The 93,681-nt window shown below is 42.7% G+C and carries 90 protein-coding genes and 2 pseudogenes; 43 read left to right on the forward strand and 49 right to left on the reverse strand.

The genetic code is table 11. The annotated features are described in order from the left end of the window. From V7K27_RS12005 to V7K27_RS12015, 3 genes are all read right to left on the reverse strand, one after another. On the reverse strand, positions 1 to 536 hold a 536-nt coding region (locus tag V7K27_RS12005), incomplete at its 3' end, for a hypothetical protein (protein ID WP_334947376.1). A gap of 742 nt (positions 537 to 1,278) precedes the next feature. After that, positions 1,279 to 2,580 (reverse strand): HEAT repeat domain-containing protein, encoded by a 1,302-nt coding sequence (locus V7K27_RS12010; RefSeq protein WP_334947541.1) that lies wholly within the window; start codon positions 2,578 to 2,580, stop codon positions 1,279 to 1,281. A gap of 159 nt (positions 2,581 to 2,739) precedes the next feature. Beyond that, positions 2,740 to 3,150, reverse strand: a complete 411-nt coding sequence (locus tag V7K27_RS12015; RefSeq protein WP_334947377.1) for a QcrA and Rieske domain-containing protein — start codon at positions 3,148 to 3,150, stop codon at positions 2,740 to 2,742. A 62-nt stretch (positions 3,151 to 3,212) separates the two neighbouring features. Between V7K27_RS12015 and V7K27_RS12020 the strand changes: the two genes are divergently transcribed. The 7 genes from V7K27_RS12020 to V7K27_RS12050 all read left to right on the forward strand — a co-directional run bounded on the left by V7K27_RS12020 (position 3,213) and on the right by V7K27_RS12050 (position 13,677). Beyond that, positions 3,213 to 3,500, forward strand: coding sequence for a hypothetical protein (locus tag V7K27_RS12020; protein WP_334947379.1), 288 nt, complete (start codon positions 3,213 to 3,215; stop codon positions 3,498 to 3,500). Positions 3,501 to 3,858: 358 nt separating this feature from the next. After that, positions 3,859 to 5,466: a ferredoxin--nitrite reductase gene (locus V7K27_RS12025; RefSeq protein ID WP_334947381.1), complete on the forward strand. Its 1,608-nt coding sequence runs from the start codon at positions 3,859 to 3,861 to the stop codon at positions 5,464 to 5,466. 382 nt (positions 5,467 to 5,848) lie between these two features. Then, positions 5,849 to 7,345 (forward strand): NarK family nitrate/nitrite MFS transporter, encoded by a 1,497-nt coding sequence (locus V7K27_RS12030; protein ID WP_334947383.1) that lies wholly within the window; start codon positions 5,849 to 5,851, stop codon positions 7,343 to 7,345. A gap of 442 nt (positions 7,346 to 7,787) precedes the next feature. Further along, positions 7,788 to 10,055, forward strand: coding sequence for a molybdopterin oxidoreductase family protein (locus tag V7K27_RS12035; protein WP_334947385.1), 2,268 nt, complete (start codon positions 7,788 to 7,790; stop codon positions 10,053 to 10,055). 431 nt (positions 10,056 to 10,486) lie between these two features. Further along, positions 10,487 to 10,945 (forward strand): phosphate-starvation-inducible PsiE family protein, encoded by a 459-nt coding sequence (locus V7K27_RS12040; RefSeq protein WP_334947387.1) that lies wholly within the window; start codon positions 10,487 to 10,489, stop codon positions 10,943 to 10,945. 108 nt (positions 10,946 to 11,053) lie between these two features. Next, positions 11,054 to 11,506, forward strand: a complete 453-nt coding sequence (locus tag V7K27_RS12045; protein ID WP_334947389.1) for a nitrate reductase associated protein — start codon at positions 11,054 to 11,056, stop codon at positions 11,504 to 11,506. Positions 11,507 to 12,294: 788 nt separating this feature from the next. Further along, positions 12,295 to 13,677 (forward strand): PrsW family glutamic-type intramembrane protease, encoded by a 1,383-nt coding sequence (locus V7K27_RS12050; RefSeq protein ID WP_334947390.1) that lies wholly within the window; start codon positions 12,295 to 12,297, stop codon positions 13,675 to 13,677. Between the two features lie 377 nt (positions 13,678 to 14,054). Here the strand turns inward: V7K27_RS12050 and V7K27_RS12055 are convergent, their stop codons facing one another. The 4 genes from V7K27_RS12055 to V7K27_RS12070 all read right to left on the reverse strand — a co-directional run bounded on the left by V7K27_RS12055 (position 14,055) and on the right by V7K27_RS12070 (position 20,510). Next, on the reverse strand, positions 14,055 to 14,702 hold the full coding sequence (locus tag V7K27_RS12055) for a hypothetical protein (RefSeq protein WP_334947392.1): 648 nt from the start codon (positions 14,700 to 14,702) through the stop codon (positions 14,055 to 14,057). A gap of 146 nt (positions 14,703 to 14,848) precedes the next feature. Next, positions 14,849 to 16,429 carry a CHAT domain-containing protein gene (locus tag V7K27_RS12060; protein ID WP_334947394.1) on the reverse strand — a complete coding sequence of 527 codons (1,581 nt, stop codon included), beginning with the start codon at positions 16,427 to 16,429 and terminating at the stop codon, positions 14,849 to 14,851. Between the two features lie 759 nt (positions 16,430 to 17,188). Then, positions 17,189 to 19,462, reverse strand: coding sequence for a protein phosphatase 2C domain-containing protein (locus V7K27_RS12065; protein ID WP_334947396.1), 2,274 nt, complete (start codon positions 19,460 to 19,462; stop codon positions 17,189 to 17,191). 688 nt (positions 19,463 to 20,150) lie between these two features. Beyond that, complete coding sequence (locus V7K27_RS12070) at positions 20,151 to 20,510, reverse strand: NAD(P)H-quinone oxidoreductase subunit M (RefSeq protein WP_334947398.1); 360 nt, start codon at positions 20,508 to 20,510, stop codon at positions 20,151 to 20,153. Between the two features lie 877 nt (positions 20,511 to 21,387). Between V7K27_RS12070 and V7K27_RS12075 the strand changes: the two genes are divergently transcribed. Beyond that, positions 21,388 to 21,672 carry an Npun_R1517 family heterocyst differentiation transcriptional regulator gene (locus V7K27_RS12075; protein ID WP_334947400.1) on the forward strand — a complete coding sequence of 95 codons (285 nt, stop codon included), beginning with the start codon at positions 21,388 to 21,390 and terminating at the stop codon, positions 21,670 to 21,672. Positions 21,673 to 22,244: 572 nt separating this feature from the next. Here V7K27_RS12075 and V7K27_RS12080 read toward each other — a convergent pair. The 3 genes from V7K27_RS12080 to ctpB all read right to left on the reverse strand — a co-directional run bounded on the left by V7K27_RS12080 (position 22,245) and on the right by ctpB (position 25,808). Then, positions 22,245 to 22,940 carry a response regulator transcription factor gene (locus V7K27_RS12080; RefSeq protein WP_334947402.1) on the reverse strand — a complete coding sequence of 232 codons (696 nt, stop codon included), beginning with the start codon at positions 22,938 to 22,940 and terminating at the stop codon, positions 22,245 to 22,247. 102 nt (positions 22,941 to 23,042) lie between these two features. Next, complete coding sequence (locus V7K27_RS12085) at positions 23,043 to 24,104, reverse strand: glycosyltransferase (RefSeq protein WP_334947404.1); 1,062 nt, start codon at positions 24,102 to 24,104, stop codon at positions 23,043 to 23,045. 363 nt (positions 24,105 to 24,467) lie between these two features. Beyond that, a complete protein-coding gene (ctpB, locus tag V7K27_RS12090) occupies positions 24,468 to 25,808 on the reverse strand; it encodes a carboxyl-terminal processing protease CtpB (protein WP_334947406.1) in 1,341 nt (446 codons plus the stop codon). 309 nt (positions 25,809 to 26,117) lie between these two features. On the opposite strand from ctpB, the gene V7K27_RS12095 reads away from it, so the two are divergent. The 3 genes from V7K27_RS12095 (at position 26,118) to V7K27_RS12105 (ending at position 29,178) form a co-directional block, all read left to right on the forward strand. After that, positions 26,118 to 26,816, forward strand: coding sequence for a YdcF family protein (locus V7K27_RS12095; RefSeq protein WP_334947408.1), 699 nt, complete (start codon positions 26,118 to 26,120; stop codon positions 26,814 to 26,816). Positions 26,817 to 27,075: 259 nt separating this feature from the next. Continuing rightward, the gene (locus V7K27_RS12100) at positions 27,076 to 27,327 is read left to right on the forward strand and encodes a hypothetical protein (RefSeq protein ID WP_334947410.1); all 252 of its coding nucleotides are present in this window, start codon (positions 27,076 to 27,078) and stop codon (positions 27,325 to 27,327) included. A 357-nt stretch (positions 27,328 to 27,684) separates the two neighbouring features. Further along, positions 27,685 to 29,178 carry a catalase gene (locus tag V7K27_RS12105; protein WP_334947412.1) on the forward strand — a complete coding sequence of 498 codons (1,494 nt, stop codon included), beginning with the start codon at positions 27,685 to 27,687 and terminating at the stop codon, positions 29,176 to 29,178. A gap of 106 nt (positions 29,179 to 29,284) precedes the next feature. On the opposite strand, the gene V7K27_RS12110 is transcribed toward V7K27_RS12105, so the two are convergent. The 6 genes from V7K27_RS12110 to V7K27_RS12135 form a co-directional block, all read right to left on the reverse strand. Continuing rightward, positions 29,285 to 29,407 carry a hypothetical protein gene (locus V7K27_RS12110; RefSeq protein WP_334947414.1) on the reverse strand — a complete coding sequence of 41 codons (123 nt, stop codon included), beginning with the start codon at positions 29,405 to 29,407 and terminating at the stop codon, positions 29,285 to 29,287. Positions 29,408 to 29,531: 124 nt separating this feature from the next. Next, positions 29,532 to 31,076 (reverse strand): tetratricopeptide repeat protein, encoded by a 1,545-nt coding sequence (locus tag V7K27_RS12115; RefSeq protein ID WP_334947416.1) that lies wholly within the window; start codon positions 31,074 to 31,076, stop codon positions 29,532 to 29,534. Further along, complete coding sequence (locus tag V7K27_RS12120; protein WP_334947418.1) at positions 31,070 to 32,518, reverse strand: NB-ARC domain-containing protein,Caspase domain-containing protein; 1,449 nt, start codon at positions 32,516 to 32,518, stop codon at positions 31,070 to 31,072. The genes V7K27_RS12115 and V7K27_RS12120 overlap by 7 nt, the downstream gene beginning before the upstream one ends. 207 nt (positions 32,519 to 32,725) lie before the next feature. Next, on the reverse strand, positions 32,726 to 32,995 hold the full coding sequence (locus V7K27_RS12125; RefSeq protein WP_334947420.1) for a hypothetical protein: 270 nt from the start codon (positions 32,993 to 32,995) through the stop codon (positions 32,726 to 32,728). A gap of 66 nt (positions 32,996 to 33,061) precedes the next feature. After that, the gene (locus V7K27_RS12130; protein WP_334947422.1) at positions 33,062 to 34,237 is read right to left on the reverse strand and encodes a hypothetical protein; all 1,176 of its coding nucleotides are present in this window, start codon (positions 34,235 to 34,237) and stop codon (positions 33,062 to 33,064) included. A 196-nt stretch (positions 34,238 to 34,433) separates the two neighbouring features. Next, entirely contained in the window at positions 34,434 to 34,862 is a 429-nt protein-coding gene (locus V7K27_RS12135; RefSeq protein WP_229459683.1) for a hypothetical protein, read from the reverse strand. Between the two features lie 401 nt (positions 34,863 to 35,263). Here V7K27_RS12135 and V7K27_RS12140 point away from each other — a divergent pair, with 401 nt between their 5' ends. Continuing rightward, entirely contained in the window at positions 35,264 to 35,680 is a 417-nt protein-coding gene (locus V7K27_RS12140) for a helix-turn-helix domain-containing protein (RefSeq protein WP_334947424.1), read from the forward strand. Positions 35,681 to 36,013: 333 nt separating this feature from the next. Continuing rightward, positions 36,014 to 37,102 carry a chorismate synthase gene (gene aroC / locus V7K27_RS12145; protein ID WP_334947426.1) on the forward strand — a complete coding sequence of 363 codons (1,089 nt, stop codon included), beginning with the start codon at positions 36,014 to 36,016 and terminating at the stop codon, positions 37,100 to 37,102. Between the two features lie 15 nt (positions 37,103 to 37,117). Here the strand turns inward: aroC and V7K27_RS12150 are convergent, their stop codons facing one another. Continuing rightward, a complete protein-coding gene (locus V7K27_RS12150) occupies positions 37,118 to 37,345 on the reverse strand; it encodes a hypothetical protein (RefSeq protein WP_334947428.1) in 228 nt (75 codons plus the stop codon). Positions 37,346 to 37,488: 143 nt separating this feature from the next. Here V7K27_RS12150 and V7K27_RS12155 point away from each other — a divergent pair, with 143 nt between their 5' ends. Next, on the forward strand, positions 37,489 to 37,755 hold the full coding sequence (locus V7K27_RS12155; protein WP_334947429.1) for a hypothetical protein: 267 nt from the start codon (positions 37,489 to 37,491) through the stop codon (positions 37,753 to 37,755). 619 nt (positions 37,756 to 38,374) lie between these two features. Next, the gene (locus tag V7K27_RS12165; RefSeq protein ID WP_334947431.1) at positions 38,375 to 39,172 is read left to right on the forward strand and encodes a DUF928 domain-containing protein; all 798 of its coding nucleotides are present in this window, start codon (positions 38,375 to 38,377) and stop codon (positions 39,170 to 39,172) included. Here V7K27_RS12165 and V7K27_RS12170 read toward each other — a convergent pair. The 4 genes from V7K27_RS12170 to V7K27_RS12185 all read right to left on the reverse strand — a co-directional run bounded on the left by V7K27_RS12170 (position 39,169) and on the right by V7K27_RS12185 (position 41,286). Continuing rightward, positions 39,169 to 39,357, reverse strand: a complete 189-nt coding sequence (locus tag V7K27_RS12170; protein WP_334947433.1) for a hypothetical protein — start codon at positions 39,355 to 39,357, stop codon at positions 39,169 to 39,171. The two genes, V7K27_RS12165 and V7K27_RS12170, sit on opposite strands and share 4 nt — an antisense overlap. A gap of 167 nt (positions 39,358 to 39,524) precedes the next feature. Further along, entirely contained in the window at positions 39,525 to 39,797 is a 273-nt protein-coding gene (locus tag V7K27_RS12175; protein WP_334947435.1) for a DUF3143 domain-containing protein, read from the reverse strand. 208 nt (positions 39,798 to 40,005) lie between these two features. Further along, positions 40,006 to 40,566, reverse strand: coding sequence for a J domain-containing protein (locus V7K27_RS12180; RefSeq protein WP_334947543.1), 561 nt, complete (start codon positions 40,564 to 40,566; stop codon positions 40,006 to 40,008). Positions 40,567 to 40,881: 315 nt separating this feature from the next. After that, positions 40,882 to 41,286, reverse strand: coding sequence for a thiol-disulfide oxidoreductase DCC family protein (locus V7K27_RS12185; protein WP_334947437.1), 405 nt, complete (start codon positions 41,284 to 41,286; stop codon positions 40,882 to 40,884). Between the two features lie 44 nt (positions 41,287 to 41,330). Here V7K27_RS12185 and V7K27_RS12190 point away from each other — a divergent pair, with 44 nt between their 5' ends. Both V7K27_RS12190 and fldA read left to right on the forward strand, forming a co-directional pair. Continuing rightward, the gene (locus V7K27_RS12190; protein ID WP_334947439.1) at positions 41,331 to 42,104 is read left to right on the forward strand and encodes an SDR family oxidoreductase; all 774 of its coding nucleotides are present in this window, start codon (positions 41,331 to 41,333) and stop codon (positions 42,102 to 42,104) included. A 531-nt stretch (positions 42,105 to 42,635) separates the two neighbouring features. Further along, a complete protein-coding gene (gene fldA, locus V7K27_RS12195; protein WP_334947441.1) occupies positions 42,636 to 43,148 on the forward strand; it encodes a flavodoxin FldA in 513 nt (170 codons plus the stop codon). A 153-nt stretch (positions 43,149 to 43,301) separates the two neighbouring features. Here fldA and V7K27_RS12200 read toward each other — a convergent pair. From V7K27_RS12200 to V7K27_RS12210, 3 genes and pseudogenes are all read right to left on the reverse strand, one after another. After that, positions 43,302 to 43,907: pseudogene (locus V7K27_RS12200) on the reverse strand (Uma2 family endonuclease). Between the two features lie 92 nt (positions 43,908 to 43,999). Then, positions 44,000 to 45,946, reverse strand: coding sequence for an amino acid transporter (locus V7K27_RS12205; RefSeq protein ID WP_334947443.1), 1,947 nt, complete (start codon positions 45,944 to 45,946; stop codon positions 44,000 to 44,002). Positions 45,947 to 46,269: 323 nt separating this feature from the next. Further along, positions 46,270 to 47,766, reverse strand: a complete 1,497-nt coding sequence (locus tag V7K27_RS12210; RefSeq protein ID WP_334947446.1) for an HlyD family efflux transporter periplasmic adaptor subunit — start codon at positions 47,764 to 47,766, stop codon at positions 46,270 to 46,272. A 25-nt stretch (positions 47,767 to 47,791) separates the two neighbouring features. Here V7K27_RS12210 and V7K27_RS12215 point away from each other — a divergent pair, with 25 nt between their 5' ends. Next, positions 47,792 to 47,929 carry a hypothetical protein gene (locus V7K27_RS12215; protein WP_334947448.1) on the forward strand — a complete coding sequence of 46 codons (138 nt, stop codon included), beginning with the start codon at positions 47,792 to 47,794 and terminating at the stop codon, positions 47,927 to 47,929. A 153-nt stretch (positions 47,930 to 48,082) separates the two neighbouring features. On the opposite strand, the gene V7K27_RS12220 is transcribed toward V7K27_RS12215, so the two are convergent. Both V7K27_RS12220 and V7K27_RS12225 read right to left on the reverse strand, forming a co-directional pair. Further along, positions 48,083 to 48,958 (reverse strand): SDR family oxidoreductase, encoded by an 876-nt coding sequence (locus tag V7K27_RS12220; RefSeq protein WP_334947450.1) that lies wholly within the window; start codon positions 48,956 to 48,958, stop codon positions 48,083 to 48,085. Between the two features lie 237 nt (positions 48,959 to 49,195). Beyond that, entirely contained in the window at positions 49,196 to 49,573 is a 378-nt protein-coding gene (locus tag V7K27_RS12225; protein ID WP_334947452.1) for a hypothetical protein, read from the reverse strand. A 128-nt stretch (positions 49,574 to 49,701) separates the two neighbouring features. Between V7K27_RS12225 and V7K27_RS12230 the strand changes: the two genes are divergently transcribed. The 4 genes from V7K27_RS12230 (at position 49,702) to V7K27_RS12245 (ending at position 51,065) form a co-directional block, all read left to right on the forward strand. Beyond that, positions 49,702 to 49,893, forward strand: coding sequence for a hypothetical protein (locus tag V7K27_RS12230; protein WP_334947453.1), 192 nt, complete (start codon positions 49,702 to 49,704; stop codon positions 49,891 to 49,893). Continuing rightward, positions 49,886 to 50,044, forward strand: coding sequence for a hypothetical protein (locus V7K27_RS12235; protein WP_334947455.1), 159 nt, complete (start codon positions 49,886 to 49,888; stop codon positions 50,042 to 50,044). The genes V7K27_RS12230 and V7K27_RS12235 overlap by 8 nt, the downstream gene beginning before the upstream one ends. Positions 50,045 to 50,177: 133 nt before the next feature. Next, positions 50,178 to 50,456, forward strand: coding sequence for a hypothetical protein (locus tag V7K27_RS12240; RefSeq protein ID WP_334947457.1), 279 nt, complete (start codon positions 50,178 to 50,180; stop codon positions 50,454 to 50,456). Positions 50,457 to 50,603: 147 nt separating this feature from the next. After that, on the forward strand, positions 50,604 to 51,065 hold the full coding sequence (locus V7K27_RS12245) for a pentapeptide repeat-containing protein (RefSeq protein ID WP_334947460.1): 462 nt from the start codon (positions 50,604 to 50,606) through the stop codon (positions 51,063 to 51,065). A 204-nt stretch (positions 51,066 to 51,269) separates the two neighbouring features. Here V7K27_RS12245 and V7K27_RS12250 read toward each other — a convergent pair whose 3' ends face one another. Beyond that, the gene (locus tag V7K27_RS12250) at positions 51,270 to 52,172 is read right to left on the reverse strand and encodes a S1 RNA-binding domain-containing protein (RefSeq protein ID WP_334947461.1); all 903 of its coding nucleotides are present in this window, start codon (positions 52,170 to 52,172) and stop codon (positions 51,270 to 51,272) included. 129 nt (positions 52,173 to 52,301) lie between these two features. Further along, positions 52,302 to 53,042 carry a dienelactone hydrolase family protein gene (locus tag V7K27_RS12255; RefSeq protein WP_334947463.1) on the reverse strand — a complete coding sequence of 247 codons (741 nt, stop codon included), beginning with the start codon at positions 53,040 to 53,042 and terminating at the stop codon, positions 52,302 to 52,304. Between the two features lie 464 nt (positions 53,043 to 53,506). Between V7K27_RS12255 and V7K27_RS12260 the strand changes: the two genes are divergently transcribed. Together V7K27_RS12260 and V7K27_RS12265 are read left to right on the forward strand one after the other, a co-directional pair. Continuing rightward, positions 53,507 to 54,490, forward strand: coding sequence for a GntR family transcriptional regulator (locus V7K27_RS12260; protein WP_334947465.1), 984 nt, complete (start codon positions 53,507 to 53,509; stop codon positions 54,488 to 54,490). A 249-nt stretch (positions 54,491 to 54,739) separates the two neighbouring features. After that, positions 54,740 to 55,327, forward strand: coding sequence for a Uma2 family endonuclease (locus V7K27_RS12265; RefSeq protein ID WP_334947467.1), 588 nt, complete (start codon positions 54,740 to 54,742; stop codon positions 55,325 to 55,327). A gap of 117 nt (positions 55,328 to 55,444) precedes the next feature. Here the strand turns inward: V7K27_RS12265 and V7K27_RS12270 are convergent, their stop codons facing one another. The 5 genes from V7K27_RS12270 to V7K27_RS12290 all read right to left on the reverse strand — a co-directional run bounded on the left by V7K27_RS12270 (position 55,445) and on the right by V7K27_RS12290 (position 60,760). After that, positions 55,445 to 56,365 carry an alpha/beta fold hydrolase gene (locus tag V7K27_RS12270; protein ID WP_334947469.1) on the reverse strand — a complete coding sequence of 307 codons (921 nt, stop codon included), beginning with the start codon at positions 56,363 to 56,365 and terminating at the stop codon, positions 55,445 to 55,447. A 104-nt stretch (positions 56,366 to 56,469) separates the two neighbouring features. Further along, a complete protein-coding gene (gene clpX / locus V7K27_RS12275) occupies positions 56,470 to 57,810 on the reverse strand; it encodes an ATP-dependent protease ATP-binding subunit ClpX (protein ID WP_334947471.1) in 1,341 nt (446 codons plus the stop codon). Positions 57,811 to 57,819: 9 nt separating this feature from the next. Continuing rightward, entirely contained in the window at positions 57,820 to 58,518 is a 699-nt protein-coding gene (clpP, locus tag V7K27_RS12280) for an ATP-dependent Clp endopeptidase proteolytic subunit ClpP (protein ID WP_334947473.1), read from the reverse strand. 508 nt (positions 58,519 to 59,026) lie between these two features. Beyond that, positions 59,027 to 60,460 (reverse strand): trigger factor, encoded by a 1,434-nt coding sequence (tig, locus tag V7K27_RS12285; protein ID WP_334947475.1) that lies wholly within the window; start codon positions 60,458 to 60,460, stop codon positions 59,027 to 59,029. Between the two features lie 168 nt (positions 60,461 to 60,628). Continuing rightward, on the reverse strand, positions 60,629 to 60,760 hold the full coding sequence (locus V7K27_RS12290; protein ID WP_334947477.1) for a hypothetical protein: 132 nt from the start codon (positions 60,758 to 60,760) through the stop codon (positions 60,629 to 60,631). 553 nt (positions 60,761 to 61,313) lie between these two features. Here V7K27_RS12290 and V7K27_RS12295 point away from each other — a divergent pair. From V7K27_RS12295 to V7K27_RS12305, 3 genes are all read left to right on the forward strand, one after another. Beyond that, the gene (locus tag V7K27_RS12295; RefSeq protein ID WP_334947479.1) at positions 61,314 to 62,351 is read left to right on the forward strand and encodes an aspartate-semialdehyde dehydrogenase; all 1,038 of its coding nucleotides are present in this window, start codon (positions 61,314 to 61,316) and stop codon (positions 62,349 to 62,351) included. 296 nt (positions 62,352 to 62,647) lie between these two features. After that, the gene (dapA, locus tag V7K27_RS12300) at positions 62,648 to 63,532 is read left to right on the forward strand and encodes a 4-hydroxy-tetrahydrodipicolinate synthase (protein WP_334947481.1); all 885 of its coding nucleotides are present in this window, start codon (positions 62,648 to 62,650) and stop codon (positions 63,530 to 63,532) included. Between the two features lie 280 nt (positions 63,533 to 63,812). After that, entirely contained in the window at positions 63,813 to 65,585 is a 1,773-nt protein-coding gene (locus V7K27_RS12305; RefSeq protein WP_334947483.1) for a ribonuclease J, read from the forward strand. 152 nt (positions 65,586 to 65,737) lie between these two features. On the opposite strand, the gene V7K27_RS12310 is transcribed toward V7K27_RS12305, so the two are convergent. Continuing rightward, positions 65,738 to 66,553: a lecithin retinol acyltransferase family protein gene (locus tag V7K27_RS12310; RefSeq protein WP_334947485.1), complete on the reverse strand. Its 816-nt coding sequence runs from the start codon at positions 66,551 to 66,553 to the stop codon at positions 65,738 to 65,740. 923 nt (positions 66,554 to 67,476) lie between these two features. Here V7K27_RS12310 and V7K27_RS12315 point away from each other — a divergent pair. Beyond that, a complete protein-coding gene (locus V7K27_RS12315; RefSeq protein ID WP_334947487.1) occupies positions 67,477 to 67,854 on the forward strand; it encodes a Mo-dependent nitrogenase C-terminal domain-containing protein in 378 nt (125 codons plus the stop codon). Between the two features lie 162 nt (positions 67,855 to 68,016). Here the strand turns inward: V7K27_RS12315 and V7K27_RS12320 are convergent, their stop codons facing one another. Continuing rightward, a complete protein-coding gene (locus tag V7K27_RS12320; RefSeq protein ID WP_334947489.1) occupies positions 68,017 to 69,918 on the reverse strand; it encodes a caspase family protein in 1,902 nt (633 codons plus the stop codon). Positions 69,919 to 70,117: 199 nt separating this feature from the next. Here V7K27_RS12320 and V7K27_RS12325 point away from each other — a divergent pair, with 199 nt between their 5' ends. The 3 genes from V7K27_RS12325 to V7K27_RS12335 all read left to right on the forward strand — a co-directional run bounded on the left by V7K27_RS12325 (position 70,118) and on the right by V7K27_RS12335 (position 71,853). After that, on the forward strand, positions 70,118 to 70,618 hold the full coding sequence (locus V7K27_RS12325; RefSeq protein ID WP_334947491.1) for a hypothetical protein: 501 nt from the start codon (positions 70,118 to 70,120) through the stop codon (positions 70,616 to 70,618). A 182-nt stretch (positions 70,619 to 70,800) separates the two neighbouring features. Further along, positions 70,801 to 70,974 (forward strand): 50S ribosomal protein L32, encoded by a 174-nt coding sequence (gene rpmF, locus V7K27_RS12330; RefSeq protein WP_094328804.1) that lies wholly within the window; start codon positions 70,801 to 70,803, stop codon positions 70,972 to 70,974. Between the two features lie 273 nt (positions 70,975 to 71,247). Continuing rightward, the gene (locus V7K27_RS12335) at positions 71,248 to 71,853 is read left to right on the forward strand and encodes a sulfite oxidase-like oxidoreductase (RefSeq protein ID WP_334947493.1); all 606 of its coding nucleotides are present in this window, start codon (positions 71,248 to 71,250) and stop codon (positions 71,851 to 71,853) included. Between the two features lie 80 nt (positions 71,854 to 71,933). On the opposite strand, the gene V7K27_RS12340 is transcribed toward V7K27_RS12335, so the two are convergent. From V7K27_RS12340 to V7K27_RS12350, 3 genes are all read right to left on the reverse strand, one after another. Then, on the reverse strand, positions 71,934 to 73,316 hold the full coding sequence (locus V7K27_RS12340; RefSeq protein WP_334947495.1) for an aldehyde dehydrogenase: 1,383 nt from the start codon (positions 73,314 to 73,316) through the stop codon (positions 71,934 to 71,936). A 497-nt stretch (positions 73,317 to 73,813) separates the two neighbouring features. Beyond that, positions 73,814 to 74,959 (reverse strand): ATP-binding response regulator, encoded by a 1,146-nt coding sequence (locus tag V7K27_RS12345; RefSeq protein ID WP_334947497.1) that lies wholly within the window; start codon positions 74,957 to 74,959, stop codon positions 73,814 to 73,816. A gap of 465 nt (positions 74,960 to 75,424) precedes the next feature. Beyond that, positions 75,425 to 75,655, reverse strand: coding sequence for a hypothetical protein (locus V7K27_RS12350; protein WP_334947499.1), 231 nt, complete (start codon positions 75,653 to 75,655; stop codon positions 75,425 to 75,427). Positions 75,656 to 75,823: 168 nt separating this feature from the next. Between V7K27_RS12350 and V7K27_RS12355 the strand changes: the two genes are divergently transcribed. After that, complete coding sequence (locus V7K27_RS12355; protein WP_334947501.1) at positions 75,824 to 78,124, forward strand: NACHT domain-containing protein; 2,301 nt, start codon at positions 75,824 to 75,826, stop codon at positions 78,122 to 78,124. Between the two features lie 255 nt (positions 78,125 to 78,379). On the opposite strand, the gene V7K27_RS12360 is transcribed toward V7K27_RS12355, so the two are convergent. Both V7K27_RS12360 and ureC read right to left on the reverse strand, forming a co-directional pair. Continuing rightward, a complete protein-coding gene (locus V7K27_RS12360; RefSeq protein WP_334947503.1) occupies positions 78,380 to 79,333 on the reverse strand; it encodes a transposase in 954 nt (317 codons plus the stop codon). A gap of 3 nt (positions 79,334 to 79,336) precedes the next feature. After that, positions 79,337 to 81,052 carry an urease subunit alpha gene (gene ureC / locus V7K27_RS12365; protein ID WP_334947504.1) on the reverse strand — a complete coding sequence of 572 codons (1,716 nt, stop codon included), beginning with the start codon at positions 81,050 to 81,052 and terminating at the stop codon, positions 79,337 to 79,339. 135 nt (positions 81,053 to 81,187) lie between these two features. Here ureC and V7K27_RS12370 point away from each other — a divergent pair, with 135 nt between their 5' ends. Continuing rightward, a complete protein-coding gene (locus V7K27_RS12370; protein WP_334947506.1) occupies positions 81,188 to 81,400 on the forward strand; it encodes a hypothetical protein in 213 nt (70 codons plus the stop codon). A 35-nt stretch (positions 81,401 to 81,435) separates the two neighbouring features. Here V7K27_RS12370 and V7K27_RS12375 read toward each other — a convergent pair whose 3' ends face one another. The 4 genes from V7K27_RS12375 to V7K27_RS12390 form a co-directional block, all read right to left on the reverse strand. Next, on the reverse strand, positions 81,436 to 82,458 hold the full coding sequence (locus V7K27_RS12375) for a hypothetical protein (RefSeq protein WP_334947508.1): 1,023 nt from the start codon (positions 82,456 to 82,458) through the stop codon (positions 81,436 to 81,438). A gap of 30 nt (positions 82,459 to 82,488) precedes the next feature. Continuing rightward, entirely contained in the window at positions 82,489 to 82,797 is a 309-nt protein-coding gene (locus V7K27_RS12380) for an urease subunit beta (protein ID WP_334947510.1), read from the reverse strand. A 14-nt stretch (positions 82,798 to 82,811) separates the two neighbouring features. Further along, positions 82,812 to 83,114 (reverse strand): urease subunit gamma, encoded by a 303-nt coding sequence (ureA, locus tag V7K27_RS12385; RefSeq protein WP_334947512.1) that lies wholly within the window; start codon positions 83,112 to 83,114, stop codon positions 82,812 to 82,814. 68 nt (positions 83,115 to 83,182) lie between these two features. Further along, on the reverse strand, positions 83,183 to 84,034 hold the full coding sequence (locus V7K27_RS12390) for an urease accessory protein UreD (RefSeq protein ID WP_334947514.1): 852 nt from the start codon (positions 84,032 to 84,034) through the stop codon (positions 83,183 to 83,185). A 276-nt stretch (positions 84,035 to 84,310) separates the two neighbouring features. On the opposite strand from V7K27_RS12390, the gene V7K27_RS12395 reads away from it, so the two are divergent. The 5 genes from V7K27_RS12395 to V7K27_RS12415 all read left to right on the forward strand — a co-directional run bounded on the left by V7K27_RS12395 (position 84,311) and on the right by V7K27_RS12415 (position 86,558). Then, positions 84,311 to 85,168, forward strand: coding sequence for a ParA family protein (locus tag V7K27_RS12395; protein WP_334947516.1), 858 nt, complete (start codon positions 84,311 to 84,313; stop codon positions 85,166 to 85,168). After that, entirely contained in the window at positions 85,168 to 85,587 is a 420-nt protein-coding gene (locus tag V7K27_RS12400; protein ID WP_334947518.1) for a hypothetical protein, read from the forward strand. Before V7K27_RS12395 ends, V7K27_RS12400 begins: the two co-directional genes overlap by 1 nt. Positions 85,588 to 85,684: 97 nt before the next feature. Then, positions 85,685 to 85,915, forward strand: coding sequence for a type II toxin-antitoxin system HicB family antitoxin (locus V7K27_RS12405; protein WP_334947520.1), 231 nt, complete (start codon positions 85,685 to 85,687; stop codon positions 85,913 to 85,915). Positions 85,916 to 86,166: 251 nt separating this feature from the next. Then, a complete protein-coding gene (locus V7K27_RS12410) occupies positions 86,167 to 86,352 on the forward strand; it encodes a hypothetical protein (protein WP_334947522.1) in 186 nt (61 codons plus the stop codon). Continuing rightward, positions 86,349 to 86,558: a hypothetical protein gene (locus V7K27_RS12415; protein ID WP_334947524.1), complete on the forward strand. Its 210-nt coding sequence runs from the start codon at positions 86,349 to 86,351 to the stop codon at positions 86,556 to 86,558. The genes V7K27_RS12410 and V7K27_RS12415 overlap by 4 nt, the downstream gene beginning before the upstream one ends. Positions 86,559 to 86,657: 99 nt before the next feature. Here the strand turns inward: V7K27_RS12415 and groL are convergent, their stop codons facing one another. Both groL and groES read right to left on the reverse strand, forming a co-directional pair. Continuing rightward, positions 86,658 to 88,292 carry a chaperonin GroEL gene (gene groL / locus V7K27_RS12420; protein WP_334947526.1) on the reverse strand — a complete coding sequence of 545 codons (1,635 nt, stop codon included), beginning with the start codon at positions 88,290 to 88,292 and terminating at the stop codon, positions 86,658 to 86,660. A 152-nt stretch (positions 88,293 to 88,444) separates the two neighbouring features. Beyond that, complete coding sequence (gene groES, locus V7K27_RS12425) at positions 88,445 to 88,756, reverse strand: co-chaperone GroES (protein ID WP_292766180.1); 312 nt, start codon at positions 88,754 to 88,756, stop codon at positions 88,445 to 88,447. 187 nt (positions 88,757 to 88,943) lie between these two features. On the opposite strand from groES, the gene V7K27_RS12430 reads away from it, so the two are divergent. From V7K27_RS12430 to V7K27_RS12440, 3 genes are all read left to right on the forward strand, one after another. Beyond that, positions 88,944 to 89,075 (forward strand): hypothetical protein, encoded by a 132-nt coding sequence (locus tag V7K27_RS12430; RefSeq protein WP_334947528.1) that lies wholly within the window; start codon positions 88,944 to 88,946, stop codon positions 89,073 to 89,075. 77 nt (positions 89,076 to 89,152) lie between these two features. Continuing rightward, positions 89,153 to 89,323: a hypothetical protein gene (locus V7K27_RS12435; protein ID WP_334947529.1), complete on the forward strand. Its 171-nt coding sequence runs from the start codon at positions 89,153 to 89,155 to the stop codon at positions 89,321 to 89,323. 330 nt (positions 89,324 to 89,653) lie between these two features. Next, complete coding sequence (locus V7K27_RS12440) at positions 89,654 to 90,331, forward strand: response regulator transcription factor (protein ID WP_012407592.1); 678 nt, start codon at positions 89,654 to 89,656, stop codon at positions 90,329 to 90,331. Positions 90,332 to 90,402: 71 nt separating this feature from the next. Here V7K27_RS12440 and V7K27_RS12445 read toward each other — a convergent pair whose 3' ends face one another. From V7K27_RS12445 to V7K27_RS12460, 3 genes and pseudogenes are all read right to left on the reverse strand, one after another. After that, positions 90,403 to 90,711, reverse strand: a complete 309-nt coding sequence (locus tag V7K27_RS12445) for an NIL domain-containing protein (RefSeq protein ID WP_334947531.1) — start codon at positions 90,709 to 90,711, stop codon at positions 90,403 to 90,405. A 114-nt stretch (positions 90,712 to 90,825) separates the two neighbouring features. Next, positions 90,826 to 91,106 (reverse strand): annotated as a pseudogene (locus tag V7K27_RS36470) (ATP-binding protein). A 495-nt stretch (positions 91,107 to 91,601) separates the two neighbouring features. After that, positions 91,602 to 91,862, reverse strand: coding sequence for a chlororespiratory reduction protein 7 (locus tag V7K27_RS12460; RefSeq protein ID WP_334947535.1), 261 nt, complete (start codon positions 91,860 to 91,862; stop codon positions 91,602 to 91,604). Positions 91,863 to 92,372: 510 nt separating this feature from the next. Here V7K27_RS12460 and V7K27_RS12465 point away from each other — a divergent pair. Both V7K27_RS12465 and V7K27_RS12470 read left to right on the forward strand, forming a co-directional pair. Then, complete coding sequence (locus V7K27_RS12465) at positions 92,373 to 92,573, forward strand: hypothetical protein (protein WP_334947537.1); 201 nt, start codon at positions 92,373 to 92,375, stop codon at positions 92,571 to 92,573. After that, a complete protein-coding gene (locus tag V7K27_RS12470) occupies positions 92,561 to 93,586 on the forward strand; it encodes a PleD family two-component system response regulator (protein ID WP_334947539.1) in 1,026 nt (341 codons plus the stop codon). The genes V7K27_RS12465 and V7K27_RS12470 overlap by 13 nt, the downstream gene beginning before the upstream one ends. The last annotated feature ends 95 nt before the right edge of the window (positions 93,587 to 93,681 follow it).

Below are 93,681 nucleotides of genomic sequence, written 5' to 3' on the forward strand. Positions count from 1 at the left end.
ACCTGTAGTTCCACTACCTGTGGAATCAGTGCCTGTAGTTCCACTACCTGTAGTTCCACTACCTGTGGAATCAGTGCCTGTAGTTCCACTACCTGTAGTTCCACTACCTGTGGAATCAGTGCCTGTAGTTCCACTACCTGAGCTAGTTCCAGTGCCTGTAGCGCCAGTACCTGAGCCAGTTCCACTGCCTGTAGTACCTGTAGCGCCAGTACCTGAGCCAGTTCCAGTGCCCGTAGCGCCAGTACCTGAGCCAGTTCCACTGCCTGTAGCGCCAGTACCTGAGCCAGTTCCACTGCCTGTAGCGCCAGTACCTGAGCCAGTTCCACTGCCTGTAGTGCCTGTAGCGCCAGTACCTGAGCCAGTTCCACTGCCTGTAGCGCCAGTACTTGAGCCACTTCCACTGCCTGTAGTGCCTGTAGCGCCAGTACCTGAGCCACTTCCACTGCCTGTAGTACCTGTAGCGCCAGTACCTGAGCCACTTCCACTGCCTGTAGCGCCAGTACCTGAGCCACTTCCACCACTGCCGGAGCCTCCACTTTGGGCAGAAACAGAAGGAGGTAAGGACACAGAAGCGAAACTGATGGCAAAGACAGTAGCTAAAACAGCTTTAGATAAATCAAAAGGCTTCATGTTTATGGTTCCTGTTATGTTCTAGATTTTTGTGGTTGATTGATTTTCAAAAGCGATATTGTCTACTCAATCAACTGGGAAATTAGGGAAATTTTGACAAGGCAGATTGAGGAATCTTTCACCTAGTTTATTTGGTAAAAACTGAAAGCATTTGAAGCTCCCACAACAACTTACTATTTGTTAGAGTAAACTAATTCATAATCAGTCAGTAATTAATTACCTATTGTTAATTATTTGGTTACTCTATATTCAAACAATAAATTTCAAGCAGCCAGATGGTGAAAGTCCATTAAGAATACTTTACAATCTTATTTCACCTGAGAACTTATAACTTCATACTCCAGGTGTGTCTTACTTGAGACTTAAGGAATATTTTTATTGTTAGTTAGTTTGTTATCGAAACAGAATAAAGGCGTCAGTCGTCAGAATATAGGAAAGGTATTTTGACCGAAAAAGCGGATGAATAGACTCTTTTTAGACCCCCACCAAATCGTAGATTTGGTGGTCTTAACTACGTGACGCAAGCGCGAACAATCACTGGTGGGTCGAAATCCCCGACTGATTGATTCTGACTTCTGAATTCTTCTTCAACTTACTGCTTATATTCTTGATATTTGGTATTTCTTGTCAATGCCTAAGTTTTAGAATTTACCATTCGGCTAAAGCGATCGCTATTCCTTGTTGTAAATCTGGTGTAAGTGTGGCATTAGTTGCAAACTGCTGCAATTGTTGATGTGCGGCTTCACTGTCCAGATTTTTTAGTGCCGCGATCGCGTGTAGTCTCACCGATGCATTAGAATCTGCTAGCAGTGAAATCAATGGTTCAATAGCCTGCATTTTACCTAACTGTCCTAAAGATAAAGCGATCGCACTTTTGACGTTAGCAATCTCTGTGGCTGGATGTTGCGATGGCAGTATTTGCAGTAAAATTTCTGCGGCTGGTGTAGTTAACTGCGGCTTTTGCACTCGCCCCAGAACTTTAACAATTTCTTGCCAAAGTGTCTCGGAAGTGCTTTGATGAAATGCTGTTTGCAAATATTCCAAACTGCGTGGCGTTCCCACCCAACTTAAAGCGCGAATGGTTTCTAATTGCAGCTTTATCGGTGTCTGGGGTGAAATCAGCAAATCAAATAAGTATTTGGCTGCATCATCACTTCCCATCCGCGAAAGAGAAACTGCGGCTGCACAACAAACTTCAAGGTTAAAGTCGTAAAGCTTGGGTTGCAGTCTTGTCACTAAATCTAATGCTTGGCGTAAGTCGGGGCGAAAACTTAAACCAAGGACTGCTGCACGCCTAACTGTAGCGGCTATATCATCCACAGCATTTAACAATACTGGGGGTACACGTTCGTCATGAAAACTGCTGAGGGCTTCAATTGCGGCGGCGCGGATTGCTGCTTGTGGATCTTGCACTACACTCAATAACGGTGTGATGGTTTCTGGTTGTCGAATACAATAGAGCGATCGCACCGCTAAAAGCCGTGTATCTTCATCTAATAGAAGTTCAGAGAGTGTAGCGATCGCAACAGTACCCATTTGTCCCAGTGCTGTAGCTGCGATCGCTTTGAGTTCTTCATCCTCATCAGTTTTCAATAATTCAACCAAAGACGCGATCGCTTCTGGGTGCTGAAATTCGCCCAAAGTCCTTGCTGCATACCAGCGTAATTCTTCTTCTGCATCTTCATCTTCCAAGATATCAGTCAGTGGTGGGATGGCAATATTTCCCAAGTTAGTCAACACCTTGGTAATTTCCCAGCGTTGTTGAAAATCCCCCATCTCTAACATTGAAAGTGCTAATGTTAGCAGATATTCTCGATTTTTAACTATCTCTGGATGTTCAGAATCTGTACCTAAGATTAATTGTTGCAAATATTGAATTAGCGATGACCAATCAGCTGCATCGTATGCTTCCTGGGCTTGCACCAAAAGCTGGTTGATGTTACTCACGATCCTATTTTTAAATTTTGAATTATGGGAAGTATTGGGCGAATAGAATTCGCTACTACACAGGCAAAGTCCACCTCCGTGGACTCAGAGAAAATCAACCATTTTTAAAGGTCGGTTGATCCATCAATTTAAACTTACGAATTACGAATTACGAATTACGAATTACGTTGGCTTGACTACAACTGAATTACCCTCAATTTTGGCGGCGTAAGTTTTGAGCGGGTTTGTTGCTGGGCCTTTTTGCACTTTACCATCAACCGCAAATTCCGAACCATGACAAGGACAAGCGAATTTTTTCGCCTCAGCTTTCCATGCTACAGTGCAACCTGCGTGAGTACAGGTAGGGTTAACAGCAGTTATTTTGGCTTTAGATGTGCCGATTATCAACACAGGCCCGACGGGTGAATTTTTCGCCAGCAATTGACCTGTTTTATCTAATTCTGCCGAGGTTCCCACTGTTTGCCAATCTCCAGATGCTGAAGTTGTCCCAGAAGAACAGGCGGCGATCGCTACAGGTAGAGAACTCGCAATCCAACCCAAACCTACCCAATTAATAAAATCACGACGTTTCATAGCTGCTGAAATAATATCTAAGTTTTAGCTAACATCTGCCACTCAATTTTGGATTTTAGATTTTGGATTTTGGATTAATCTATGGCAATCCAAAATCTTTTCTGTCATCTGAAATACCTTTATCAAGCGCTTTGCGCCGCTTATTGATGAGTTTGATGCAAAAAATGCATAATATTCATGCATTTTCAGCTATTTTACCAAAAAACCGTAACAATTTATACGATTTTAACAGAAATCTCAGCTTAAGTTATGAGTATAGAAATTGTTACATAAACATTATTCAAGCCTGCTTAACAAATTTCCCAGATGTAAATGGCGACAAGCTTTCCTTAACTAATCACGGATTTTAAGTTTCACTTTTGAATGCTCTGAAGTAAAAATAATCAGCCTTAAGTCAAAAGGCAGAAGGCAGTTCTTGCTGAAGGCAGAAGGGAACCCACGTTTAAAAACGTGGGATTGAAATAAGGACACCTTGTGTCTCGTGCTACGCATCTCGACACAAATCTTTTTATACTAGTGGGCTTTAAACCCACAACTAAAGTTTTTATTAATACTTCTTTCCTTCTGCCCTCTGCCCTCTGCCTTCTGCCTTTCTTTGTAAATATTAAGTTTTTATTCCTTAACCCTCGTAGATACAACACCTGATGGAACTACGGGTTGATTGATGTTGGGCAATTATCACTACAAATTCTCACGAGAGTCAGCCTCATGACAGAAACAGCAACTACCACCAGCCTGAATAAGTTTGAGAAATTCAAAGCAGAAAAAGATGGACTCGCCATCAGGGATGAGATAGAGAAATTTGCTGCCCTGGGCTGGGAAGGAATGAACGAAATAGACCGCGATCATCGACTCAAATGGGTGGGTGTATTTTTTCGCCCAGTTACCCCAGGTAAGTTTATGATGCGGTTGCGGATGCCTAACGGTATTCTCACCAGCAATCAGATGCGTGTTTTAGCCCAAGTGGTGCAGCGTTACGGAGATGAAGGCAGCGCTGACATTACTACGAGACAGAATATTCAATTACGGGGAATCAGAATTGAAGATTTACCAGATATCTTTAATAGATTTGACGCAGTTGGTTTAACCACTGTTCAGTCAGGGATGGATAACGTCCGCAATATTACAGGCGATCCCGTGGCGGGGTTGGATGCAGATGAGTTGTACGACACGCGAGAGTTGATACAGCAAATTCAAGATATGCTCACCAACAAAGGAGAAGGGAACGCAGAGTTTAGCAATTTACCACGGAAGTTTAACATTGCGATCGCAGGCGGAAGAGACAATTCGGTTCACGCTGAAATCAACGATTTGGCTTTTGTTCCAGCATTTAAGGAAGGGAGTGGGGAGTGGGGAGTGGGGAGTAGTGAAAAATCTCCTACTCTCCAAAAAGTTTTTGGCTTTAATATCCTCGTCGGTGGCTTTTTCTCAGCTAAACGTTGTGAGGCGGCGATTCCTCTGAATGCTTGGGTGGCTCCAGAAGATGTGGTAGCTGTATGTAGAGCGGTTTTAGAAGTTTATCGCGATCGCGGGCTGCGTGCTAATCGGCAAAAATCCCGCCTGATGTGGCTAATTGATGAATGGGGTTTAGAAAAGTTTCGAGCAGAAGTAGAAAACCGTTTGGGTAAATCATTATTATCCGCAGCAGCAAAAGACGAAATCGACTGGGAAAAACGCGATCACATCGGGGTATATAAACAAAAGCAACCCAGATTAAATTACGTAGGTTTGCACATTCCCGTCGGGCGACTGGATGCCGAAGATATGTTTGAAATTGCTCGTATAGCAGAAGTTTACGGCAGTGGCGAAATTCGTTTTACAGTTGAGCAAAACATTGTTATCCCCAATATTACTGACTCGCGTTTAGCAGCATTTTTATCAGAGCCTTTGCTAGAAAGGTTTTCCATTGATCCAGGTTTGCTGATGCGATCGCTAGTATCTTGCACAGGCGCACAATTTTGCAACTTTGCCCTCATCGAAACCAAAAACCGCGCTCTGGCAATGATTAAAGCCTTAGAAGAAGACTTAACCTTCACCAACCCGGTGCGAATTCACTGGACAGGTTGCCCCAATTCCTGTGGACAGCCCCAAGTTGCAGACATCGGCTTGATGGGAACTAAAACTCGCAAAAATGGCAAAACCTTGGAAGGCGTTGACATATATATGGGCGGCAAAGTCGGTAAAGATGCCCATTTAGGAACTTGCGTCATCAAAGGCATACCATGCGAAGACTTGCAGTTAGTATTGCAAGATTTACTCATCAAAAACTTTGGGGCAAAACTCAAGCAAGAAGCCCTAGTAGTTAGTAACTTGTAGTGTTTATCGGGGGCAGTTCGGAAAGATCCCCCCGCCTGTGGCGACCCCCTTAAAAAGGGGGTAAGGGAGATATAGAGTATTAGCCCCCCTTTTTAAGGGGGGTTGGGGGGATCTTCCGAGTTCCGAGCTAAAAGGTGCAGCTTCCGAGCTAAAAGGTGCAGCTTCCGAGTTCAAAGGTGCAACTTCCGACCTCAAAGGTGCAACTTCCAACCTCAAAGGCTCAACTTCCAACCTCAAAGGCTCAACTTCCGACCTCAAAGGCTCAACTTCCGACCTCAAAGGCTCAACTTCCAACCTCAAAGGCTCAACTTCCAACCTCAAAGGCTCAACTTCCAACCTCAAAGGCTCAACTTATCCGTTTTATTCAATTAGAAAGATTAGAATGCTTAAAAAATTATTTTCATTCAGCGATCGCTACCGCATCTTACATCAGACTTGGCTGGCTTTCTTTCTCACCTTTGTTTGTTGGTTTAACTTTGCTCCTTTCGCTACAACCATTGGCAAAGAGCTACATTTAGCGCCAGAGCAAATCAAAACTTTAGCTATCTGTAACCTTGCTCTTACAATTCCTGCACGGCTAATTATTGGGATGCTTCTGGATCGTTTTGGCCCCAGAATCACCTACTCAATGCTACTGATGTTTGCGGTTGTTCCTTGTTTGGCGACAGCGTTAGCGCAAGATTTTAATCAATTAGTCATCAGTCGTTTGCTGATGGGAATTGTCGGCTCTGGGTTTGTTGTCGGTATTCGTATGGTGGCTGAATGGTTCGAGCCGAAGGAAATGGGCATTGCCCAAGGTATTTATGGCGGCTGGGGTAACTTTGGGGCTTTTGGCGCAGAGTTTGCCTTACCGATGCTGGCAGTTTCTACTAGCTTTTTCGCTGGTGGTGCTTCTAACTGGCGGTTTGCGATCGCACTTACAGGGATCATTGCAGCCATCTACGGCGTAATTTATTACAACAGCGTCCAAGATACGCCCACTGGTAAAATTTACAAGAAACCTAACAAAAATGGTTCTCTAGAAGTGACCAGTATTAAAAGCTTCTGGGCGATGATTATCTCAAATTTTGGTTTAATTTTCGCCTTGGGTTTATTAGCTTGGCGCTTGGAACAAAAGAAAATTCACTTCCTAACTCTGAGCCAAATGTATCTGACTTGGTTGCTATTAGCAGGATTGTTTGCTTACCAAAGTTATAAAGCTTGGGAGGTAAACCGAGAACTTCTAATTGGTAAAAAAACCTACACTCCATCAAAACGCTTCCAGTTTGGTCAAGTAGCCTTACTCGAATTCACTTACATAACTAGCTTTGGCAGCGAACTGGCAGTTGTATCTATGCTCCCGGCATTTTTTGAAAAAACCTTTGCTTTAGAGCATGTAGTCGCTGGGATGATTGCCGCTACCTATCCCTTCTTAAATTTGGTTTCTCGTCCCAGTGGGGGCTTAATTTCTGATAAATTTAGCTCCCGTAAATGGACAATGACAATTATCACTGCTGGCATTGGTGTTAGTTATTTGATGGCACATTTTATTAATAGTAACTGGCCGATTCCGCTAGCGATCGCAGTTACAATGTTTGCCGCTTACTTTGCCCAAGCTGGCTGCGGTGCAACCTATAGTATCGTACCCCTAATTAAGAAAGAAGCCACTGGACAAATTGCCGGTAATGTCGGAGCTTACGGGAATTTTGGCGGCGTAGTTTACCTGACAATTTTTAGTTTAACCGACGCTCCAACACTATTTAGCACAATGGGTTTAGCTGCTTTAATCTGCGCTTTCATGTGTGCCTTCTTCCTCAAAGAGCCAAAAGGTTCCTTTGCCGCTACTTATGAAAGTGAATTACCAGAAACCGCAACTACTATCTTCTTAACCGAAGAATAATCAACAGAAGGATGAAATAGGAAATTCACTATAGCAGTCTGCTTTGATTTCTGTTCGCGCAGCGTGGCGTAGCCATAATTATTTGCGTAGACATACAGTAGGGAGTAGGGAGTAGGGAGTGGGGAAGAAGCCTTTTTGGGGTGTACTGATTTTTTTCAAAATTAAAATACGAGTCCTATATCAGATTTACAGCTATTTTCAGGTAAATAGACCACGCGGTAGGGGCACAGCACTGCTGTGCCCCTACGACAGACGTGGTTCAAATACATGAAAACAGCTGTAAATTAGGGAACTTAACACTTCATCCTTCCATAACAGTCCTAATCTCTTTTTCATCTCTCAGCGGTCTCTGCGTCTCTGCGGTTCGTTAAAAAAATAAAATTCTCAAACAGTCGCTACATCTGAGGTTGCACAATCAAAATAACCAAATAGTACAACAGCCATGAGTGAATTTACCAAAACCCTCTGTCCCTACTGTGGTGTTGGTTGTGGACTAGAAGTTTCACCTCCAGCCCAACTTGGCAAAGCAACTAATCGAGATGGCCAAGGAAATCCAACTTGGCGAGTTCGGGGCGACAAAGCCCATCCATCCAGTCAAGGAATGCTTTGCGTCAAAGGTGCAACGATCGCGGAATCTTTAGATAAAAATAGATTACATTACCCAATGGTGCGAGACTCCTTAGATCAAGAGTTTCGGCGGGTTAGTTGGGATGAAGTTTTTGATCTCATCACCAAGCGCATTCAAACCGTGCGTTTCACCCAAGGGGCAGAAGCTATATGTATGTATGGTTCCGGTCAGTTTCAAACCGAGGATTATTACATAGCCCAGAAACTCATGAAAGGCTGTCTGGGTACTAATAATTTTGACGCCAACTCACGTTTATGTATGTCTAGTGCTGTAGCTGGCTACATTCAAAGCTTTGGCTCAGATGGCCCTCCATGCTGTTACGAAGACTTAGAGTTAACTGACTGTGCATTTTTAATTGGCACCAATACGGCTGAATGTCACCCCATCGTTTTTAACCGACTGGAAAAATATCACAAAAAGAACCGCAAAGTCAAAATGATTGTGGTTGATCCCCGTCGCACGCCAACCGCAGAAGCAGCTGATTTGCATTTAGCCATTCGTCCCGGTACAGATATCGACTTATTGAACGGCATCGCCCACTTGTTGATGCGCTGGAACTACACTGATCCCATGTTCATGGATGAATGCACCATCAACTTTCCCGCTTATGCTGAAGTGATTCGCCACTATTCCCCAGAAATAGTCGCTCGTCAATGTGGAATTAGCATTGAAGATTTAGAAACAGCAGCACGCTATTGGGGTAAATCTGAGCGGGTACTATCTTTGTGGTCAATGGGTGTGAATCAATCGTCAGAAGGGACAGCTAAGGTAAGAACTATCATTAACCTGCACCTGATGACTGGACAGATTGGCAAACCTGGGGCTGGGCCTTTTTCTCTTACTGGTCAACCAAACGCGATGGGAGGACGGGAAGCCGGGGGTTTAGCGAATTTATTACCGGGGTATCGGGCGGTAAAAGATCCTCAACACCGTGCAGAAGTTGAGGAATTTTGGGGACTCAAGCCAGGACAGATTTCGCCCAATCCCGGTTTGACTGCTTGGGACATGATTACTGGCTTAGAAAATGGCGCTGTAGAGTTATTGTGGATTGCAGCTACCAACCCAGCTGTGAGTATGCCAGATTTAGAGCGAACTAAGAAAGCATTATTGCGATCGCCTTTCACCATTTACCAAGACGCATATTATCCCACAGAAACCTCTGCCTACGCTCACGTTTTGCTACCAGCAGCCCAGTGGGGTGAAAAGACTGGTGTGATGACAAACTCCGAACGAGTGGTAACTTTATGTCAAGCATTCCGCGAACCGCCAAGAGAAGCTAAAGCAGATTGGGAAATTTTTGCGGAAGTTGGACGTAGATTAGGTTTTGAGAGAGAATTTGCCTTTGCTAACTCTGCTGAAGTTTATGCTGAGTTTGTCAAACTAACTAAAACTCGTCCCTGCGATATGACAGGTATCAGTCACGCGCAATTACAAGCACAAGGACCGACTCAATGGCCTCACCCTGAAAAAAGTTATGAGTTAGAATCTTCAACTCCTAATTGTACAGACGCGATTAATCGCGTCTCTAATTGTACAGACGCGATTAATCGCGTCTCTAACAAAAGACTCTACACCAATCTCCGCTTCCACACTCCTGATGGACGCGCTCGATTTGGGGCATATTACTCAAAGGGATTAGCAGAACCACCAGACCCAGATTATCCTTTTGTGCTAACTAATGGGCGACTTTACGGACACTGGCATACGCAGACGCGCACCGGGCGAATTGAAAAAATTTGTAAAATGCATCCCGAACCGTTTATTGAAATTCATCCCCGTGATGCTGCTAAGTTAGGTATTGTAGATAATCAGTGTGTGGAAGTGCGATCGCGTCGCGGTAAAGCTAAGTTTCCTGCTAAAGTGACAAAAGCGATCGCGCCTGGTACAGTTTTTGTTCCCATGCATTGGGGTTCACTGTGGGCAGACAATGCCGAAGCTAATGCCCTCACCCATCCAGAATCTTGCCCCGATTCCCTACAACCAGAATTAAAAGCCTGTGCAGTGCAACTGATACCAATTTCTGTAGAAGTTACAGTCAAAAATTATCAACTCCAATCCTCACAATGGTCATCTCCAAAGTAAACCTCTAAAGTGGTAATTTCGTCAATAATCAATAGTCAATAGTTATGATAATTTTTTATGACTCTCTACTTTTGACTGTTACCAATTACCATATCTAAAGAGATAAAATCTCTACTAACAAAAGGTTTTACTGAGCCGGGATTTTAGCTATGGATAAAGAATAAAAAATAAATAGAAAACTTATAAAACATCAGCAAGGTATCTTTTTTAACCGGGGCTATTTCATTCTCATCTAGTCCGCCTCACAATGAATTCTGAGTCTAATAGCGAAAGTCGTGTAAAGACGACTAAGAAAAGGTTATAATCCCCGTTACAAAACTTAATTACGAATTACGAACTTGTACTGAGCGCAGCCGAAGTATTACGAATTATTTCGATCCTCTAGATTTATCTATGGGATTTTCTTTTATTTTAGAATCGGGTGCAGCATTATGAAAAAGCTACTGAGGCGAATTTTAGTAACTACCAGAGATGAGAACTTCATGCACGTCATCGAAAACATAGAAGTGCTAGTTTCTAAAGTTCTATCTATTTTCATGGTAATTGTGATTTTAGTAGGTATCGCAGATTTAGGAATCTTTATTTTTAAAGAATTATTTACAGCCCCTTACGGTACATTCAACAGAACTTTGTATAAGGTTTTCGGTTTATTTTTAAATATTTTAATTGCTTTAGAGATTTTAGAAAATATTACAGCCTATTTACGAAAACACGTTTTTCAGGTTGAATTAGTTATTGTTACTTCTTTAATTGCTGTTGCCAGAAAAATTATTATTCTTGACTTAGAAAAAGTTGCAGGTCTTGATATAATTGGTCTAGGTATAGCTATTCTTGCCTTATCAATTAGTTATTTGATCATTCGTCTCAGTAATTCCAAAGATGCAAGTTAAAATAATTCGTAATTCGTAATGGGGATAAAGACTCATTGCCACAAAACTTGCCGCTTTCCCCACTCCCTACTCCCCATCCTCACCCATCAACTTTGAGTTTGTCGAACAATGACAGATTTCTTTGAATTTGAAGCAGATTTTGTTGATTCTTTGCGTTGCATCCCCATGCAGGTGCGTTGCAAATTAGATACCTGTGGCATCAAGCTAAAATTGTCTGATTGGAATCAAATGACTACAGCCGAGCGTCAAGCTTTAGTCGAATTACCTTGCACTACAGAAACGGAAATTCAGTTTTATCACGACCATATCCAGCAGTTAATTCTACAACGCACGGGTAGACCAGCGACAAAATTGCCCATCGAGCCTCATCCCGCATGGCTAGACTCTGCCACTGTACCAGCCAGCATTCAGGAAAAAGCTCAAGAAATAGATGTAACCCTAACACAGCAACATTGGGCAGCTTTAACGCCCTTACAGCGTTTTGCCTTGATTAAACTCAGCCAACCAGGACATGAAAACAAAAACTTTAACAGAGCGATCGCAGAATTTCATCTGCTTTAATTAGTCAATAGCCATTAACAAATCTGTAGGTGTATTACACTTTGTTAACTTACTAGTATCAAATAATACATTTAAGCACATTTAATGCTGTAATGTATCAGAAATGCTCACCCCCATTGGCTAGCAGAATTCCTCACAGTACTTGGAACTAAGATTCAACACCCAGAACTGGCTACAGTTGTTTGAGGCAAGATACCGGAAATCTGGTTCGATCTTCGGTGCAGTTTCTTTCCCTACGGCAAAGGAGATTAGTCAATTATCAGTAGCAAAAACAACTGATAACAGAAAACTGAAGATTATATAGTTTTTTGAGCAAACTAAATGCAGTAAAAACTACTATTTTTTGAGCAATTGCCGTGGGTTTAATTTGCAACTACGATGTCAAGAGTATACCACCGATACAAGCTGATTTATCTGCGTCACAAGCCAGGTTTAGGATAAACTCTCAGTAGATGGAATAGTGATTCACATCAACGAAAATCGGCGGTAATCCCATCCCTTCAAGGGGTGGGAGGGATAGCCGCCCGCCGATTTAGTCATTAGTTATTAGTCATTAGTCATTGGTACTAATGACTAATGACTAATAACTAATTACTTCGATTTGCCCCCGGCTTCAAGCCGGGGGATGAGTTAAGTGAAACAATTTGAAATTTTGCATCTGGAAATTTTAAATTTCTTAGCAGTAAGTGAAGCTATAGTGGATTTAGCAATGCTGCTGTTAATGTGGCTAAGGTTAGTCCTGCTGCCAAATTATGTGAAGAATTAGTTTAGAAACGCACTTCTTATCGATGACAGGCAAAAACGCAAGACATAATGCATTTCTGCGGCTAGTGTCTGGTAATGGGGCAGCTTTTGGATCGGAATCTCGCTACTCCCTGCCCCCCAGTAAAGAAATGGTAATTGGACGCGACCCCAGCTGCCAAGTTGTCTTGGATGCCATGATGTACCGAATGGTATCTCGTCGTCATGCGGTGGTTCGTCCCCTTTCTCTATCGCCAGATAGCAAATTCAGCTGGGTGCTGTGTGATTTGAATAGTGCTAATGGCACTTATTTGAATGGACAACGCTTATATGAATGTCAGGAATTGCACCCAGGCGATCGCATTTCTCTAGGTGCTGATGGCCCACAATACGTTTTTGAGTACGAGTTTACCTCACTCACCCCGGCCACGACAGTTAACCAAATTATACCATTACCTTCGGCAACAAACTACCACAACCACACGCAATTAAAGCAGCCAGATTCTGTTAGCTTCACACAGCTTTTTCCGATTATTTCCACTGGTAAAGATTTAACTCGTAAAGCTTACCTCATACCGGGAATACTCACCGTAATCTTTGTAGTGTTAATGTTTGCTACAGTCGGTCAGCCCCAGGCTAATCAAGTTATTGTAGCAACTTACATCGCCTTCGCGGCCTACTATTTTGTTTACCAACTTTGCGGTAAACAGAAGCCTTGGTGGGTGCTAATGGCTGCGGCATTGGGTACGATGCTGATTTTGCTCAGTCCGGTTTTGGATCTATTTATCTTCGTGTTTCGCACCGTTCTGCCTGGAAACTTGCCCTCACCCCAAGAATCTATCACCTTCACAGAGTTGCTGGTGCGGATGTTCTTTGGCGCTGGCTTGATGGAGGAATTACTCAAGGCATTGCCTGTATTAGGGGCTTTTGCTATTGGTAGAATGCTGTCTTCACCTTGGCGGGAACGTATTGGGGTCTGGGAACCTTTAGATGGTATTCTCCTGGGAACAGCTTCGGCTGTGGGCTTCACTCTCTTGGAAACTCTTGGGCAATATGTGCCAGATATTACTCAAAATGTCTCGCAACAGGTGGGTGCAGGCGCTGCTGGTCAACTGGCGGGTTTACAACTGCTAATTCCGCGAATTTTAGGCTCTGTAGCCGGACACATGGCTTATAGTGGCTACCTGGGTTATTTTATCGGGTTGGCTGTCCTCAAACCCAGTAGAAGTTGGCAAATTCTCTCTATTGGTTATCTTAGTGCCTCTGCTCTCCACGCTCTCTGGAATGCTACAGGATCAATCAATGCCTTGCTGCTGGTAGTTGTTGGGGTGTTATCTTACGCCTTTTTGATGGCGGCAATTCTCAAGGCACGGGCGCTGTCACCGACGCGATCGCAAAATTTTGCTACCCGATTTATTAGCCCAAAGTAAGGGATGAGGGGGATGAGGGGGATGAGGGGGATGAGGGGGATGAGGGAGATGAGGAGAATAACCAATGCCCAATGCCTAATGTCTAATGATTGTTGAATATTTATCTCTTGGGATAGATGACCTAGTTTGAAAATCAGCGTACTGTAAATTTATTATGGGGTTAGTATACCTACAAAAATAAAGAGCATTAAACTTGTTGCGAAAGTCTTGATTTTCGATTCTTTCTTTGTCACTTTGCGTAAGGCAACCAACATCTTTGCGAGATACGCTTCTGAACAGAGATCGTGCAAAGCGCGGGCTACGCGAACTATAGCGCATGATGAAGATTTTAGTTTTTTCTACTCCTTACTCCCCATTCCCCATTCCCCATTCCCCATTCATATTTCAGACTGAGACTTGTTAAGTTGAGTAAAAGCATAGGAAGCGATCGCTAAACTAACTTTTGCTTTCTCTACTTCTGATAAAACTGTCCACTCGCTATTTTTAAGATTAGTGAGCGCAGATGCCGGGTTTGGCGATTCGCTACTTCGCATCGCGTAAGCAAAAGGACGAGCCAAAACTAAAAGATCCTCTGTTCCCCAAGTTGGTAGTACTGTCTGAACGCACTCAACCAGTTGCTCGCTGATTAATTGGCGAGCAGCAAATATCTCAGCAGCTTTGCTGGCGATCGCATTGAGCAATTCTTGGGGGACATAGGCAGAAAAAGTAGTACGTAATGTTTCTTGAAGATTAAGCACTACTGACTGTTGTAAGTTCTGATTGTAATCTGGTGTAGAATTAATATCAGACCAAAGTGTGTCTAGATTGTTAAAAAAATCTGGCGATCGCCTCATCAGTTCTTCGTCAACTAAATCTGGCATTCCAAACTGTTCTTCTAGTTCCTGAAAATAAGCTTCTGATTCATCATCACCTGGATTCCAGGGATAAGTACCATCCTCTGGTTCCAGTAACGCTTCTAAAAACTCTAATTCTACTTGAGATGGCAAAGGGGAGAAAGTGTCTGAGCCGTTAATTTTTTTAGCCATTTTTATTGCCTCAAGATTATTTAGTCGTATTGATAGCTACAATTCCTCAGAGGAGATTTCCGCAAAAACAATTGATTTTTTCTCCCGGAAAAACAGACTTTAAAAGCTGATGCTCAACATCAAAATCCATTTCTGCAATCGCTCTGCTAGCAGTCCTCAATCATAAACTCCCAGGTTTCACCTCTAGCACTTCCAAACTTTAACTGCATTCCCGATTTCAAGGGGACTTCCTCTCGGAGGATTTGTTGCCAACCATTAGGGCCTAAAAACCAGGTTGTCCCGTAGGTGGAAAAATCTTGCAAGTAATAAGTTCGCATCAGTGTAGCATCAGTAAGAGTATTGCGGCAGAAGATTTCGGCGTGGCGTTTGGATACAGATGGTTCGGGGATGACAATATCATTATCGCTCGTGCGACCAATGCGGGTGACTCCATAACGCAACAACCAAGTTTTCCCTTTTGGAGTGAGCGATCGCAACGAAGCAATCACAAGCGGGAAACCGAGATCAGGAATGGCTGTATCTGGTAGTTCCGTAATCCCTTCATCTGGGTTCTTAATCAGTTCGCCATTAAAATCTGGATGCAGGTAGAGAACAGGCAAAGTCCAAGCAGGTTGATTAAATTTATACAGTGTTAATAACTCTTGCCTAGCCAGTGCTACGGCTTCATCAATTGGTTTGTGCGATCGCAAAGCTTCGGTAAAGGCTTGAATAAAACTGTGGCTTTCGTGGTCAGCAATTTCATCGCGCATCCCCAAAACCGCAGGCACACCATGACGAATCAGTACTTCTGCTAAACTGCTGGCAGGTATTGCTTGATGATTGCTAGCGGCTGGTTGTGCGCCCCAACAGGCGTTGAAAACCGCTAGTTTCACACCAGTACGGGTCAATACTTGGGCTAATTCTATCCCATTCAGGGGCATCTCTGGTCGCAAAAACAGTAACCCCCCGTCTGGGCCTGGCAAACCATGTCCAGCGTAAAAGAAAACATTGTATGCTTTGGTTTCTAATTCATCAATCAACTCTTGTGGAGTTGGTTGTAGAAGTTGATTCACTATACAAGGTGCATATCTTTGGGAATTTCCACTTACAGGTGTATCTGCAAGAGTTTGCTGTAAAATAGCAGCTTCTTGTTCCAGTTGCAGCTTTTGATCGTGACCTAAAACCAGCAGAATACTTAAAGCCTTGTCAGTTCGCAAATACGGTAAGGCATCAACTTCAGTGCTGGTGCGACTAAATAGCAAATCTGGGGAGAGAGACATCGCCGATTGACCAGGTTCACCCTGCATAATTTCCCAAGGGAAAGCGATCAGATCCGGGTCACGAATTTCTAGTCGAAAGCGCAAACGTGTATGCTCACCCATAGCAATACCGCGACTGCGTTCTAGACTACCAAGAATTTGTCCCTCGAATATCCAGCGCCATAAATTCATTCCCAAATATTGCATCAGACGACTGCTGTAGGGGCTAGTGGTTTCACCTGAAGGGGGTGAAATCCAATCTATGGGCAATGGGTTGGACTTTTGAGATGTTGAGTTTGGGGAAATATCCAAGCGACCATGACCAGCAAACATCTGTTGCCATTCTTGCCAAACTTGAGTGAGTTCAGCAGGCCATACACAGTCACGTAAAACGTAGCCACTGGGATAGGGAGCCTTGACGACCCAAATGGCGAAGTTGTCAGTGCCAGTGTTTAACAGACGGGCGATCGCCAAATTCAGGGATGGCATGGATTCATTAAACTAAAAGCTAAAAACAAATTATTTAAAATAACAATTCTTAAAGGTGAAAATTTTCTACTTTTTTACCTTGTAAGTTTTTACTCTGGTTGTTATCTGTTATTATTCCAGGTTTTTACAAGTTTATCAAAATAGAATTCAGAAGTCAGGAGTCAGGAGTCAGAATTCAGGAGTCAGAATTCAGGAGTCAGAATTCAGGAGTCAGAATTCAGGAGTCAGAATTCAGGAGTCAGAATTCAGGAGTCAGAATTCAGAATTCAGGAGTCAGAATTCAGAATAAATTCTGTACGACTGGCGCATAGCCAGGGCTATTTCATTGTCATCTAGTCCGGCTCAGAATGAATTCTGAGTCTAATAGCACTCATTCGTCTCAAGACGACTAAGAAAAGGTTATAGTCCAATACGCTTGGGTTAAGCATTTTTTCTTCTCTCTGTTTCCTCTGCGCCTGGAGCGGTTCGTTAAAAAAATTGACTTTGACAAAGAGTTTTAGCCTTACAGCTATTTTCAGGTAAATAGACCACGCGGTAGGGGCACAGCATTGCTGTGCCCCTACAACAGATGTGGTTCAAATACATGATTTCTGCTGTAACCCAAGCGTATTGAGTTATAGTCCGTTAAAACGGACTTTAGCTAAAAGCCAAAGAACTTCAGTTCTGGGCGGTTTCTGTCTAGAACGAAATAGCCCTGAGCGCATAGTACAGCCTCTTAGAGTCCGCGAGCATCTTGATTACTACTTCCGACTTCTTTAACTAAGTTGGACTGGCGTCATCTGGTTCAGTAACTGGCGGTTGCGTGACAGTTCTACATGGATTTGGTACGTCTGATTGTAAAACAGATACGGCAAAACGGTTCAGTTGGGGCAAGTCCAGCAATACTGTGTCCGGCAAAGGTTTTGAATTTGGTGGAACCGAGGTAGTTACTGCTGGGTTATTAGTATTAGCTGGAGTTTGTGTACTTTTATTGGTACAGACTCGCATAGATACCGAAAAATCCCCAGAAGCAGGTTTGGGATTTGAGCTTTTCTGAATAACTTCTAAAAAAGTTCCACGAGGAAGGGATTGGTTGTTTCCCAAGGGGATTTCCTTGTTGGTTTTAATTACCCAACCACGATCAAGGTTAGCAAGCGATCGCGGTGTGGGTGTCCCTTCGATGCTAGGGTTTAAAGTTTGTATGGGATTGGAAAAAATTGGCAGTGATCCTGATTGCGATCGCAGTTGTTTGACGAAGAATCCTAAAGCACCTGCTGCTACCACAAATATTAATGGAACTATCCACTGTAGCGGTAATTGGATAGAACTTTTGACAGGCTGATTTTCGGGAATGACCTGAGTTTTGTGGTTTGGGCTATCTAAAAGTGTCGTATCTGTGGCTCTGGAAGTCAAATCAACAGTTTTGGCAGAATAACTCTCTGGAATGACTGCTTTGATCGTAATTTCTGGTTCCCAATATTGAACTTGATAATGGACTAAAGCGACGGTGACATTATCGTGTCCATTTTTAGTATTAGCAATTTCGACTAATCTATCGGCAACATTAACTATATTTGTTTCCCCAAGCAGAATTGGCAAGATTTCTGTTTCCCAGTACTCCTCCACCCGATCAAAATCACTCAAACCATCGGATGTGAGTAGAAAAACAGCATCTTCATCGAGCATAAACCGTGTCGATGTGGGATGCAATGAAGTGCTGGGTCCCATGCCCAAAGCCTGGACAAGAGAGCCAGCAGCACTCTGTTGCACAGCCTCACGATAAATCGCATAACCTAACCGCACCTCGCGGCAGGCGACATCATCATCAAGGGTAACTTGATAACAGCCGTGGCGTGTAATCCAGTAGGCACGACTATCGCCAACGTGGGTAATGTACATTTCATGAGCAACAGGCAATGCCATGACTAAAGTCGTACCCATGCGCTGACGCCCTTGGCGATTTTCACTGTCATTGCGCTGACTAATTTTGTCATTGGCAATGGATACTGCCTTTTCTAGGTCATCGAGTAGCAGTGAGGGGTCTATGTGGTCGTAGGGAACTTTGGTTAGTTGCTGTACCTGCTGCTGGATCGTTTCAATCGCTAAATTTGAGGCGACATTACCGCCCTCGTGGCCACCGATGCCATCACAGACAATTGCTAAGGCTGTTGGCTGGGGTGGTTTGCTGATCAGAGTACCACTGGGGGGGCTACAGGCATCTTCGTTACGTTGGCGAGTTGGTCCAGTGTCACTTTTGGTGATAATTTTGATTGTGGGTGTTTGCGATCGCCCTAACCCAGCCAGTCCCTGATCTAAAACTTTAATTAATTGATCTGTTGAGTTAATCTGTCCCTGAATTAAGGAAAGGCTAACCTGATTCACAAATTCAGCGATCGCTGGTTTGGCATCACTGACCAACTGCTGCCAAAATTCACCTAATTGGGGCAATTCTGGTGATGTTGCGATATCTAAACGCAATTCCAACAAACGTACTAATGAGCCTTCTACCCGTAATACATAGGAGTCAAGCAAGCTAGAGGCGACACCTTCACTCGCCAGAGGTTGCCACAGATGAGCTATTTGCCATAACCAATTGAGTTGGCGCATCGATGTTGCATCCCGCCAAGCGGTGGTTAACTCGCTGCATAAATGCACTTGTTGGATTGTGTCATCTACTAATAGTGGCGGTTTTTCTAAAAGTAATATTTCTCCAGGCGAGGGACCGTCAGCGACAAAAAGCACTCCATATACCTGCGGTACGTGTAAGCGGTAGGGAATGAGTCTCAAATAAGCTTTTAGAGGCTGGAAATTATCTAACTCAGGCGTTAGCGCTAATAAACCAGGCTTCGTATCTAAAAGCACAAATTTATCAAGGACTAAATAGCGATCGGCTAATATTTCTCCAGGGCTACCCACACTTGGGCCATCTACCACAGCCCAGAGATAATTTTTGGGTAGCGGCGTGGAACATCGCTGGCAAAACTTGTGGGTCAGGGGGTTGGCAGCCTGACAATTTTCATTTGGACAGTAGAGCGTTGCCGCGTCATTTTCCATAGTTTTCGCACCGATCAGCGATTGGCAATTTCTTTAACAGCATTAGTAGGGACAATCTAGACCGCTCATCTTTCTGAAACTTGACATACCCAGACTTTAGATGATGATTTTAGCTGGCGGATATCAGCAGGTGCTAATACTTAACTTATCCAAATAACACGCTCCCAAGTCAACCCTACAGCCTCATCATAGCTTCTGTTGCCCTGTGACTCTCCATCAATAAAGCAACTAACTCCAACCCTGTCCCCAAAGCATAACCCAAGCATGACTATGTTATTTGTTTTTACTGAATTACCCCATCATCAACAGCCAGATAATGTTGGTATTTATTTAGTTTATAAGTAAGATAGCAATAATTAACTTTAATTAAGAATTAAGATAATTAAATATACTTTTGGCAAAAGTACCTGACGAATCAAGAAAACCTCTCTTCTTCATCTCTGTCCTACAAGGCTACAGTGTACACACAAGTCTGAAATAGCTGATTAACCAAGGTTTTACCCCACCCTAACCCTCCCCTTATAAAGGGGAGGGAACTAGATTTCCAGTCTCTCCCCTTATAAAGGGGAGGGAACTAGATTTCCAGTCTCTCCCCTTTATAAGGGGGGATTAAGGGGGGTAATTCGACTTGTGTGTACACCGTAGCCTACTCACAAGGGTGCAGCCAGCCCGCTACTAACTATTGAGCTTATTGTTTGTCGTCAATTGCTACTTGGGGGACTCCCATGCTGTAGTTGGTAACACGGGCAGAGAGATTGTAGCTGAGTTCGCCGAGTTGCAGGAGCGATCGCAGATAATGTTCTAAGTCTGACCCCACACGGCGCAAATTATAGTCCGTGAGGTCTACGCCACTAGATGCTTCTACTAGTTCATCAAATTTTCGGTAAACCTTTTGCAGCGCATCTTCATTCCAATTAAATTCGTTATCTGGGTCAACATCTAACGTTAAGACCTGTTGACTAGGAACCAGTTCGCCATCCCGGTCAATTTCACCTGCAAAAATGCGGACATGCCGGGTTGTAGACTTGAGCAGCATCGGGTTATCCATAAAAGGGTGCAAGATTTGGGTGGATTACACTGAAATTATTGTAGACGTTATATCTGAGCTTGAATGCTCTCAATTTACAAGCTTTGAACGCAGTTTCAAAAGAGGATATTTAATCGACATAAGTAAAAATATCATGTGTACTGATCAACTTGCTACCTCTATTAGGATTTGAAGACAGAGCTAGCTGTTAGTACTGACAGTAGTCCAATTATTTTTCTGCAACAATTACTGGTTAGAGTGTTTTCATTTGGGGCATATAAACAAGTCTAAGCGGTGTTCTAATCTTACCTAGTGTTACTCATCAAGCCCAAAACACAGTAGGGTCAGGCGTTTAGCAGGAATAATTTGATCTGTGTACATTTTTTGATGGAGAACAAAAACTTTTACCTTAATAATTATGCTCAGAAATTTCTTCGGAATTTGCTGCTGAAAAAAACGCACATCTAGTAATTTTACGGAATCGGGCTACATCGACCTCTGGCTTTAATAAATTTAAAAAACTTAAGCGGTTTTACTTACGTATAAACACCAAATTCAAAGTAACAAGTAAAGCTGCTATTGACGTTATCATAAAGTTGATGTAAAAACCTTTAAAAAGGTCGAACAATTTCTTACAGAAACTTTATTGTGTAGAATCTTAAAAACTGAATAATAGTTATGGCTTACCATAAGCTACATCTGGCACAGGAACATGAAAATCTAGACAGTAAAAATCTAGATTGATAATAAAACAGAGGAGAGTGAAATAGAATACAAAGGTGATTGATGAAGAAAAATTCTTAATTCAAGCACTTTGGATTCAAAAAAGATATAAAGAATTTTGCTGGACATCTACCTCCTTACCCTCATGACCACCAAGTAAAGGAATCTCATAGCTATGAACTCCAAAGCATTACCACGCCAGATAAATAATCTCGAAGTAGGTGTTTATGAGTGCGAAATACATCTCAAATTCCGCTTGATTGAGGAAAAGAGTCTATTGAGCGATCGCGAACAATTGTTACAGGTGCTACTTGATGCTTTGACCGAAGGTTCTGACGACTTTCTAGAGACGCTGCAAGCGTCCGTTAAAGCCCAGGAAATATCTGAGTTCAAAGCCTCACCTCAAATGCGACGCCAGCTAATGCGCTTGCGTAATGCTGCCGAGAATCCCCAAAGTTAAAGGTGTAATTTGAATGGTGACAAAACGTGAATTGGGCATCAAATCAAATGTTGATCTTATATCCCCGTTGCAATAGAAACTAAGCACTAAGTAGAATTCATCAAATAATCTGCTTTCTATTTTGTGAAAGTCTTATTTAGCAACACAAAATCCCAGGAACAGTTTCCTCTATTAAAAACTTTGTAGCAAAGGGTACTGGTAGAATCTCAGAGCAAATTCAGCCGGGTGCATTTTACCGAGTTTTTATCAAAACATTGTAGGAATAACAAAACCCTGTGTCTTTACAGATGGGGAATTGGACAACAGGCGCAAATGAAATGAAAAGCTCAAAGACCAAAGTAAAAATAAATAACCTTTCTTTTAGCTTTTTGCTTTAACTCAGTGCCTGATTTGCTGAAATACTTATGTTTTATCTATTACTGGTAATAGGTCATGGTTTAGCAGCCAGTTACCTATTATCAATCACCCAGGAGCAGGGGGAGCTAGAATTTTAGATTTTAGATTTTGGATTGAAGAATTGAAATTTAATCCAAAATCCAAAATCCAAAATCCAAAATTGAATTGCCCAATGCCTATTTAGCAAGTCCGTGTTCTAGGGCAAAACGAACTAACTCTGTACGGCTACTAGTGCCAGTTTTACTAAATAAACGGCTGACGTACTTTTCTACATTGCGGACGCTGGTTTCTAAGCGACGGGCGATTTCTTTGTTCATCAACCCTTCAGCAACCAAATTTAGAACACTTTGTTCTCTGGGAGTCAAATCAATTTTGAAAGGGGCTGGCGATTGGGAAATGGCATTTCTTTGAGTTAACAACGCTTTAATTTGGGCAATCTGATTGGCTAGTTCAGCAATATCAGGGGTTTCAGCGTCATCTCCCGTACTTGCGGACTTAGCGGCGCGACGGGCTAGCAAATTTTCGACTATAGCCACCAGTTCATCTGGATCGAAGGGTTTGGGTAGATAGGCATCAACACCAGCATGATAGCCTTGGATGCGATCGCCTGTCATACCTTTAGCAGTTAAAAATACTACCGGGAGTGCTTGGAAGCGGGGGTCTTCTCGCAGTTGCTTCAGGAACTGATAGCCATCCACCTGGGGCATCATCACATCGGAAATCACTAAGTCAGGTGTATTCATCTGCATCCATTCCCAACCTTCAAGAGCGTTACTGGCGACTTGAACGCTGAAACCGCTCTCTTGCAAATAGTCTTTCACGGCTTCCCGTATACCTGGTTCATCATCCACCAGTAACAATTGTGCTGACATTTAAAATTTCCTTGAGTTTTCCTTTTTCCAATTTAGCTAAAGTTGACAGTGATTGAACAAAAGGGATAAGGGAAAAACCCATTGCTTCCTAACTCTTCATTACTAGGATAAACGGTCAATTATTTTAGCATTCTCTGGCAGCTTGGTATCTCGTTGTCCAGCAGCACGCGCTCTAGCAGTGAACAAACCAATGGGAGTATTTAATAAATCTACAAGGGTGGCTTTAGCCGCGATGCCTGCGATGGTCAGTGAGCTTGCCTGACGTGAGCCTGCGCCGTTCGCGTAGCGTCTCCAAGAGTTGGGTCGAAGTGCGGGCTGCGCGATCGCATTTTTAATATCCCTTGGTACTTCCTTCAATAACCAACGTACCAAACGATAGCCGTATTCTTTGAGTGTCATCTCTGGCATCAAATCGACACCGTGCAGTTCGTGGAGATAGCGATTTGAGCGTCCATAGCGCCGCCATTGACTTTCCAGTTCTTGAAGTGTAGCGCGGTGGCGGTGCCGCACGATCGCATTCGGGGCAAATTCCAAACGCCCGATGTTTTCCCCCAAAATCCGCCAGCAAATATCGGCATCGCCACCAGTGGTAAGATAGGGACGAAATAAACCTGCTTTTTCTAAGGCCAGGCGGCGAATCGCCAAATTAGCGGTTTGACCATAAGGACGAAAGGAATGGCCAAGGGTATGCTTTTGTGACAACGTTTCTTGACGGTCTGCGTGTTGTTCTAGCAGAGTTGTGCCTGGTAGTGCCAAAATTTCACCAGCGACAATTACCACTTCTTTGTTGACAAAAGGCTCAATTAATGCATCTAACCATTGTGGTTGTGGGCGACAATCAGCATCGGTAAAAACGATAATTTCACCTTTAGCGGCGCGAATCCCAGTATTACGAGCAGAGTATGAGCTTTGAATTTGGTTTTCGCTCAACGGGTGAATTGTAATTGGGCAATTTTCGGCAGATGCTTTGAGAATGATGAGAGTGCGATCGCTACTATTATTGTCCACCAACAAGTACTCTACCCGGTCTTTTGGATAGGTTTGAGACAACAGACAATTGAGCAAATCTGGTAAATCCGCCTCACCGTTATAAATAGGAATAACCACCGACACCATTGGTAAAAAGCTGGTGGCGGTGGTTGCATCAACTGGCTGATGATTCATAAATCTGAGATTTTGGAGATGGGATTACTCGCTAGTATTCCCAAACTAAAATCTGGAACGATAAGAAGGAGTCAGAATTCAGAATTCAGGAGTCAGAATTAATTAGTGAGGGATTGGGACTCAGCACTTTTTTATCAACCACTAAATCTGAGATTTAGCTGTGTGCTTAAACGCACTTATTCACCTCTCGGTCGGACTCAAATTCATTCTGAATTCTGACTGGAGGCGGAGCGTCTCCGGCTCCGCTCCTGAACGCCAGTTGCTCCACTTGGGGAAACCCCAAGACCGCACTGGCTCCTCCTGAATTCTGTTTTCATAGCTCCAAAAATCTGGATTTGGGAATACTACATCACTCGCGCCAATCTAAAATTTCAGTTTATCGGCGCGGCTCATGGGTCGAATCGGCTGATTTGCTGGCGGCTGGGCAAAGTTGTTATTGGATAAAATTGCGATCGCCCGGGCATATTGTGGATCACTCTTAGTGCCGATTAAATCTGGATTAGAAGCCAACTGACGCTCTTGTGCCTCTGTCAAGTCTAGCTTGATATCTGGCGTAATCCCTTTGTGGTTAATATCCGTTCCCGCAGGGGTGTAGTAATGGGCAATGGTGACAGCCAAGCCGGAACCATCTGCGAGTTCATGAACTGACTGTACTAATGCCTTACCAAAGGTTTGACCACCTACGACTACCGCCCGCTTATTATCCTTGAGTGCCCCTGTGAGGATTTCGCTAGCACTAGCTGAATTACCATCCACTAAGACTGCCAAAGGACGATTTGTCAGAGCAGTGCGATTGGCTTTACTTTCCTCACTGCTGCCCACACGGTCTATCGTCTTGACAATTCCGCCGTTATCATACCACATCCGGGCAATTTTAATGCTCGCCTCCAATAACCCGCCAGGATTTCCCCGCAAATCCAAGACATAAGAATCAACTTTCTTGCTGTTCAAATCGCGGATGGCTCGTTCCATTTGGTTTGCGGCGTGGGCGCTAAATTCCCGCAAACGGATATAGCCAACGCGGCGATTCCCTTCCTGTCTGAGGGTATAACGTACCGTTGGCACTTCAATATTTGCCCTCGTCAGCTTGACATCAAAAGCATTTTGCCCCTGCCGTCCCAGCCGTAGCTTGATCGGAGTACCCGCTTTGCCACGAATTAGCTTAGAAGCGTCATCCACTTTCAATTTGAGAGTGGGTTTGCCGTCAATTGCCAAAATTTCATCGCCTGCTTTGATCCCAGCTTTCAGTGCGGGAGAATTTTCTATGGCTTCGACAACAGTGAGTCGCTGAGTTTTTGGGTTCACTTCCATCCGAATGCCAATACCAGAGACTTCCCCAGATGTTTGGCTAGTCAGGGCTTCAAACTGTTTGGGGTCCATGAACCGAGTGTAAGGATCTCCTAACTTTTGTAAAGCTTCGCGGATGGCAGTATAAGCTTCTTCACGAGAAGAATAGTCTTTGTTCAACAGGGTTTGTCTGGTTGCTTGCCAATCTTGTTGATTAAATTTAGCATCAACATATTCATGATTCACCACTTGCCATACTTGGTCAACTATCTGTTTTGGGCTGTCTTGTAGGGCTAGAGCAGCACGGACACCACGAGTCCAAGCGGGGCCGAACACAGAGATAGCAGCAGTAGTGGCGATCGCTCCACCAATCAAGGCTACTTGGAGCGGAGAGTAACTTTTCGCAGATTGGTTCATGTATATCAGTTGGAATAATTGTGTTGTTGACAGTTTAACAATCAGCCTTTCCAGAAAATTTTAAGTTTTTATACCCCAAACTAAGCTATGCTCCCTTCATCATTTTTATCGTTGAATGATGCCGAAAATACTGCATTATTAACAACCATTTCTCAGTTTGTTAGACTTCTTCGGAAGGCTATACTGAAGATGTGACACTTTGATCAGCGTCATGTTTGCACTTCTTGATTACTTTTATAAGATAGCACCTTGATCGCTCAATTGCAGCACTGTTAGACAGCCATTAAATCATGTTTTCTTACTTAAGTCATGAAACGCAAATTTCCCATCAAACCATTAATTTCTACTAAAAGAAATTTTGCTAATCTGTGGCAATTGTTACAAAAACTAACTGGTGGATTGTGTGTTGTCCTGGGTGCTTGGCTGATTTTCACTACTATAACCTTAGTTTTTGCTTATTCGCAGCCAGTAGATGCCTTCTTTGTGCTTGGTGGCAGCATTCGTCGAGAAATTTATGTTGCCCAACAAGCAAAACAATACCCGCAAACCCCAATTTTAATTTCTCATGGTTCCCCAGATCCTTGTATACGGTTAATTTTTCAGCCGGAATTAGTAGAGTTACAAAATGTTTGGTTAGAAAAGTGCGCGAATTCTACCTTTGAAAATTTCTATTATGGTATCCCGATTCTGCGGCGTTGGGGAGTGCATAAAGTCATGTTGATTACCTCGCCAAGTCACTTACCCAGAGCCAAATGGATGGCACAAATTCTTTTCGGCGCTCATGGTATTTGGGTAGAGTCAGAGATTGTTCAGGAGTTGGGTGTTCCTGGTAATCATGAATCTTGGCCTAAAACTGGATTAGATTTAACACGCAGTTTATTTTGGGCGTTTTTAAGTCAAATTATTCAACCGCAATGCTCAAATGTGACAAGACTTACTGAAGTAGATATGCAAGCTTGGGAAAATCGAGGTTTTCATTGTGAACACCAAGGGGGGGTGGGGAGATAACAATTCAAAATTCAAAATTCAAAATTCAAAATTAGTTACTAGAAGCTAATTTCTTCGTGTCTTTTTGCGCTTGTTTTGTGTAAATCAACCTCTGAGGTTGTTTGAAAAGTCTAATTTGTTACTAGCCCTGGCGACTAGAAGTCGCGGCTACACAAACAAAACCCACCTCCGTGGGTTAAAACCCTTGATTTTGTATTAGTCCACCTCCGTGGACTAAGCTTTGTGTAGTAGCGATCGCCTGGAAAATTAAGCAATATATTTGCATAAAAGAATCGCAATTGGGCGTAGTTTAAGAACATCTCACTTTTATAAAAATAATTTAGCGATCATTCTGCACGAAATGGATGTGATTCCTCTGGATGCTTCTCTACTACGTGGCTCTCACGGTAACATTACCACTTCTGTTGCTGAATGGCCTCTATTTATCACCCATCAAACTCACCTAGTTGATGAAAATCGAATTGAGGCCACAGATGTTTGTTCGTTGATTCTCAAACATTTAAATACCTGAAATGAAAATAAGCTGATATCACATACCTCGTTCCCAGTCTCAGACTGGGAATGCCCTTCAGGGAGCCTCCCTGACTCGCGGCAGAGCCGCAATTGAAGAGCATTTCCAGCAAGAGGCTGGAAACGAGGTTTTAAAAGGGTTTTGGCTTAAGTTGACACTACTGCACAGATGTGAATCCCTACATATCCCAAAAATACAAAACAAATTTGTTGTAATTCATAGTCATATCGAGTATGCTTTATATGTAAACTCGTTATGACTATGAATTAGTTGGTTCTATCAGTAGGCATCCGTCTATCTACTGAGTAAAATATACTGTGGGCAATCTGAGTAACTTAATGGAGAGCTTCTTTACCTATGACTGAACCCCAAAACTTGACAACTGCTGACGGTATTCCTGTTGCCGATAACCAGAACTCACTCACGGCTGGATCGCGTGGGCCTGTATTAATACAGGATTTCCACCTCTTGGAAAAGCTGGCTCATTTCAACAGAGAACGTATTCCTGAAAGAGTTGTTCACGCTAAAGGTGCGGCTGCTCACGGCACTTTGACTATTACCAATGACATCACCCGCTACAGTAAAGCTAAACTTTTTTCTGAAATTGGCAAGAAAACGGAAGTTCTTCTGCGCTTTTCTACAGTCGGAGGAGAAAAAGGTTCAGCAGATGCCGAGCGCGACCCTAGAGGTTTTGCCATCAAGTTCTACACTGAAGAGGGTAACTGGGATCTTGTCGGTAACAATACCCCTATTTTCTTCATCCGCGACCCGCTCAAGTTTCCTGATTTCATCCATACCCAAAAGCGTAATCCCCAAACCAATTGCAAAGACCAGAATGCAAAGTGGGATTTCTGGTCACTCAGTCCAGAATCGCTCCACCAGGTGACGATTCTGTTTTCAGATCGGGGAATTCCGAAAAACCATCGACACATGGACGGCTTTGGTAGCCACACCTTCAGTTTGATTAATGCTCAAGGCGATCGCGTCTGGTGTAAATTTCATTTTAAGACTCTGCAAGGGCATCAAACCTTGACGGAGGAAGAATCAGCCCAGATTAAGGGCGAAGATCCAGATCATGCAACTCATGATCTATTTGAAGCGATCGCTCAAGGAGATTATCCCAAGTGGCGGATGTGTATTCAGGTGATGACAGACGAGCAAGCGTCAAAACATCCAGATAATCCCTTTGACTTGACGAAAGTTTGGAAGCACTCAGAATATCCTTTAATTGAAGTCGGGATATTAGAGCTAAATCGGAACCCTGAGAATTATTTTGCCGAAGTTGAGCAAGCTGCTTTTAGTCCTAGTGCAGTGGTTCCGGGGGTTAGTTTCTCTCCAGACAAAATGCTTCAAGCTCGCATCTTTTCTTACCCAGATGCTCAACGGTATCGCTTGGGTGGTAACTATCAGCAACTACCCGTTAATCAGCCTAAATGTCCAGTGATGCATTATCAGCGAGATGGCTTTATGGCGCCGGGGAACAACGGCGGTAGTGTTCCTAACTATGAACCGAATAGTGCTGAGGGTACGCCCAAAGAAAATTCAGCTTATGCAGAACCACCTAGTCATTTGGGCGATGTCACAGTTGATCGTTACAGTCATCGTGAAGGAAATGACGATTACACCCAAGCAGGTGATCTGTATCGGTTACAGACTCCTGAACAGCAAGAGCGTCTTGCTAAAAATATTGTCGGTAGTCTCTCTCAAGCGAGGCAGGACATCCAAATGCGCCAACTTTGCCACTTTTTCCGGGCAGATGTTTCCTATGGTAGTCGTGTAGCTAAGGGGTTAGGTATTTCAATTGATCCCTCAATGTTTTCTGCTACTGCTCAACCTGTAGGTAACTGGTAGCCTTATCCAATTGTGTGGGGTGGGCAACATGAGCGCCTCTCTATACGGGCGCTCATGTTGCCCACCCCACAAGAAGTAGTTGAGTATTTTTTTATTTGTCAGTCCCTTAACTAGATAAATAAAAATATTTACAGCTATTGCGATCGCATCCATCGCAGAGCATATCGTAGAGAAGTAGTTCTAGGCGTTGCGATCGCTTTATTTTGGTTTGGTGCGATCGCAATGACATTGTGTAATTAATTATGTTGCCTACTTATTAGACTAAGATTTGAATCCCAGGCGGGTAATGCAGCCGGTGCAGATTACCTAAATTACTGAAACCAACGGGAGACAAAAGCAACCATTCTCCTGAATCAAGGCTGACGATTCCGCCGCAAGGCTTCCAGATTTTCACGAAAGGTTATTGTATTGGGATGATTTGCCCCCAACCGTTTTTCAGCGATCTTCACAGCTTCGATATACTTTGGTTCGGCATCGCTGTACCTTCCCTGGGAATCGTAGAGTAATGCCAAATTGTTCAGGCTAATTGCCACAGAGGGGTGTTCATCCTCCAGCAGGCGTTTTTTCATCTCTAAAGCTTGAATATACAAAGGTTCGGCATCGCTGTACCTTCCCTGAGAACGGTAGAGTTCTGCCAAATTGTTCAGGCTAGTTGCCACAGAGGGGTGTTCATCCCCCAGCAGGCGTTTTTTCATCTCTAAAGCTTGAATATACAAAGGTTCGGCATCGCTGTACCTTCCCTGAGAATTGTAGAGTCCAGCTAAATTGTTCAGGCTAGATGCCACATCGGGGTGTTCATCCCCCAGCAGGCGTTTTGTCATTTCTAAAGCTTGGATGTACAAAGGTTTGGCATCGCTGTACCTTCCCTGATAATTGTAGAGTCCAGCTAAATTGTTCAGGCTAGACGCCACATCGGGGTGTTCATCCCCCAGCAGGCGCTTTGTCATTTCTAAAGCTTGAATGTACAAAGGTTCGGCATCACTGTACCTTCCCTGAGAACGGTAGAGTTCTGCCAAATTGTTTAGGCTAGTTGCCACAGAGAGGTGTTCATCCCCCAGCAGGCGTTTTTTCATCTCTAAAGCTTGAATGTACAAAGGTTCGGCATCGCTGTACCTTCCCTGTGAACGGTAGAGTCCTGCCAAATTGTTCAGGCTAGTTGCCACAGAGGGGTGTTCATCCCCCAGCAGGCGTTTTTTCATCTCTAAAGCTTGAATGTACAAAGGTTCGGCTTCGCTGTACCTTCCCTGTGAACGGTAGAGTTCTGCCAAATTGTTTAGGCTAGTTGCCACAGAGGGGTGTTCATCCCTGAAACGCTCTCTAGCAGCAGATAAACATTGTTCATGCCAAGGTAAGGCTTGCGCGTAGGCTCCTTGACCTTCGTAAAATCTACCCAAGCCTACAAAAGGCCAAATTAAATCATCATTGCTTAACCAAGCTTGGTAAACTGTCGCAGCTTCCCCAAGGTGTGGGATGGCAAGAGTTACTTTAGCAATTTCTATCAATGTGGGTGTCTGAGGAATATCTTTTGCTACGGCTACCATTGCTTGACAAAAGCCGCGATTAAGTTCATCAGCTTCCGCTAACTCTTCTAACTTCTGGCGCAATAATTCCCGAATGCGATCATGAATTTGGTAAGTGTCATCTGCCAATTCTTGCAGCAAATAACGCTCAACTAAAATAGTGCAGTTAGCTTTAAAGTCAAATTCCAAATCGCTATAACTTGCTGCTGATTCTACCAAAGACCAAGGGATAGGAGCCAAAGCAAACAAACTCAACAGACAAGCTAATTTTTGCGCCTCTGGTTCTAAGCTTTGCCAATTCAACTCAAAAGCTGCTGCTACACCAGACTCACCTGCTGATGCTTGCTTTTGTAGCCGTGCGAGAATGTCTCCTAGCATAATACTCTCCCTGGCTCTCGGCACTGTGCTGCTATTTGGTAAAGTCCAATTGGTACATAATTCACAAATCGGCAAAGACTTTTAGCAAACTCTAATTCTTTCTCAACTCTATCTTTTCCCAGCAGAGTTGTTAATAATTCTAAGGCTCCATCTGGTGACAATTGACCTAACGGCAGTGATGGATATGTTAACCCTGTGTTTTGACGAGTGGTAATTAACACCTTAAACCGAGAACCTTTGAGTGGTAGATAGGGTTGAATTTGCTTCCAGTCTTTGACATCATCAAATACTAATAAAACTTTGCCAGCTTGCCACTTCTTCCAGCAATAAGCAACTTGACCTGCTAGGCTTAATCCATCCGGTAGATTAAAGTTAGGTAAATTCACAACTCCAAACTCTACTAACTGGGTTCCCAAATCAATACCTTGGGGATTTAACCAACAACACCCGCCAGAATAATCTTCCAAATATTGCCATGAGTATTGAATAGCTAACTCTGTTTTACCCACGCCACCTTGCCCAGTCACATCGGTAATAGCCACAACATCATTTGCTTGCAATAGCTGACGCAATTGTTCTATTTGCTCATCCCTCCCAACAAACTTACGAGCTTGACTCTGTGGGATATCATGCGGGATATCAAAAGGATTAAAATGAGATTTTTCAATATCTCCATCCCAACTGCGGGAATAAAAATAAGTCGGTAGTTGTTTTTTATCTAAACTAATAAATCGCTGCTTAACTGCCTCAGTAACTTCCCTCATATTCGGCGGAAAAGTCCCATTAGCTGCGGCTAAAGCCTCTCTCACAGCTTGAGAAAAGTATCCTGTTTTATTTTCAGAATTTACTTTAGCTTGCTCTCCTTCCCGCGTAGCCAGTAACACAAATTGTTGACTATCTTGCTTTGGCTGACCACTCAAAAAAGCTTTACCACCTAAGTTAGTTGGTCTTCCCTTCGACTCTAAAACATAATTAGCACAGGCATCAATAATACAAATATGATTACGAATCTGAAATTTATCGGAACGCAACAAAACTAATAAAGAATTCAAATCTAAGTTCTGCCAATTCTGTTTATTTGCATCAGCACAAAGCAACCGACGCTCTCGTTCTGAGGTAATCAAACCATGTCCCGCCCAAAAAATGTAGAGTAAATCCCCCGACTTTGGGGATAAAAAGTTAGTCACAATGTCGGAGATATTTTGCTCTGTTGCTAACTCTACAGTTAACCCACATTCCTCAATTAACTGATGATTTTCTTCCAGTGCTGATAAACATAACCGGATATTCTCCTTCGGTACACCGCGCCGATGCAGCCAATAAGCAAATTTCAGCGCGTCATCGGCTGGACCCCCACCCGTCACATTCCATTTAGGTTCGTGGTACTTTTCAATACCCACAATTAACCCAAATGTGCGATCGGGTTTGGCCATAACTTCCATTAGGGCAACCCTGTCAAGGCGATATGTCCAATACCGTTCGGATAAGATCCCCCCGCCTGTGGCGACCCCCTTAAAAAGGGGGTGAAAGAAATGATATTAGCCCCCCTTTTTAAGGGGGGTTGGGGGGATCTCCGCTCAATAAACAAGTTAACCGAACCGTATTGGGTGATATGTAGCTTGAATTTCATATTCGTTCAGACAAAATCTTCACTTGTTCTTTGAGAATTTTGAAACTTCCGAGTTAAAAGGTGCAACTTCCGAGTTAAAAGGCTCAACTGTCGAGTTAAAAGGTGCAACTTCCGAGTTCAGAGGCTCAACTGTTGAGTTAAAAGGCTCAAGTGTCGAGTTCAGAGGCTCAACTTCCGAGTTAAAAGGTGCAACTTCCGAGTTCAGAGGCTCAATTGTCGAGTTTAAAGGCTCAATTGTCGAGTTTAAAGGCTCAAGTGTCGAGTTCAGAGGCTCAAGTGTCGAGTTCAAAGGCTCAAGTGTCGAGTTCAGAGGCTCGTAATGAATACAAGACTCACCTTGACAGCACTACCTCCATTATGGCAACCTCGAAATAATCGCCTCCCAGGTTTTGGCATTTGTCCAATAAGCACCGTGGGAACGGGGAAAGGGTTGTTTGCTATCCACTGGCACATCCTGCACGCGATCGCGGAAAATTTTATTACCCACGTAACTGAGAAAATCCCGTAAATCGTAGATATTCAACCATTCCGGGAAATGCTCAGGCAATAACTGCCCATATTCTAAGCTGTAGAGGGCGTTAATCTCATATAAAAACGGTGCTTGGGAACCAACTGTTACCAATAATTCCACCTGAGACAACTGCTGCTGCACTAGCAAATCTACACAAGCGATACCTCCCAAGCTATGGGCGAGTAAAACCACTGGCGGTTCTGCTTGGGCAATTTGTTCCTGGATAAACGCCCTGATTTTTTCACCCCGCGTCTGATACAACAAAATATCACCAGGCATAGGCGAAATTTTATCAGTTAGTTCAAGGCGGTTTCCCCTGACATAATTTGTTCCCATTGGCAACGCTAATTCAACCAGTGGCTTTAATAACCAGCCACCCAATCCTAATTCCGCCTCTCCCAAAGCCAGAGTCAGCAATTCCACAACATTGTCCCGCAATTGGGCATCGGTGAGTATGGGGGGAAATTTTTCTTGCAGTTCGCTAATAAACATTGCTTGAGCCGCGATCGCTCTAGCTATTGGTGCATAATATTCACTCAAATCAGATTCGGAAACTGTGAGCAATGCCTGATAATACGGTTCACTGTGGATAACTGCCTCTCGTGCTGGCTCAAATATTTCTGCAATTCCCGCCTCTTGCAACTTAGCTTGCAGTTGAGATGTCGGAGTGAGACTGGCTACACGAGATTGTAAAACATCCCCTGGTTCTTCCCCAAAGGGATTTCCTGCCTCAACAGGTTTCAAAGACAACAGCCGTAATTCATAAAGAGGATCGCGGTATAATTGCCCCCACAGTACAATCTCTGCGTCTGGTTCTTCCTGAGATAAAGCCAGTGTCGCATCTTCCAAGGGTACTGATGCCCGATTATCATTGAACCTTGCACCTAATTCACCCCAAAGACAGCGAGAAACTTTGATGTCAGGACGTTGGGCGTGAATCTTTTGCTCAATTATCTGAAAGGTTTCGTTGTATTCTCGTTCTCTAATGCCAGTGCCATGTACAAATATTACAGTGGTCATTGTGATAAGGCTAGCTAGCGATCGCAATCCTCTGTATTATTCCTCAGTACTTTCTCTGACACAAGCTGATTTTAGGGACTTGCAAGAAATAAATTATCTAAATAAACGAACCACTCCAGACGCAGAGAACACAGAGAGAGGAGAAATGAGAGGGGTTTTGTGTCAGTTTTGGGATATTTTTTTATTTGGAAGTACTTTATTCACTTGGCTTATTAAAAACTTCTAAAATCTGTCGGCAAATCTGTTTGAGCTTATCCTCGATTTCACCCGAAGGCGAAGATGCGCCGACAATACTCCAGTTTTCTACCGTAGAAAGTCGCCACGCCTCGCCGCGATGATCAAATCCAGCTACCTCCACACCGATCGCACGACGTGAGTTATTGATGGGATCTTGATAAAATCGGATTTGAATCAAAATACTACGACTTCGCCAAGATTTGCTGATACCAGGAAAGTGAAAGCCAATATCTATAGAATCTGGATCGACTAACTCCCTGGTTTCCGGGTCATTCTTCCAGGGTTTGAGATCAGATTTGGCATCAGGAAACTCGAATTTGAACAAATTAACCACCGTAGCAATGTTGCTGGCGAGTTCAAGGTTCGTTGCCTGTTCAGCTGCGTTCACTAAAAAACACTCCTATATTGCGTCGGCATCTTCCGGGATCTGAAGACAGAAAAACCGCCAGAAGGCTTATATTATTGGTGTTTCAGCTTATCAAGACCTTTGAGATTTAGCAACTCTAAATCAAACTTCCCTAACAATCCTGGTAACAAACAGATGCCAAAAATCGCTTCTTGTTGGGACTGGCTAACACTCTTTAAGTAATTATACTTAATAATTACTCAAAAGCGCTATCTTTAATTATATTTTTGGCGATGCCAAACGCAGATCGCACTTGCTAAATCTGATAACAAGTATCTTTTTACCGAAAGTCTACCGCAATTGTGGGTAAACCGAAAACCCCAATCATTAAGCTCTTGACACTGACTTAGCACATACAGAGTACGATACCGACAAATGGAAAAATGACCCTTGGTTTAAATAAACACCCTATCTACATTGAGTTACTGCAAGCATTTCCTCCTCGTCCTATCAAGACTGAAAAGGAGTTATTTGCTACCCAAAAAATTATTGATTCTCTGATAGACAGCGCCCCGCTAACATCAGATGAAAAAGATTATCTTAATATTTTAGGCACTCTAGTTTATGAGTATGAGCAAACGCAGCAGCCCGTGCCTGATATTTATGGGGTAGATTTACTTCAGGTTTTGATCGAAGAAAATGGGCTACTGCAAAAAGATTTAGTACCCATTTTCAAAACAGAATCTATTATATCGGCCATATTGAAAAAGCGGCGGAAATTAACAACCAGACACATTGAAGAACTGGCAGATTTTTTTCAGATTTCGCCTGCTGCTTTCTTCCCAAATAGTCTTGAATAACCCGTTATTAGTTGAGTGTAGAAGTGCGATGCCTAGGTTGGGCTACGCCTACGCACTTTTGAAAGTTGTGGTCAGTCTTGGGTAATTCACACTTGGACAATTACTAAAGTGAAGTGACAATAAAAACCCCTGGCTAACTACCAGGGGTAATCCAAGTCAGTACTTTTTCGCATGGAATGTATCTTCCTCAAATACCATAGCAACCGTTTAATTTAGATATATGCCATTTTGCCAAACAAAAAAGCCTTACTGTATTTGTTAGATCAGAGCAAAAACAAACTTTTGCAATAACTCTAGGTAAAATACATAAGCCTTAACTTTTTCCTCAATATCATGGGCAACACTTTTGGACATCTATTTCGGATAACTACTTTTGGCGAGTCTCACGGCGGCGGTGTGGGGGTTGTGATTGATGGTTGTCCTCCACAACTAGAAATTTCGGCAGAAGAAATTCAAGCAGAACTAGATAGAAGGCGTCCCGGACAAAGTAAAATTACCACCCCTCGCAAAGAAGCGGATACCTGCGAGATTTTATCAGGGGTATTTGAAGGCAAAACACTCGGAACACCGATCGCAATTTTGGTACGTAATCAAGACACTCGTCCTCAAGATTACGATGAGATGGCCGACAAATATCGGCCTTCTCACGCAGATGCAACTTATGATGCAAAATATGGCATTCGCAATTGGCAAGGTGGGGGTAGGTCGTCAGCGCGTGAGACAATCGGAAGAGTAGCAGCAGGTGCGATCGCTAAAAAAATTCTCCGTCAAGTCGCCAATGTGGAAATTATTGCTTACGTCAAGCGCATCAAAGACTTAGAAGGTGTAGTTGATCCAAATACTGTCACCTTAGAACAAGTGGAAAGCAATATCGTCCGTTGTCCCGATGCTGAATGCTGCGATCGCATGATTGAATTAATTGAGCAAACAGGTAGACAGGGTGATTCTATCGGCGGTGTCGTCGAATGTGTGGCGCGAAATGTCCCGAAAGGTTTGGGCGAACCAGTATTTGATAAATTGGAAGCTGATATCGCTAAGGGTGTGATGTCTCTTCCTGCTAGCAAAGGCTTTGAAATTGGTTCCGGTTTTGGGGGAACGCTGCTAACGGGAATTGAACATAACGACGAATTTTATATTGATCAAAATGGTGAAATCCGCACACTAACAAACCGTTCTGGTGGTATTCAAGGAGGGATTTCTAACGGGGAAAATATCATTTTGCGAGTTGCATTTAAGCCGACAGCAACAATTAGAAAAGAGCAGAAGACTGTAACTCGTGACGGCGAAGAAACGCTATTATCAGCCAAAGGACGCCACGATCCTTGTGTATTACCGCGTGCAGTTCCAATGGTTGAGGCAATGGTGGCGTTGGTGCTGTGTGACCATTTGTTACGGCATCATGGGCAGTGTCAACTGTTGTAGGCACTAGACTTTGACTTACGCCTTGACAATAAATACCAAATATGTATCAGGTAAAAACCACATCTTTCGTAGGGGTTTAGCAATGCTCATTGGTGTCAACTTAAGGTGAAACTGATTTAAAATCTCGTTTCCAGCCTCTGGCTGGAAATGCAGATCCTGGTGGCTCTGCCGCCAGTAAGAGAGGCGGAGCCTCAATGAGGGGCATTCCCAGTCGGAGACTGGGAACGAGATAATGAGCAGCATTTCCAGCCTCTGGCTGGAAACGAGGTTTGAAAAGGGTTTTGGCTTAAGTTGACACCAATGAGCAATGCGCTTTACCCCTACAGCATGGTCTATTTACGATCAAACGATAATTAAGAAAAGCCTGAAACAACCTATTTTTGTTAATGCACATCACATTGTATGGTAAGGCATTAACATTGCATCGGTATGCCTTGGCATTGTATAGTAACGCATTAACATTGCATCGGTATGCCTTGGCATTGTATGGTAACGCATTAACATTGCATCGGTATGCCTTGGCATTGCAAGGTAACGCATTAACATTACATCGGTATGCATTGGCATTGCAAGGTATTGCCAAATTTCATTCGCTACAAATTATAAAATGCTGTACTAAGTACAGAACACCACAAAAAGGGTATGGAATTTAATCATTCGTAGGTTGGGTAAAACGAAGTGGAACCCAACATCAAGTCTCAATATTTCCGAACCCCTTTTACAGTGACGTGTACTAAGCTTAGACTTTCGTCCAAGCTTTTCTTCAAGGTTTCGATACGAGAGGGGACATCGCATATACCAGCGCATAGACAGTAGAATAATCTTGCATATTAAGTGTCGCCATCAGAAAATAGTTACTTGCAGTTGATTAACGGGCTATCTTTCGCTGCTGAATTATCGAACAGCAATATTGGCGCCAGTCGTCAGAATTCAGTTGGGTATTCTGTACGAAAAAGCGGATGAATAATCGGCGTTTTTGCACCCCCATCAAAAATTCTAGTTTTGTGGTGCAACAATTCAGTCGTGGTAACAGAGCTTGCCTGCCCTGAGCCTGCGCCGAAGGGTCGAAGTGCGGGTCCCAATCCCCCACTGATTGATTCTGACTTCTGAATTCAGAATAGCTGAATTCTTCTTCAACTGTCTTCTGCACTTTTAGTATACCAGCACTGGTTTTTGCAACACAACCATATTTTCAAGCCCATCTGCAAAATATAGGTTGTTTAAGCAGATATCTTCTTAAGACTTGTCCTAGCTAACTTATCCAGGTAGAACATGGCTCAGATATTACGTCCTTCCCATAAATGTTTGAGAAAAAGCCTTTTTACATCCATTGATATTGGCTTGAGCTTATTATTGTTATTGATGCCTACAACAGCCTTAGCTGATGGGAGCAATAATTCTAATGATCCCCCACCTCAGACTACAGGAACTTCAGGTGGCTCTAGAGGAGGTGGCTCTAGAGGATGCGAAACTCAGTCCGAGACATCTTCAAGTCGCGTTCCACCCCTGATTTTGCTTGCACCTTCCCAAATTTATGGGCAAACTTTGGCAACCCGTCCTACATTCGCTTGGTTTATCAGCAATTCTGCCTCCTCGCAAATGGAGTTTCGGCTTTATGAGTATGACCAAGTTAGCAAACAATCTAAGTTGGTAAAAGAGATTAAAGACGAAAATTTTAAAAGTTTACCAGGAATTATGGTGCTATCTCTGTCCAATCCAGAATTGTTAGTTGGTCAAAGATATTTTTGGCAAATCGAATTAGTCTGCGACGCTAATCACCCATCAGGCAATCCCTTTGCTACAGCTGCCATGAAAGTAGTTTCAGTTCAACCCGATTTGGAAAAGCAACTCTCTCAAAGCTATGATGTTTTAACTAAGGCAAATCTCTATAACCAAGCTGATTTGTGGTACAACACTTTAGAAATCGCTTTAACCTCAAAGGATCAGCCGAAGCTGAGACAATTAAAAACATATCTCCTAGAACAGGTAGCAAATGGATCTAAAACAGAATTCAAAGAACAAATTCAAGTAGAACTGACAAAAAGCGCAATTCATCAATTGCAGCGCTAGTATAGCAGTCTGCTTTGATTTTTGTTCGCGCAGTGTGGCGTAGCCATAATTATTTGCGTAGATAGGGAGTAGGGAAGAAGCCTTTTTGGGGTGTACTGATTTTTGTCAAAAATCAACGAAAATCGGCGGCAATCCCATCCCAACATTCTTGGGTGTCCGGGATAGCCGCCCGCCGATTTAGTCATTAGTTATTAGTCATTAGTCATTAGTACCAATGACTAATGACTAATAACTAATGACTTCGATTTCCCCCCGGCTTGAAGCCGGGGGATGAGTTAACTGCAATTGCATCTTTCGACAATGGTAGCGATCGCTATCAACTTTAGTAGGGTGAACGGTACTTCGCACTTTCTTATGGGCCTGAAAACACAGCTTGTTCTATATCATCTCGACTAAGAGAATACTTAAATGAACGTTGGATATCTTGGCCATTTTCCCCAGATTGGACATATCGCACTACGATTTGCTCAACATCGAGCCATAATTCAGCTTGCCAACTAGGCCGCTGCACATGCCAGCAATGCCTCTGTATATCGTCTTGTTGACAGCCTTGGTCTTTTAGCCACTGCTCAATTTGTGGCAGGGGATGATTATATAGGGGAGTATCAGAGGGAAGAAGAGGCATAGGAATTTTAGATTTTAGATTTTGGACTTTGGCTACGGTTCCATCGAGCGAAGTCGAGATGCTCAGTCGAACGATTTTGGATTAGGGAATTTTTTAATTTTTAACAAAGTATGTTCAGTTTAATTCCCCTGCCTAAGAATGGCAGCACATTTTGATGCCTAATTAAAATCACCCTTACAAAACTTAATTACCAATTACGAATTACGAATTACGAATTACGAATTATCATAGGGGGAATTAGTTGCAACACATGAATAAGGTGCTGTTGTACAGATGGGGTTGGCTGTAGCAAATGGGAATGGATCGCAGCCTCGCCACGAGTTAAGCCAATGGCAACTGCTAATAACAGACAACCTACAAATGTTAACACCAGCATAAATAAAGCAAAGATTTCGCCAGATGAGAGGGGGCGATCGCTCGGATCGAGGTAAGCTGATTTTGACCATTCATCGGAACGCGAGACGGGATGATTCAAATCAGCAGGTGGTTGAATCACTCCAAAGCGGGAATAGCCAATTTTTAAATCATACCTTAACCGACGTTCTGGATGGCTAAGGGTGGCGTAGGCTTCGTTGATTTGCTGAAATTTGGGAGTGGCGATCGCAGTCGGCAAATCTGTAGTATCAGGATGATAGCGTTTGCTCAGTTGCCGATAAGCGCGGCGAATGTCAATTACCGATGCCGAGGGATGCAGTCCTAGCAGGGAGTAATAAGTTGGTTTACTGCTTTGTGGTATTGCCCCGTTGTGATTCACGGCTGTTTGAGTCACTTTGGTCAAATATATTTTTTATATTCTAAATCCTTTGTGAATTGAAGAAGATAGAAGAAGACACAGCAGTTAACAATTCAAAATTCAAGATTCAAATAAAATCGGCGGGCGGCTATCCCTCCCACCTCTTGAAGGGATAGCCGCCCGCCGATTTAGTCATTAGTCATTTGTCATTTGTCATTGGTACTAATGACTTCGATTTCCCCCCGGCTTCAAGCCGGGGGATGAGTTAAATATGAGCCTGCCAAATTCGCGGTAGAGCTGCAATCAGGAGCATTTTCAGCTAGAGGCTGGAAACGAGATTTTAAAGCTACCCTATGGATTGCAGCTACCATCCGTGCAATATGACGATTCATAAGTATTAGAACGCTTACCGAAGAGTGCATAGCGACGATCGCGGATTTGTTCGTAAAAGCGATCGCCAGCCCATTTCATCCCCGGTAAGGCTCGATAAGCGTCTACAAATATACTTCCGACTGGCAATAACCGCCCAATCTCTTCTGCTGCGTTACTACCTTGCCAACGTCTTTGAGGTTCATTGCCATCAATTAAAATCACCCCCTGTTCACAGTCTTGGGCTGTAATTTCCCACTGTAAAAGTGTCTGCTCATCTTGGATGGGAGCGTAGCGAAATAATTTTCCCTTGTCTAAGGTTTCTAGCAATTGCACTAGGGTAACGCAGAGATTACAATTCCCGTCGTAGACTATATAGTAATTCATAAAAACAATTAAATTAACACTAGACTCTTGACTTTTTACTAACAATGACTTCTCTACAAAATCAAATCATTTTGATCACTGGTGCAAGTAGTGGTATTGGTACTGCTTGTGCGAGAATTTTCGCTGGTGCGGGTGCAAAACTGATCTTAGCAGCCCGACGGTTAGAACGTTTGCAGCAGCTAGCAGATACTCTCAATAAAGATTTTAGTACTGAAATTCATTTGTTACAGCTAGATGTGCGCGATCGCAACGCTGTCCAAGAAGCCATTTCTACTCTACCCCCTGCCTGGTCTGACATCGACATTTTAATTAATAATGCTGGTCTAAGTCGTGGTTTAGACAAGTTGCACGAAGGCAGCTTTCAAGACTGGGAAGACATGATTGATACTAACATTAAGGGTTTACTTTATCTTTCTCGCTATGTTGTTCCGGGAATGGTGAGTCGCGATCGCGGTCATGTGGTAAATTTAGGTTCCATTGCTGGACATCAAACCTATCCCGGTGGCAATGTCTATTGTGCTACCAAAGCTGCTGTGAGAGCAATTTCTGAAGGTTTAAAACAAGACCTTTTGGGAACGCGGATACGTGTAACTTCCGTTGACCCTGGTATGGTAGAAACGGAATTTAGCGAGGTGCGCTTTCACGGAGATACTGAACGCGCCAACAAAGTCTACCAGGGAGTTACACCCCTGACAGCAGATGATGTGGCTGATGTGATATTTTTCTGTGTAACGCGATCGCCCCATGTGAATATTAATGAAGTTGTGCTGATGCCTGTTGACCAAGCTAGCGCTACCCTGGTTAATCGGCGAACATAAAAGCAACCCATCTCCAGAATATTAAAGAAGTCGGAAGTCGGAAGTCGGAAGTCGGAAGCGATGCCCTGAGCTACGCCGAAGGGTACAGTTTTGTGAGGGGGATTTAGATTTAGGCATCAAAACGGGCTACCCTTCTTAGGCAGGGGACTTAAACCCCTAAACTTGTTAATTTGTTAACACCCCAGGGCTTTTTTTGAAAATTTTGCTACACTCATTTTCAAAAAAAGCCGTGGGATTCTTAGGCTGAACTTACCCCTTGTACAAAAGCCTACTCAAGGTCTTAGGCTGGATGTTTCAGCTTACGTCTAGGGAGTTTGTTAAAGACTTACGTACTCAGGTAGAGTGAGTTATTTATTATCACCCCATTAGGAGGAGGAAGTTTACACTTGAAACCTCTTTACTTAAGACCAGGAAGTTATGTCATTAGGTTTATCTTTTTGCTCGGCTCGGTGAAAGCGCGATCGCACGTAGACACAGAGTCGTAGCAGTGCCTAGATAAATGCGAACACAAAAAAGGATCAAGGAGTAAAAATGGCTAATATCGGGTTATTTTTTGGCAGTCAAACAGGCAACACTCAAACTGAAGCAGAAATAATTCAGAAAGAATTTGGTGGAGAAAGTGCAGTAACTTTAAATGACATTTCCCAAATTGAACCAACTGATTTTAATAACTACAGTTATATTATCGTTGGTTGCCCGACTTGGAATGTTGGGCAATTACAAAGTGATTGGGAAGATTTCTACGAAGAACTAGATAACATCGACTTCAGTGGCAAAAAAGTTGCTTATTTTAGCCCCGGAGACCAGGTTGGTTATCCAGATACATACCAAGACGCACTAGGTATTTTAGAAGAAAAAATCTCGGGACGGGGTGGTAAAACAGTTGGCTATTGGCCTACAGAAGGTTATGAATTTAGTGAGTCTAAAGCTGTTCGTAATGGTAAATTTGTCGGGCTTGCACTTGATGAAGATAATCAATCTGATTTAACGGAGGAACGAATCAAAACCTGGGTAACACAACTAAAGTCAGAGTTTGGTTTGTAAATATTGTTACATATTATTAGGCATATTCTAGGCTGCAACAAAGCGCAATGGGTAAGCGTAGCCTATCATACACATCGCTCCACTTGTTTGCTTAGAATATGCTGAAGGCGATCGCAGTGTGAGGACAATAGACCTCTTGCAAAAGTCGAACACTTAAAGAGGCAGGATATCATCTAGGCGAAGTTGGAGACGGGGCAAAAGCGGTGAGTTAATTGATTGGTTTAGCCGATATTGTTGTTGAGTATAGGTATCTTCAACCAGTTGACAGACAGTAAAGGTCGGTTGTTTGGGTTTACCAATAAATGCCACACCGCCTAATCCTCGATAATCCACAATCCAATATTCAGGAATGCCTAAGAGCGCATATTCCTCAACCTTGCGAGCATAGTCAGTTTCCCAGTTGCTACTAACGACTTCAACCACCAGTTGAATCGAACGTCCCAGCGTAATTACGGGTTCTCGCTCCCAAAGTGGTTCGCCGTGGAGAACGGTTTCATCGAGAACCACAACATCAGGACGACGAACTGTAGCAGCATCTGGGAAGGGGTAAATTAAACATGTGCGAGGAATAAACTAGGGGAGTTGTTCTGCAACAAGGTAGATACCAATTTGGGTTGCAAGTTTGCCACTTACCGTTTCGTGCGGGCCAGTGGGTTGGATGTCAATTAGTTCTTCATCTGCCAGTTCATAGCCGGGATTATCTCGATATTGAGAGAGAAAATCTTCAAAGATAAGGGTTTTTGGGGAGATATATGTCATTGAGTTAATCTCCTGAAAGCAGACTTGTTTAGATTATATTTCTTTAATTTTGAATTTTGAAATACTTACGCTACACCCTACACTATTTTCATTTAACCCCCGACATGAACGCCAGGACGCCTGTGAGAATTCTTTTCAGCCCGACGGAGTACTTCACGGGTAACTACAGCAATATCGCCCTCCCCAAACAAGATAAAACGCAGTAAGTATTGTATGGGGTTGCCTTCAACCCAACCGAAGTAGGCATGGGGAATCTTACCTGTTTGGTCACGAATATAGAGCAGTAAAGCCGCGATCGCATTAGGTACTGCTGCACTCTCAGCCCGGAGGATGCGATAATCACCAACTTGCACCCCTTTTACTTTGATCACATCTGCAAACTCCGAAGCATCTGATACATGAATTTCTAGAAAAAGAATTGGATCGTTGGGTGGAATATGGTTGTCCTCGCGTACCTCTTTCTCTTTCATAAAATACTCTAGGACATCGCCCTTGTTCAACCGATTTGCAATCAGTCGGATTGCTCCCTGGCTCTCTTCGGCAAGGAATTGGCCAGCAAGTTCGTCAAATTCGATCTGCTCTGTTCGCAGTTCTGTTGAACGCCAAACACGAGAAACCAGCGAGGTAAAAATGATCGCACCGATGAAGAACCCAGCGATCCTAATACCTTCTGGTCTTTCGATGATATTGACAATAGTGGTATATAAAAATAACAGTGTGATTATGCCAAAAACGAGTTTTGCCCGCTTCTCTCGATGACGGTGGGCTGATAGGGTGACGGCAAAGGCAGCTGAGGTGATCAATACAAGCACACCAGTTGCGTAAGCCCCACCTTGGGCTTCCACGTTTGCTCGAAAGATAATTGTCACAACAAAGGCGATCGCTGTATAGACTAAAACTAAAGGTCGCGCAGCTCGTGCCCAATTTGGTGCCATGCCATAGCGTGGTAAGTAGCGGGGCACAATATTCAGCAGCCCTGCCATTGCAGATGCACCTGCAAACCACAAAATAGAAATAGTACTTAGATCGTAAATTGTGCCCAAGCCATTGCCTAGATATAGATGTGCTAAATAAGCAAGGGCGCGTCCGTTAGCTTTGCCCCCAGATGCAAATTCTGCGGTTGGAATCAGTAGAGTAGTTATAAAGCTGGTGGTGAGCAAAAAGAAGCTCATAATTAGAGCAGCAGTGGTCAGCAACTTGCGTGTATTCCGAATCCGCCCTTTGGGATGTTGGGAAGTGTCACTGCTGCTACCTTTGACCAGGGGCATAACGGTCACGCCAGTCTCAAAGCCTGACAATCCCAACGCTAGCTTCGGGAATATGATCAGAGATATGCCGAGTAGCATCAAAGGGTTGGAATGGCGTGCAAAAAGTGCCGTCTGCCAGTTAACGATCGCTTCTGGGTGAATTATGATCTGATACACACCGACGTTAACGATAATCAAGTTTAACAGCAGATAGACTGCCACTAAAACTACTGCAATACCAATCGCTTCTCGGAAACCTCTCAAGAAAACTGCGCCTAGTAATGTAACTAATATGAGAGTGATTGCGATCGTCTGATTGTGAAGCCAAATTGGGATCAGCGGATTTTCGATGATATGGGCTGTAGCATCAGCAGCCGACAAGGTAATGGTAATAATAAAGTCGGTTGCCACAAAACCAAGTAGGCACAGCACAAGTAATTTGCCTTGCCACCAGGGGAGCAAACGCTCTAACATTGCGATCGACCCTTCCCCATGAGAGCTTTCGGCAGCAATGCGCCGATAGATTGGCAATGCTCCAAAGAGCGTCAGCAAAACCAGAATTAGGGTAGCCACAGGAGAAAGAGCGCCAGCTGCCAATGCTGCAATCCCAGGTTGATAGCCAAGGGTCGAGAAATAATCTACACCAGTCAAGCACATCACCTGCCACCAAGCATGTTGGCGATGTGGTTCTTCTTTGCGGTAAGGTCCTTCCTTCTCTCGTCGGTCTTCTTCAAGCAACCAGTTGATTAACTGTTTGCCGAGCCGTTTTGTTGAAACAATTGATTTAGCCATCAAATACGGTTGTGTTGCAAAAGTCGGCTTTGTGATTTTTTTAAGCCTTTGTAGGCTATTAAAATTTTCAACTACAAAGATATAGCATTATTATTGTAGGTTAAGCGTCCTGTCCGATTTACAAAATATATAGTAGCTGCTCATAGTCGTCTGGCGGATGAAGATAAATTGCAGCTTTTGGTATTAGAATAATCAATATTATATCCGTATTTTTTCGGTTTAACCCTTTTTGATACAAATACATTGGTAGGGGCACAGCATTGCTGTCCCCCTAGGAAAAATCTATTAATGTATGTATTATAAAAACAGCAGAGGCTACAAACCTACCTAACAGAAAATGCCTCGTTGAACCGCCGTGTCACAGGCTCAGTGATGAATGTCAAAATTGACTTTTTACGAGTGACAATTTCGCCTGTAGCAGTCATCCCTGGTGTAAATTCTACTTCTTGACCCCGCACGTTCACTGAATGTTTACTTAGCCTAATTCTTGTCGGAAAAACTAAGCCTAATTCTTTATCAACAATTGCATTCGGACTGACTTGCATAACTTCGCCCTCCACAGTGCCAAATTCCTGGAAGGGGAAAGTTGCCATTTTCACTTTTGCCTTCATTCCTTGACGAATAAACCCAATATCGCGGTTAAGAACTTTTACCTCTAGGAGCATTTCTTCCCCTTCCGGCAAAATTGACACCAATTCTTCACCCGATTGTACTGGACCTCTGGTGGCTTTGACTCTGTAAATCGTACCAGCAACGGGAGCTTCAATCGTTTCTAAAGCTTGCTGCTTCCTCGCCTGATCTAATTGACCTTGAACAGTTGTTAGTTCTTCTTTACGCTTGTTAAACTGGGTCAAAATTTCACTTTGGCGTTCTGATGCTACACGCTGGGCTTGACTGCGTGCAGCTTGGTAAGCTTGTTCTGCTTGGCGAATTTCTTGGACTTGGGCTGCAATATCTTTTTCTAATGATGTGACTTTATCTTGAGCCTCTGTGATTTTATTCTGGGCGTTAGTCACTTCATCTTGCGCTCTCGTGATTTCTGTTTTTGCACGAGTTAATTTTTCTTGGGCATCCAGATAATCAACACGAGGTGCAGCGCCATTAGTAATTAGAGTGCGTAGGCTTTTTTCCCTTTGTTGAGCAAGTCCCAAATTACTTTCAATTTTAATTCGGATGCTATCTGCATTCACAAAGTTGGTTTGAGCATTCCCAACGCTGCTTTTGGCATTAACTAAGTTGTCTTGCAATCGAGTCAAGCGGACTTTGGCTTGATTGATGAGTGCTAGTTGGCGATTTGCGTCTGCTTCTGCTGCTGCTTGACGCGCTTGGTAGTCTTGTAGACGGGAACTTAAAAGTTCATCTTGCAGTTTCGTCCCAGCAGTTTTGCCTCCGGTGCGTTCTGCATCCAAACGTTGTAAATCGTCTTGAATTAATCTAGTGGATTTGGCTAGGCGAGAAACATCGGTTATTTGCAAGTCTGGATCTTTTTGAATCAGAACTTGACCTTTAGTAACGCGATCGCCTTCTTGCACTTTAACAGCAACAATTGACCCTCCACCCAAGGATGTCACTGGTCTTACTTGTGTGGAAGCAATTAATTCCCCTGGTGCTGTTGCTACTTCATCTATTTGCGAGAAGTACGCCCAAGCGATCGCCCCAAAGACGATCGCGGTCATCGTTCCCGCTAATAATCTAGTGTAGAGGGGTGGCAATTCCTGTACTGCCTTCCCCAATTCATAGGTGAGTTGTTCCTCTGGTTGGGCGAATCGCTCTTTTGTCTGACGTGCTTGAGCAGCATTTGCAGCTAGGGAAGATTTCATAGAATTTTGGAATGGGGAGTGGGGAGTGGGGAATGGGGAGTGGGGAGTGGGGAGTGGGGAGTGGGGAGTGGCGAATGGGGAGTGGCGAATGGGGAATGATTTATTGTTTGTTTGTCATTTATATAGCGGTGTGCAGTTGAGTGAGATACAAAAACTTTGCTGAAATGATTTTATAGCAAGGACTTTGGTGTTCTCATCCAATCGATAACCGCTATATCGTTTCTTCTTCTTACTAATCCCCACTCCCCTTTTTATATATTGTTTCTTCTTGTTTCTTCTTCACCCTACTCCCCACTCCCTACTCCCCACTCCCCATTCAAACCGCCAGATAGCGCCGCAAAAAGTTTTCTAATGTCTCTAACTGGAAGTTAAAAATCGCCTCTAAATTAGCAATTTCATCTTTTGTACAGAAAAATTCATTTGCTAGCAATGTGCGATAAGTTCCCAAAGCTTTTTGGATTTGGGGATTAAATAAGCCTAATGCACTCTGTAACCCATCAATGGCAAATAGTGGTGAGTTAATTATTACTGGCTGTTTGTTGAAGATCCGACCAAAAATCCGGGGAATATCTTCTCGTAATAAAATCTCCGGCCCTCCCACTGGTAAAATCTGGTTGCGAGCGGCTTCAACTGTCACAGAATCCACCACTATCTTTGCCAAATCATCGGTACTGACAATTGAGGTACGGTTTTTGCGATCGCCAATCAGCAGATACAATCCTGTTTCCCGAAACCGTTCTACTAGTGGCAGCAAGTTAGATGCTAATCCAGCTGGGCGTAAAATAGTGTAATTTAAACCACTAGCTGCCAAATATCGTTCTACTGCTCGTTTGGCTTTAAACACGGGAGCATCTTCATATCCGCGATCGGCTCCTAATACGGAAATGAAGACAAAATGCTCTACACCATTAGCTTTTGCTTGATCAATGAGTTCAATATTAGCGCGATAATCTAAAGATAGGGCATCGCTATCAGAACCGTGAGCGCTGATAATATACTGTACACCCCGACTAGCTTTCTGGATATCTTTTTCTTCTAGCAAGTCACCGATGAAAATTTCTGCACCCCGGTGTTCTAACTCGCTATAGCGCGATGTCAGGCGGACAAATGCCCGCACAGACTGTTCTCGTTGTCGTAGGAGTCGCACAACTCTGCGACCAATTCCTCCCGTTGCTCCAGTTACTAGAAACATATAAATACCTAAGTTGAATAGTTACAGCGTTTATAGTTCTTGAAATGCTCGATATATGCTCAAAACCCCTTGAGCAATACTTAAACAGAAGTATGAGCATATTTTTATACTTTGTTACTATGCTCAAGATATCCTCACGCCAACTAAGCCAGTAGGTCACACCTTATTTATCTTAATACTCTAAAAATTATCCCCCATATCTTTATAAATGTGGGGGATAGAGTAATGAGATTAGTTTTACTGGCTCAAGAAATTAATAGCTTGTTCAAGCGACATCTTAGCCTTATGCAAGTTCAGCAGGTTCTCTTGGTCGTATCGGTCAGGATAGCTCATTTTCCTGCCCTCTAACGTTATCCGAATTAGTGCTGCTTGCTCATCTGTGGGTGAATTCATCTCCTCTATAGCGGAACTGATTATCTGGATAGCGTTAAAGTTAGGAAATTTTAACCCTTTACCTTGTTTCATTTGTTGGAGCGCTAAAAATGGAAATGCCATCAGAGTAACGATGTACGAGGTTTTGTATCCTGCATTCCCGGTTGGTTTAATGCCATATCTACGACACAAATCGCGTAATTCTTTAATAGTCTTGATTTCAAGTTCGGAACGCGTGAACATAAAATAGTAGTGTCCATTTTTGAAATTGGATATTGGTGGTTGTACTTCCGGCAAGTTGTAGCAACCACTAAAAAACAATCTATTGTTTTGGCACCAAGTAAATCAAGCCTTATTTATATTTCTCAATAATGCCTAATCCTAAAGGGAACCCACAAAATTTACAACCAATTAAATCAAATAGGGAAGAATCATTAACAGAGAGGATTAACTTACGCATTACCAAGACTATGAAGGAAGAATTATCCACCAAGGATGATCCTCCAGAATTTTGCCGTCGTGCGATCGAGGAAGCATTAGATAAAGATAAAGAGAATGCCTAACCCTAAAGGTCATCCAGAAAATTTAAAACCATTTAAATCAGAGAGGGAAGAACCTTTAAGTGAGCGTCTTAACTTACGTGTCACAAAAACTATGAAGGAAGAACTATCGACCAAGGATGATCCTCCAGAATTTTGCCGTCGTGCGATCTAGGACGCATTAGATAAAGATAGAGAAAAATAATCTTAAAGAGATAGTTGTCACGAGTGTGGGAATTACTGGAATGAGTCAGCAATCAAGCATATTGCTATCTCAATATGCTTGATTGCTTGCTGAAAATACCGAAATGAGAAAGCAAACAGAGCTTTTGAGTAAGTCAAATGCCATTTTGCTTGCTGAAAATACTGAAATGAGAAAGCAAACAGAGCTTTTGAGTAAGTCAAAGGTCATTTTGCTTGCTGAAAATACTGAAATGAGAAAGCAAACACAGCTTTTGAGTAAGTCAAATGCCATTTTGCTTGCTGAAAATACCGAAATGAGAAAGCAAACAGACCTTTTGAGTAAGTCAAATGCCATTTTGCTTATTAAATTTGACTTTATCCATTTTTCCGAATGCAATTCGTGATCTGTCTCACCACCTAAACTTGATTTTGTGCAGTTTCACAAAGAATTGGTATAAGCCATTGGCTACGTTGTCAGTCAGCAGATGACACAAAGGAATAAGAGTTTTAAAGATTTCTTGCGTAAGTGCTATTAATGAAGGGGTTGAAGTATGAATGCCGAAGAGTTGTTGCAGCGATATGCTGCTGGGGAGAGAGATTTTGCTGGAGTTAAGCTACCAAGAGCTCGCTTGCTGGACGTGAATCTTAGCAGGGCTATTTTCAGGGAAGCCGATCTCAGTAACGCTAGTCTGGATTGGACTGATCTCAGTTATGCCGACTTGAGCTATGCCAACTTGAGGGGAGCGCGTCTCGGTGAAGCCGCTTTGACAGGAGCTAATTTGGAAGGGGCTGATTTGAGTGGCGTTGTTTGCGGTCAAACTGGTTTCTTTGATGCTAATCTCAGTCATGCAAACTTGAGAAGAGCTATTTTGACGGAAACATCTTTCGACAATGCTAACCTCAGCCATGCCGATTTGAGAGGAGCCAGTTATTTCAGTATTAATAGGTGCAAGGGAGCTACCTTTAATGAAACCATTATGCCTGATGGAAGCATCAGAAATGATGGTGTTTGAGGTGGGAATACCTGATAAAATAAGCGTTTTATAGACAGCTATACGTGCAACTGTCCAAAAAGTATCCCCCACATCTTTGTTGATGCAGGGGGAGTAGTAACCCAATTTAGGAGTTATTAACTTTTGGGTGCTATTCACCCGTAAATTCATGCGATCGCCCCGTGGTCGATTACGATCTTTTTGTCTAAGCAGGCCACCTCAAAACTATTCAGATGCTTTATTATTAGCTCTATTGGCACGCGCCTCAGCTGAAGCCATCACCTCATCAAAATTCTCTAGCACTTCGCCAGGGAAGCTTTCCAAAACTCTGGTAGAAAGAGCAACCCGCCCTTTACCCTCATCCAAGTCAATAATTACAGCTTTAATTGGCTGACCAACTTTAAATACCTTTTCTAAAGATTCAATGAATTTTTGGCTTACCTGCTTGATATGAAGCAAAGCGCCCATCCCATTTAAATCGACAAATACACCAAAAGGTTTGATACCAGTAACTTTACCTTCCACCAGTTGACCTAGTTCTAATAAGCTGAAGTTGCTAGAACGAGTTGCTAAACGCTGGGAAAGGATGAGTTTGTTGGTGTTACGATTAATTTCCAAAAAACCCACAGTTAGATTTTGACCTTTGAGTGCTTCTAAATTATCACGCTCGGCCAGGTGCGATCGCGGAATAAATCCCCGCAAAGAGAGAATATCGACGGTGACACCACCTTTATTTACACCCATAACTCGTACTTGCACAGTCTGAGCATTTTCCTGCATTTGGGCCAGTCGTTCCCAGATGTGCTGAATTTCCAACTGCTTTCGGGAAAGGGTGACTTGACCTTCTGCATCCTGATCTCGGATAATCAAAAACTGCATATCCTCTTGCAATGGCAGCACCTCCGATAAATCGGTAACTGCTCTCAAAGAAGCCTCATCGCGCGGCAGAAAAGCTGACGACTTGCCACCAATATCGACATAAGCTCCATCGTGGTCAAGTTGGAACACTTTGCCATGTACAACCTGTCCCTTTTGAAACTGGTAGTCGTGTATTTCTAGTGCTTTGGCAAAATCATCCATCGTAAACGACGAATTGGCTGTTTGAGAAAGTTTCGATTCGGAATTCATGACTTTTGAAGATTAATTGTTATTTGATATGGTGCAACTGGAGTTTAGATTGTCATTAGTCACTTGTCATTTGTCATTCGTCAGTTGTCGTTTATTATTCACTAATGACTAATGACTAATGACTAATGACTAGTTCAGTTGACTAAAGAGTTGTTTTACTTGCTCCCAAGCATCGGCAGCAGCTTTAGGATTATAACTGCCACGATGGTCACAGAAAAATCCGTGATCAGCTCCATCGTAGCGAAACACACGATGAGGAATTTTATATTTTTCTAACTCTGCTTCAATCTCATCTACTTGTTCGGCTGGGATGCTAGCATCTTCTGCACCAAAGAAGGTATAAACAGTACCTGTTATTTCTCTGGTACGCGTAATAGTAGGAGCGCCACCTCCCGGTGTGCGGGCGGTAATTCCAGCACCGTAGAAGGAAGCCGTAGCTTTAATATCTGGTAAGGTGGCTGCAAGATATGCGACGTGACCACCAAAGCAGAAGCCAATACAGCCAAAAGCATCTTTTTTCACTTGAGGCAGATTTTTGAGATAGTCAATTGCTAATTGAATATCGCTCAATAACTCTGAGGCTTGAGTTTGCATGGCGTAGCTTCTGCCCGTTTCAATATCTTCGGGTGTGTATCCGGTTTCAAAACCAGGAGCAATACGTTGAAAAAGTGCAGGTGCGATGGCTACATATCCAAGTTTGGCAATTCGTTCTGTAACTTCCCGAATGTGAACGTTGACACCAAAAATCTCCTGCAATACCACGACTCCAGGGTAAGATCCAGATTCTTTTGGCTCTGCAAGATTTGCAGATACTTGAATGTTATCTTGCAAAAGATTAACCGTTGTGGTAATTATTGCTTGCTCTGTCATAATAATTATTATCAGTGCTATGTGATTGGCCTTGTGTTTATTTGATATAACTATGCCAGTATGGCCAGATTATCGAACAGAATTCAGGAGTCAGGAGTCAGAATTCAGAATGAATTCTGTATGACTGGCGGATGAATAACTGGGTTTAAGACCCCCACCAAATCGTAGATTTGGTGGTGCAACAATTCAGTGGCGGGTCCCAATCCCCGACTGATTTATTCTGAATTCTGAATTCTGGATTCTGCATTCTTCTTCATTTCCAATTAAATTATCAATTACCAATAATGAACGCATTAGAAATTCCTCCCCGAAAAACTTTATATGTAAATAGAATATTTGATATGTCGCAAATGCAGCTGGCCACCAAAAGAGTGCTGAGTTAAAAGTGCGAGTAGGAAAGCAACACTCCCCACTTCCCACTCCCCCATTCCCCACTCCCCACCCAGTATTCAGGAGGTTTGCTGATGATTCAATTTCGTATTCAGCCAGACAGCGAAATTCCCGCATCAACTCAGCTGTTTAATCAAATCCGGTTTGCGATCGCTTCCCGACAATATCCCCCTGCTTACAAATTGCCAAGTACACGGGCGCTAGCAATGCAAACTGGATTACACCGTAATACCATTAGCAAAGTTTACCGTCAACTGGAGGAAGACGGATTTGTTGAAAGTATGGCTGGTTCAGGAATTTATGTTCGTCCCCAAGGTCATGAGGGCGGTAGCAGGCTGCAATCACCAATTCTCAAACAAAATCCTGATGCCTATCAAGTTGTCCAGAAAGCACTTGACGATCTGCTCTCTCAAGGATGTTCACTCAATCAAGCCAGAGAGCTATTTTTAGCGGAAATTGACTGGCGCTTGCGTTGTAGTGCGCGGGTATTGGTTGCAGTTCCATCTTATGACATGGGTGCTGGTGAGTTGATGGTGTATGAATTAGAACTAGCTCTGAAAATACCAGTCCAGTTGGTAGCAATGGAAGAATTAACAGCTGTGCTAGATAAAACTACCTCGGCGACAGTAGTCACAAGTCGGTATTTTATCAGTAATGTGGAAGCGATCGCAGCTCCGAAAGCTGCACGGGTAATTCCTCTAGATATCTACGACTACAGCAAAGAACTCAACCTATTAAAAACCCTACCAAAAGAAAACTGTGTAGGCATAGTTAGCCTCAGTTCTGGGATTGCCCGCGCCGCAGAAGTCATCCTCCACGGTCTGCGAGGGGACGAACTACTAGTGATGACTTCGCAACCAAAAGATGCTTATAAACTTCAAGCAATGGTTAAACGGGCTGAGGTAATCATAACCGATCAAGCCAGTTTTGCCGCAGTGCAAGCAGCCGTGCAAGCATTTGATGAAGATATTATTCGGCGACCAAAGCTGATTAAGGTTGAGAATTATATCGGCACTAACTCAATTAACTTGCTAAAACGAGAACTGGGTTTGAGTTAATCCAAAGAGTAAGAATGGCATAGGCGGACACACCCATTAACAATTCAAAATTCAAAATTCAAAATTCAAAATTCAAGACATTTTCAGACGAAGAGAAGTGCCTTGCGGGGGTGGAGGAGTTTGTGGCAACTTCGGGCGATTTAAACCCCGACTGAAAATGACGCTACCTTTAGAGGTAGGCGTCTTAAACCCTTTGATTTACGATAAATAACTCAGGATTATGATTGTGGAGAACTGTTGAGAGGCGATATGAGTATTCCACTTCTAGACCATCCCATACAAGAGAAACTAGTGACCGTCGCTGATGTTTCGTGGGAGGAATTCAAAGGTATTGAAGCACAGTTAAAAGACAACCGCAATGTCCGACTCTTTTATTTGTCAGGAATATTAGAAATTATGTCACCCATTGGAGATAAACATGAGTACGTGAAAACAACTCTTGGATATTTGCTAGAAGCTTACATGAGAGAATTGGGTATCCGGTTCTACGGTCGTGGTGGTTTTACTTTGGAAGAACCTGGGTATGCTTCTGGCACACCAGATGAGTCTTACTGCATTGGCAGCAATAAAGAAACGCCAGACATTGTTATTGAAGTTATTGTTACTAGTGGCACTATTAACCGAAAAGAGTTATACAAACCCAAGAAAGTGCCTGAAGTTTGGTTCTGGAAATCTAACCAGATAAAAATATTCCGTTTAAATGCGGGTGGTGAATATGAGGAAGTACATTGTAGTGGTTTCTTCCCGAATTTAGACCCAGCTTTGTTGCTCCAATATATCGGGCATCCTGACCAGTACGACGCTGTTGCTGAATTTGTGCAGGCTATCCGAAAATAACTTCTTGGAACTAAGGAACGTGGATTAAATAAAATGCAAAACTTTATCCTGTCTCTAGCTTCCCTCTCCTTTATAAGGAGAGGGATTGAGGGTGAGGTAAGCCAGGGACATAATAAGTTAAGTCCCTTGTGCTTCTGGCGTGTTAATCTGCAAAAACTCTTGCACCCGTTGCAGGTAAGTTGCAGCATCTTCCAACATCGGGAAATGCGCTGTACCGGGAATCATCACAAATTCAACTTTGTCACTCAGTGCAGCTGCTTGACTCCCCATCTCGGCTGGAATAATTTTGTCATACTCCCCTGCCACTAGCAAAGTTGGCACTGTCAGCTTGGCAAACTCTTGCGGCATCAATTCAGCTTGAGCCTTACTGACTGAAGTAAAAATTGTCCCTAAAGCCGCATCGTAATCTGCTTCGAGAAAATCTTGCAAAAAAGCTTGACGCTCAGAATGTGGTATAGAACTATGCAAAAATCTAGCCATAAACATCCGGTCAACAAATGGGATTTTGCTTAACCACTTGGGACGGAATTTTACTACATAGCCACCGAATTTATGAAAGGCACTAAAAGATTTTTCGTCATACTCAAAAACGCCGCTACAGGTTAAAATTCCTCGTTCGACTTGTTGGGGGTAGCGGTTAAAAAATAAAGTGGCAACAGATGCGCCCATTGAGTGAGCATGGATATACACACGCTCAAGATGTAACCCATCTAGCAAAACTGCCAAATCATCAGCATATTCCTCTAATTCATAGGTTAACTCTTTGATTGCCTCTGATTCTTCCTGGGGGGACTGGGACTCAGCAACAGATTCACTTGCTTGGGCTATAGTTGCCTTACCACGAGAACGGCCAAATCCCCGCAAATCGTAGAGTAAACAATCAAATTGCTCTGATAAAACATCAGCCGTATTTTGCCAATATCTAGCGGAACCAGCCCAACCGTGCATGAAAACCATCACCGGTTTTACCAAAGAACTAGATGGTTTTTTCACCCATTCGTAGTAATGCTCAACCCCACGAACATTAATATAAGGCATTTGTCCTTTGTCCTTTGTCCTTTGTCAGTTGTCATTTGTCCTTGGTACATAGTTATTAGTCCTTAGTTTTTGACCAATGACTAATGACTAATCACCAATGACTATTAGGCTGATTCTGGCTTTGGAAGTGAAGATGGGTGTATTATCAGTTCGGCAGTCGATCGCTTCTCGACCATTTCCCGTGTTACTGTACAGCGTGTCACATCTTTACGGGACGGTAACTCGTACATTACATCTAGCATCAGTTCTTCGACAATGCCCCGCAACGCTCTAGCACCAGTTTTACGGCGATAGGCTTCTTGAGCGATCGCTCGCAAAGCATCTGCTTTAAAATCTAACTGGACATTATCCATCTTCAGCAGCTTTTGGTACTGCTTCACTAAGGCGCTGCGTGGTTGGGTGAGAATCGCCATCAGCGCTTCTTCATCTAGCGGATCTACTACTGCTACCATTGGCACGCGCCCAATAAATTCTGGAATCATGCCAAATTTGACTAAATCATCTGGTTCTAGATGGCGGAGACTGTCTGCGGCTCGTTTCTCCTTCGATTGGCCTTCTCCAGGTTGTACAAAGCCGATTGCTTTTTTGCCAACTCTCTGATCTACAATCTTTTCTAAGCCCACGAAGGCACCACCACAGACGAACAAAATATTACTTGTGTCAATCTGGATGCAATCTTGGTAGGGATGTTTGCGCCCTCCTTGGGGTGGTACATTGGCGATCGTTCCCTCTAACATTTTCAGCAAGGCTTGCTGCACGCCTTCGCCAGAAACATCGCGGGTAATTGACGTGTTCTCGCTCTTACGAGCAATTTTGTCAATCTCGTCAATGTAAATAATTCCCCGTTGTGCTTCCTCTATATCCAAATCTGCCACCTGCAACAGTCGCAGCAAGATATTTTCTACATCTTCTCCCACATACCCCGCTTCCGTCAGTGTCGTAGCATCGGCAACGGCAAAGGGTACATCCAAGATTTTTGCTAGGGTTTGTGCTAAGAGAGTTTTGCCGCAACCAGTCGGGCCAATTAACAAAATGTTGGACTTTTGCAGTTCTATTGCATCATCTGCCCCAGCTTTGCCACTGGCTTTAGACTGAATTACCGCCAGCCGCTTGTAGTGATTGTAAACAGCTACTGACAGCACTTTCTTCGCTTCGTCTTGACCAATAACGTGTTCGTCTAGATATTTTTTAATCTCTCTAGGCTTCGGTATTTGATTAAACGAAATACTAGAAGAGTGGGTACGCCGTTTTTGAGGTGGTTCTGCTCTTGGTGCTGGTTGTGCTACCGCACCATTGGTATCGAGTAACTCCTCGTCTAGTATTTCATTACACAAGTCAACGCATTCATCGCAGATGTAGACTCCCGGCCCCGCGATTAATTTACGCACCTGCTCTTGAGACTTGCCACAGAATGAACACTTTAAATGGGAGTCGTACTTAGACATACCAGCCTCTTATTTCAGAATGGTGACGTTTTCCCCTGCTATGGGAAGATTTTGCCTGGAAATGACCTGATCAATCAAACCGTAGTTCTTCGCCTCTTCTGCGGACATAAAAAAGTCGCGCTCAGTATCTGCTTCAATTCTTTCTAAGGGTTGACCAGTATGGTGAGCCATTAACTGATTCAACTTAGCTTTAACGTAAAGAATTTCTCTGGCTTGAATTTCAATGTCAATGGCTTGACCTTGAGCGCCACCAAGTGGTTGGTGAATCATGATCCGGGAGTCAGGCAGAGACATTCGCTTACCGGCGGCTCCTGCTGTCAACAAAAATGCCCCCATGCTCGCGGCTAATCCAAAACAGATGGTAACAACATCAGGGCGAATTTGTTGCATTGTATCATAGATTGCCATCCCTGCGTAGACCGAGCCGCCAGGAGAATTGACATACAGTTGGATATCCTTTTCTGAGTCTTCGGCGTCCAGGAATAACAACTGAGCCACAATTGAGTTGGCTACGGCATCGTCTATTGGCGTTCCTAAAAAGATAATCCGCTCTCGCAGCAGGCGGGAGTAGATGTCGAAAGCTCTTTCTCCCATGCCAGACTGTTCTATCACCATCGGCACGATGTTGCTAGGGCTGTTCAACTGGGAGTTAATGTTTATTCGACTTAAGTTGGTGATGGGGTTATTTCCCGACTGCGATAGAAGCATACAACTAAATTTGACGATAATTTTAGGACAAATGTTTCAGCAGCATAAGCTGCCTTTTCGACGAATGGGATTTTTATCAGCTACGTGTTAACCATTATGCCTCATATAATTTCCTCTCGTCTAACACAGTATCAAGCTCAGGCGATAACAGGTGTCACTCTTTGCGGAAAATTCATTAATTCTTTAATTATTCTGGCTTGATCCCGGAGTTGTGAACCCATTTCACCAGTACTTTAACTCAGAACTGGTGAACTCGTGGCTGGGATTTTTGATTTATCGAACAGAATTCAGGAGTCAGGAGTCAGAATTCAGAATGAATTCTGTACGAAAAAGCGGATGAATAGCCGGGTTTAATCCCCACCAAATCTACGATTTGGTGGTCAACTTTCATAGTGGCGGGTCTCTCTTACAAAGTTGCTCCTCTTGGGGAGACCCCAAGACCGCACTTTGCGCTGAATCCCCGACTGAAAGATTGCTGAATTCTGAATTCTGGATTCTGCATTCTTCTTCAACCTTCTGTGACTTCAGTAGAAGCTTCGCTGTTTTCTTCCTCTGTCTGAGGTGCATCAGCATCTGATTCTGTCAGTTCCGTTTCCTCTGTGGGACTCAAGGAGCCTTCGGGTACAAGTTCAACTGAGGAGTGTTCTAAGAGCCAATCGATGATTTTTTCGGTTAATAGTTCGTTTTCCACGATTGAGCGCAGTCTATCTTCATCAACGTCTTGTTCCTCCGGGTATTGCTCCAAAAGTTCTGTGACTCTGGCTGCGATTTCTTCTGGTGTTAGCACGAGAGATTCGCGTTTACCGATTTCCCGCAAGGACAAAGAGCGTTTGATGCGTTCAATTGCCTCAGTGCGCGATCGCTCCCGCAACTGAGCAATAATGTCTTGAGTAAACAAATTCTTTATATCCAATCCCTGCTGAGACAGTCGGATTGCTGTTTGCGTTAGCATTGCATCCACTTCTTGCTCAATCAACGTTCCTGGTAAGTCAACTTCTACGTGCTTGAGCAGTTCCGTTAACAAGGCTTCCTGCTTATTGGTTTTTGTTTTGTCGTCCGCCTCTTTTTGATATCGTTCCACCAAAGAAGCGCGTAACTCCTCTAAGGTTTCAAAATCGCTGATTTCCTGCGCGAAATCGTCATTTACTTCTGGTAGCTCCTTTTCTTTCAATTCTTTGAGCGTCACGGTGAAAGTTGCCGCTTTTCCAGCTAAATCTTCATTAGCATACGGATCTGGGAACTGCGCCGCAATTTCTTTAGTTTCTTCAGGATTCATCCCCACTATTCCCGAAATAAAACCTGGAATAAACTTATCTTCCTGCAACTCAACTTGAAAATCAGTTGCTTCGGCTCCGGGAATAGGTTCTGGTTCGGCTGTTTCGTCTTCGCCCTCGACTTTGGAGAATACACCCTTAAAATCGACTACGGCAATATCGCCGATTTGGGCTGCACGTCCTTCTACAGGAATCAATGTCGCCAATTCTTGACGTTCCTTATCCAGCGTGTTCTCCACTCGTTCTGGATCGAACTTGACTTCTTCTGCCTTGGCCTGCAAATCAGTGTACTGCACTAGATTCACTTCTGGTTGTACATCGACAGCAGCTGAAATCGTCAGGGGTTTTCCAGGTTCATAATTCTTAATCAAATCTTCAAAAGAGGAGCGCAATTGCGGCTGACCGATTACCGGGATAGCTTCTTGTTTGACTGCTTGCTCAATGCCATCTTGAATTAGTTCTTCCAGCGCTGCTGCCTTGATTCGAGTTGTACCCAGCCGTTGTAATAATATTGGGCGAGGCACCTTACCTTTACGAAACCCAGAAATATTGGCAGTACTCGCTAAGTTTTTAATTACCTTTTCGTAAGTTTGCTTGGTAATTTCCGGCGTAATCTCTATTTCCAGGCCAATTTGGCTGGCGGGAAGTTTTTCCTGGGTGACTTTCATGCTTCGTCTCTAGTTTTATGGTATTTTATACTCCGAGTACACACAAGACGCAATAAAATAATTGTTTGCGTTTATGGCTTGATGTCTCTTAAGGGCAATGGGAGCTTGCCAAAAGGTCTTATGACATCCAAAGATGGATAGATGTTTGTCCTGGGGCAAAGATCCAGTTTACTGCCAATGACCAAGGACTTGACATTTTACCTTCATCACAATTTGGTTAATGGGGCATTGGGCATTAGTTATTCTTTCTTCCCTCATCTCCCTCATCTCCCTCATCTCCCTCATCTCCCCATTCCCCATTCCCCACTCCCTCTGAAACTTAGGAATTAATTATTCACTAGGCTAATGCCGTGATATCCTGGTTCTCAGCGAGTGGTTAGTACCCCCAAGTTAAAGTTATAGTGTTGAGTCTAGCTATTATTAAGTTGTGGTACAAGAACGCATCTGTTGCCTAGACCCATAGCTGAGTTTTATGTTGTGCTGGTTTTATGCATTTCAATCCTAGTATATTCATCATCTTGGTAAACAACTTTGCAGCCAAGATGTTTGTTGCCTTACAGGTGGGATGCCTGTTAAACGTCTAAGTGCAGATATCTCTATTTTTCTGCTAAATGGCGATTTGTTGTATAATAATATATAGTTTAAATCGATGGAAAAATCAGATAGCCATTGTTGGAGAATGCAACATCACTTAACTTATTAAATAGTCAAGAAAATAAATGTATTAAATCTATAAAGATCGACTAAATTAGAGAAAAATCTAAATCTATTCAAAATGTATTTCCCGACTGCGATCGCTATTTAAATATAAGTAAATTGTCAATTGTTCCAAATCTTAAAGGAGGAAGCAAGTTTGTCGAAATCCTATCGTTTAGCTATTTTGGGAGCGACTGGTGCAGTTGGCACAGAGTTGCTGGAATTATTAGAAAGTCGTAATTTCCCTGTTGCTAATCTGAAGTTATTGGCATCAGAACGGAGTGTCGGGCGATCGCTGCGGTTTAAAGGAGAAAATATACCAGTAGAACCAGTGAGCGATCGCGCCTTTGAAAATGTCGATATAGTACTAGCTAGTGCCGGTGGTTCCACATCTAAAACTTGGGCAGCAATTGCCGTCAAAAAGGGCGCAGTGGTAATTGACAACTCCAGTGCCTTTCGGATGAACCCGGAAGTTCCCTTAGTAGTACCAGAAGTGAATCCACTAGCGGCAGCTAATCACCAAGGCATTATTGCTAACCCCAACTGCACAACAATTTTAATGGCTGTGGCAGTCTGGCCATTGCATAAAGTCAAACCCGTGCAACGTATTGTCGCCTCAACCTACCAATCTGCTAGTGGTGCTGGCGCCAGAGCAATGGCAGAAGTCAAAACCCAAACAAGCGCTATACTACAAGGACAGCCACCAATTGCCGAAATATTGCCTTACCCATTGGCATTTAATTTATTCCCCCATAACTCCCCATTAAACGATTTGGGTTATTGTGAGGAAGAAATGAAAATGGTCAACGAAACCCGAAAAATATTTGGCACGCAGCAAATCAGAATCACTGCGACCTGTATACGGGTTCCCGTACTCCGCGCCCACTCAGAAGCCATTAATTTAGAATTTGAGACTCCCTTTAGTGCAAAGGAAGCCAGAGAAATTTTAAATTCCTCTCCTGGAGTGAAATTGGTGGAAGATTGGGGAACTAATCATTTTCCGATGCCAATTGAAGCAACAGGTAAAGATGAAGTTTTGGTGGGAAGAATTCGTCAAGATATTTCTCATCCTTGTGGGTTGGAATTATGGTTGTGTGGCGACCAAATCCGCAAAGGCGCAGCATTGAATGCAATCCAAATCGCTGAGTTATTGGTAGAGAAAAATCTACTCAAACCATTAGCTATTAGTCATTAGTCATTGGTCATTAGTCATTGGTCATTAGTCATTAGTGAAAACCAAGGACAAAGGACAAACACAGAAGTCTAACATAAGGCTTCCTTAGATGGCTCCGCCAAAGCCAAAAACGAACAAAAGTTCTTGATCTTAAGGGAAAGGTTGCACGTAGCTTGCTTCCCCGAAGGAGTACGGGGACAAAGGACAAATGACAAATGACAAATGACAAATGACACTTGAAAGCAATTTGCAGATAGGTTATTACAATAGAAAACCACCAAGATACAAAAACATGGGTAATCAGGAGTGAAAAAAGGGTGGGAGATTTTGGTAATGTTTTAACCGCAATGATTACGCCGTTTAAACCAGATGGTAGTGTCAACTATGATGTAGCGGCAGAACTGGCGGCGCATCTAGCTAACAACGGTACAGATACATTGGTGATGTGCGGCACAACAGGAGAATCCCCGACGCTAAGTTGGGATGAGGAATACCAGTTGTTTGTCGAAGTATTGCAGTCCGTGGCAGGAAAAGCTAAGGTGATCGCAGGTTGTGGTTCAAATTCCACCAAAGAAGCGATCGCTGCCACCCAAAAAGCGTCTAAGATAGGAGTACATGGTTCCTTACAAGTTGTTCCTTATTACAACAAGCCGCCACAAGCGGGATTGGAAGCGCACTTTCAGGCAATAGCACAAGCCTGTCCCGACTTACCATTGTTGTTATACAATGTCCCCGGTCGTACCGGACAAAACCTTCAGCCAGAAACAGTTGCCCGGTTAGCTGAGGTTAGCAATATTGTCGGGATTAAAGAATCCACTGGTAGTATAGATCAGGCAAGCGAAATTCGTCGCTTGACACCAAAAGAATTCCACATCTATTCTGGTGATGATTACATGACTTTGCCCTTGTTAGCGATCGGGGCAAAGGGTGTGGTAAGTGTGGCTTCTCATCTGGTAGGAAACCAACTACAGCAGATGATCCAAGCTTTTAATGCGGGGAAAATCGAGGTAGCCAGCGACATTCATCTCCAACTCTTCCCGTTGTTTAAAGCTCTATTTCTCACTTCAAATCCCATTCCTGTGAAAAAAGCACTGAAACTTCAAGGTTGGGAGGTTGGTTCAACTCGTCCGCCGCTATGTGAAGCTGATTTAGAAGTCAGTCAAAAATTAGAAGCGGTTCTGAAAGAACTTAGTTTAATCTAGCCACCAACTAGTTAAGCGCTGGCGATCTGCTCATTGCCAAAGATACATATAAACAATGACCATAATTGTTCATAAGTTGCAATTTAAAAAACCTGTGCTAGGACTGATAGATATACTATGAATCCTTGAGTGTACAGTCGATTTTATTGAATAAAAAATTGAAGATATCAATTAAAACTTGATTGCTTTGGGACTGACTTAAGAGACAGCAGATGTTGTCTTAAATACAAGTTCGTTAACTATCAACTTAATTAACCACAAGTAACAATCTAAGGAGAAAATGGCTAAAAACGAAGCTAACAATTCCGCCTTGAAAATTATTCCTTTGGGCGGTTTGCATGAAATTGGGAAAAATACTTGTCTTTTCGAGTATGACGATGAAATTATTCTGTTAGATGCAGGATTGGCTTTTCCCACAGAGGCGATGCATGGAGTAAATATTGTTCTGCCAGACACGACCTATCTGCGGGAAAATCGCCACAAAATTAAAGGGATGATCGTTACTCATGGTCATGAAGACCATATTGGCGGGATTGCTTTTCATCTCAAGCAATTTGATATCCCCGTGATTTATGGACCCAGACTAGCAATGGCAATGCTAGAGGGTAAACTGGAAGAAGCGGGAGTGCGCGATCGCACGGAAATCAGAACTGTTCTACCCCGTGATGTCGTGCGGATTGGCAAAAACTTTTTGGTGGAATATATCCGTAATACCCACTCCATCGCTGATAGTTTCACTGTTGCGATTCAGACTCCCCTTGGTGTAGTCATTCACACAGGCGATTTCAAAATTGACCATACCCCAGTGGATGGGGAAAAGTTTGACTTGCAACGCCTAGCAGAACATGGTGAAAAAGGCGTTCTTTGCCTCCTAAGTGATTCCACTAACGCTGAGATTCCAGGATTTACACCTTCGGAACGTTCCGTTTATCCCAATCTGGAAAGAGTATTTAGTCAAGCCACTGGACGATTATTTGTCACTACCTTTGCTTCTAGCGTGCATCGCATCAACATGATTTTGGATATCGCCAAGAAGCAAAACCGTGTAGTGACGATTGTGGGGCGTTCCATGCTGAACTTGATTGCTCATGCCCGCAATTTAGGTTACATCAAGTGTGACGATAATCTGCTGCAACCATTGCACGCAGTCCGCAATCTACCTGATGATAAAGTTTTAATTTTAACTACAGGTTCTCAGGGTGAATTGATGGCAGCAATGACCCGCATAGCTAACAAAGAACATCCTCACATTAAAATCCGCCAAGGAGATACGGTAGTATTCTCTGCTAACCCAATTCCCGGAAATACGATCGCTGTAGTCAACACCATCGATAAGTTGATGATTCAGGGGGCGAAAGTAGTCTATGGTCGAGATAAAGGGATTCACGTCTCCGGTCACGGCTGTCAGGAAGAACAAAAGCTGATGATTGCCTTAACTCGACCCAAGTTCTTTGTGCCATTTCACGGCGAACATCGGATGCTGGTGAAGCATGCAGAAACGGCTCAGAGTATGGGCATTCCCGCCGAAAACATGATCATTATTCAAAATGGTGATGTTGTCGAACTGACTGAAGATTCCATTCGCGTCGCTGGTAAAGTGCCATCTGGTATCGAACTGGTGGATACTACTAGTTCGGGTATGGTAAGTTCCAAAGTTTTACAAGAACGGCAACGCATGGCTTCAGAAGGCATTATCACGATCGCAGCTGCCATTGATTGGAATGGTAAACTATTGGCAAAACCAGAAACTCACCTTCGGGGTGTAGTGACAAGTGTAGAGCGATCGCTCCTGCAAACCTGGGTAAAACAACGCATTGAAGAAATCCTCAGTGTGCGTTGGTCAGAATTCGCTGCTGGGGAAGGTGAAGCAGCAGATATAGATTGGGGTGGATTGCAAGGAACTTTAGAGCGAGAATTGCAACGTTCCATCCGCCGAGAATTGCAATGTCAGCCATCTGTGACTTTGTTGATGCAAATTCCTGATGAGCCGCCTGTAAAAGTTGCCGATGGTAGAAGACGCCGGACCCGAACTGCTGCTCAGGTAGCATCATAGGGAATTTAAGGTAAAAATCTCACGCAGAGGCGCAGAGACGCAGAATTTTTCTGAACGTCTTTGCGCTTTGGCGTGAGAGTTAGAGAAAAATCATTTACCTTGATAGAAGTTGAGTAGTGGGTATAACCAACTGTCTCTAAATTGGTGATTTATTATTCTGATATCCATTTCCAGAAACAATAAGCGCCATAACCAATTGCTGCGGCTGCAACTGCTGGTGCTGCAACTGTGATAGCTACACCTGCTGCCATACCACCGCCAACTGTCGCCCCAACAGCGGCTAACCCTGAAGTGATTCCAGCAGCACTCAGACCAGCAACGCTTCCAGCCGCTGCAACAGCACCAACGGCTCCCGCAGTACCAGCAGCAGCACCAACAGTTGTCATCGTTCTGCCAACAGCACGAGCTTCTCGCTCGTCGCTAGTAAGATTTTCGTTATCTTCTAAAACACTATTCATTACCAAGGTTGTTATAGCAGCAGGAGCCATACCAAGTGCGCCAATGCCCGCAACAGCCCCCCCACCAACAACTCCACCAATTGCAGCTAGACCTGACATAATCCCGGCTCCACTTAGCCCAGCCGCGGCTCCGGCAGCACTGACAACACCAATACTACCCGCAACTGCGGCTCCACTTACAGATGCTCCTCCTGTAGTTGCTCCAGCATTTTTGACTTGTTCGCTTGCGTGTATACCTGTCTTACACCATGTAGCAAAGTGTTCACAATTATTATCAAACAGATCATAGGCATTTTCCCCCAATCTACTCTCGGCGCGTTGAATTACAACGTGTGGTGAGTCACAATTACCATACTCTCTTACAAAAACCGTCCTTCCAGATACAAAAAAATCTCTAGAAACACGGGAAATGTTTTTTTGACTCTTTGTATACTCGATGACTGTACCATCACCACAGTCAATACCATGATGGCTGTAACCACCACAATTATAATAAACATGATCTCCCATTCTCATACTTTAGTCGCCTTTAATACTCAGTTTATGTTGACAGCAACCTAATTAGTAATTGCCTAAGATATTTATGGCACAATGTATCTCTGGATTACGACAGTGGTTAAACTGAGTTAGCTTAAAAAGCTTAAATAAATTTTTTATACATTTTCATGAAAAATTACTTAAGAAAGAAAATTTTTTAAATATTTCTTTGTAAATTACTGAGTCCAATTTTGAGCAAGCGATCGCACTGCCAAAATTGTTTGGAGGCGATCCCTATGACCAAAAAAACTCTGAGTATGCATATATAGGTATGGTCGAATATTGGATTGTTGACCCTTTGGAAAATGAAGTAACTCTGTGTTTGCTAAATCAGGGCAGTTGCAAACTGTGTTTATCAAAGACGAACGGATTGTTTCTCGAACGTTCCTAGAATTAACCCTGACAGCCCAGCAGGTGCTTTCAGCTTAAGGTTGTTTGACAGTGAGCAACTTATACCAATTACCTGTGAACATCAGGGCAAAGCCTTCTACGGCATTCAGCCACCAATGAACAGGACGCGGCGACGTGGGAAAGTGGGAATACAGAGAGGAAAAACGCCTACTAGGGTATTACCAATATTTATACTTAGCAAAAATACTTCCAGGAAGACCTTATATTAAGGTTTGTAAATGCTACACTAAAACCTACCCAATGACAGATGTCTTTACTAAAATCTTAAGTATGTCAAGATATGAACAAGATCGTAATATTACACTACCGATCCCCAGAAAATTGCGATTAACTTGACGTAGTAATAAATTAAGTTCTGACTTAAGTGGCCATTCAGGTATTATATTATATCGCAGTCAGGACGCGATTCTTCCGGTAAAGGTCGTCGCCACGTTGTATATATTCATCAAAAAGATGAATAGCCTTAATAACACGGAGGATTAACCATGAAGGTGTTCAACAATACTACAAAAAAGATTTTTCTGACAAGCTGGGTCTCAATCAATCAAGCAGAGACTAGTAACCATAAAGTAACCCAGCTAAACCGTTCTGTTTCCAAGTCTTACTGGGATATTCTCCAACCCTTACGGCATCGGGTAGATAGCATTCAAGTCCGCGATCGCCAAGTAGCTCACCGCTTGTGCAAACTGATTCCATCTCAGTGTCCCTTTGAGCGAGATGTCAAATTATTCGGGAAAACCCTGTTTCACATTCCGCCCATGTGCAAGCTCAACCCCTTATATGAAGAAGTGGTTGGTTTACGTTTCCGAGCAATGTGCTATCTAGCCGACGATTGTGGCGAAGATGTGTCGCAGTACTGCTAATACAGAGTGCTGAGGGAAAAGTTAGGAATGAGCAGTGATTAGTGAGTAATTAAAAATAAAACTCATAATTCATAATTCATAATTCATAACTCATAATTCATAACTCCTAACTCCCCACTCCCCACTCCCATTCGGCTACGCTCACGGCAAGCCCACTCCCCACTATTTTTTTTGCCATTTTTGGATAGCATCCTGAGCATCTTCGTAAGCGCCTGTCTCCTCTGGCACTAAAGCAGCCGTTGCAATTGCGCCATTACGTTCTCCTTCCGCAGCGCGACGCTTGGCCAAATCTAAAATTTTCTCACTCCAGTTATTGATCGATTTTTGGGCAGTATCGAAGCCTGGTTGACCTGCTGGTACTTTCTTAGCAACTTCGATCGCACGATTGTAGGTAGATGCCTGTCCAGACTTAATTAAGGCATTAGCTGCATCTAAAAGAGTTTTGTTACTCACATACTGCTTGCCCTCTAACCGCCACAGGTTAATTGCTGCTTGTGCTTTGGCATAGGGGTCTTCATCTTTGGTGATTAACCGTGCGGCAGCAATAGCGCTAGCATACTGTCTTTGTTTAGCACGACCTTCTGCTAAATCTAAAATCATTCGGCTCCAAATCTTAATATTCTCCTGAGCTTGTTCGTAAAGTGGTTCACCGGGTCTAATTTTCCGGGCTGTAGCGATCGCCAAGCCCAAATCGCTAGCCTGAGTTTGTCTGAGCGACATTTTCGCTAGGTCTAATACTGCTTGATTCCGCTTTTTTGACTCGGAACTAGAGGCTATTTGGGCGCTAGATTGGTTGTTGAGTCTAACTGGTGGAGTGCGTAGGCGTAGCCCGTCGTAGACATCGCTTGGTGAATTCTGAATAACCTGGCGATCGCTAGCAGTAGCATTAGGTGATGTGTTTGATATTTGCTTAATTCTAAAAGTTTCTTGATTACGGAGAAAAACTACGGCCATTAAACCTGCTACCAGCAAGCTACCTCCGCCCCATAAGATAAACTGTTTCCAAAAAGGGATGCTTGGCTGATTCGCTGGCAATCGAGAGACGTAGCCTTTGGAGGAATTGGGGATAAATCTTCCTCTCGTATTCACTCCTAAAGAAGTTTCCGCCATTGGCTGCGAAACTAAGCCGGTAGCTGACTCCTGGACTTTTTGACCCTTAGACTTCTCGACCTTGTGAGCCTTTACCTTTTGGGAGGAGTTCACACTAGTTTCTCCCCATCTCCCCCGATCTGCTGAAGTTCTAGGGTAATCGTCGAGGGGGGGAGCCGCAAGCGCAACAGCAAAGGATTCTTCGGGATAAATCACCGATTCTGGTTCAAAGTCGCTTTCCATTGCCAATTTTGGCAAGATTGCTTGCTGCCTTGATGGGATGATAGTGGCAGGATTTTGGACAGGATTCCAGTGGTGTTGACATAATTTTGGCATGAGCAGGCTTAGGTAGCTTTCTAAATCTGCCAAGTTGCTGCCATTGCCAGAACGCAAAGCTTCTAACAAAGCTGCTGTAAAGAATCCGTGACCTAATTCGCTACTTTCATGGGAAAATTGCTCTGGTTGGCAAGAAAGAATTGTCGCCAGTTGTAGTTCTTGGGCTAGTTCTATTGTTTCTTCACCAACGGGAGCATCCGCTTGAGTGCCAAAAGCGCGGTTGATATCGAGTAGTAGCAATACATTGAGGTCAGCAAGTTGCAGACTTTGCATTAGCGATCGCAATTCGATGCCAGTCTCTTGCACGAGTTCGGGGTTGCCCTCTGCTGGCATTAAGTAATCTTTGCCCTTATAGTTGACCCCATAACCGCTAAAGAATAACCACAGATAGTCTTCCGGTTGCCAACTTGTTGCTGCCAAATCCTCAAGCAGCAGCAGAATATTCTCCTTCGTCGGATAAGTTGACCTATCCCCAATCGGCGGCGAAGTATCTGTCATTAACAGACAGTGTTTAGGGACAAAACCTGCCTCTGTCACCAAAAAATCCTCTAGTGCCTCAGCATCTGCTTGGGCACAACTTAAAGGTTGAAATAACTGATATTGATTGATGCCAATCGCGATCGCCCAGTAGTTTGCCATCCCGCTCTTTGTCAGTTATTGTTTGCTGGTCTTAAAATTGCGGTTGGCTTTGCCAAAAAAACAAAGCTAACCTATGTCTTATAGTCTAGGTGATTCTCATCGAATCTTAAGTTAGAATGTAATTTTTATTACGTTGGTTTTTCGGAAAATACTTTCACCTAATTTCAATAACAGATCATCACTAAGGAGATAGAAGGTCATGAGCAAGATTTCTGCTCACCTACCATCATCGATCACTCCCTTTTCAGTTATTAGCCAAATTGCCAGAAGAATCCGGATAGTTCCTTTAGTAGTTTTGCTCATAGCTACCGTTCCTGCGTGGTTTTTAACGGAAGCGATCGCACCTCAGGTTGTGCGAGCTTACACCGCTAGAGTTGATCTAGCTATTGACCGCCTACCAGATGAAAACTACGAAACCGTTCTCAGCAGAGCGGAAGCAGCCGCAAGGGCAGCTGCTCAACGGAGTTTCGACCAAGATATCTTGGTGACAGATGTTTCAATCATTGTGTCCGTACAAAATTATGGATCGATCGCACCAGTTCTGACATTAGAAGTCAGTCGTCCAGAATGGCGATCGCGCCCTGATGCTCAAATTTGGGCTACTTACTTCAAAACTGCGCGATCGCTACTTTTCTTTGAAAAAGAGCCGACAACCTCTAATACAGTTCCAGCAGCTAGCACTCTGTCAACCCCAAAATAGCGGGTTTAGATTGATTGACATCCAAAGAAGTCCGTAGCTTGCTTCCCGCAGGGTGCGCCGGTGTCCCCACTTCAGTCTCAACCGATCAATTCAACTTACTTATTCCTAACTCAACTGTTGTCCTTAGCGTCAATGGATGGACTAGAATAAGAAGGTTGTCAAGAATCCCGATACCTGCTGACATGGCTGTTCCTAAGAAGAAAACTTCAAAATCAAAACGAGATAAACGTCGAGCTACCTGGAGGCATAAAGCCGTAGTCGAAGCTCAGAAAGCTCTCTCTTTGGGCAAGTCAATTTTGACTGGACGTTCTACATTTGTCTATCCAGCTGCTGAAGAAGAGGAAGAAGAATCATAATTTCCCAGTCAGGAAAAGCATGAACAGCACCAATAGATTTGATGGTCAAATTCACCAATCAAACTTATTACCACTGAATAAACGCTTTTTCTTAGCTTTCCTGATTGGATTATGAATAATAGATACTCTACACAAGCTCATTAGATCAAAAAAATTGGTAGTGAGTAATTGGGAACATCCATTACCCATTACCTATGATTTATGAGTAATCATATAAAGAGTATTTGCAAAAAAGCTTGTAAATATTTTGAGAAAACTTATTTTTCTCCAACTATGCTAGGAAAATTTTTTCAGAAACCAGGGAAGGAAGAGGGCGAACGCGTCCCTCCTGGTCAACACTTAGCTAAAGGTTTCCCCGTATTAACTTACGGTGCAACTCCCGAAGTTAGCACTGAGGAATGGGAGTTTCGAGTTTGGGGTTTGGCAAAACCTGCTACCTTTAGTTGGTCAGACTTTATGGAGCTACCTCAACACGAATTCACAGCCGACTTCCACTGTGTAACGCGCTGGTCTAAACTGGATGTCAAATGGACTGGCATTAAAGTGACAGATTTTATGGGTCTGATTGAACAAGACCCCAAAGTAGCCCACATTATGGAACACTGCTATGGCGGCTACACTACCAATATTTCTATAGAAGATTTTATGCGCGAAGAAAACTTCTTTGCTTTTAAAGTCTTTGGTGAACCCCTTCCATCTGAACATGGTGGGCCGATGCGGCTAGTTGTTCCCCACCTTTACGCTTGGAAAAGTGCTAAGTGGATTAATGGTTTAGAGTTTTTAGCTGGTGAAGAACTTGGTTTTTGGGAGCGCAATGGCTACCATCGCCGTGGTGAACCTTGGGCTGAGGAGCGTTATAGTAACGCTTTTGGGTTTTAGGAGAGACGCGATTAATCGCGTCTGTACAAGAGTTAAGAGTTGTAGATTTTTTATTTCTCACTCCTAACTCATAAATTTTTTTAACCCAAAAGTTTCTTGATTAGCGGCAATTTGCCCTCATAAGGAGCGTATCGCCATTTTAAATCCAGCCAGAATGAGTTTTTCAATACACTTTTTTCATGGGAAAAAGTTTCAAAACTAGCTTTGCCGTGATAGTTGCCAATACCGCTATCTCCCACCCCACCAAATGGTAAAGACGAAACACCAACTTGCATCACTGTATCGTTGATACAGACTCCACCAGAGGAAGTTTCCTGCAAAACTCGCTTTTGCAGGTTTTTGTTTTGAGAAAATAAATATAACGCCAAGGGTTTAGGTCTAGAGTTAATCAAGGCGATCGCTTCTGCAATGTCAGTATATTCAATGATGGGTAGAATGGGGCCAAAAATTTCTTCCTGCATTACAGAATCTTCCAAAGAGACATTATCAATCACTGTGGGGGCAATATAACGCTCTGAAGGTTGAGTTTTTCCACCAATGATAACTTCACCATCTTTGAGAAAGTTAACTAACCTGTCAAAGTGTTTTTGACTGATAATCCTGGCATAATCAGGACTGTTTACGGGATTATCGCCATAAAATTCTTTTAGGCATTTTTCCAAACCATCTATTAAATCTTTTTTGATTTTTTTATCAACTAAAAGATAGTCAGGGGCAATACAAGTTTGTCCAGCATTAATAAATTTGCCCCAAGTAATTCGTCTGATAGTGTGTTCAAGATTAATGTCAGTATCTACGATACAAGGACTTTTACCGCCCAATTCTAAAGTAACTGGTGTGAGATATTTTGCTGCTGCTGCCATGATGATTTTGCCGATGGCTGTGCCACCAGTAAAAAAGATATGGTCAAACTTTTCTGCCAGTAGTTTTTCACTTGCTTCCACGCCTCCTTCAACCACTGCAATATAAGCTGGATCAAAATGTTTGGCGACAATTTCGGCGATGATACCGGAAGTATGAGAAGCAATTTCTGAAGGTTTGATAATTGCACAATTCCCGGCTGCGATCGCACCTATTAACGGTGAGATAATTAACTGAAATGGATAGTTCCAAGGCCCAATAATTAAGACAACCCCTAACGGTTCTGGATAAATTCTCGCTGAGTAGGAAAAAAAATCAAGGGAAACGGCTGCTTTTTTGGGCTTACTCCAGGTATTGATATGTTTTATGGCGTAATCAATTTCCTTAATTACGCCGATTTCTGTAAGGTAAGTCTCCAATTCTGGTTTATGTAAATCCCCTTGTAATGCCTCGATTATTGACTGTTCATGCTCAATGATTGCTTGCTTGAGATTTTTAAGTTGTTCAATGCGAAAAGTGACATCTTTAGTTTTACCAGTTTGAAAAAACTCACGCTGATTCTGGATAATATCGCCAACCTTAGATAATTCAGTAGTGATCATTGTTTTTTCCTATCAAAAACTATTTATTCAATGCTAGCGCTGCTATATAGCGTTTCCTAATCACATAAGGTAGATCATAGCCCCCTCCTCGCGTGCCTACCGTATATACACAAGTCATCAAATTACTCAAAAATCTTGAAAAACCTCACCCTGGTTCTGCTACGCAAAACCTGTCCCTCTCCTTACTAAGGAGAGGGACAGATTTACCCTTGGGTAATCTTGGGTGAGGTTTTGATTTATGGGTTGAGAGTCAATTTGGATCAGGTTTTCCGACTTGTGTATACACCTTCGCGTGCGGGGAGGGGGTTGGGGGTGGGGTTCAGTACCTACTCAAGCCAGAACCGCTATATCAGCATATTTTATTCGTCAGATTTTAGTGTTTGATTTTCTAATTGAAATATTTACTTTAAATTCTTGGTAGATAGTAGTAAAGTTATAAATTATGAATTATCAGGGTAAAAAATTTGATGATTCATAATTTATAATTACTAATTTTCTCAGGTTTTGGTGGGTAGAAGCACACTAAATACACTACCTTTGCCCAACTCGGAATTAAGCAGAATAATGCCTTGATGCGCCTCGACAATTCGACGAGCAAGGTACAGTCCTAAACCGCTACCAGAACTCTTGTGGCTGCCTTGGCGAAATCGTTCAAAGATGGTGGCTTGTTCTTCAGGGGGAATACCTGGGCCGGTATCCGCTATTTCAATTTTAATGTAGTCAACAGAATTGGATCTTTCAGAAAACTGAGATTGGCTACTTTTGTCGAACTGGCTTTGAGAAGTAAAACGAATAGTCACAGACCCAGAATCGGTAAATTTGATCGCATTCCCGATCAGATTAGTGAATAGACGATGCAATTCTAAGCGATCGCCCATCACTGTATTTGTGCTTGACTCCGAAGTTTTATCTAGATTAATCGACAGTGCTTTTTCTTGAGCTAGGGGTGCTAATTCTCCATTCACCTCCTCTAGCAATCTGTCCAAATTAACCGGTTGAAATGCCAAAGTTTTGCGGCCTGCTTCAAAGCGATAAACTTCCAATAAGGTATTGACCATAGAAAGCAGGTTGATATTGCTACGGGCCATGATGGCGATTACTTCCTGCATTTGCGGTGATAATGTTCCCAACGCACCTTGCTGAAATAGCATCAACATACGATCGGCGGCTACTAAGGGAGTGCGTAAGTCGTGGGTGAGGCGGGAGACAAAATCTTCTCGCTGGCGGGCAATTTCATCACGTTCATCCATACTATTCTTCAAACGTAGGAGCGATCGCACTCGTGCCAGCAATTCATCTACTGTTACAGGTTTGCGGATAAAATCATCAGCACCCAAATCTAATCCGTGGGCGACGTTGGGCGCATCGTGGGCAGTGATCAGCAATATGGGGATGTATTGCGGCAATTTCATCTCTCCACGAATATACTTAGTAACTTCGTACCCATCCATACCTGGCATCATTAGATCCAGCAGAACCAAATCACAAGGAGAAGCTTTCAATTCTGCCAAGGCGGAAATCCCATTTTCGGCGGTGCTAATCGTGTAACCTTCTTCCTCCAAAATAGTTTTGATCAAAAACACGTTATCAGGAGAGTCATCGACAACAAGAATTTTGTCAGAGCGAGAAGATTGTGAAGTCATATAGATGCAAGGTATGGGGTAAAAGTAAATTTTTCTAAGACTAGTTGTATTTGTAACAATTTATCTAACAAGTTTTTAGTAAGCCTCCCTACCTAAGAAGTATTTTTTACTAGTAATTTCGTATTCACTGGAGTTGAGAATTTGCTGCTAAGTTAAATTAGCCTGGGTTTTTTGCTAAAAAATAACTCACTAATTAAATTATGGCTGGTAAAATTTTAGCTTTGAAAACAGCAAATTGTGGAATGACTTATGTAGCCTTTGATGTATCGGTTTCGGTAGTGAACTAGAGATATAATTGCGTAGGCGATCGCCCAAAAATAAGAGTACCTTCTGAGTTTCTTAGGGCAACATACTTCTTATGGTAGAGTGAACTTTTCCGTATGTAGGATAATTATTGTTGAGCATTTTGCACAATTTGTTTTCAAAATAAAAGCATAGAGGAAAGTGTTGCCTCCTCCACCGAAACTAGCCATATGTGTGTGAATCGTTCTCTTTTGCTGGCTTCAGCAGAGATTTTAGAGATGTTTTGAGCAAAATCCAATCAAGATAGAGTACAAGAATCTGCATTTTCAGAAAGTGGTTGAGGCGTTGGAAGCTTTCATCCCTCAGCAGCCATGCCCAGATTTTTTTCAGCAGTAGCACTAGGATAACTTCAATAGATTTCTTGACAATCAGAGTAATTAATATTTCTAACATTGCGATCGCCTCAGTTACTTGACTGAGTTCAATGTCGCAATTTTGTTTTGTAGTTATTTATTTGACTTGTAGTGACTTAGATTGACTTGTCTTGACATATCTTTACTAGCCGCCAATCTCTGCAAACGCAAGCTAGACTGAACTTTAAGGCGATTTCACACTAAGTATATGTCGTTACCAAGAGACTTCCTGACACAACTAGAGCAATACAGCGAATTGTCAAACCGAGAAAAGGCAGTCTTTTTGGAAATCTTTGGTAATGGCAAGAGTCGAGTTCAAGTTACACAAGCGCTCAACATCTCTAACAGCAATCTCAGTAGTTGTCTAACAGGGATTTACAAGAAATTCCGTATCAATGGCAGTGGGCCTGTGAAAGAAAGCCGCTTGCGAGAGTATCTCGAAAAGCGATATTCACAGCAGAAACCTGCTGGTAACTTAATAGCTGAGGTTTCAGAAAATGATATTGATGCTCTAGTTCAAGAAATCCGCGAAAAGGTTAAACCCAGCATTAAAGAAAAATGTGGAACCATGCGCGTGCTGGATATGCCTCAGCCGATTGAGTTAACTGGAGAGCGAGGTATCTATACCAACGTCAACATTCTAGAGAAAATTACAGGACGCAGGCGACTAGATATCCCTGAACTGTTGCAAAACTGTAATCCAGAACACTTTGATCACTTTGGACTCAGCCGAGTAACAGAGAAGCGAATATCGGGGCTGGAAGTGGTGCAACGCTACAATAAGCTGATGGTTTTGGGAAAACCCGGAGCAGGTAAGACCACATTTTTGAAGTATTTGGCGATGCAGTGCATTGAGGGAGAGTATTTAACAAACCGAGTTCCCTTATTTATCACCCTTAAGAATTTCGCAGAAGCACCCAAACAGCCAGATGTGTTGAAATATGTTGCTCAACAATTGTCAGGTTTTGGAGTGAAGAATGCCAGCTTCAAAGCAGACAAACTATTGAGACAAGGTAAGGCATTGATTTTGCTAGATGGTTTGGATGAAGTGCGCGAAGAGGATACGAAGCGTGTCTTACGGCAAATTCTATATCTGTCTGATAACTTTCATACCAATCAGTTCATAATGACGTGTCGAATTGCTGCCAAAGAATACACTTTTGAACGGTTTACAGAAGTGGAAATGGCGGATTTTGACCAAGAACAAATTGCCATTTTTGCCCAAAACTGGTTCCGATTAAGTGATCCGGTGAAAGGCAAACGTTTTATCCAAAAACTCAAGGATAACGAACCGATTCAAGAACTGGCAACCAACCCTTTATTGTTAACGCTACTGTGTTTGGTGTTTGGTGAAAGTGCAGATTTTCCAGCAAATCGTTCAGAACTTTATAAAGAAGGATTAGATGTGTTGCTCAAAAAATGGGACGCTAAACGCAATATTGAGCGTGATCAAATTTATAAAAACTTGTCATTACAGCGTAAGGAAGACTTACTGAGCCATATTGCCCTGACTACTTTTGAGCAAAAGGACTATTTCTTTAAGCAAAGAATGGTTGAGACGTATATTGCTGATTTCATTCAAAATTTACGTGATGTCAATTCCGAACCTGAAGTTTTGAAACTTGACAGCAAAGCCGTTTTGGAGTCGATTGAAGCACAACATGGGCTACTGGTAGAACGAGCAAAAGGCATCTATTCATTTTCGCACCTGACGTTTCAGGAGTATTTTGCTGCCAGAGAAATTGTAGAAATACGAGATATCAATGCTATACAAAAGTTAGCAGAACATATTACTGAAACACGCTGGCGCGAGGTGTTTTTACTAACTACAGGCATGATGCGTAAAGCTGATGATTTAGTACGCTTTATGAAGCAAAAAGTTGATAGTTTATTATGTGCAGATGAGAAGCTAAAAAATTTTTTGAATTGGGCAAATGAAAAAGCTCTATGTATTCATGCTGGATATAAACCAGCAGCAATTAGAGCAGTTTATTTTGCTATCGATTTTTCTTTAGACTTTAACATAACCCATAATAATATTGTCTCAAATTTGGATTTAGGGCGAAGCATAGATACAGTCCTTGATAGTCATATAGCAAATGATTTTAGGCTCGGCCTTGAGCAGAATCTGGCTATTGATCTTGACCTTGCTGTAACACTATCTGATTATGAATTCGACAACTTATCTATTACTTTTGAACTAACGCATAATTTGGAATTCAGAAATATATTAGAACAGCTTAGGGAGCAAAGACATACAAATGATAAACATCATCAGTCAGAGCAGTCTTACCAAACGCATGATCAGGCTTGGCATGAGCAACTAAGAATTATGATGATTAAGTATCGTAATATTGGAAAACATTGGCAATTCAACGACTCACAAAATAAAATTTTACAGCAGTATTACGATGCCAATGTATTACTGGTAAATTGCCTGAATAGTGATTGTTATATAAGCCGCGAAGTCAGGCAAGAAATTGAGGATACTTTGCTTTTATCTAAGTAAGTGGGTGGGAAAATTTACAAGTACGTAACTAAATGTAAAATTAGCACATACCTTACAAATACGTTATTTCACCGTTTTTACAAAACTAAACATATATCGATTTTATCGTGCCTACCTACTTATAAGGTAATTAAAAATTAAAAAGATGCAACATTTAACTATTTGATCGGAACTCCAAGACAGAAAATCGATGAGGGCAACTTTACTTTTATCTTTAAGAGCGATATCTGGCAATGAGCCGCTCTATGCCTAGACTTATTCCCCAGAGGTGAGACTATCTAAAACTTGCTGAAATTCTGCTATGGAAGGAATTGCGATCGCTCTTTTATGAAGTATTTTGAGTACAGATGGTTCTTCTATCTTATTGATAACTTCGACAATAGAGCTTGGCACTTCTCCAAACCTTGTTTCTAGAACTGTAATTATGCTTTCTCTAGCATTTTCGACAATTCCTTCTTCTTTTGCTAGCCTTTCAATACTAGTTACGTACCGCATTCTATCTGTCTCCTCGTAACTTCTCACTTCCGTTTTAAAACTAAATGCTAATTCTTTTGGTAAAACCATTATCCAGTCGATAAACCGAAATAGTTCCCGAATATCTTCCCGGCTATATCCGCGTTCATATAGCCGTCTGACTAGGCTTAGTTTCCACTGTAGCCGATTTTCTGGGTTTCGTTGCGTTGCCTTGGTCTTGAGATGCGCCATCACAATTACACCAAAAGGGTTGGTTGTTCGCTCTAGGGTTTCCCACCTTTGCTCGTAGTCCAACAGTTTCGCCACAGGAAACTCTAAGCTGACGCGACATCCACCCAGTTGATAGCTGTAGCTGGAAGGTCGCCAATTCGCTTGTTCATCTGCTAAAACTGCTAGACTAATAACTCGCTTTTTATGGCGGTCAAACAAACGGTAATTATATGTGTACATCCGTTCGGCAAATTGGCTGTCATATTGCCCTTGGACTTCCACATGAACCAATACCCAAGCTTCCTCTCCATCCAGTAACCAAACTTTTGCGACTTTATCGACTAAACGCCGCCCAATTTCTGCATCCGGTTCTAGCTGTTGCAGTTCTGTGTCTAGAAATTCATAAGGTCGCGTCCAGTCGATTTCGGCATAAGCTTGAGTGAAAAAGAATTCCAGAAAGCGGGGAAAATATAGCTCAATGACTTCTTTCCAAGGACTATCATAATCAGTAAGTTGCTCACTCATGAATTAAAACAAAAAGTACCTCTGTGCCATTGGTAAAACTGTCGCCGGTTCACAAATCAGCAACTCACCATCTGCCCTGACTTCATAGGTTTCTGGATCTACTTCAATGTGGGGTAGTGCATCATTCAGCTTCATATCCCGCTTACTCAATTGGCGTGTCCCAGAAACTGCAACTGCTGCCTTTTGTAAACCTAGCTGGCTGGGAATTTCTTTCTCTAAAGCTGCTTGCGAAACAAAAGTTAATGATGTGGCATGACGGGCACCAGCAAAACTACCAAACATTGGTCGCATATACACTGGTTGCGGTGTAGGAATACTGGCGTTAGCATCGCCCATTTGCGCCCATGCAATCATTCCACCTTTAATCACTATCTCTGGTTTCACGCCAAAAAACGCCGATCGCCACAAACATAAATCTGCTAATTTTCCCTCTTCCACTGAACCCACATATTGAGCAATTCCGTGAGCGATCGCTGGATTAATCGTATACTTAGCAACATATCTTTTTGCCCGAAAATTATCTGCTTTTTGCTCAGTTCCTTGTGGGTTAAGAGTTCCTCGTTGCACCTTCATTTTGTGAGATGTCTGCCAGGTGCGAATTATCACTTCGCCTACCCTTCCCATTGCCTGGGAGTCGGAAGAAATCATGCTAAATGCGCCTAAGTCGTGTAAAATGTCTTCGGCGGCAATGGTTTCTCGACGAATGCGAGACTCGGCAAAAGCGACATCTTCAGCGATCGCAGGATCAAGATGATGACATACCATCAACATATCCAGGTGTTCATCTAAAGTGTTGACGGTGTAAGGACGTGTGGGATTGGTGGAAGATGGCAGAACATTGGCTTGTCCACAAACTTTGATAATATCTGGTGCGTGTCCGCCGCCTGCGCCTTCAGTGTGGTAGGTGTGGATGGTACGATTCTTGAAAGCTGCGATCGTATCTTCGACAAATCCGGCTTCGTTCAGGGTATCAGTATGAATCGCTACTTGTACATCATAGTCATCGGCAACACTGAGGCAGGTATCAATTGCTGCGGGTGTGGTTCCCCAGTCTTCATGTAGTTTTAACCCCATTGCACCGGCGGCTACTTGTTCTACAAGTCCTTGGGGTTGACTGGCATTACCTTTACCCAAAAATCCTAAGTTGACGGGAAAAGCATCAGCAGCTTGCAGCATTCGGTAAATGTTCCAAGGTCCGGGGGTGCAGGTAGTGGCATTTGTACCTGTGGCGGGGCCAGTACCGCCACCGATCATAGTGGTAATCCCAGAAGCGATCGCCACTTCAATTTGTTGGGGACAAATAAAATGAATATGGGCATCGATACCGCCAGCAGTGAGGATCATTCCTTCACCTGCTAAGGCTTCGGTTCCGGGGCCGATAATAATATCTACATTATTTTGAATATAAGGATTTCCGGCTTTACCAATTTTGAAAATCTTGCCATCTTTAATGCCGATATCCGCTTTGACAATACCCCACCAATCGAGAATTAAGGCATTAGTAATTACTAAATCAACAGCACCATCGGCGTTAGAAATGGGTGATTGTCCCATCCCGTCTCGGATAACTTTACCACCGCCGAATTTCACTTCATCGCCGTAGGTAGTGAAATCTTGTTCAACTTCAATAAATAATTCTGTGTCTGCAAGTCGGATGCGATCGCCTACTGTTGGTCCATAGGTTTCGGCGTAGGCGCGGCGATCCATTCTGTAAGGCATAATGCTACTCCTGGCGATGATGTTGATTTTAGAGTTTGTGGGATTGTGCGATTCTCTATAAAATGGCAAAGCTGAACACGCTTTCGATAATTTGGGTTTATGCTATGAATGAGCGTTCTTGGAGGCTTAGACAGAATGACCCTAGCAGACCTAATTCCTATAGCTCGAAAGCTTTCTCCATCAGAAAAACTCAAGCTAATTCGCATCCTTGCCGAAGATTTAGATACAGTAGAGGATATTTCTCTATTGGAACCCTTCAAAACCTACGATTTACCTACTCCTTATAATAGCTTTGGGGCTGGTACAGTCATGATGGAAGCACTCAAATCACAGGATTCGAGTCATTAAAATTTCGACGTAGGCGCGGCGGTTCATTATATAATTCATATCGTATTACTCTTGGCTTCATTTAACTTTGTTAGAAAATGGTTAGCTGATTCCTCATTTGTAAAAAATCCTTGCACAACTAAACCAGACCATTCTTCTTGCAAAACTGGCTCAATATTTGGTAGAAATTTAGTTATTGCCTCTTCTGATTTATTTAAATATTCTGATAATCTAGTTAGATAAATTTTAAACTTCAGCCCCAATTCTTGATTACTCTCAATAGGTATTAAATTAAATATCGCTTTTTTACTTTTACCAGTCCCAGTAAAAGTAATACAACTTTTTGTCGTATTTGTCCAAAAAGGATATTTAATTAAGCCTTGGTAAACTAATTTATATATGCGATTAACACCATTATTTTCTGCTGTTTCTTCTAATTCTTTGTAAGTCAAGTTATTTTTTCGTGATGATTTACTAGCAATATTTTCTTTAACTTGGTTGGGGTCAACTAAAAATTTTCTTGCTAATAGCTCATGCCCATTATTATTGAAGTAATTAAATTTAGCTACATTTATGGGGACTTGATAGGTTTCTGACAAATAACTAATAATTCTTTCAGTACTAGGATCTATTTCTGATGCAACTATTAAAATTTTGTGTTGACTATTTATAATCTCTGGAAATATCTTATCAAATTTTGTTTGAAAAGCTTGTTCTAAAGTTTCTTCATTACCTAAATAATTGAAATAATTAACAGCAATATTATTTATTTCATCAGCAGATAGATTTTTCACCCATGAGGCATAATCTAACGCTTGAGCAGTTACCTCTCTAGATGTTTGATCACGTTTTAACTCCACAATGACAACATTACCACCATTATCTAAACAAAGTAGATCAATTATTCCGTTATAATCTGTAGCTACCTGCCTACCAATTACTAATAAATCTGGTGAAAAAATAGAGATATCTCTTTCTAACCACTTTTCTAGACGTGCCTCTAAATTTAATTTAGTTTTCATGATTTCCGTAAGTTTATCTTCTGCGGATACTTCCCAGATTTTCAGGTCTTCTTGCATATAAATGATTCCAGTTTCATTAGAGTTTTATCAATCAAGATTACCGTTAATTTTGCTGTTGAAGCCGTAGACTTGGCGGATACCGACTAAGGGGACTAAAATCACTTCTTTTTCGTCACCTGGTTCAAAGCGAACTGCGGTTCCGGCGGGGATATCGAGGCGCATTCCTCGCGCTTGTTCTCTGTCAAAATTTAAGGCGGTGTTAACTTCATAAAAGTGATAGTGGGAACCGACTTGTATGGGGCGATCGCCTGTATTCGACACTTGTAAATTTACCGTTGGACGACCAACATTGAGTTCAATTTCACCTTCTGGTGTAATGATTTCTCCAGGAATCATAATAAATTCAAAAATTAACGAATTGGATCATGTACTGTCACTAACTTTGTGCCATCAGGAAAAGTTGCTTCTACCTGTACTTCATGCACCATTTCTGATATTCCTTCCATCACATCATCCCGCGTTAATAGAGTTGTACCATAACTCATTAATTCAGCTACAGTTTGCCCATCTCTTGCGCCTTCTAAAATGGCAGCAGAAATATAAGCGATCGCTTCGGGATAATTCAGTTTTAAACCCCTTCCTTTACGTCTTTCTGCTAATAAAGCAGCTGTAAAAATTAATAGCTTATCTTTTTCCTGCGGCGTAAGTTGCATTTGTACTTCCTCCTCTGAGTTCTCCGCGCGTCTGCGGTAGCCTGCGGCAAGCCACTACGCGTCTACGTTCAAACCTGCCACACTCTTGGTATACAATTACCACGATTCAAAAAAGAAACTCGCAGCAATTGCCAAACATCAATAAACCAGTTTCTCACCTCAGATGTAGAAGCACCGCGATACCGACACAATAATCCATGTTGTAACCGACTAACACCTACTTCTCCTTCCCCATTCCATAAATTTCGGGTTTTTTGGACAACTTCTGCTGAAACTACACCACCAACCCAAACTAGACTACCTACAATTGGTTTTCCAGCCAAGGCGTGGGGACTGTGGAAAATGTCTTTGCTACCCCGTAACCATTGGCGATCAATCCATAAAGGAACATCTTGTTGCCAAATTTCGGTGTGCGATCGCCATTCTCCCAGATAAAATTTTTCTCCTCTAGCACTCCGACCAAATCGGGTAATTTCCCAACCTAACCAACTAGCCCCGGTTGCTAATTCTACCCGTATATCTTGCCGATAAATCGCGCCGTTAAATAAAATTGTCTCTTGCGGTAGCCATTCTAAACAAGCACCAGCGTCAACTTGTATTTCGATAGTTTGTCTAGCTTGTAAGCCATTGCTGCGGTATATCTTACTAGCAGCAGCTGTGGTGATTAAGGCTTGGGCTTGGGATTGGAGGTGGATATTAGAGGATAAGCGATCGCCTCCCACAACTCCCCCGGCTGTATGTAAAATGACGCTATGACAAACTTTTTCCCCTTCTGGATAAAATGGGCGTTGTACCTTCAGGGGCGCTTGTTGGTGATTGTAAATTAATTGGGTTTTATCCTGGCGATCGGCATAGACTAAATTAAGTTTTCCATGCCAACCTTCTGCGGATTTTTCTGCTGTTTGTGAGTTGCAAGTCATTTATGAAGTAAAGATTAAATTTCAGGTAAATTACATTTCCTTAATTTACCCTATTAGTGTTTTACCTGCAATTTATCATTATTTGTTCGTTAACTTGAATAAGGATAGTCTCACGCAAAGACACCAAGAATAACTGTGCGTTAGTTTTGTGTAGAAGAAATTGAACTGCATAGACGCAAAAAGAATTGTGATATTGAGAATTAACCTGTTACTTGGGCATATTTTCAGGGAAAGATAGAACTGTAGCCCATGAAATGCGTCAATCTACCAGAAATTATGACAGCTAAAGTGATAAGCATTTGCAACCTCAAGGGTGGAGTTGGCAAAACTACCATCGTCATGGCATTAGCAGAATATTTAGCAGGCGATACAATGTACAAAAAGCGTGTACTTGCTATTGACCTTGATCCTCAAAGTAATTTGACTAGTGCTTTAATGTCTGAAGAGGTTTGGGAAAAAGAATTTGAAAGCAAAAAATTGACATTGCCTTATTTATTTAAAGATCCTGAATATTTTTTAGAAAATGTTAAAAGCGAAAATTTTATAGTTAAACACAATGTTTCAAATGTTAGAAACAGAAATTCTTTTGCCCACTTACATCTGATACCTAGTAGCCCAAAGCTATTTGAAATCCAGGAAGAATTGCCATCGGGTTATTATTCTTTTAACTTTAAACCCGTTGAGCTTCTTCGTACAATCCTCAAACCCTTATTGAATAATTATGACTATATTTTAATAGACTGCGCTCCAAATATTAACACAATAGTTAAAAGTGCATTTCTAGCTAGTAATGCTTGTGTAATTCCTTGTGTACCAAACCGAATGTCAATTCATGGATTAGATCTATTACTTGAACACATTGAAAAGTTTAATAGAGATTATGTACATAACTTAAAAGCAGTAGGAACATTAATTTCTCGTTACAACCGAACCATAGCCCAAACGGAACATTTAAACTCTATTATTGTCAACCCTTTCTATCCACCAGTTTTTGAAACCAAAATTTTAGAAAGAGCAAACATTGCAAAAGGTTTAGAATTGAGTAATTATTTGACATATAGACAAAAATATGATGATTCTCATGATTCTATGGTGAAGTTAGCTAAAGAATTTATTCAGAGAGTAGGTAGATAATGGAAGCATCACAAATTGCAGATTTATTAAGAGCGATCGCAGAAGTTGTAGAATCTGATCCAAAACTTGCCAAAGCTGTAGAAAAATGTCTAACTAACAGCTTAAACGCTCAAAAAAGTAAAGGTTCGTCCGCAGCAACACCAAAGCAATCAAATGCTAGTAAAACTCTCGAAAATGGCAATATTATCCTAACTGAATGTCGGCAAATTTTACGCGAACACGGTGAAGAACAACTGAGGTTTTACTTAACTGAGCTAGGAGAACAGGTTAGAGAATTATTGAAACACGGTCAACTTGACCCGAAACGCTCTATGCGCCGCCGCAAAGATTTGAATAGTATTATTGAGCATATTATTCAAAAATTGCAAGCTCAAGATCAAAGCGGAAAACTACTTGCAGCAACTATTTCTAGAACTTGAAGTAATTTTATAAATAAAAAGTAGGGTCATTCCTTGAGTCTACAAAAGGGATATCATAGTAATTAACATACCTATAAAAGTAACACTGCACACAACAATGGAAAAATTGCTAAACATCCACATTGAGAAATTACCTGAAGGCGTTTATTTAGCAACATCTGATGAGCTTCAAGGTTTAGTAGCTCAAGGACGGACTGTTGCTGAAACTTTAGAAATTGCCCGTGATGTAGCACGGAAGTTATTAGAAGCACAATCTCAGGATCAAGAACTAGATTATTTGCAACCAATAGCTGAACAATTTAACTATCCTTTAGTTGTAGGTCAGTAATCAATTCATGGGACGGCTTTGTATTCATTAAAATTGTGAACTATTAAAAATCCAGTTGTTAGGCTCGCCAAATTCTTATCGGTGTTTCTTGGTATTTACTACGAATATATGTTGCTTCTTCATAAAATTCATTCGAGTATATCCCAGTGCTGCCTGTAGAGGCAGGGGAATAAAACTGAACATACTTTGTTAAAATAAAAAATAACCGCTCCATAAAAATTTATAAATTAAACATTAAATTTTAGGTATTCATGGAGCCAACAGAAACACAATATCTCATTCTCAATGCTTTAGAAACTCTAGGACTGCTTGAGGGAATGTTCTATGATGATGAGAGAGGATTTTACTATATCACCACTCCTAGCACCGTTTTACCTACAGCACTCCTTCTGCAAAATGGCGAGATAGCTCCTATTTCATGGGCATCAGAACTATGAAAAAATCAACAGCACTGTTAAAACAAAAGTATCAAAGGCTTAGAGAAATTTTTGCACTAGCTCGACAGCGATATCTAGAAGCAGGCGGCGATCCTCGTCGTCCCACTGACAACCATTATTTAACCAATGAAGAGAAACAAGAAGCTTTTGAAATAGGAGTGCAGGTTTTTGACGTTCAAGTTGATCAAGCCAAATTAAAATCTTAATTTTGTTTAAGCAATTTGCCTTTTGCGCCTCTGTTCCACAAAAAAACAGCCGCCTCCATCAGGAAGCAGCTGTTTTTACAAATAGGGGACTACAAAGTATTAGTAATCGAAGTCGCCGCCACCAGCGCCAGCGCCAGCAGGAGCGCCATCCTTAGGCTCCGGCTTGTCAACTATAATACATTCGGTTGTCAACACCATACCAGCGATGGAAGCAGCGTTTTGCAGAGCAGAACGAGTCACTTTAGCAGGGTCAACAATACCAGCAGCAAACAAATCGACGAATTCGTTTGTCGCAGCGTTGTAGCCAACATTAAATTCTTTCTCTTTCACGCGTTCAGCGATCACAGCACCATTCTGACCTGCGTTTTCAGCAATCCGCTTCAGAGGTGCAGGTAAGGCGCGAACGACAATCAAAGCACCAATCAACTCTTCATCCTTAAGATTGCTCTTCGCCCAAACTTCCAATTCAGGAGCAAGGTGAGCCAGAGTTGTACCACCGCCAGGAACAATACCTTCTTCCACAGCAGCTTTAGTGGCGTTGATAGCGTCTTCTAGGCGCAGTTTCTTGTCTTTCATTTCAGTTTCGGTCGCTGCACCCACTTTCACCACAGCGACACCACCAGAGAGTTTAGCAAGACGCTCTTGCAGTTTCTCTTTGTCGTATGAAGATTCGGTTTCATCGATTTGACGACGAATCTGTTCGACACGAGCCTTAACAGCAGCTTCGTTACCTTCAGCAACAATTGTAGTGCTGTCCTTGGTAATGGTGATGCGGCGAGCTTTACCCAGGCTATCCAGCTTGGTGTTATCTAGCTTCAAACCAGCATCTTCGGTGATTAGCTGACCGCCAGTCAAAACAGCGATGTCTTCTAGCAGAGCTTTGCGGCGATCGCCAAAGCCAGGAGCCTTAACAGCAGCCACGTTGAGTACACCGCGCAAACGGTTTACTACTAAGGTTGCTAAAGCTTCTTTTTCGATATCTTCGGCGATAATCACCAAAGGACGACCAGCACGAGCTACTTGCTCTAACACTGGTACAAGGTCTTGTACCAAAGCAATTTTCTTATCGGTCAGCAGTAGGAAAGGCTCATCAAAAACCGCTTCCATCCGTTCAGCATCGGTAGCGAAATAGGGAGAGATGTAGCCTTTGTCAAAGCGCATCCCTTCAGTAATTTCCAACTCTGTGAACATAGATTTCCCTTCTTCTAGGGAAATTACGCCTTCCTTGCCCACCTTATCCATTGCTTGGGCAATCATCTGACCAACTTCTTCGTCATTACCAGCCGAGATCGCACCAACTTGGGCAATGGCTTTGGAGTCTTCTACTGGACGGGCGTGTTCTTTGATTTTTTCTACCAAAAAGGCAGTAGCTTTGTCTATACCACGCTTCAGCGAAATCGCATTAGCACCAGCTGCAACGTTCCGCAAGCCTTCTTTGACGATCGCATGGGCTAAAACGGTGGCAGTGGTGGTGCCATCGCCCGCAGCATCGTTGGTCTTAGAAGCAGCTTGACGAATCAGAGCTACACCAGTGTTTTCAATGTGGTCTTCTAATTCGATTTCTTTGGCGATCGTTACACCGTCATTGACAATTTGCGGTGCGCCAAATTTCTTTTCTAGAACTACGTTACGACCTTTGGGGCCAAGGGTAACAGCTACAGCCTCAGCCAGGATGTCAATGCCTCGTTCCAGGGCGCGACGGGCGTTTTCGTTGTAGATAATGCGCTTTGCCATAGGTGTCTAAATTCCGGGAGTAAGTCAATTTTTTTTTGAATTGGGCATTGGGCATTGGGCATCGGGCATCGGGCATTGGCCAAACAGGGCATTGTTTTTGACATTCCCTATTCCCCATTCCCCATTCCCTATTCCCTATTCCCTATTCCCCACTAGATCACGACTGCTAAAATATCTTTTTCAGAAAGCAGTACATATTCTTCAGTGCCGAGTTTGATGTCAGTGCCAGCGTACTTAGAGTACAGCACCTTATCGCCGACTTTAATTTCCAATTCCTGACGGCTACCGTCATCATTACGCTTGCCAGGACCAAGGGCGACTACTTCCCCAACCTGGGGCTTTTCCTTGGCCGTGTCGGGCAAATACAGACCACCTGCGGTCTTTTCCTCTGAGGCGCTCACTTTTACGAAAACGCGATCGCTCAAAGGTTTAACTGTAGAAACGCTTAAAGATAAAGCTGCCATATTTTTTTCTCCAGAGTTTTAGCACTCTCAACCCCTGAGTGCTAATCTACCGAAAAGTGGCATCCAATGGCAAGAATCCCTTGAGTACGGGTTCCCGAACTAGAAGATCATCGGTGTACTTAAGTATAAATGCTTAATTATTTCTACCTTGCGGGTTTTGTTCCGTAAGTTACGAAGAGAGTAGGGAATGGGGAATGGGGAATGGGGAATGGGGAATGGGGAATGGGGAAGAATTCTTATAACTCCCCACTCCCTACTCCCTACTCCCCACTCCCTACTCCCTACTCCCCATTCATTGAAAATTGTTATAGAACTGTAATCAGGGAGCCGCTCGATGAATTTTAGGTCTTTAAAACTAAAAGCAACTGCTTGCGCGTTTGTTGTTCTAGACCCATAATGGTGGTTTACACTGATGGTGTCTGGTATGGCCAAGCAAACCTGGGAGTTATTGAGCGGATCATCCAAGAACACTTAATAGGCATAATGGCGGTTAAAAAATATGCATTTTTAAGCCATCCTTTGCCAGAAACTTCCCTAGTTTCTTGTGAACACCTCATAGAGGCTTAACAACCGAAGGATATGGTATAGCAGTAAGCTTGAAGAAAGTGCGGGTTGCTTTTGAGGTAGGGTCATCTTTAAGCCAATACTTACTTGTGAGTCAGAAAGATTATTATTTAATCAGTGTTTTTTCGCCCAGCCCCTTTCAATGCGATATATAATAGCGCATTATAGATACTACTGCTATACGTATCCTTGCTGGACTTTTGCTATCGAGCTACTAGTCCCTTGAAAATGCTCGGCATTTTTGAGGCTTCGAGACAGCAAAGGCAAGTTAAGTAGGAAAAAGGACAACATCTCGAAATAACCCACCATAGAGGATAAATATTCAAGACTTTGATGGACCGAAGCGCGACAAGTGCCACTGCTATGAAAGAGCCCAGCATGAAAGATCACAAACGACTTCTATTGATTGATGATGACCCTAACCTCATCTTGCTGGTGAAGGATTACTTAGAATTCCGGGGATATGAAGTTATCACCGCCGAAAATGGACGTGAAGCTCTGGAAATTTTAGAGCAAGATGTTCCAGACATGATCATCTGCGACGTGATGATGCCGGAAATGGACGGATATACTTTTGTGGAACAAGTCCGGCAAAACGAACGCACCAGCTGGATTCCGGTTCTTTTCCTTTCAGCTAAGGGACAAAGTGCAGACCGAGTTAAGGGTCTGAATAAAGGTGCTGATGTTTATATGGTCAAACCCTTTGAACCAGAAGAACTCGTAGCGCAAGTTGAATCCTCGCTGAAACAAACTATCCGTTGGAAAGAACACCAAGCAAAAGGAGGCGAAAACGGTTCCCGTATCCAGGTTCCCTTCGATGTGCAATTAACCCCAACCGAACTGAAAGTAGTCCAGTTTGTCGCTAGGGGTCTAGCTAACCGGGAAATTGCTGAAGAACTAAATGTTAGTCAGCGCACGGTTGAAAGCCATGTGTCCAATATGTTGGGCAAAACTAATCTCCACAACCGCACTGAACTAGCGCGGTGGGCGATTGAAAATCAAATGGCATAGTGAATTTTAGATTTTAGATTTTGGATTTTGGATTATTAATCTAAAATCCAAAATCCGAAATCGAAAATTGATTACCAACCATCTTCTTCAGGGCTGGATTGGTGCAAAACTTCTAAATCCAGTTCATCCAGGTAAGTTAAGGCGCTTTCAATCTGGGAAGTAGTACCTCGTAGTTCCAGGTCGAAGCAGCTATATTGTGGCACGTTTGCGCTGATCTGAGCATCAGCAATAATGACTGTTACCCCATAGTGAGAAACCAGTCGTGAAATGACTGGTTCCTCATGTAAATCTTTAGGAATCCGAACTTGGATACGAGTTTGGGTGCGTCTACTATCTAAAATATCAGTATTAGATTTTACTTGTTTATTTGGAATTGCCATTAGAGCTTCCTACTCGACTTCTTGGATGAGGGTTTTGCTTTGCACGATTTCTTTTAACACTAGCGTCACTCATCCCACACAGGCAAGCAATTCTGGATTCTGGATTTTGACTTCTTATACAGGAATTGTACTCAAATCAGTAACTGGTAATGCTATTGGAATTTCGATCGCAAATTCCGTTCCATAACCAAATTCAGATTTTAGCTGGATATTTCCTTGATGTTTTTCAATAATTTGATAGCTAATTGCTAAACCTAGTCCCGTTCCTTTGTTGACAGGTTTAGTTGTAAAAAAAGCTCAAATATCTTACTTTGGATTTCGGAATCAATTCCAGAACCGTTATCTCTAAATCTAATTATGACTGTTTCTAATTCAGTTACTTCCGTTGTAATCACAATTTGCTTTTGGATCTGATTATCTAGTTATAGTAAAGCATCAATGCCATTACTAAGGATATTCATGAATACTTGGTTTAATTGTGCTGGATAACATTGAACTAGTGGCAGATTTCCATATATTTTAATAATTTCAATTTTTTGTTTTTGAGCTTTGCTTCTTCTTTACTGGATAGCATGACAAGTAGGTGTCCTTTCATCTGAGAGTTAGAGGCGATGCCTACGGTGGTAACATAGCTTGTTAACTCATCCCCCGGCTTGAAGCCGGGGGCAAATCGAAGTCATTAGTCATTAGTCATTAGTACCAATGACCAATGACTAATGACTAATGACTAAATCGGCGGGCGGCTATTCCTCCCACCCAAGAATGTTGGGATGGGATTCCCGCCGATTTTCGTTGAAGTGCGGTAAACTACCCATTGCTTTGAGTTGTGTGACAGACTTTTAACAAATCACCTAATTAACACATTTTCCTCTTAACCACTGACCAAAAAGTTACTTTTCTAAACGAACTGCATACCATTTTAAATATTGCCCAGGAGCAATATCTAATTCGCAACCGGTGTCTAGTAAATATTGTGCTTGACCTTCCACAGTATCCAACTTTTGCAAGTCAGGTGATAAATCTTGAATTTGGAGTTGTTGGAGAGTTGTTTTGAGCTTTTCTAATAACTCTGATGGTGTCAGAAACTGTTCTGGTTGATTTGGTTCTAGAACAACAAAGTGTTCTTGCTGGTACATTAATGAGTCTGGCATTTTAAAGATTTAGTGAATGTAAATAGGTTTTGATTTTTTTTGTAAGAACTTTTGGTTGTTTGTGTAGTCAAAAAGATGATGGTGGGAGCATCTCAATGAGTGTAAAAAGCCTTGTAAAACCTCACCCCAACCCTCTCCGTGGGTTCGGAGAGGGAGTAAGAATCTTGTTTCTCATCTGGTATATTTGCTTTCACTGAGATGCTCCCGATGATGGTTTTATGTGCTGTCTGTGAAGTAATTATAGGATTTAGTTGTTCAAATTCATAAATTTAAGTCAAGTGACATTAGTATTAGCTATCTTCTGAGCGCACTTTGCCAATTGCTTTGCCCTGTCTCAGTAGGTTTATAAACTAACTCCAAAACTAAATAGTTAAGGTGTGCAATTGCAATTTTTTTGAAAATTGCAATTTCACTTGAACAATGGGGAAATATAAAAGTAACACTTCCTCTCATAACCATAGTTGAACAAAAAGGTAACAATCGCCTTCGTGTTCCAATTATAGATTCTCTATGCAACTTAGTTACCTACCGCTTGCTTGGCTCACTAACATTGAGCAGTCTATTGTCAAAAAACAGTTGATTGTGAAGCCAGATACACCTTTGCCGCCAATTCTGGCATTGATGAAAAGAGCGATCGCCCCCATGCGATTGAGTTGCACAGCCTTTTTCAAGATAGTCCCGCAAGTAGAAGGCAACTCATGTCAGGCATAAGCCCATTTTCTGTTTCTAAGCAACCACCACTGATTCTAGTGGCTGATGATGACAAAACCACCCGAGTATTGTTGCGTAAAGCTATGGAACAAGAAAATTATCGAGTGGTCGAGGTCAATGATGGTAAACAATGTTTAGATGCTTACGAGACTATCAAACCAGATATAGTTTTGCTAGATGCTGTAATGCCTGTGATGGATGGCTTTACCTGCTGTAAGCATTTGCTCCAGATTGCCAGGAATAATTTAATCTCAGCCCTTGCCACCTTTGATACTGACTCGACCCATAACAATACTGTCATCTCCAAGATATGGCAGCGCACTCCCATATTGATGATTACATGCTTGGACGATGAGGAATCTGTAAACCGTGCTTTTGAGGCAGGGGCGACTGATTACGTAACTAAGCCAATTCACTGGCCTGTATTGCGCCAACGATTGCGCCGACTGCTACAACAAGCACAAGTATACAAACAATTAGAGGCGGCAAATCAAGCCTTGCATCACCTTGCCAATGTAGATGGTTTAACTGAGTTGGCTAATCGTCGCCGCTTTGACGATTATCTCAATACTCAGTGGATTAATCTCGCACAAGAGGAATCTCCCTTGTCAATGATTTTGTGTGATATCGACTTTTTTAAATTTTATAACGATAAATATGGCCATCCTGCTGGGGATATCTGTTTACAAAAGGTGGGTGCTCTCTTAAGCTTTAAGGCACAAAAACATCAGGATTTAGTAGCGCGTTATGGTGGCGAAGAATTTGCTGTGATTATGCCACACACCCCTGCATCTGGCGCACTTCACGTTGCCGCAGCGATACAAGCGGGAATCAAAGATTTGCAAATTGTTCATCACGGTTCTGCGGTGAGTCAATATCTCACCCTCAGTATGGGCATTGCGACTGTTATCCCCACTTGGGAATCCTCAGCTTCAGATTTGATTCTGCTGGCAGATAAAGCACTCTACCAAGCAAAGGAGGGGGGGCGCGATCGCTTTGTCTCAAGTTCTTAATTGTCATTTGTCATTTGTCATTTGTCATTTGTCATTTGTCATTTGTCATTTGTCATTTGTCATTTGTCATTTGTCATTTGTCATTTGTCATTTGT

Origin of the sequence: Nostoc sp., assembly GCF_036919575.1 — a bacterium.
Lineage (GTDB): Bacteria > Cyanobacteriota > Cyanobacteriia > Cyanobacteriales > Nostocaceae > Nostoc.

What these genes read in the sequence shown, in the direction of transcription:
- clpP (WP_334947473.1), bottom strand. Translation starts at nt 58,518, where the DNA reads ATGCTTCTATCGCAGTCGGGAAATAACCCCATCACCAACTTAAGTCGA.
- V7K27_RS12370 (WP_334947506.1), top strand. Translation starts at nt 81,188, where the DNA reads ATGACCCTAGCAGACCTAATTCCTATAGCTCGAAAGCTTTCTCCATCA.
- V7K27_RS12265 (WP_334947467.1), top strand. Translation starts at nt 54,740, where the DNA reads ATGAGTATTCCACTTCTAGACCATCCCATACAAGAGAAACTAGTGACC.
- V7K27_RS12080 (WP_334947402.1), bottom strand. Translation starts at nt 22,940, where the DNA reads ATGTCAGCACAATTGTTACTGGTGGATGATGAACCAGGTATACGGGAA.
- V7K27_RS12085 (WP_334947404.1), bottom strand. Translation starts at nt 24,104, where the DNA reads ATGAATCATCAGCCAGTTGATGCAACCACCGCCACCAGCTTTTTACCA.
- V7K27_RS12400 (WP_334947518.1), top strand. Translation starts at nt 85,168, where the DNA reads ATGGAAGCATCACAAATTGCAGATTTATTAAGAGCGATCGCAGAAGTT.
- ureC (WP_334947504.1), bottom strand. Translation starts at nt 81,052, where the DNA reads ATGCCTTACAGAATGGATCGCCGCGCCTACGCCGAAACCTATGGACCA.
- V7K27_RS12175 (WP_334947435.1), bottom strand. Translation starts at nt 39,797, where the DNA reads ATGCCTCTTCTTCCCTCTGATACTCCCCTATATAATCATCCCCTGCCA.
- V7K27_RS12355 (WP_334947501.1), top strand. Translation starts at nt 75,824, where the DNA reads ATGTCGTTACCAAGAGACTTCCTGACACAACTAGAGCAATACAGCGAA.
- V7K27_RS12325 (WP_334947491.1), top strand. Translation starts at nt 70,118, where the DNA reads ATGAGCAAGATTTCTGCTCACCTACCATCATCGATCACTCCCTTTTCA.
- V7K27_RS12190 (WP_334947439.1), top strand. Translation starts at nt 41,331, where the DNA reads ATGACTTCTCTACAAAATCAAATCATTTTGATCACTGGTGCAAGTAGT.
- V7K27_RS12380 (WP_334947510.1), bottom strand. Translation starts at nt 82,797, where the DNA reads ATGATTCCTGGAGAAATCATTACACCAGAAGGTGAAATTGAACTCAAT.
- V7K27_RS12310 (WP_334947485.1), bottom strand. Translation starts at nt 66,553, where the DNA reads ATGGGAGATCATGTTTATTATAATTGTGGTGGTTACAGCCATCATGGT.
- V7K27_RS12445 (WP_334947531.1), bottom strand. Translation starts at nt 90,711, where the DNA reads ATGGCAATTCCAAATAAACAAGTAAAATCTAATACTGATATTTTAGAT.
- groL (WP_334947526.1), bottom strand. Translation starts at nt 88,292, where the DNA reads ATGGCAAAGCGCATTATCTACAACGAAAACGCCCGTCGCGCCCTGGAA.
- clpX (WP_334947471.1), bottom strand. Translation starts at nt 57,810, where the DNA reads ATGTCTAAGTACGACTCCCATTTAAAGTGTTCATTCTGTGGCAAGTCT.
- V7K27_RS12030 (WP_334947383.1), top strand. Translation starts at nt 5,849, where the DNA reads ATGCTTAAAAAATTATTTTCATTCAGCGATCGCTACCGCATCTTACAT.
- V7K27_RS12115 (WP_334947416.1), bottom strand. Translation starts at nt 31,076, where the DNA reads ATGCTAGGAGACATTCTCGCACGGCTACAAAAGCAAGCATCAGCAGGT.
- V7K27_RS12435 (WP_334947529.1), top strand. Translation starts at nt 89,153, where the DNA reads ATGGTGGTTTACACTGATGGTGTCTGGTATGGCCAAGCAAACCTGGGA.
- tig (WP_334947475.1), bottom strand. Translation starts at nt 60,460, where the DNA reads ATGAAAGTCACCCAGGAAAAACTTCCCGCCAGCCAAATTGGCCTGGAA.
- V7K27_RS12255 (WP_334947463.1), bottom strand. Translation starts at nt 53,042, where the DNA reads ATGACAGAGCAAGCAATAATTACCACAACGGTTAATCTTTTGCAAGAT.
- V7K27_RS12035 (WP_334947385.1), top strand. Translation starts at nt 7,788, where the DNA reads ATGAGTGAATTTACCAAAACCCTCTGTCCCTACTGTGGTGTTGGTTGT.
- V7K27_RS12305 (WP_334947483.1), top strand. Translation starts at nt 63,813, where the DNA reads ATGGCTAAAAACGAAGCTAACAATTCCGCCTTGAAAATTATTCCTTTG.
- V7K27_RS12465 (WP_334947537.1), top strand. Translation starts at nt 92,373, where the DNA reads ATGCAACTTAGTTACCTACCGCTTGCTTGGCTCACTAACATTGAGCAG.
- V7K27_RS12340 (WP_334947495.1), bottom strand. Translation starts at nt 73,316, where the DNA reads ATGATCACTACTGAATTATCTAAGGTTGGCGATATTATCCAGAATCAG.
- V7K27_RS12360 (WP_334947503.1), bottom strand. Translation starts at nt 79,333, where the DNA reads ATGAGTGAGCAACTTACTGATTATGATAGTCCTTGGAAAGAAGTCATT.
- V7K27_RS12440 (WP_012407592.1), top strand. Translation starts at nt 89,654, where the DNA reads ATGGACCGAAGCGCGACAAGTGCCACTGCTATGAAAGAGCCCAGCATG.
- V7K27_RS12250 (WP_334947461.1), bottom strand. Translation starts at nt 52,172, where the DNA reads ATGAATTCCGAATCGAAACTTTCTCAAACAGCCAATTCGTCGTTTACG.
- V7K27_RS12045 (WP_334947389.1), top strand. Translation starts at nt 11,054, where the DNA reads ATGACAGATTTCTTTGAATTTGAAGCAGATTTTGTTGATTCTTTGCGT.
- V7K27_RS12075 (WP_334947400.1), top strand. Translation starts at nt 21,388, where the DNA reads ATGAACTCCAAAGCATTACCACGCCAGATAAATAATCTCGAAGTAGGT.
- V7K27_RS12235 (WP_334947455.1), top strand. Translation starts at nt 49,886, where the DNA reads ATGCCTAACCCTAAAGGTCATCCAGAAAATTTAAAACCATTTAAATCA.
- V7K27_RS12245 (WP_334947460.1), top strand. Translation starts at nt 50,604, where the DNA reads ATGAATGCCGAAGAGTTGTTGCAGCGATATGCTGCTGGGGAGAGAGAT.
- V7K27_RS12320 (WP_334947489.1), bottom strand. Translation starts at nt 69,918, where the DNA reads ATGGCAAACTACTGGGCGATCGCGATTGGCATCAATCAATATCAGTTA.
- V7K27_RS12350 (WP_334947499.1), bottom strand. Translation starts at nt 75,655, where the DNA reads ATGTTAGAAATATTAATTACTCTGATTGTCAAGAAATCTATTGAAGTT.
- V7K27_RS12110 (WP_334947414.1), bottom strand. Translation starts at nt 29,407, where the DNA reads ATGTCATTGCGATCGCACCAAACCAAAATAAAGCGATCGCAACGCCTA.
- groES (WP_292766180.1), bottom strand. Translation starts at nt 88,756, where the DNA reads ATGGCAGCTTTATCTTTAAGCGTTTCTACAGTTAAACCTTTGAGCGAT.
- V7K27_RS12095 (WP_334947408.1), top strand. Translation starts at nt 26,118, where the DNA reads ATGAAACGCAAATTTCCCATCAAACCATTAATTTCTACTAAAAGAAAT.
- V7K27_RS12410 (WP_334947522.1), top strand. Translation starts at nt 86,167, where the DNA reads ATGGAGCCAACAGAAACACAATATCTCATTCTCAATGCTTTAGAAACT.
- V7K27_RS12130 (WP_334947422.1), bottom strand. Translation starts at nt 34,237, where the DNA reads ATGACCACTGTAATATTTGTACATGGCACTGGCATTAGAGAACGAGAA.
- V7K27_RS12390 (WP_334947514.1), bottom strand. Translation starts at nt 84,034, where the DNA reads ATGACTTGCAACTCACAAACAGCAGAAAAATCCGCAGAAGGTTGGCAT.
- V7K27_RS12150 (WP_334947428.1), bottom strand. Translation starts at nt 37,345, where the DNA reads ATGCTGCTCATTATCTCGTTCCCAGTCTCCGACTGGGAATGCCCCTCA.
- V7K27_RS12050 (WP_334947390.1), top strand. Translation starts at nt 12,295, where the DNA reads ATGACAGGCAAAAACGCAAGACATAATGCATTTCTGCGGCTAGTGTCT.
- V7K27_RS12260 (WP_334947465.1), top strand. Translation starts at nt 53,507, where the DNA reads ATGATTCAATTTCGTATTCAGCCAGACAGCGAAATTCCCGCATCAACT.
- V7K27_RS12065 (WP_334947396.1), bottom strand. Translation starts at nt 19,462, where the DNA reads ATGGAAAATGACGCGGCAACGCTCTACTGTCCAAATGAAAATTGTCAG.
- V7K27_RS12220 (WP_334947450.1), bottom strand. Translation starts at nt 48,958, where the DNA reads ATGTTTCTAGTAACTGGAGCAACGGGAGGAATTGGTCGCAGAGTTGTG.
- V7K27_RS12375 (WP_334947508.1), bottom strand. Translation starts at nt 82,458, where the DNA reads ATGCAAGAAGACCTGAAAATCTGGGAAGTATCCGCAGAAGATAAACTT.
- V7K27_RS12315 (WP_334947487.1), top strand. Translation starts at nt 67,477, where the DNA reads ATGAAGGTGTTCAACAATACTACAAAAAAGATTTTTCTGACAAGCTGG.
- V7K27_RS12170 (WP_334947433.1), bottom strand. Translation starts at nt 39,357, where the DNA reads ATGACTAAATCGGCGGGCGGCTATCCCGGACACCCAAGAATGTTGGGA.
- V7K27_RS12040 (WP_334947387.1), top strand. Translation starts at nt 10,487, where the DNA reads ATGAAAAAGCTACTGAGGCGAATTTTAGTAACTACCAGAGATGAGAAC.
- V7K27_RS12155 (WP_334947429.1), top strand. Translation starts at nt 37,489, where the DNA reads ATGCACATCACATTGTATGGTAAGGCATTAACATTGCATCGGTATGCC.
- V7K27_RS12185 (WP_334947437.1), bottom strand. Translation starts at nt 41,286, where the DNA reads ATGAATTACTATATAGTCTACGACGGGAATTGTAATCTCTGCGTTACC.
- V7K27_RS12240 (WP_334947457.1), top strand. Translation starts at nt 50,178, where the DNA reads ATGAGAAAGCAAACAGAGCTTTTGAGTAAGTCAAATGCCATTTTGCTT.
- V7K27_RS12290 (WP_334947477.1), bottom strand. Translation starts at nt 60,760, where the DNA reads ATGGGGAATGGGGAGATGAGGGAGATGAGGGAGATGAGGGAGATGAGG.
- V7K27_RS12225 (WP_334947452.1), bottom strand. Translation starts at nt 49,573, where the DNA reads ATGTTCACGCGTTCCGAACTTGAAATCAAGACTATTAAAGAATTACGC.
- V7K27_RS12270 (WP_334947469.1), bottom strand. Translation starts at nt 56,365, where the DNA reads ATGCCTTATATTAATGTTCGTGGGGTTGAGCATTACTACGAATGGGTG.
- ctpB (WP_334947406.1), bottom strand. Translation starts at nt 25,808, where the DNA reads ATGAACCAATCTGCGAAAAGTTACTCTCCGCTCCAAGTAGCCTTGATT.
- V7K27_RS12470 (WP_334947539.1), top strand. Translation starts at nt 92,561, where the DNA reads ATGTCAGGCATAAGCCCATTTTCTGTTTCTAAGCAACCACCACTGATT.
- V7K27_RS12460 (WP_334947535.1), bottom strand. Translation starts at nt 91,862, where the DNA reads ATGCCAGACTCATTAATGTACCAGCAAGAACACTTTGTTGTTCTAGAA.
- V7K27_RS12405 (WP_334947520.1), top strand. Translation starts at nt 85,685, where the DNA reads ATGGAAAAATTGCTAAACATCCACATTGAGAAATTACCTGAAGGCGTT.
- V7K27_RS12025 (WP_334947381.1), top strand. Translation starts at nt 3,859, where the DNA reads ATGACAGAAACAGCAACTACCACCAGCCTGAATAAGTTTGAGAAATTC.
- V7K27_RS12415 (WP_334947524.1), top strand. Translation starts at nt 86,349, where the DNA reads ATGAAAAAATCAACAGCACTGTTAAAACAAAAGTATCAAAGGCTTAGA.
- V7K27_RS12070 (WP_334947398.1), bottom strand. Translation starts at nt 20,510, where the DNA reads ATGGATAACCCGATGCTGCTCAAGTCTACAACCCGGCATGTCCGCATT.
- V7K27_RS12345 (WP_334947497.1), bottom strand. Translation starts at nt 74,959, where the DNA reads ATGACTTCACAATCTTCTCGCTCTGACAAAATTCTTGTTGTCGATGAC.
- V7K27_RS12055 (WP_334947392.1), bottom strand. Translation starts at nt 14,702, where the DNA reads ATGGCTAAAAAAATTAACGGCTCAGACACTTTCTCCCCTTTGCCATCT.
- V7K27_RS12395 (WP_334947516.1), top strand. Translation starts at nt 84,311, where the DNA reads ATGACAGCTAAAGTGATAAGCATTTGCAACCTCAAGGGTGGAGTTGGC.
- fldA (WP_334947441.1), top strand. Translation starts at nt 42,636, where the DNA reads ATGGCTAATATCGGGTTATTTTTTGGCAGTCAAACAGGCAACACTCAA.
- V7K27_RS12210 (WP_334947446.1), bottom strand. Translation starts at nt 47,766, where the DNA reads ATGAAATCTTCCCTAGCTGCAAATGCTGCTCAAGCACGTCAGACAAAA.
- V7K27_RS12140 (WP_334947424.1), top strand. Translation starts at nt 35,264, where the DNA reads ATGACCCTTGGTTTAAATAAACACCCTATCTACATTGAGTTACTGCAA.
- V7K27_RS12430 (WP_334947528.1), top strand. Translation starts at nt 88,944, where the DNA reads ATGGGGAATGGGGAATGGGGAATGGGGAATGGGGAATGGGGAAGAATT.
- V7K27_RS12015 (WP_334947377.1), bottom strand. Translation starts at nt 3,150, where the DNA reads ATGAAACGTCGTGATTTTATTAATTGGGTAGGTTTGGGTTGGATTGCG.
- V7K27_RS12120 (WP_334947418.1), bottom strand. Translation starts at nt 32,518, where the DNA reads ATGGAAGTTATGGCCAAACCCGATCGCACATTTGGGTTAATTGTGGGT.
- V7K27_RS12335 (WP_334947493.1), top strand. Translation starts at nt 71,248, where the DNA reads ATGCTAGGAAAATTTTTTCAGAAACCAGGGAAGGAAGAGGGCGAACGC.
- ureA (WP_334947512.1), bottom strand. Translation starts at nt 83,114, where the DNA reads ATGCAACTTACGCCGCAGGAAAAAGATAAGCTATTAATTTTTACAGCT.
- rpmF (WP_094328804.1), top strand. Translation starts at nt 70,801, where the DNA reads ATGGCTGTTCCTAAGAAGAAAACTTCAAAATCAAAACGAGATAAACGT.
- V7K27_RS12105 (WP_334947412.1), top strand. Translation starts at nt 27,685, where the DNA reads ATGACTGAACCCCAAAACTTGACAACTGCTGACGGTATTCCTGTTGCC.
- V7K27_RS12205 (WP_334947443.1), bottom strand. Translation starts at nt 45,946, where the DNA reads ATGGCTAAATCAATTGTTTCAACAAAACGGCTCGGCAAACAGTTAATC.
- V7K27_RS12060 (WP_334947394.1), bottom strand. Translation starts at nt 16,429, where the DNA reads ATGCCATCCCTGAATTTGGCGATCGCCCGTCTGTTAAACACTGGCACT.
- V7K27_RS12230 (WP_334947453.1), top strand. Translation starts at nt 49,702, where the DNA reads ATGCCTAATCCTAAAGGGAACCCACAAAATTTACAACCAATTAAATCA.
- V7K27_RS12165 (WP_334947431.1), top strand. Translation starts at nt 38,375, where the DNA reads ATGGCTCAGATATTACGTCCTTCCCATAAATGTTTGAGAAAAAGCCTT.
- aroC (WP_334947426.1), top strand. Translation starts at nt 36,014, where the DNA reads ATGGGCAACACTTTTGGACATCTATTTCGGATAACTACTTTTGGCGAG.